The following is a 112,567-nucleotide window of genomic DNA, read 5'->3' as shown; positions in this document are numbered from 1 at the left end:
ACACCTCGCCACCGGGGAGGTTCTTTTTACCGTAGTCGTTGAGCGTCTCGTTGCCGGCGATAGACATCGTCACGTCGGTCGTCTCTCCGGAGACGATGCGGACCTCCTCCGCGGGGTCCAGAATCTCGACCATCTGCGACTGGTGCTCGCGGACGGCGTCCCAGTCTTTGAGGACGGCGTCCCAGACGAAGTTCTCGTACCCCTCCGTGGAGGTTTGGGCGAGCTGGGCGTTCGCGGGCGCGGGGTACTGTGTGAGACACCAGGTCTTCGAGAGTCGTTCGTTCAGGAGCGGCTGCTGGGACTGCTGATAGGCGGCCGTCGTTTCGGGGTCGACGTCGCTGGTCTCGGTGACGTTGTCGCTGCCCTTGATGGCGATGTACGCGTCCATCTCCTCGTACAGTGCCTCGATGTGGCTGGGCGTCTCGAACTCGTCCCGGTTGCGGAGGTAGGCGCGGCGGAACCGCTCGCCGAGGCGATCCTGCACGACAAGCGGGTTCGCGCCGCGGTCGGCGGCGAACTCATGTAGCGCGGTCACGAGATCCGCAGCCTGCGGGTGGGCGTCAATAACGAGGTTGTCGCCTTCGCTCAGGTCGATAGAATGATCAACAATGACTTCGGCATGTTCCCGAATACGTGGGTCCATACAGATAGGCACCACCGACGGCCCCTAATCGTTACCCTCCCGGCTACTTCTTCTTGCTCTGCTGGAGCCCTTCTTTGAATCCCTGGAAGGTCCGCCGGAGCATCAGATACATGAAAAAGAAAAACAGGAGCACAGCAGCGAGGAGCGCGTACGTGAGCAGGTCAGCCATACCGGCGGTTGTCGAGCCGCCATCAAAGTCCTTTCGGGAGTCGCGCCTTCGGGCGTCTACCGGACGATATTGGAGGGTAAAATACGGGTTTGACCGATAGCTACAACGACCACTGTGCTTTGGCAAAGACTCATAATCCCATAGAACATACAGATAGTCATGTCGTTGCTGCCCTCTCGGGACCCGGCGACCCCGGACGCCGAACCCCGAGTTATTGGTGTCGACAGTGATGACGCGGACGACGTGCTGTCGGCACTCTCGGCAGAGACAGCGCGTAACTTACTGTCAGAGCTAAACAAGGAGCCAGCACCGCCGTCAGAGCTAGCCGACCGGGTGGATACGTCGCTGCAAAACGCCCAGTACCACCTGAAGAAACTCAAGAACGCCGGTGCGGTCGAGGTCGTCGACACGGCGTACTCCGAGAAGGGCCGTGAGATGGACGTGTTCGCGCCGGCCAACCAGCCACTCGTGATCTGTGCCGGTGACGAACAGGAGACGTCGGGACTGCGGGCGGCGCTAGCGAACATAATCGGCGGTCTCGCGATCATCGGCTTCGCCAGCCTGCTGGTCCAGCAGATATTCGGGGGCGGGCTTGGGTCGCTGTTCGGCGGCCCGGCAGTGTCGACCGGGAGTGCGGACACTGGAGCCCGGGACCCGAGTTTCTACGCCGAGAACGCGACTGTGACCGACGGCGGCTTCGAGGCTACTGCGGGCGCACTCGATACCGCCGCACAGGGCGGTGCCGAAGCCGCTGCTGCTGTGATTCCGCCGGGGTTAGCGTTCTTCGCCGGCGGCGCATTTGTCATCGCAGGGATGGCGGCGCTGTGGTATATGCGGCAGTAGCCGCGGATTCGATTCACTGTGACGTGAGTTTTGACGGAAATTACTGTGTTACTGTCTTACCGCTCGACGATAGCCGTCGAGATCGGTGTCCCGTCCGGGGAGCGGAGACGGACGCGAACGTCACCAGCCATCACGTCCAGTTCCGCGTGGGCCGGCTGGTAGCGCCGCGGGTCGGCGTAGCTCCCCGGGTTGACCAGCGTCCAGCCGCCGAAGTCGGCCAGTACGGGTTTGTGTGAGTGACCGACAACGACGATATCGGCCTCTTCCTGTCGAGCCAGCATCCCAAGGGCGGTTTCGGTGTGCTCATGCCCGTGAACGATGACGATGGTGAGTCCTTCCCAGGAGACGGTCGCAACGTCCGGGAGTCGGTCACGAACTGCCGGTCTGTCGTTGTTCCCAATAACGCCCGTCAGTTCGTTGCATTCAGCTCCGATGGCATCGAGGACTCGCTCGGTCGTGAAATCACCCGCGTGAAGAACGTGGTCGGCTTCCCGCACGGCATCGAGCGTCCGACCTGTTAGCCGATGGTCGTCGGTCCCGTGCGTGTCCGAGATAGCAGTGAGCATACCGGCAGTAGTGGAGCCAGATATAAATCCAGAAGCATTTTGCGTCACGGTCGTGACGGAAAAATAATGGCAGGGAGCAAATCAGTCGTCATCGCCGCACTGATAGCCAACGGCGCGATTGCGATCCTGAAGTTCTTTGGCTTCCTCCTGACAGGGAGTGCTGCGATGCTGTCGGAGACGTACCACAGCATCTCAGACACCGGGAATCAGGTGTTTCTGCTTATCGGGATTCGGTTCAGCGAGCGGGAGCGGGACCGTCAACATCCCTTCGGGTACGGGAAGGCACAGTTCTTCTACAGTTTTCTTGTCTCCGTATTCCTGTTCGGGATTGCCGGGTGGGAGAGCGCGAAACACGGCTGGAACGAGCTCATGGCCGGTGGCCACGGCGGCGGTGGACACGCCGGTGAGGCGGTCGAGTTCCTGTTTTTCTCCTTCCAGCCCCCGGCCTGGCTTGACCCGGTGTGGGTCAACTACACCGTCCTTCTCGGCGCGTTCGCCTTCGAGACGTACGCGTTCGTCAAGGCCCGTGCGGAAATAAAAAAACAGATCGACCGAAACGACTGGTCGGGCTACCGCGAGGCGTTCCGCAAGACCAGCGACGTGACCACGCTAACTGCGCTGACAGAGGACACCATCGCACTCACAGGGATCGTCATCGCGCTGGTCGGCCTGTTCCTCGAGCAACAAACCGGCAACCCCTTCTTCGACCGGATCTCCGCCCTGCTCATCGGGATTATGCTGATGGGCTTCGCCCTGGCGCTTGCCTGGGAGAACAAGCGCCTCCTGCTGGGGGAGAGCCTCCCGGCGGACGAGGAACAGCGCCTCCGTGATGTCGTCATGCAGAACGAACACGTAGACGAGATCATCGGCTTCCGGACGGTCTACTTCGGCCCGAACGAGGTCGTCGTCTTCGCGGACCTGCAGTTCGACCCGGCGCTGGACACGGAGTCGATAGACGACGAGATAACGGCGCTGGAATCGGCGATGCATGACGCCAACGGCGACATCAGGAAAATCTACGTCGAGCCGGAACTGTAAGGGTCGCTCTCTTCGAGCCACCACGGAATCGGGACGCGGTCGATATCAGTTGTTACCGTCATCGTCGTGTCGAGATCCGGCCGCTCCGGGCGCTGTTCAGTGTGTTCGACGTGTCTAATTATCCCCTGTCGGTCGACGTACAGCTGCGACCGCCCGACTCCGAATTCGTTCCCGGGCGTCGACGTCTTGACCGTCTCTGTGGCGGCTAGAACAGCAACAGGCCGGCCGCGCCACCTGGCCGAGTCTACCTTTCGATACGCAGTATTCGACAGGAGTTGGCGAAGCAGGTCAACTCCGGCCGGCGAGGCGACCAGCGACGTGTTCTCCGTTGCCGGCGTGGTAGCGTACGGCGTATCGGGGTCGTCGCGGACGTTCGTGTACACCGTCCCGTCAGCGAGGACCACATCGTCCGATATCGGACCGAACCGTCGCCGGACACGCTGGACGCCCCGTTGACGGTCGATCCAGACATCGAGCGTGTTCTGTGGCCCGGCCTGTTCGACATGGCGGTGGAAGCTGCGGGTCGCCAACGCCTGCTCATGACGCTCAAGCAGTCGGTCCACGTCGACCCTGCCGTCGCTGGTCGGAACCGGTACCGTCTCGTCCGGCGAGTCAGTGGGGACGGGCGCTGGCGTCACCGGGTCGCTGCCGTCCGTCGTCGAGCCGGCCGGAAAGACGCCGGAACAGCCCGCGAGAAGCGCGATACCGACGGCGAGCGTGACGCGCCACATATAGTTCTGGAAGGGCGCTCGTGGCAAGTAGCTGTGGGGGCGAACCCTTTTGACGGTGAACGGCCAATCGGGGCACGTGGCAACGACGGACGACGGCTACATGCGGTTTTTCCCCTTCGAGGAGCCGTACGACCATCAGCAGGAGGCGATGGGAACGATATACGACGCCCTCGATGAGGGCCGCGACGTGCTGTTCGAAGGGGCTTGCGGGACCGGGAAGACGCTCGCGTCGCTGGTCCCCGCGCTGGAACACGCCCGAGAGACGGGCAAGACCGTCGTCATCACGACGAACGTCCACCAGCAGATGCGCCAGTTCGTCGAGGACGCCAGAGCGATTACCGATCAGGAACGCCTGCGAGCGGTCGTCTTCCGGGGGAAAGGGTCGATGTGTCACATCGACGTGGACTACGAGGAGTGTCAGGCGCTTCGGGACACGACCCGTGATCTGGTGGAGGTCGAGAGCGATATTGCCGAACTCGAACAGCGCGAGGGGGAACTCCTTTCTGACGGCCAGGCTGGCAGCAGCGAAGCGATGGAGGCGCGCAACGCCGTCGTCGAGGAACTCCGGGACCTGCAGGACGAGCGCGAGGAGATCGAAACCGAGCGGTCGATCTGTGACCACTACTACCGGAACCTCACCGTCGACACCAGCGAGTTCTATTCCTGGCTGTTCGACGACGTTCGGACACCAGACGACGTGTACGAGTACGCCCACCAGCAGGGACTGTGTGGCTACGAACTGCTGAAAGAGGGGATGGACGGCGTCGACCTCGTCGTCTGTAACTACCACCACCTGCTCGACCCGACCATCCGCGAGCAGTTCTTCCACTGGATCGGCCGCGACCCCGAGGACATCATCGCCGTCTTCGACGAGGCCCACAACGTCGAGTCGGCCGCCCGCGACCACGCCCGGCGGACGCTGACCGAGAACACGCTCGACCAGGCACTCGACGAACTTGACGGCGAGGACGACGCCCGGACCGACGCCGCGGCCAACGTCATCGAGACGTTCCGGGACGCCCTCGTCGAAGCATACGAGGGTTCCTTCGAGTTCGGGGCTCGGGCGGCCGTCGACGAGCACTGGGACGACGTCACCATCGCCAACGACGACCGGAAGGACGACCTGACGCTTGCCTTCCTGCAGGGGTACACCGGCCCCGGCTTCCACGAGGAACTGGACCACGCACTGGACCTCGGGCGGGACCTCGACGCCCGCTACCAAGAGGCGTTCAAAGAAGGGGACCTGGACACCAGAAAGGAGTGCCAGACGCTGCAGGCCGCCGGCTTCATCTCCGACTGGCTCGACGAGACGGACGAGACTGGCCAGTACCCCGTCGTCAGCGTCCGCCGGGACGAATCGACCGACGACGTGTACGGCCGCGCGGAGTTGTACACCTGTATCCCCGAACAGGTCACCCGCGACCTGTTCGAGGACCTGCACGCGGCGGTGCTGATGAGCGCCACGCTCCGCCCCTTCGACGTGACCGAGAACGTCGTCGGCGTCGAGGACCCCGTGACGATGGCCTACGGCGCGCAGTTCCCCGAGGACCGACGCCGGACCTACGCCGTCGACGGCCCGGCGCTGTTTTCCAGCGAACGGGACGACCCACAGACCCAGCAGCGCATCGCGCGCACACTCGAAGACATTGTCCGCTTCACGCCCGGGAACACGCTCGTGTTCTGTCCCTCCTACAGCGAGGCCGAGCGCTACCACGACATGACCGCTGTGAGCGCGACCCGGTATCTGGACAAGCCGGGCACCCAGGCGCGTGACCTCCGGGAAGCCTTTACCGACGGCGACGACGGCGTTCTCTACACCTCGCTGTGGGGGACACTGGGGGAGGGCGTGAGCTACGACGGCGACGATGCCCGGACCGTCGTGGTCGTGGGCGTCCCCTACCCGCACCTCGACGACCGCATGGACGCCGTGCAGGACGCCTACGACGTGGCCTTCGGCGATAGTGAGGGCGACGCGGGCTGGCGCTACGCCGTCGAAATTCCGACAGTACGGAAAACGAGACAGGCCCTCGGGCGTGTCGTCCGGTCGCCGGACGACTTCGGCGCACGCATCCTACTCGACAAGCGCTACACGGAGGCCGCCGAGATGGAGATGCACGACTACGCCGTCCGCGGGACCTTTCCCCCGGAGGAACGCCGCGAGATGGTCGACATCGGCCCCGAGAAGCTCAAGTTCGCGATGCTGAACTTCTATCAGGACATGGACGCTTACGACGGGCCGCCGCCCAAGCCCTGATCCTCAGACCGCCCAGAGGTAGCTTGTCCCGGAGGTACAGGACAATCTGCTATGGTATCAGCGTAACTGCAAAGTCATCTGCTTATCGGTAGTCGATATTGGAATAGAGCTTAATACAAATCCTATATTTGATAAAATATAGGAGAGTACAAATGGTATTTGGGCTTATCGGACTGCTGTTCAACATCGTCACGTTTCCAGGCATACTCGTGAACGGAATCATCCAGGACGTATTCAATCAGGAGTACAGTGTCCCAGCAGCACGGTTAGCGGTCGACGAGAACGTAAATCTAGACGAGATCGAAAAGACTGAGGAGGCAATGGCGCGAGTATCACGGGTCCTCGCTAACGGGGAGGAGCCCGGTGAAGGCGAACGATTAGAAGAGTTCATCAATTATCATGCGGTCACGGAATACCGGACACTGTTCGGTGTCATCCTTGGCCCGTTTGTTGCCACCTCGATTCTGGCGCTAGTCTTGTTCACCGGTGCAGTCGGGCTGGAGATGATGGGTGCTGTCAGTGATGAGAATGGATTGCTCTGGTTCGCATCAATATACCCCGGGTTCGTGGTAGCCGCTCACGCCTTCCCGAATCAGGACCCGACAAACGCACTATGGGATCGATCTCGCGAGACCGGCAGCCTGCTACGGCTCGTCGGCTACCCGCTGGCGTTGGTATCAATGCTGTTTAGCCTGCTTGAGTTCCTGTGGATCGACGCACTGTACGCGCTCTTGCTGTACTGGGTCGTCGGGGTGCCACTCGGTGTTGTTGGCTGATCAGCCGAAACCAGATAGTCTGAAATCCGGCACACTAAATTCGGGGGAATAGTAGTTGTCTTCACTTTTCCCGGCACCCGTTCCACTTCGGAGATGACAGTCCTGCTGGGGCCCTATGTACACGGCTGATAACATAGCTGACAGCACCGAGTGTGCGGTGAACAACGAAAGTACGCTGGGATGAAGGTGTACCTCTACGTCGCCTGTGGTACTTTCGGCCGGAGGAACGCCGCGAGATGGTCGACATCGGCCCTGAGGAGCTCAAGTTCGCGATGCTGAACTTCTATCAGGATGTGGATGCCTACGACGGCCCGCCACCGAACCCCTGTGTCCGGGTGGCACCGACTGTTGCAGTTCGGTCCTGTCGCCCGGGTACGACCGTCTAGAGGTCCGGTTCGAGTTCGGTACCACAGTCAGGACAGACCAGCAGGAAGCCGTCGTCGGCCGGTTCCAGCGCGAGGACATCGCTGTCACAGTCAGGGCAAGGCTGTGCAACGCGGCTCTCGGTCGAATTCCTAGGCGCACCGAGTGCCAGCGCGACCACCCGGTCGCCGCTTTCGTTCCGGCCCTGCTGATACTCTCCGGGCGCGAACCGGACGACTTCGTGTGGACCGACGGTGACTGTCTCGCTCTCGCCGGCAGGGTCGGTCCGGTGTTCGAAAGTGGCTGTGCCCTCGACGACGTAGAACACCTCTTCTTGATCGAGGTGTGCATGTAATCCGCCCGAGAAGGCCTCGCCGGGGTCCAGCACATACCGGTTGATTGCGACATCGGTCGTGCCCAGCGGGTCCGCAAGCCCGCGTCGGTCAACGTCGCCACCCATCGCCTGTGGTTCAATTTCGTCGACGGAGACGTGCTCCATAAAGAGACAGTAGTAGGGGACACACAAAAATAGAGAGCCGATCGTTCGACTGGAAACCGGATGTTTTGAAACCCTCCACGCGAAACTCGCGGGCAATGCTAGTTGCCTTCGACTTCGACGGGACGCTCTCCGATTCGGAGATGACGGTCCTGCTGGGAAGCCAGAACGGGACGGCCGAGGACATGGCCGACATCACCGAGCGGGCAATGAACGACGAGATCGAGTACGCCGAGAGTCTCCGGCAGCGGTGTGCGCTGCTGGAAGGCCTCCCTGACGAGAAGGCCCAGGCGGCCTTCGACGAGGTCGCCCTGCGTCCGGGTGCGGCTGAGGTCATCAAGGCGCTGCGGGATGCCGGCGTCTACGTCGCCATCCTCACCGGCGGCTTCGAGCGCGGCGTCGAGGCTGCACTCGAAACGGAGGGGGTCGAGGTCGACGCCATCGTCGCCAACCGACTGCCAGTAAAAGATGGAAAGCTGACCGGCGAAGTACGCGGGCCGCTCATCTCCGGGACGAAAGACGACGCGATGGAGGTCGTGACGGCGGTCACTGGCGAAGACCGGGACACGACTGTCGCCGTCGGCGACGGAGCCAACGATCTGCCGATGCTCGAAGTCGCGAATCTGGCTATCGGCTTCGACCCGAAACCGGCCGTTGCCCAATCGTGTGACACGTCGGTCGAGACGATGGACGAACTGCACGAACTGCTGGAAGCCGAGGAAATCCTGTAGCGACGTCTTCGTTTTTGTCGTTCACTGGTCCGGTCTGTACGCTGCACTGTAGACGGAGAACAAACGGGGAGTGGCACGCTCCCCACGGATGCGAGCAATCGTTGTCGGACCAATGACAGAGTATGGTTGAGCATGAACCGACGCGTGCTCGCAATCAGCGACGGTTCGTTTAACACATAAACTCCTACCGTAATAACCTTGGCGAACGGGTGAATTATTACACCTTTCCAGCGCGCGTGTCCACAGAAATCCGATAGAATACTACGTATCAGTCAGTGAGTGGCCTGCCCGATTGCCTGGTCAAGGTCGGCCTTGATGTCCTCGACGGACTCGGTGCCGACAGAGAGGCGAACCATGTCGTCGGTGACGCCGGCAGCGGCCTTTTCCTCGTCCGTGAGTTGCTGGTGAGTGGTCGAAGCCGGGTGGATGATGAGCGTCTTCGCGTCACCGACGTTTGCCAGCAGCGAAGCGATTTCCGTCGATTCGACGGTTGCCCGGGCGGCGTCGTAGCCCGCGTCGAGTCCGAACGTTATCATGCCGCCGTAGCCACCGTCGAGGTACTTGCTGGCGGCGTCGTGCGTTTCGTGATCTTCGAGGCCGGGATAGGTGACCCACGAGACTTCGGGGTGGTCGTCGAGGAACTCGGCAACGCCCATCGCGTTGTCGCAGTGACGGTCCATCCGCGCGGGGAGCGTCTCCAGCCCCTGCATTGTCTGCCAAGCGTCGAAGGGAGACTGCTGGCAGCCCAGATCACGGAGGCCGCGGGCGATGGCGGCGTAGGTGAAGGCCGCGTCCTCGAATCGCTCTCGGAAGTTGACGCCGTGGTACGCTGGGTTGTCGCCGGCGATTTCGGGGTACTTGTCGGCGTGTTCCTCCCACGGGAAGGAGCCCCCGTCGACGAGAACGCCGCCGACGGTGGTGCCGTGGCCGTGGATCCACTTCGTCGTGGAGTTCCAGACGAGGTCGGCCCCGTGTTCGATTGGGTTACAGAGGTACGGTGTTGCGAACGTGTTGTCGACGAAGAAGGGGACGCCATGGTCGTGGGCGATCTCGGCGAGGCGCTCGAAGTCGGGCGTGACGAGCGACGGATTCCCGATGGTCTCACAGTGGACATAGGCCGTGTTTTCGTCGATGGCCTCGGCGTAGGCGTCGTAGTCGAGCGTGTCGACGAACCGCGTCTCGACGCCGTTGCGCGGCGCAGTGTGGGTGTAGTAGGTGTAGGTCCCGCCGTACAGCGACGACGCCGTGACGACGTTGTCGCCGACGTCCGCGAGCAGGAACGTCGCGAGGTTCAGCGACGCCATCCCGGAGGCGGTGGCGACCGCGCCGACGCCACCCTCCAGCGCAGCCAGCCGCTCCTGGAGCATCCCGACGGTGGGGTTCATCAGCCGCGAGTAGATGTGGCCCGGCTTCTCCAGCGCAAACTGCTTGGCCGCGTCTTCGGCGTCCTCGAAGACGTATGAGGTGGTCTGGTACAGCGGCGGCGCACGCGAGCGAGCCTCAGCGTCCGGCTCTTCCTGCCCGACGTGCAGCGCGTCGGTTTCGAATCCGTGATTTTGGTCGTCACTCATACTCTCTCCTTTTACCGGATGGGTCTTAATTGCGCCTCAATCGGTGAGGCCCGCCACTGCTACGAGATACCGGTGATTCTTCGCGCCGTTTCCAAACAGGTTCGGGTATAGTAGACCGAATGGAGCCGCTCTCGCGCTTCTAGAAGAACAAGTAGACGAGTTATCCGGCCAGGAGCGAGTGGTGCGACGACCGTCGCGCCCGAGCGACCCGGGGGAGGGCAGGCCTGCGTCAGTCACAGAGAGACACGATTGGGAAGCATACCGCTCGCCCATGGCGAGCGGTTTCCCCGGACGCGAACGAAGTGAGTGTCCGGCCTTTTTCACCCACGTTTTTGCGCCGAGTGGTGCGCTCTGCGCACCCGAGGCGGAAAAAGGTGGTTAGCTGAACTTCCGGACCGTCATATCCAGCGTATCGAGGTCCAGAATCGGTGCAAAGCCGGCATCGGGGTCGATGTTGACGCTCTTCTGGAATGCGGTCTGGGCCTGCCAACAGCCGGAGTTCAGCGCAACGACGTTGTGGTACTCGCCCCAGCCGAGCTTGTGGACGTGACCGGTGTGGAACACGTCAGGGACTTCCTCCATCACCAGATAGTCGCGGTCCTCGGGGGCGAGTCGGGTGTGGCCCCCGTACTGCGGCGCGACGTGGCGCTTCTTCAGGAGCTGGTACATCGCCTTGTGTGGCTCCTCGTAGCTGGCTTCCTCGTCCGGGAGTTCAGCGATGACTTCGTCAAGCGAGACGCCGTGGTACATCAGCACCGTGACGCCCTCAACAGTGACCAGCGAGGGATTGGAGTGGACCTGGGCGTCGTGGGCACTCATGATGTCCCGGAGCTCCTCGTCGAAGCCGGGCTGGGGCTCGGCCAGCCGGACGGCGTCGTGGTTGCCCGGGATCATCCGGATCTCCATGTCTCCCGGAACTTCCTTGAGATACTCCGAGAACGCGCGGTACTGGTCGTAGATGTCGATGATGTCCAGCTCCTCGTCCTGCTCGGGATAGATGCCGACGCCCTCGACCATGTCACCGGCGATGAGCAGGTATTCGACGGTCTCGGCTTCGGCGGTGTGGAGCCAGTCGGTAAAGCGATGCCAGGCGTCCTCCATGAACTCCTGGCTCCCGACGTGGACATCCGAGATGAGTGCCGCTTGAACGTGACGGTCAGCGGTCGAAGGGCTGTGTGTTCGGGGCACGTCCGGGAAGTACAGCGAGTCCACGAACAGGATGCCGGCGTCGTCGGCCAGCGTCCCCTCGACAGCGATGACCTCGTCCATGAGCAACTGCTGGACGAGATCGGCGATGGGGCGGTCTTTCATTACCAGACAGGGGAAGGTCCCGTTCGTGTCTTCCAGTTCGACGAGCCAGTGGCCGCTAGCAGTCGAGCGGATGTCCGAGACCATCCCGATCAGCGCCGCGTCGCTGCCGCCGCCCATGTTCTCGATTGCGTCGGTCGGCCGGTGGTTCACTCTGCCGCGGAGTTTGGTCGCCAGTTTCTCGTAGCGGTCCCGGAACACCGAGACGAAGTCTGAGTACTCACCAGTCCCAGTTGACTGGCCGGTCATGTCGTTCGCGACCTCGATTGCCCGGAGGGATGTGTCCACGTCCCGTGACCCCCCCGTTTCAGGTGGAGCGGACGTACCCGGTTCGGTCGGCGTGGGTGCGTCTGTTCCAGTTGAAACGGAGGGGTGTGGCTGTGTCGGAGCGCCGGAGGTTTCGTTTTTCGGATCTGGGTCAGTATTCGACTCGCTCTCGGTACTTTCTGTCGCTTCAACGACAGACTCCACGTGGTCGGTCGTCAGCTTCAGCGCTTCGTCGGGGAGTGTTTCGAGTGCGCGTTCCAGCGTCACCGAAGGATCTCGGGTGTCGGCGATGCGGGTCACCGCCTCGCGCTCCGCGTTGTAGCCGCGGCTCGCGAGTTCGCTGACGATGCGTGCCGGCGTCTCCAGAGGCACGTTCCACACTCAGTGTCTGCGGGCAAAAGGATAGCGGACCGACGGTCGTCACAAGATTGATACGCCACTATGGGCAATCCGAGATAGAATGGGCCGGGACGAATCGTCGCGTAGCACGCCACCAGACGAGACAGAGGAGTCTGTGGACGCCAGCCCGACGTTTCGCCTCGGCCTGTACGTCCGTGACATCGGTACGAGCGTCGGGGCGGTCATGCTCGTCGGGGCGCTCCTGTTTGCCGTCAGCGGGGTGTGGCCTCCGCTCGTTGCTATCGAAAGCGGGAGCATGGAGCCACACATCGACACCGGGGATATGGTGTTTGTCATGGACGCAGAGCGCTTCTCCGGACAGGAGGCCCGTCACGGCGTTGTAACGGCAGCGGAGGGGTCAAAAACCGGGTATCGGACCTTTCAGCAGCCCGGGGATGTCATCATCTTCGAACCCAACGGTAACGAGCAGCGGACGCCGATCATCCACCGGTCGATGCTATGGGTCGATGCCGGCGAGAACTGGTACGACCGGGCGAACCAGACGTACATCGGGAACGCAGACAGTTGCGACGAACTTCGGAACTGTCCAGCCCCCCACGCCGGGTTTATTACGAAAGGTGACAATAAGGTGACCAACACCAGATACGATCAGGTCACCGGAGCGAGTACCGTTGTCCGGCCGGAGTGGGTCATCGGAACCGGGACCTTCCGAATCCCACGTCTCGGGTACGTTCGGGTCCAGCCGTCCCAGCTATGGCACACCTCAGTGTCGATGCCGATGGGAGAAGCTTCAGTACCGGCGGCGAGCTGAGCAAACCGGACGGTAGTGTTCGGTCCAACAACAGAAAGTTGATTGGCCGCCTCCGAGTATTCGTGGTACGAATGGCCGGGTCAGACCGTCGGTCGTCGGACGGAGACGAAACCGAGGGACCGGGAGGGATGATGTACGTGGCCGATATCGTCAGTAGCGCCGGCTCAGTCCTGCTTGTCGGGGTGTTGCTGTTCGCCGTCAGCGGTGTGTGGCCCCCGCTCGTCGCTATCGAAAGTCCGAGCATGGACCCCCATATCAAGGAAGGCGACCTCGTGTTCGTGATGGAAGAGGAGCGGTTCTCCGGCCCGGACGATCACGGGGGCGTCGTCACCGCAGCGAACGACGACAGCTATCGGACATTCCAGCAACCGGGCGACGTTATCGTGTACGAGCCTGACGGCAACAGCCGACAAACGCCGATCATCCACCGAGCGATGCTGTGGGTCGAGGAGGGCGAGAACTGGTACGACCGGGCGAACAAGGACTACATCGGCAGTGCGGACAGCTGTGACGAGCTCAGCTCCTGTCCGGCCGACCACGCCGGCTTCGTCACCAAGGGTGATAATAACGGCCGGTATGACCAGGTCGGCTCCAACCCCATCAGCGAACCGGTCAAACCCGGCTGGGTCGTCGGGACCGCAGAGATGCGGGTCCCGTTGCTGGGACAGGTCCGACTCCAGTGGAACAAGGCCGGAGCAACTGATGTGGTAACGGACGAGGCGGGGCCGACGGTGACGAACGGGACAGGACCCACAGCGGCGAGCGGAACCGCAGCCGGATAGCTCGTCTCTCTCGAAGGGGATCGTTTCACCTGGAACGACGGAGGCTGTCGAGTGCGAATACAGTTCGCAGGTCAGTTGTCGAACCGGGCCTGAACGAACGGCTGGACGTCGTCGATATCGCCGAGTCGTGAATCAGACAGAAGCACCGCCTCCGTCTCTTCGGTTGGAACGGACAGGGAGATCTCTTTCGTCCGCCCGTACCGGCCCTTCGAGACGACGACGGCGTTGACGATACCGAGCATATCTAGTTCCGAGATGAGATCAGTGACGCGGCGCTGGGTCAGGATATCGGCGTCGATCTCCTCACAGAGGTTCTTGTAGATGTTGAACACCTCGCCGGTGTTGATGTTGTGGACGCCGTTCTTTTCCAAGAGAATGATCGCAAAGAGGACAATTTTCGACTGCGTGGGCAGTGTCCGAACGACCTCTACGACCCGATCGAGTTCGATCTTCTCCTGAGCCTGCCGAACGTGGTCTTCGAGGACGTTGTCCGTCTGGTCACGCTCGGCGAGTTCGCCAGCAGTCCGGAGGAGGTCGAGCGCCCGACGTGCGTCCCCATGTTCCTGTGCTGCGAAGGCCGCACACAGCGGGATGACGTCCTCGGTGAGCGCGTCGCCTTTGAACGCCACGTCCGAGCGTGCCTGCAGGATGTCCCGGAGCTGGTTCGCGTCGTAGGGCGGGAAGACGATCTCCTCCTCGCCGAGACTTGATTTAACCCGGGGGTCGAGGAAATCGGTGAACTTCAGATCGTTCGAGATACCCATAATCGAGACCCGGGAGTTCTCCAGTTCGGAGTTCATCCGGGAGAGGTTGTACAGGGTATCGTCGCCGCTTTTTTCGACGAGCTTGTCGATCTCGTCGAGCATGATGACGACCACGCGCTCGTGGTAGTCGACGGCGTCGAAAAAAGAACTATAAACCCGATCTGTTGGCCACCCCGTCATCGGAACTTCCTCGAACTCCGCCTTGTCGGCTTCCAGCGAGCTGATTTCGGTTTCGATGTCGTCGAGGGAATCGAACGCCGTCTCTTCGAGTGCAGCCGCGTTGTCGCGCGCACGTGACCGGAGATCTTCAAGTTCGGCGATGCGGTCGTCGATGAGCTGGGCGTTCTTGTCGATGAACTTGTTCGCGAGCTGGGCCAGTACGCGGTACTGGGTGTCGGTCACCTCGCAGTTGATGTACTCGACCTCACAGGGGACCTCGTACTTCTGTGAAGTCGTTTCGAGTTCCTCGCTGACGAACTTCGCGGACGCGGTTTTCCCCGTTCCCGTCTTCCCATAAATGAGGATGTTCGACGGCGTATCACCGCGCAAGGCGGTGACGAGAATCGTCGCCATGTTGTTGATCTGCTCCTCGCGGTGGGGGAGTTTGTGCGGCGTGTACGAGGGGCGGAGGACCTCCTTGTTCTCGAAAATGGGTTCCCCTTCGAGAAGGTCGTCAAACAGGCCACGAGACGCCTCATCAGAGGGATCGTCGGACCCGGCATCGAGGTTGTCGAGGATAACGTCGTCGAGATCGGACGGTCCGGTCGATGTCCCGGAGTCCGTTTCGACGTCGAGTTGCCCGTCGGACCCGTCGGCGTCGTTCGACGTCTCTGCTGTCGACGGGTCGGATGCCGGGGCTGAGTTGTCGCTTTCGTCAGTCATAGTCGAGAGAGTCCCCTTCGTTTCGTGTGGAGAGAGTAGGAGACACCGGAACAGAGGGAGCGAGGAGTGCGTTAGTACCGTTGTTAGTGAGCATCAGCGCTCTCCGGTGCGTCCAGTTGAACCACATGAACCGTACCGTGATTCGATATTAAATATTTCGGTACACTACCCATGAAACATATATGTTTATAATTTTATAATTCTACCGCATGAGTACTGTTGTCTTAAAGAGGACTATAGCTTCAGTCTCACTGGGGCCGGACGGACATGGAACGGCAGGACAGTGAGGGGGGGCGGAAGGGAGCCATGGAGTGATTCCGAGTGCTGGTACGCTATGTGAACATGAGTGATACCACGGAAGAACGGACTCGCAAGACAAAGCGACCGTAACGGGCCAACCCCCCCACCCCTTCGTTTCCGGTGGAACGGGAAACAGGCCCGGGGGGAGGGGGTGAGGGGACCGAGAATGTCCTCTAGTGAAGAGGAAAGATTTAAGATGCTATCTCATAAACCAAAGCCGCACTAGATTAAACAAATATCTAACAGGGGTTAGTGTACAGTTTTCTAGTGTCTAGACCGTTCTAACTAGTAGTATCACGAGTCGCGCCGATCTGAATAGTTGGTCCGCTCCCGATTTGACCGGTAATTCTCCAACCCCTCCCCAGGGGTGTACGTCGTTCCACTTGAAACGAAGGGGTGGGGGGCAGGGATGGTAAACCCCGATCCGAATCGTTTGGTTTCAGATGACCGGACTCCACCCGAACAGCCCCCTCTTGATCACATCCGCGGAGGCGCCCACACGCTGATCTATGCTATGCTTCACCATGTCAGAAAAAAGACTAATGTCTGACGTAGGCTTAAGTGAATTCGCCTATCTTTTACGGGCAGAGCCGCCATACCGGACGACTCCGGGCGGCGGGAGGATAGGATGGGATTGTTAACAAACCTCAAAGATAGTATCTCACGCGCGGCATCGACGCTGTTCTCCGAAGAGGATCCAAAGCGAATCGGCATCTACGGCCCGCCGAACGCCGGCAAGACGACGCTGGCAAATCGCATCGCACGGGACTGGACTGGCGACGCTGTCGGTCCGGAGAGTCACGTTCCACACGAGACTCGTCGTGCGCGCCGAAAGGAGAACGTCGAAATCGAACGCGACGGGAAGAAAGTGACAATCGACATCGTCGACACCCCGGGCGTGACGACGAAGGTCGACTACACCGAATTCCTTGAACATGACATGGAGAAAGACGACGCCGTCCGTCGCTCCCGCGAAGCGACCGAGGGTGTCGCCGAAGCGATGCACTGGCTCCGCGAGGACGTCGACGGCGTTATTTACGTCCTTGACTCCGCGACTGATCCGTTCACGCAGGTCAACACCATGCTCATCGGCATCATCGAGAGTCAGGACCTTCCGGTGTTGATCCTCGCGAACAAGATCGATCTGGAGGAGTCTTCGGTTCAGCGCATCCGAAACGCCTACCCCCAGCACGAGACGATTCCGCTGTCGGCGCTCGAGGGCGACAACATGGACGAAGTCTACGACAAAATCGCGGAGTACTTCGGGTGATATAATGGCAGAAGTCAAAGACCCAGACGACGGCGTCCAGATCGACCTCATCAGCGGCGAACGCATGGCTGGACTGGCCTCGATGGAGAAGATACGGATGATTCTCGACGGGGTTCGTGACGGCAACATCGTCATCCTCGAAGAGGGACTCTCACCCGACGAGGAATCCCGCCTGATCGAAGTGACGATGACGGAGATCAGTCCCGACGAGTTCAACGGCATCGAAATCGAGACCTACCCCAAGTCCGAGGCTGCCGACGCTAGCATCCTCGACCGGCTGATGGGCAAACAGTCAACCCAGAAGCTGACAGTCATCGGACCGGCGAACCAGATAGAGACGCTCCACAAGGACGAAACGCTCATCAGCGCCCTCGTCTCCCGGAAATAATGCCCCACCAGTGTACGGAGTGTGGCCGTGGCTTCGACGACGGGTCGAAGGAGATGCTCTCGGGCTGTCCCAACTGCGGCGGGAACAAGTTCCAGTATCAGCCCGAGGGGGCCGACATCTCCGAGACGCCGGACGCGGAGCCACCGGAACCACCGGGACCTGACAGCACTGTCGCTCGTACCGTCGGCAAGACCGCCGCCTCGGTGCGCGACTTCGTCAGTGGCTCCGCTGCGGACGGCGACCGTCCCGCCGAGCAGTCCCACCTTGACGCCGACCGGGCCGCTGACTCACAGCCGAGTGACCCATCCCGAACTCCCGACTCGCCGTCGACCGAACCCGACCGCACGTCGCCGACTGAGGATTCGGCTCAGGCCAGTGCCCGCGGCGATATTGTCGAGCCGGACGAACTCCCATCCGACGTGCCGTCCGCGTCCGAATCTGAACACCAGTTCCGCCCTGTCGGTGCAGACCCCGACCCACCAGCGGAACCAGACCGGGAGGACCGTCCCGATCTGGAAGAACTGCGCGCTGAACTCAACGACCAGTTCGAGTCGATCAAGGTACTGGAACCCGGTCAGTACGAACTGAATCTGATGGAACTGTACGACCGCGAAGAGTACATCATCGCGCTGCAGGAAGACGGCCACTACTCGATTCAGGTCCCGGAAACCATCCGCTCTGAGTGAATCAGTGCGGACTCCTCGCCGCTGTTATTGATTCGCCAGTCCGGAATTACACCGTAGAACCGCTGCATACACCATTGCGTATCAACGTGGGCACAACCATTATATAATATGCCGTGGATGCTTCCGGTAACGCCATGAGCCACCGAGAACTCTCGACATCGGAGTCACACCTCGAAGAGTGGGCGTCACTCCTCGGTGCTGATATCGACGACGACGGGCGCGACAGCGATTTGCTTGACGACCAAGACGAACCCGCGTAACGTCGTGGTTCGTCGGGGAGTGCGACTCGCAGTTACAGCTACGTCTCTCACGCCGATAGTGGAGCGAAAAGACAGCTCGGGACGGATGCCGTCCCGAAACTTCGCAGTACCGATCGACCGGGTTACGAGATCTTGTCGTACTGGTCGGAGAGCTTCTCGGCGGCGTCGGCCATCAGGTCCTGTTCGTAGTCGTCGAGGTCCCATTCGACGATCTCCTCGACGCCGTTGCTCCCGAGACGAACGGGGACACCGAACGCAGTGTCTTCGTGCCCGAACTCACCCTCCAGCTTGACCGAAGCCGGCAGCACCTCGCCGGTGTCGTGTAGGATGGCCTCGACCATGTGTGCGACGCCGCGGGCCGGGCCCCACTCGGTCGCGCCCTTGCGCTCGATGACGTCCATCGCCGATTCCTGCAGGTCGCCGAGCAGTTGCTCTTTCTCGTCGTCGCTAAACTCGGGGTCGGTGCCGTCGACGCGGACCTTCGAGAACACGGGGACCTGTGCGTCGCCGTGTTCCCCGAGAATCGTTCCTTCGACGTTCTGGACCGGCGCGTCGAACTCCTCGCTCAGGACGTAGCGGAACCGCGCGGAGTCCAACCGGCCGCCGAAGCCGATGACCTGCTCGCGCGAGCGGTCGCCGGCCTCGTAGAGGTGGCGGTTGAGCAGGTCGACGGGGTTCGAGGTGGTCAGCGAAATGTAGTCGTCGTTGTGTTCGTCCAGCGAGGACTGGATGTCCTCCATGATAGGTGCGTTGTCGCCGGCGAGGTCGATGCGTGTCTGGCCCGGCTGGCGGGGAATCCCGGCCGTGATGACGACCACGTCCGAACCGGCGGTGTCCTCGTAGCCGCCCTGACGGACCCGCGTGTTCGAATCGTAGGCGATGCCGTGGTTCGTGTCGGCCGCCTGCCCGACAGTGTCGTCTTCCTTGTCCGGGATATCGACGAAGACGACCTCGTCAGCGATGTCACGGAGCGCGATGTTGTACCCTGCGGCTGCGCCGACCGTTCCGGCTGCGCCGACTACGCTTACCTTTGTCATACCATTCGAAAAGGCTCGGGCGCGAACGTTAAACGTGTCGAAACCCCGATTCCGCCGCGCATCGTTCAGATAGCACCGACGTCTCGCACCCGTAAACTGTTTTCAGCCCCGTGGCGTTGTGACACGTATGAGCGACTTCGACAAGGAAGCCGAACGCGAGAAACTCCGCGAGAAGTTCGAGAAAGAGGAGGACAACCGGGCGGCGACCGAGCAGATGAGCGAACTCCTGTTGAAGGGCGCGACGATGACGAACGCCCACTGCAGCGACTGTGGCGACCCCATCTTCCGCTACGACGGCCAGGAGTTCTGCCCGACCTGCCAGAAGCCGGTCGCTCGCGACACGCAGGAAAACGGCGCTGATCCGTCGGCTACCGACGAACAGGGGGGCCAGGCCGAAGACGGTGACCAGATCGAGGTTGCCGACCCCAGCGACGAAGCCCGCGTTCAGTTCGGCAACGCCGACGAGGAAACAGCCGAGAGTGCAGAAGACACGCTGGACGAACCCGCTCACCAGGAGGTCGCACACGCTCAGGACGACACCGCTTCACAGTCGGCCTCTGAAGCGGCGGCGTCGACACCCGACTCGGCCGTTCCACCCGAAGCGGGGGGTGACCAGTCTACTCAGCCGTCCGATCACTCGGAACCAGCGCCACAGACTGCTCGAACGGGTGCGTCGCCGGAGCCTAGCGGCCGAACTGCAAACGACCAGCCGCGTGGGACACCGACACAGAACCCCCCTGTTTCCGCTCGACAGACTCAGTCGACCGATAGTCACACGGACGATATCTCGGCGAACATGGATGCGGCATCGGCGTCACTGGCCGAAACCGCTCGCCGCTTCGCCGAGCGCGCCGCGGCGACCGAGAACCCACGCGAGGCTCGCGAACATCTGCAGGCAGCACGAGAAGCGGCGGAAGCGCTCGATGCGGCGCGGTTCTAAGGCTCGTAGTCGCTGGCGATGACTTCTCGAATCCGGTCGGCGGTCACGTCGCCGATGCCGGACACCTCCAACAGGTCGTCTTTGTCGGCGGTCATCACCGCCTCGACGCTGCCGAAGGCTTCCAGCAGCGTACGGGCGGTCACCGGTCCGACTTCGGCGATGGAGGCGACGACGTACTCCTGCTGCTCGGGGAGCGTCTTGGACTGTTTCTCGCCGTGGACGCTCACCTCGCGGTCGGCCACTTCCTGTTCCCGTCCGGCGATGACTTCCAGCAGGTCGGCGGTCTCGTCCTCGTCGCTGGTCCGGAGGACGCTCGCGCCGAAATCGACCGCCAGCGACGCGAGCGCCCCCTGAATCGCCTTGTGATGGACGTTTCGCGCGCCGAAGAGGTCCTCGCCCTCGATGATGACGACGGGCCGGCCGTAGTTTCGCGTGGCGTCTCCGACCTGCTCGAACATCGACCGGTCGCCGCCAGTCAGCGTGTCCATGAAGTCAGCGACGGTCTTGCGCTCGACGACCACGCGGTCCGAGAGGACGTAGTCGCCGACGGCCAGCGTCTCGAGTCGGGTCTCGATTCCGTCCCGTGTCGAGAGGTCCCGGGCGATGTTCGAGTCGAGTTCCCGCTGGTCGGCGACGATTTCGACGGGGTCGTCCTCAGCGTCGCGGCCGGCGGTGGCGACCGTTCCTTCGTCGTCGGTCCCCCCGTCATCCTCGTCGCCATCCCCTCCGTCTCCCTCGCCACCAGCCTCCCCGTCGTCTGGCGCAGACGACTCCGCCGCGAAGGCGTCCAGCCCGGCTTGGCCGTCCCCGTCGCCGTTCTCATCGGCAGACGTGTTAGCTGTGCTACCCCTCCCGTTTCCAGTGGAACCCGACTGCCGTGTGGCGGTTTCCGCTTCGTCGGTTCCACCCGAAGCGGTCCCCTCAGCGTCCTCGTACTCGTCGAGACCGGTCTGGTCGAGGCGGGCCTCCAGCTCGCCGGCGACGCTTTTGAGTTCGTTCAGCTCACGTTTCATCCGCTTCTGGTCGTTCCGAGCCTTCCAGAAATACGCCTCGTCGCGGGTGTCCTCGGCCAGCAGGACGACGACGCGGCCCTCGGCCTGTCGTCCGGTCCGCCCCTTCCGCTGGATGGCTCGAATCGCGGTCGGGACCGGCTCGTAGAACAGCACGAGGTCGACCTCGGGCACGTCTAGCCCTTCCTCGGCGACGGAGGTCGAGACGAGCACCTCGAACTCCCCGTTGCGGAATCGGTCCAGCGTCTCCTGTTGCTGGGTCTGTGTCATCCCCTCGCTGCCGTCGGTGTCGCTCTGGCCGACGAACTTCTGCGTCGTGAAATGATCCGAGAGGAAGTCGACGAGCGTCTCAGCCGTATCGCGCGACTCGGTGAAGACGATGACACGCTCACCGTTCTCGATACCGAGCGTCTCCGCGAGCAACATCCGTGTCTGGCGGAACTTCGGGTGCAGGTCGTCGTAGGACTCGGCTTTCCGCATCGCCTCGCGGACCTTCGGCTCGCTGACGAGGCGCTGGTCGGCCTTCGACGCTCCGGAGGAGCGAGCGGCCTCCTTCAGGCGCTCGAAGTACCGCCGCAGAGACTCGACGCTCTGGGTCTCGACGTACGTGACGGCGGTACGGAGCTTCCGGACCTCTGCGAGGAGGCTCATCCCCTGGTATCCCTCGCTCTGGTCGTTGTTCATCAGGTCTTGGAGCTGGCCCTGAACCTGCTGGATCTCGCGCTCGGAGATGTCCGCCGAGGACTTGTTCGTGACGCCGAGTTCCCGTAGCTGGTCCAGTCGGTCCTCTATGACTTCGTTGATGGCATCGCGGATCTCGACGACGATCTCGGGGAGCTCGATACGGTTCCAGTCGACGCTGGTGTCGTGGGTATACTCGGCCACGTCGGCGTCGTTCTCGGTCATCACCGCAACCTCCGCAAGGCCAAGGTTCTCACACACTTCGAGGATGGCTTCCTCGTCGTCACCGGGGGAGGCGCTCATCCCGGTCACCAGCGGGTTCTCGGCGTCGGCGTGGTAGCGGTCGGCGATGTAGTTGTAGGCGTAGTCGCCGGTCGCCCGGTGGCACTCGTCGAAGGTGCAGTGGGTCACGTCGGCAAGGGAGATACGGTTGCCCACGAGGTCGTTCTCGACGACCTGCGGCGTTGCGATGACGATGCGAGCGTCCTCCCAGAGTGCAGCCCGGTCGTCGGGCCGGACCTCGCCGGTGAACACGACGACGTCCTCGTCGTCCAGTTCGAGCGCTTCGCGGTAGAACTCGGCGTGTTGCTGGACCAGCGGCTTCGTCGGGGCCAGCATGAGCGATTTCCCCCCGACGGCGTTGAGCCGCTCAGCGGTCACCAGCAGCGAGACGGTCGTCTTGCCCAGTCCGGTCGGTAGACAGACGAGCGTGTGGCCGGCGCTCGCCGTCTCCGCCAGTTCGGTCTGGTAGCGGCGGTTCTCCAGAAACTCCGGCGTCACCAGCGGGCGTTCGACGTGTTCGCCACCGGCGTCGGTGGTCGCCATTACCCACGCGTTTGTCCCGGCGGTGGTTAAGGGTTCAGATACCGGGGTGAAAGTAAACAGCGGGAGTTACAGGCCGATTCCGGGCAGGTACTGGACGCCGACCCACATCGCCAGTGCGCCAAGCACCGGAATCGAGAAGTTGTCGTCGACGACGTAGCCGGCGATGCGGGGCTTGACCCCGTCGGCGAACGTCGCCGCGATACCGCCGAGGACGGCGGCGCCAGGGGGCACGAACGGCGCGGCGAGCAGCGTGCAGACGCCGAACATCACCAGCAGGACCCAGGCCTGTTTGACGTTGCTGGCGTCACTGGAGCCCAGCAGGCCGCTGATAGGGTCGCCGATGGCGAGCATCAACATTGCCGGGACGGCGACCGTCACGCTCATACTCGGGAGTTCGACGGCGAAGGCGACGATGGCTATTCCGACGATGTACAGCGCGTATCCGGCGGGGTTGTCCTGTTCGTACTCGCGGGTGAGCCGGTCGTACACGACCCAGTCCAGTCCGGTCGTCAGCCGCACCGCTTCGAGCACACACACGACGACCAGCGCCACGGCCAGGAATCCCTGGACGACGCGCCACGTAATCAGCTCCGGTCGGAGCAGATGCGCGAGCGGGACCGCCGCGCCGGTGACGTGGACGAGCCGCCGGGATACCTCGTCGGCCATCTACAGGTCGTCGAAGGTTAGTTCGCCGCTCGCGAGCCGTTCGAGCCGGTCGGCGAGCCCGTCGATGGGGAGCCGTTTCTGTTCGGTCGTGTCCCGTTCACGGACGGTGACCTCGCCATCCTCTAGGCTTTCGTAATCCACAGTCACACAGTAGGGCGTCCCGACCTCGTCTTGTCGGCGGTAACGGCGGCCGATAGCCCCGGAATCGTCGTAGGTGACCGAGAGGCCGGCGGCCCGGAGGTCGTCGGCGATGTCGGTCGCGAGGTCGTCCATTCCGTCCTTGTCCATCAGCGGGAAGACGCCGACCGTCGTCGGAGCCTGCTCCGGCGGGAGGTCGAGGTAACTGCGCTCCTCGCCGTCGACCTCGTCGGTCTCGTAGGAATGTGCGAGGACGGTGTAAATAATTCGGCCCACGCCGAACGACGGCTCGACGACGTGTGGGCGGATATGTTCGCCGTTCTCGGTGACCTCGTCGACGCTGAAGTTCGTCTCCTCGACGGGGACGGTGTGGGACTCGCCGTCGACCTCGACGGTGACTTCGTCGCCGTCGAAAGCGTCCGGGTTCCGCTCGGCCAGCGCTTCGAGTGCGTCGGCGACAGCGCCGGCCGAGCTGCCGAACTCCGGCCCGAGATAGCTCATGTCGGGGTCGACAGTCGCACGCTCGACGGTAATCGGCTCGTCGTACTGCTTGAAGACGGTGTAGTCCTCGCCGGAGTGCTTGGCGTGTTTCGAGAGGTCGTAGTCGCCCCGGTAGGCGAAGCCCGTAATCTCGATCCAGTCACCGTCGACCTCGCTCTCTGCGTCCCAACAGTCAGAGGCGTAGTGAGCGCGCTCGCCAGCGAGGTGCTGGCGGTACCGGAAGCGGTCCATGTCGACGCCGATGCGCTCGTACCACTCTTTGGAGACGCCGAGGTAGTAGGCGACCCACTCGCTCTCGACGACCCCTTCGTCGACGGCCTCGCGGACAGTCAGTTCGCGCTGGCCGCCGTCCTCGGCCTGTTGTTCGGCGGCGGAGTACAGCGGCAGCGTCACGTCGGCGACCTCGTCAAGCGGCGGTTCGTCTTCCTCGGGGTCGATGAAGTGCTCGAGTTCGGCCTGGGTGAACTCCCGGACGCGGACGAGGGACTTCCGCGGGGAGATCTCGTTCCGGTAGGCCTTCCCGATCTGGGCGACGCCGAAGGGAAGCTGATTCCGGGCGTACTCGGAGAGCTGCGGGAACTCCACGAAGATGCCCTGTGCGGTCTCCGGCCGGAGATACCCCGGCGACGACGACCCTGGGCCGATGTTGGTCTCGAACATCAGGTTGAAGTTGTCGACCGGCTGGTCGGCCAGGGATGTCTGACAGGACGGACACTCGATGCCGTGGTCGGCGATGAGGTCCATCACCTCCTCGTTGGGGAGTGATTCGGCCTCCTCGATATCTGTATTGTCCTCGACGAGGTGGTCGGCGCGATGGGTCGCGCCACACTCGCCGCACTCGACGATCATGTCGTCAAAGCCGTCGAGATGCCCAGATGCTTCGAAGACGGGTTCGGGCATCACGTCGGGCGCGGAGATCTCCTGGTGGCCCTCCTTGACGACGTAACGGTCCCGCCAGGCGTCTTCGATGTTCGATTTCAGCGCAGCGCCCTGTGGCCCGTAGGTCCAGAAGCCCGCAGCCCCGCCGTAGGCGCTCGAAGAGGGGAAGTAGAAGCCGCGACGCTTGGCCAGCTCGGTAAGCCGTTCGCCTTCGCTCATAGGCCTCGCAGCAGGTCGATGTCCCGTACGATGCCGGTGAGTTCGTCACCGGACAGCAGCGGGATCTGTTCGATGTCGTGCTCGATCATTAGCTGGGCCGCCTCCTCGGCGGTGCGGCGCTTGTTCACCGTCACGACGTCACCGGTCATGAACTCGCGGACGGGCTCGGCCGGAAGCTCGACGTTGCGGGTAGGCATGTACCGACCGCCGACGGCTTTGATGCCTTCCCAGGCCCAGTCGTCGTCCTGGTTGGCGATGGAGTCGCCGGTGTCGTCCTCGCCCTCGACGACGCGGGCGACCGCGATGATGTCGACCTCAGTGAGCATCCCCGACATGTCGCCGTCGTCGCCGAGGACGACGCCGTACGGGACGTTCGCGTGGGAGAGTTCCCGTTCGGCAACGGTCAGCGGCGTGCCTTCGTACACGCAGTTGATGTCGCGGTTGGCGAGTTCGTCGACGACCTTGTCACCATCGACGTCGCCGTTGGCGATGGACCGGATCACGTCGGTCACTGTGATGATCCCTTTGAGCTGGCCGTCGACGATGGGGAGGCGTCGCTCGCCGTCCTCGACCATCACCTGTGCGGCAGCCTCGATAGACGTGTCCCCGCTGATCGCCGGGACTTCCTCAACGAGCAGGGCTAGCTGGTCCTCGTCGGGGCTCTCGATAAGCGCATCGCGTGAAATAATCCCTCTGAACTCCTCGCCGTCGTCGGTTTCCTTGATAACCGGGACCGACGAGAAAGCCTGCTCCTGGAGGTATTCCAGTGCGTCATCACGGGTACCCGGAATAGTAACCGTGACGACCTCCGAGCGTGGCGTCATAGCGTCTGCGACGTTCATACTGCCAGAACTTCCTGCCCGCATCTACTAAGTCCTTAACATCCGTCCGTTTTCGACATTCAGGTCGCACGCCGGGCGACCAGCGGCTATCGCCGACGACCGTGCAGACACTATCTCGGAGACCCAGGGACCGTGCCGCCTCGGAAACAACTACGTCTTCTGCCATATCGAACTCTCGTATCTGAGTTTGAATAGAAACCCGGATACAGGTACTGATGGTTGAAATATAAGGCTCTATGCGTACTGTCCTACGGACCACTCTGTCCCAGTATTGACAGGAGCGGAACTATTGTCAGACGGCTGGCGCAGCGCAATACCCCTCCCCTCTATCGGTTTCGCTAAGTTTTTATATGGTTGTTACATATTATCATGCATGGAGTCGGAACCTGTCGCTCCGGTCGAGATGGCCGCGGATGGAGACATCATGGCGTCCGTCGAAGAGGGTCCAACGGACCAGTTTATCGTCGCTGACGTGACCCGAGACGACGCCTATCTCACAACCCCGCTCGCGGACGCTGCCTCGCTCCCGGCCTGGCGATAGGCCGCTCGCCGTCGGTTCGGTTTTCGCTGATGGTCCTTCCAACCAGGGTCCCTCATCAGCGGCGCGCTCACTCCGCCCAGAGTATCCGAACCCAGTCGCTCGGACAGAGAAAACAAGCGTTATGCCGCCCCAGTAAGTTCGATTCGGTATGAAGGTACTCGTTACGGACCCTATCGCTGACGCCGGTCTCACGCGACTCCGTGAGGCGGGCCACGACGTCGAAACTGCCTACGAGGTCGAGGGCGACGCGCTCCTCGACGCAGTAGCCGACGCGAACGCGCTCATCGTCCGCTCGGGCACCGAGGTCACCGAGGAAGTGTTCGCGGCCGCGCCCGACCTCATCATCGTCGGTCGGGCCGGTATCGGTGTCGACAACATCGACATCGACGCCGCCACGGATCACGGCGTCATCGTCGCCAACGCCCCCGAAGGCAACGTCCGCGCCGCCGCCGAACACTCCGTCGCGATGGCGTTTGCAACCGCTCGCTCCATCCCACAGGCCCACGACCGCCTCAAGAACGGCGAGTGGGCCAAAGGCGAGTTCCTCGGCACGGAAGTCAACAACAAGACGCTGGGCGTCGTCGGCTTCGGCCGCGTCGGCCAGCAGGTCGCCAAGCGCCTCGGCAGCCTCGGCATGGACATCGTCACGTTCGACCCCTACATCAGTCAGGAGCGCGCCGACCAGTTCGGCGCGGAGCTGGTCGACGACCTCGACGACTGCCTCGCCAAGTCCGACTTCATCACGATCCACACGCCGCTGACCCCCGAGACGGAGAACATGATCGGCGAGGACGAACTCGCCGAACTCGAAGGCGGCTACGTCGTCAACTGTGCCCGCGGCGGCATCATCGACGAGCCAGCCCTTGCCGAAGCGGTCGAAGACGGCGTCCTGAAGGGCGCGGCGCTCGACGTGTTCGGCGAGGAACCCCTGCCCGAGGACAGCCCGCTCCTTGATGTCGACGACATCATCGTCACGCCCCACCTGGGCGCGTCGACGGAGGCGGCACAGGAGAACGTCGCCACCTCCACGGCCGACCAGATCATCGCCGCGGCCAACGGCCAGCCCGTTGCCAACGCCCTGAACGCGCCGTCGCTGGACGAGGCGACGTTCAAACAGGTCGGGCCGTACCTTGACCTCGCCGACACCGCCGGCCGCATTGCGGTCCAGCTGTTCGGCGGCCACATGTCCGAAGTGCAGGTCACCTACGCGGGCGACATCGCCGAGGAGGACGTAGAGTACGTCACCGCCAGCGCACTGAAGGGTGTGTTCGCGCCCTCGGACCTGCAGGTCAACGCCGTCAACGCTCCGCAGATAGCCAAGGACCGTGGCATCGACGTAACTGAGTCCAAGACCCGAACCTCCGAAGACTACCAGAGCCTCATCACCGTCACCGTCTCGGACGGTGAGGAATCCGTCTCCGTCTGTGGGACCCAGTTCGGCGGCGAGGAGCCCCGCATCGTCCGCATCGACGACCACCGCATCGAGGCGGTGCCCCACGGGCACATGCTGGTCGTCCGCAACCGCGACGAGCCCGGCACTATCGGGTTCATCGGGACCGTGCTGGGCGAGGCCGACATCAACATCGCCGGGATGTTCAACGGCCGCGAGACCATCGGCGGGGAGGCCCTGTCCGTCTACAACCTCGACGAACAGCCGCCACAGGAGATCATCGAGCGGCTTAACGGTGACAGCCGAATCATCGAAACGACCTACGTCGAACTCGGCGACGAGTAACACAGCAGAATTTTCTGACAGCCGGGTACGGGTTATTCCCCGTGGAGAAGGCGCTCGTACCGGTCGACGACGGCCTGCCGATGTTCGCGCTCCTGTTCGAGCGCGGTTTCCAGCGTGGCTACCTGTGAGCGCAACAGCGCGATCTGTATCTGATAGATCGTACTTGGTGTCTGCCGGGGCGATGGTGACGGGGAACCCGACCGGTCCCCGGAGTCGAACGACGGCGCTGAATCGCGGGACGAGGCCATACCTGTGACAGGGCCGCCACAGTCAAAAACACCCGTCGGACGGCTGTCACGCGTTCGTCTGTCGCCCTGAGAGGTCCGGTCGATATCGGTTGACAGCAGGCTTGACTGTGAGTAGAATACGTAGCGTGAGTTGCCTGACTGTGGACCCGTAACGAGTGGCCGCAGGATCCGACGTCTGGTATCTATTTCATCCGCACAGGATTGAGCCAATGCTGTGCTTGAGCTGTGTTAGCTAATGACTAAACGGCACTGGATGCTCGTATCTCGGTAGTTCCGGACCATTACCACCAATACGGGCCAATGCTTCACAGAGGACGCCATTCTATAGCCATAGTACAATTACTTCCAAAACGCACTGATAGTCAGCATTATTGTGACCTTCGTGGTGGTAAGTCGATCAAATGAAAACAGTCAATCGCCTGGCAAAACTGAAACTTGGACGTTTTGTGGACTAGCCTGATTGCAATCGGCCCCAATAACACGGACAGATGTCTCGTTTTTTATCGAACAAGACAGCTGTCTCTCATATCCGTATACTATCGTGACATTGTATTTATTAAACGCCGATACAAGTTTGTCTTCTTGCCTGAGATGAGAGATAGTCTCTGGACGAAACGGTACGATATTTACATCTGTGAAATAGTTAATATCATAGCTCTGCGAAGGGCGACCGCCATATGCGATAATATCCTTGCCCGACACATTTGCATTGTTTATAACTTGACTTTCGGCGAGGATATCATTCGTTTTTCCGGCGGCACGGGGAACGGGTTTCGCATCAGCAACCGCCGCTTGAGCGGGGACGAGCAGTAATGCTATAATAAACACTGTAGCGACAGTGGTATGCGACGGAACAGAGTGGAGGCGGTCACGGATCACCTCAAACAGTTTATATACACCGATGCTCTGGAGGAGGAAAACCGGGAATACGACTTCTAAATAGTGGTCCCAGTTACTTGTGCCCAAAAAGACGTATATCGCCAATAGCATCACCGGCCACGTAATAAATAGGACCAGAAGACGGGGACGTTTTTTCCAAAGCGTCTTGAGCCCAACTAATAAAAAACCAACTGTGACCAAGCTTGGAGAATTGGTTCCGTTTACTGAAAAAAAGTTGAATACATAATCTTTCGCCAATTTTAGATATAGCCCCCTTTGGAGTTCAGGACTGACTTCAACCCCGTATTGTTGCAAAAATGTAATTTTTGTGGTTGGCTCGTTAGTTGTCCGCGCTACTTTGGAGAGATAACTGGTCCTGCGAAAGTGGTACGTGTACGGATCTGGAAATAGATGCCCGTATTTCTTAAAATTCTCAAAAGAGTTGAATTTAATCCCGGTGAAAACAGTTACATAGCTGTTGTCTACGGAGTGACCGAGATATACGATTGTAATCCATAAAATAGAAGTGGCAGCAATAGCTGACATGGTGACAACCGACATATATTTCAGCATTTTGGGCCGAATCACTCCACTCTCCGGCTTTTTAAAATAGGTGTAAACGAAAACAGCTGATAGACTGAACGCGAATGCATTCCGGGATAGGATTGTTAAACCAGTTAGGAACCCGACAATAATGGCATTCTGTACTGAATACCGAGTATCGCTATCTCCGCGTGCAAATAGGAAGTACAACACAAGCGAAAAGAAAAAAAACGCAAATTCGTAAAATCCACCCCACAGAGATTCATAAAGGATGATTGATGATGATAGATAAAAGGAAGTAAACAACAAGCCGATCCGATAGTTGAACATTTTATTCGCTATATGAAAATAAACAACGGCAGTCACAGAAGATAAAATAATTGAAATATGTAGCGGTAACGACGGAATAAATCCAACCACCTCAAAGAGAAAGCCATACAGAACCGGAATCAGACTGTTCGATATTGCCGATGGTTCTCCCAACGTTCGGGCAAGATCTGTTGAAAGCACTATATTAAGTCCGGATTCAACGCTATAGTATCCAACTTGATGGATATTCCGCGCACCGATTAGTTTCGAATACCCAGCTTTAATCGGAAGCGCTCGGTCGAGTGGTGTAAAAAAGAGGAGGATTGTATATTTCAAAATTATTGAAGATATGAATACTGTAACCGCGGTGAACCGCTCCTTAGAAGGTTCTATATCCAATACTTTTGTTTCAAACAATAGGTGTAGCAATTTATTCATTTGTTACTTTAATCATTATTTTCGGGAGTGATATCGATTAAAATCTGTATCAACCATCGCATATTTTTCAATATAGTTTTGAATAGAAATATCGTGGAAAAAGAGAACTACTTGGGAGCGTGGGATACGTTTCAACACCACGAGACGGCTCTAATGATCCCCCTAGCCGCACAGTCGCCCGTTTTGGAGGCATTAGCTAATCTGGCGTAAGCAGCTATAAAATCCTATCGATGAGATACACCCCGTTCAACTATTGTGAAGCGTCAGATACAACCTGGTATCGCTCCTTCGTACCTGCTCGATATTGTGAGCCTCGTTTCCTGATTAATGTACGTGCGGAATATCGGCAGGCGCGAGCTTCATCATCGGAAAGATTGCAGCCTGGAAGCTCAAAGATAGTCCCGTTATGGTCCTATTTCTGATAGTGTACTGTCATTTCTAGCTTTGACGGTTAAATTCGACGCTACCGAATGATACCAGAGCCATACCGCTGTATAAATCTGTAACTGCTGCTGGTTACATGAAATCGCCAAGACTTGTAGGCTTATTATGATCGTTCTCGAACACCGACTCGATTTTCCGTTCCAGTATCTTGAGCCGCTGTTTCGTGTAGTCCCGTGCGCCGAACTCGTCGGCGACGCGGATGGCCGTGTCGATGTACTTGTTGACCGACCCCTCATGGACGGTGAGGTTGACGCGGCCGCCACACTCCCGGCAGTCGCCGGTCAGGGGCGCACGGCGGAACGATTCCCCGCAGTCCAGACACCGCACTTCCTGTCTGGAGAACGCCCGAAGGTTCCCGATGAGGTCCGGCAGGAAGTGGTACTCGATGATGCGCTCGGCCACGTCGCTCTCGACGACGGCCCGGAGCTTCCGGGAGATCTCAAGCTGGGCGTCCATCTTGTCCTCCATCGAGCCGAGCGTCTTGTACGCCGAGAGATCCGGCCCGGCGGCGATGTTGGTCGTGTCGTGGGTGTGGCGGAACTCGGTGTACTCGCGGTCGGTCCCCAGCGTCTCCTCGGCGATCTTCATCACGTCCTCGACCTCGGTCGGGTCTTTCATCTCCCGCGTGGCTTCGTAGAACTCGCGCGGATAGGTCTCCATGATGTCCATGTTGTGGGCCTCGTCGTCGATTTCGCTGGGGTCGATTCGCGAAGACATCACCAGCGGGGCGTCCATCTGGCCGCCGCGCTGGTTCGGCAGGTAGGACTTCGAGAAGTTCAACAGGCCGTCCATCAGGAGCATCACGCAGTCCTCGTCGCCGTCGCACTGCCCGACGTAGGTGCCTTCGACGGCCACCCGGTGCGTGTCGGCAACCGTGAGACAGTAGACGTGGTCCACGTCGCTCTCGACGTACTCGACAGCCTCGACGGTGTCTGTCGGGGCTGCGCCGTCGGTGGCTGCCGTTGAGGCCTCGCCGCGTGCCGTCATCGTCGTCGTCTCGCCGCCGTCGTAGGCAGGGAGGTCGTCGCCGGCGGCTAAATCGCTGGCCGGAACCTCTTCGATTCCATCGGAGCCAGCCCGGAGCATCGTGTGGTCAGGCGTCACCCGGAGTGTTCGGTCGCCAACGGTTACTTCGACGAGGTGGTCCGGTGCGGGGTGTTTCGAGACGGCGTCGACGGGCTGGCGACAGGGGCCGCCATCACCCAGCGACGATACGGTGAGGTCGCCGTCTAGCTCCTGCACGAGCGTCCCGAAGTCGTCCTCCTCGGGGTCCTCAAGTCGGTTTTCGACCAGTCCCTCAATGGTACCGTATTCCCAGTTGCCGCCCTCATCCTCGTACCACAGCCGGGTGTCCGGGTGGAAGCAGTTCCGGCGCTTGGCGGCGTGGAAGTACGGGTGCGCGTAGCCGACGGCGGCGGAGGTGAAACCGACCACGCGGCCGACCGTCGCCGCGCTGGTGTGGGGAGCCATTCCGAACACGAGTTCGCCGACGAGGTCCTCGCGGTCGTCGAACTCGTAGAACCGCTCTAGCCCGTAGTACTGCTCTAAGAGGTCGTCGACGAAGCGGGCGGTCTGGAGCATGTGTTCGGCCGCGCCGTCTGAGAGGACGATGTCCTGAACCTTCAGTTCGACCAGCTGGTCCTCGTGGGTCAGCGGGTCGCCGTGGATGTCTTCTTTGTAGCCCAAGCCTCGGAGTCGCTCCGCGGAGACATCCAGCTCCGACGCTCGCACTGCTGTCACCGGCAGGTCCGTCATGTCGTACCGGACCGTGCCGTCCTTGAACGCCGACACGTCGTGTTTCGCCCGGAGGATGCCCTTCTCCATCGGTTCCGGGACTTTCTCCTCGGATGTGAGCCCCTTGACCGCTTTCAGTTGCTCGAAGGCCGTTTCGCGCTCACCGACATTCTGCAGGGCGTCCCGATACGCTTCCTGCAGGTCTAGCACCTTGTACTGGGTCGGCGAGGCGAGCGTCTCACACCGGGAACACTCCGCCCGGCCGGACTCGTCGCGCTCGACTTCGGCTTCGCAGTCGGGACAGACGTACACCGGCTCGGTAGTCCCGCCACAGTCGGGACAGCCCGCTTGGTGGGTCTCGGTCCCGCAGTCGGGACAGCGCCGCCGGGCGATTTCCACCTCGACTTCGCCCGGCGTATCGCTCATCCCGTCGGCGTGTTTCGTCGCCTTGGCAACGTCCCGCTGTGCCCCGCCAGCCTCGCCGATGGGGCTGAGCGTGTGGACGGCCGGCGAAAGGTCCCGCCGTTCGGATTTCTCGGGGCGACCCATCCGGTTGCCGATGCGGGTCGGGGCGCGCTCCCGGACCTGGAACGGCGCGATCTCGTTTATTGCTTTGATAGCGTTCTGGCCGTCTTCTCGCTCGGCATCCTCGGCAACGCCGATTGCGTCGAGCGACTCGCTGTCGCCGTAGGTCCGGGCGTGCTTGGAGAGGTCCGACGGTGTCCAGTCCCGCTCTAGCGACCGGGAGAACCCGAGTGTCCGCACCAGCGGCACCCAGTCGGTGACCGTAATCGTGTCCTCGTCTTGGGTGTGCTCGACGAGCAGGTGTTCCAGCGTCTGCTGGACGGTGTCGCTCCGTGGCAGTACGAGTGCGCCGTCGTCACTGTGTGCGTCACCCGCTGTGCCGTCCATCTCTGGGTCGGCGTACGCGCCATCGGCCTGTGCGACCTGTGCGTCCTCAACGGCGTCGGCGAGGGCACACAGCTGGTCGACGCTCACGTCGTGCCAGAGGTAGGTGTATTTCGGATGCAACGGGGCGTCGTAGTCGGTTGCCCACTCGATGGCTTCCTCGGCGCTCGGGTCGGCGAGGTCGATGTGGGGCGAGTCCTGCATCGCCTGCACGTCCGCGCCGGCGGCGTCGAGGTCCTGCTCCCACCACTCGACGGTGTAGGAGGCCGGTGCGAGCGGATGGTTGTTCTCGACGAACTCGCCGTAGTTGACCAGGTACTCGCCCAGGTCGAGTATTTTTTCGACGCCGTTGCGGACTGCCAGTGCCTCCTCGGCGTCGTCGATGCGGCGCACGTCCCCGTTGGCCAGGCGCACGGTCGGCCCCTCGATGGTGTCGACCGGCACGACGCCGGCGGCTTTCCCCGGCCGCTCGGTCTTGATCTGGGTCCCGGTCGCGAGGAAGTCGTCGACGAGATGCATTGTCGCCGGGTGGACGCCGGCGGTCGCGAAGCCGTGGTTACGCGACCGGCCGTAGCGAAGGCGGAACCCGCCCGATTTCGACGGGTGGGAGAACACCGGGCGACCGGCGATGAGGTCCCGGAGGTATTTGTCGGCGGGGTCGACCCGCGGCGGCCCCGCTTGCTCGTCAGCGTCGTCCGCACCGTCATCGTCCGCGCCGTCGCCACCGCCGTCGCCGTTCGCGTCTTCTGCGTCGTCTTCCTGCCCGTCTTCGTCCTTGCCGATGGTCCCGTCGATGAGGTCCTGCAGCCACGGCCAGTCGACCTCGTCCAGGTTCCGAGTGTAGCGCTGGATTTTCGGCGCTTTTAGCGCGATCCCCTCGGCCAGTACCAGACACATCCCGCCCCGCGGGGAGTTCGAGTCGACGCGTTCGAGGTCCCGGTAGCCCGACACCTCCTCGTCGCCGGTCGCCTCGCCGTCGAGCATGATGGGCATGTGCTCGGCGATGAACTTCGTCTCCTTCTCCTTTGGCGAGTACTGGAGGCCGGTGTCCTTGTCATAGAGGTCGATCTCCTCGGCGTAGCGGCCGATCTCGTCGTCGCGGGCCTTGTACTGGTCGATGCCCAGCAACGCACGAGCGTAGTCGGCGACCAGCACAGAGAGGGCCTGTGCTGTCCCGCCAGCCGAGCGGATCGGGCCGGCGTAGTAGACGTTGATGAACTCCGTGCCGTCGTCGTTTTCCAACAGTTCGACGCGGTCGATGCCCTCGATAGGGGCGGCGACGACACCCTCGGTCAGCAGGGCAACAGCAGTCCGGACCGCGCCCTCGACTTTCCCTTCGCGGCTGTCGTAGTCGCCGACGGTCCCCTCGACAAAGTCCTCGACCAGTTCCAGCGCGGCCTCCTCGCGGGACATCTGCCCCTCCAGTTCCCGCACCCGCTCGGCGACGCCATCGATGCCGAGGATGTTTTCGACCCGGTCGGCCATGTCACGGGCGGTCGGAATCTCGACTTCGGGCTTTGGGTCGCCACCGCGCTCTTTAGCCCGCTCGGCGACGTCGAAGGCGGCTTCGAGCTGGGTTTCGAGCGTTTCGAAGTACTGTTCGTCGGCCTCCCGCATCTTAGATATTCCAGAGGTCTAGGCCGGTCGGCTCGTCGTGCTCCCGCTGGAGTTCCGTATCGAACCCGCGGACGTACAGTTCACCCGCCCAGACGGTGCCGGCGTTCAGGTGGCCGGCGACCGCCTCGCCGTCGGGCCGTGAGAGAACGGCGTGGGTGTGGGCGAACCGCTCCCCGTCGAGATGCGAGATGTTACCCATGCAGGCGGCGACTTCCAGCGGTTCGTCGAAGGTCAGCGAGTCGTACTCGGTCCGGTCCTGGTCGTAGAACATGAGCTCCGCGTCCTGCACTGCCCCAAGTCCGTAAAAAAAGCCGGCGTCGATGCCCTGTTCGTCCGCGAAGGCCTCGATCTGCGCGCGCCAGTCCCCACCGTGCTCCAGTCGGCAGACGAACTCGGACGTACTGTCGACTTCGCGGTAATCCATATCTGTAGTGGATGGCAGGCCGCTCCAAAAGCGTTGCTTTCGGTCCAACGGTTTATATCCGAAGCCGAGACCACGGCCGCTGTGACGTAGCTACGGTCCGGCGCGTACAGCGGTTGTGCGGCACACCGCGCCGGGACCGACGCGTGCCGCCTGTTCGCCATTGCACCGGGACAGACGACCGAACAGCGCTACGCCGGCAGCGATACCCGGCTAACCGGCTGGTTTCGGTCGGCGTCGTAGAAGGTGAGCTCGTCGACGGTCCACCGGATCGGTTCGATGTCCCGTTCGACCAGCCGTGCAGCCGCGTCCCGGTCCCCGCCGCGGGCAACGGTTACGTGCGGGATGTACTCCCCTCCTTCCATCTCGTCGACCGGGTCGAACCGATCACAGAGTCGCTCGTGCAGGTCGACCAGCCCGGGGCTCTCGACGGCGAGATACACCACCGGCGAGGGACCAGTCACAGCCGTTTCGAACTGCTCGACGCCCCCTATTTTCGCCTCGAACGCCGGCTGGCCGCGAAGCGCCTCGCGCCCCTGCGCTTCCAGTCGCGCGTAGGCTGCGTGGTCGCCGTCGCCCAGCCGCTTGGCGACCAGCGTGTGTTCGCCCCGCCCCCGTCGCTGTGCGAGCGGCAGGTCCGTCGCGAGGTCGGCCGCTAGCGACGTGACTGCTGACGGAAGCGGGACGTTGATGCTGTACACAGTGAGCGGGTCGCCCGCTGCGGGCAAAAAGAGCGTGGTCCTACAGCCGGTCAACCAGCCACAGAACGATGAGGACGACTAGAATCACGCCGAGGAACGGCTGAAGTATGCCGAGCAGGCCAGTCAACAGTCCGAGTGCCGTGTCGAGTACCTCGAGCACCAACCAGACGACAATGAGAACGAGGACAATCTTCAGCAGGGTGTCCACGTCGAGTTTCGCTCTGTCCATGCCCAACCGGACTCCCTCACGGGGCAAACCCCTTGTGGCCACAGCGACCGGTGATTCAGGCCCCGGCAGAGATGCGGCATGTGATGTAAGGTCGCAGCGTATCAGTTCACACAATCGGCAATAAACGATATACCTGCTGAGAAGGTAGCCGCGGTAGGATGGGCCGGAGCGCTGGAACGCTGGTAGTCGTATTCGTCGCAATAGCACTGCTTGTCCCGACAGCGACCGGCGTCGGGTTCGGTAGCCTCGGCCAGCAGTCCGTTGATGCGGACGTGGTCGTCATGACCGCTGAGGTAGACACTGACGGGACCGCTGACTGGACGGTTGCCTACCGTATCCGACTGGACGACGACAACGCCACGCAGGCCTTCGAGGACCTACGTGCCGATATCCAGACAAACCCCGCAGCGTACACGGACCGATTTAAGAACCGGATGCAACGCACTGCTGGGGCCGCGGAGAACGCGACTGGCCGCGAGATGGCTATCGAGAACGTCACCGTGAATGCACGCGAGGAGACGTTTGGCCAGACGTACGGCGTCATCACCTACCGGTTCCAGTGGACGAACTTCGCTGGTGTCTCCGGTGACCGCCTCGAAATCGGCGACGCGCTTTCGGGTCTGTTTCTGGACAGCGAGACCTCCCTGACTGTCCGCTGGCCGGCGGACTATCAGGCGGACTCTGTCGCGCCACAGGCCGACGAACGGCAGAACGCCTCTGTCACTTGGCGCGGCCAACAGACGTTCGGAGAAAGTGAGCCGCGAGTGGTCGTTAGCCCAGAGGACAGCGCCGGTGGTGACAGCGGATCGAACGGCCTCCTCGTCGGCGGACTTCTCGCGCTGGTCGGCATCGTCGCCGGGGCATACGCCCTTCGACGATACGGCATCCTCGGTGGCGGTGAGCCGGCCGAGCCGCCGGCGTCGATGGTCGACTCGGACGATTCAGAAGCGGAAGCCGCCGCCGGCACCGACGCCGACGCTGGCACGCCGCCGGCTGAACTCCTGAGCAACGAGGAGCAGGTCCTGCAACTGCTCGAATCGAACGGCGGGCGGCTCAAACAACAGCAGGTGGCCGGCGAACTCGACTGGACCGACGCCAAGACGAGTCAGGTCATCGGCGGCCTCCGCGACGAGGACAAGGTCGAGACGTTCCGTATCGGCCGAGAAAACGTGGTGACGCTGCCGGACACTGACGTGACTGGTGGCGACGGCGGCGGGGGCGACGGAACCGACAGCGGTGACGAAACACGGTAATAAAGCCACCGACCGTTCACCGGAACCTGTCAGTTGGTTCGAGCGCAGTATTGCGGTTTTAATCCGGCTTAATCGGCGCTAACCCGGCATCACTGACGCCTATTTATAGGGTCTTGGGTGGACAAGTACTGGATAGAATGAGACGAGCTACTCCGGTATTGCTGGCGCTGCTGCTCGTGGCGAGCACGCTCGCCGCGGTGCCCGCCGCCACGATGGCACAGGAAACGGACGCGGTGACTGAACAGGCCGATGAGACTGCGACGCCCCCCGGGGCACAGCTTGCCGGCGTGGTCAGCGTGCAGGAGGCTGAACTGGACGGCGAGGTCCAGTCTCGGACCTTTGGGATCCGCATCGCGAAGGCGAACACTGACGCTGCGAAGGCATCCGTCGTCGCCGAGCAGGTGAACGACTCCGAGGCCCGACTTGACGAACTCCAACAGCGAAAGCAGGCGCTGGAGCAAGCCCGCGAGAACGGCTCGATGAGCGAGGGCGAGTACCGGGTGAAGGCCGCACAACTCCACGCCGAAACGAAGAACGTCCAGCGACTGGCCAAGGAGACGAACGAAACCGCCAGCCAGCTCCCTGCCGAAGCGCTAGAGAAGAAGGGTATCGACGCGACGGCGGTCAAGACCCTCTCACAGCGCGCGAGCGAACTGAGCGGGCCGGAAGTCACCGCTATCGCACAGGGTATCGCTGGCCCGAACATAGGGCAACAGGCTCGACCCGACGTTGCCGGTGACCGCGGCGGCGATGCGGCGAACCGAACCGAAGCGGGTGACCGTCCGGGGGCCGGGCCGGAGCGGACCCCGGCAGGTGAACGGACGGACGTTGCCGACGCTACGCCAGCCAACGAGACGGCCACCAATGGCGAGGAAACCGAGTCACCGGGTGGCGGGTCCGACACTGTCGATGCTGGCCAATAGCCAGAGCGAAGACGAATACACCGTTTAAACCTGATCACACGCCAGTTTGTTGCCGGTGCTGGTCGCTATGGGCGACGCGATGGCTGCTGATATCCGGTGTTTGTTGTCTATACACACGCCACTGTGAACACGGAAACTATTAGTACCCGAGTCACACAGCAGAAGGTACATGATGCGGACCCCTCTCTCCACGATGCTCGCTGCGGACAGCGAGGGGTCCCTCCGTTTCTCCCCACGACGACGACCGGGCCGTTTCTAGGCCCACTATTACTTACTCTTCACTCGACAGGTTCGTTTCGTCGCTAGACGCCGTCGTCGTCGGTTCGATGGGATACTCGATCTGTTGTTCGATCGAGAAACCGACAGGCACACCACGGAACCAATTCAGAACACATCCATGCCAGAAGGAAACGGAACCGTCGCGCTCGCTTTCTCGGGCGGGCTCGACACGACAGTCTGCGTATCGCTGCTGAAAGAAGAGTACGGCTACGACGAAGTCATCGGCGTCACCGTTGATGTCGGCCAGCCCGATTACGAGTTCGAGGAGGCCGAGGAGACCGCCGAGGCACTGGGCGTCGAACAGCACGTCGTCGACGCGACCGAGGAGTTCGCGGACCTCTGTATGGAGGCCGTCAAGGCAAACGCCGACTATCAGGGCTACCCGCTCGGGACCGCCCTCGCGCGCCCGGTCATCGCCAAGGCCATTCTCTCGGTGGCCGAAGAGGAGGGTTGTTCGGCCGTCGCCCACGGCTGTACCGGCAAGGGTAACGATCAGCTCCGCTTCGAGGCCGTCTGGCGCGACTCCGACCTCGATGTCATCGCGCCGGTGCGCGAACTCGGCCTGACTCGCGAGTGGGAAAACGAGTACGCCGCAGAGAAGGGCCTGCCCGTCGAGGGCGGCGACGGCGGTCGCTACTCAATCGACACAAACCTCTGGAGTCGCTCCATCGAGGGCTCCGAACTCGAAGACCCGAGCACCATCCCAGCCGACGACATCTACAAGTGGACTGAGAACCCCTCCGAAAAGGATGCCGAACTCGTCGAGGTCGAATTTGAGGAGGGCGTTCCCGTTGCCGTCGACGGCGAGGAACTCGGCGGGGTCGAACTCATCGAACAACTCAACGAGCAGGCGGGGGCCCACGGCATCGGCCGCACGGACATGATGGAGGACCGTATGCTCGGGCTGAAGGTCCGCGAGAACTACGAGCACCCCGCGGCCACTGTCTTGCTGACGGCCCACGAGGCACTCGAAGGGCTCGTCCTCACGCAGGAGGAGCGCCAGTTCAAGGCCCAGGTCGATCAGGAGTGGTCCCAGAAGGCCTATCAGGGGCTCGTCGACGCGCCGCTGACGGGGGCGCTCGAAGCGTTCATCGACGACACCAACGAGCGCGTCACCGGGACCGTGACGGTCAAACTCGAAGGCGGCCACTGCCGCCCAGTCTCGCGCGAGTCTGACTACGCCGTCTACAGCGAGTCGGCGGCCTCGTTCAACGAAGAGGACGTCTCCGGCGGTATCACCCAGCAGGACGCGACCGGCGTCGCGAAGTACCACGGCTTCCAGTCCCGTCTGGCGAACAAGATTCTGGACGACGCAAAGAAAGGGGCCGCCGTGACGGACGGCAGCGGTGACCACACCGCGAGCGAGGACACGGAGGAGTAAGCGAATGAGCGACGGCGAGGACCACGAGGCCGCGGATGCGACCGACGACAGTGAAACGGTCGTCCGCCGGGACCGCTTCGCGGGCGGGCCCGCCCGGTCGTTCCTCTCCTCGCTGTCCGACGACCAGCGAATCTTCGCGGCCGACCTCGCGGTCGACCGCGCCCACATCGTGATGCTGGCCGAACAGGAGATCATCGACCGCGAGACGGCCGGCGAGGTGCTGGCCGCGCTGGCGGACGTGGAAGACGCGGATCACGGTGCACTACCCGACGGCGAGGACGTGCACGAGGCCATCGAAAGCGCCGTCATCGACCGCGTTGGCCCGGACGGCGGGAAGATGCACACCGCCCGCTCGCGCAACGACGAGGTGGCGGCCTGTATCCGCTACCGCCTTCGCGAAGACATACTGGACCTTGTCGAGACTGTCACCGGTGCCCGCGAGCAACTCATCGAGGTGGCCCGCGCCGAGCGCGAGACGGTGATGCCGGGGTACACCCATCTCCAGCCCGCCCAGCCGACGACAGTCGCCCACTGGGTGCTGTCCTACGAGCAGGCGCTCCAGCGCGACACCGCGCGGCTGCTCGATGCCTACGAGCGTGTCAACCAGAACCCGCTGGGGTCGGCCGCGTTTGCCGGGACCCCCTTCGACGTGGACCGCGAGCGCACGGCCGAACTGCTCGGGTTCGAGGGCGTCGTCGAAAACTCGATGGACGCCTCGGCGACGCGTGATTTCCTCGTCGAAACGACCAGCACCGTCGCCACGCTGGCGACGAATCTGTCGGGGCTGGCCGAAGATGTCGTCGTGATGGCGAGCAAGGGCCATGTCGACCTCGACGACGACTACGCCTCGACGTCGTCGATCATGCCCCAGAAGAAGAACCCCGACACGCTGGAACTGGTCCGTGGACGCACCGGCGACGCCGTCGGTGGGCTAAACGGCCTGCTGACTAACTTGAAGGGCCAGCCCCGGGCCTACAATCGCGACCTGCAGCGCGCGGGGCGCCACGCTTGGGACGCAATCGACAGCGTCAACGAGAGCGTGGCAGTCGCCGCCGGTGCGGTCGCGACGGCCGACTGGCCTGCCGAGACGTTAGCGGAAGCGGCCACAGGTGGGTTTGCGACGGCGACTGGTGTGGCGGACTTGCTGGCGATGGCTGGCGTGCCGTTCCGGACGGCTCATGAGGTCGTCGCCGAGGCCGCCGCCGGTCTGGGACCCGAGGAAGATGCACCCGACTACGAGGCGCTATCGGCCGTCGCCGAGGACGTGCTGGGCGAGCCCCTGTCGACCTACGTCGACCGCGAGGCGCTGGCGGCCGCACTCGACCCGACGGAAAGTGTCGCCATGCGGGACTCCCGCGGTGGCCCGGCCCCCGACGCCGTCGCTGAGCAGGTGTCGGTAGCGGAAGACGCACTCGCCACCGACAGTGAGGCACTGACTGCCCGCCGCCAGGCGGTTTCACAGGCGGCTGACCGCCGCCAGACGGAGGTGGACCGATATGTCTGAGCGACCACCGTCCCCTCGTGGGACAATTATACCATACTTCTGATACACGACTCGGAAACGTGGCGGATTTAGAGCTTTGATACGATTAGAGCGCGGTATGTCTTGTTAAACTATTCTGATATGTTCGAAGGCTTTAAGTGGATCCCTGTCACAGGATGAACTACAATGGCAGAATGCATCGAGTGTGGGGCGGACGTGTCCCTGCACGACAACCTCGAAGTCGGAGAGATCGTTGACTGTACCACCTGCGGTGCCGAGCTGGAAGTCGTCGGCGCAGATCCTGTCGAGCTCGACAGCGCACCCGAGCTCGAAGAGGACTGGGGTGAGTGAGGTGTTCGCGGTGGCGCGGCGCTCGGCGCCGTACGTGACCGTGGCGCTCGACGCTGCGAGCCGCGAACCCACGGAGGACTCAGTATGAAAGTCGGACTCCTCTACTCGCGCATCCGCCGGGACGAGAAGCTCCTGTTGTCGGAACTGCGCGAGCGCGACCACGAGATCGAGAAGATAGACGTTCGCAAACAGCAGTTCAATATCCACGAGGCACCCGAGGCCTTCGAGGATCTGGACATCGTCGTCGACCGCTGTCTGGCGACCAGCCGCAGCGTGTACGCGACGAAGTTCGCGGAGGCCTACGGGGTCCCGGTCGTCAACGGCCCTGAGGTCGCCGACACCTGCGCGGACAAGGTCAACAACAGCCTCGCGCTAGAGGCCGCGGGCGTGCCGACGCCCAACACCGACGTGGCGTTCACGAAGGACGCCGCGCTGGAATCCATCGAGAAGTTCGGCTACCCCTGCGTCCTCAAACCCGTTGTCGGCTCCTGGGGTCGCCTGATGGCGAAGATCGACTCCCGCTCGGCCGCCGAGGCTATCCTGGAACACAAGGAGACGCTTGGCCACTACGAGCACAAGATCTTCTACGTCCAGGAGTTCGTGGACAAGCCCGGCCGTGACATGCGCGTGCTGGCTGTCGATGGCGAGCCTATCGCGGCGATGGTTCGCTCCTCGGACCACTGGCTCACCAACGCCGCCAAGGGCGCAGAGACTAACGAGTTCGAACTGGACGACCGCGCGCTAGAACTGGTCGAGAAGGCCTCCGACGCGGTCGGTGGCGGGCTGCTCGGTATCGACCTGATGGAAATCGGTGTCGACGAGGAGAGCGGCGAGTTCGAGGACTACACGGTCCACGAAGTCAATCACACCGTCGAGTTCAAGGCGCTGAACGAGGTCACCAACGTGGACGTGCCCGCGAAGGTCGTCGACTGGCTCGAACAGAAGGCGGCGACAGAAGCCGACGCCGAGGTGACAGCATGACGTACACCGCAAGCGTCGTCGGCGGCTCCGGCTTCACCGGCGGGGAACTGCTTCGTATCCTCGACGGCCACCCCGAGTTCGAACTGGCACAGGCGACCAGCCGCTCGAAGGAGAACAAGACTATCGGGCACTCGCACCCGAACCTTCGCCACTCGGACTTGCGGTTTTCCTCGCCGGAAGACCTGGAGTCGGTCGACGTGCTGTTCGCCGCGACGCCCCACGGCGTCTCGATGGAGCAGATCGACGCGTTCCAGGAGGCCGCCGGCACGGTCGTCGACCTCTCGGCGGACTTCCGGCTCGATAGCGAGGCCCAGTACGACGAGTGGTACGACGGCCACTCTCGGCCTGAACTCCTCGAAAAGAGCGAGTACGCCCTGCCGGAACTCAACCGAGACAACCTCGAAGGCGCGGACCTCATTGCCTCCGGCGGCTGTAACGCCACGGCGACGATCCTTGGCCTGCTCCCGTTGTTCGAGGCCGATATCCTCTCCGGCGACGAGCAGGTCGTCGTCGACGTGAAGGTCGGCTCCAGCGAGGGCGGGGCCGGCGGCGGCGAAGCGTCCAGCCACCCAGAACGTTCGGGCGTCGTCCGCCCGTACGCGCCGACGGGCCACCGCCACGAGGCCGAGATACAGCAGTTCCTCGGCATTGACGTGTCCTTTACTGTCCACGCGGTGGACATGATCCGCGGCGCGAGCGCGACCTGCCACGTTTTCCCCGAAGGGCCGGTTTCGAAGGGCGACCTCTGGGGGGCCTACCGCGGCGAGTACGAGGACGAACCCTTCGTCGAACTCGTCGCTGGCGGCGGTGGCGTCTACCGCTACCCCGAACCGAAGTCGGTCGCGGGGACGAACCGCGCCGAAGTCGGCTTCGAACTCGACCCCGGCAACAAGCGGCTAGTCGTGTTCTCGGCCATCGACAACATGATGAAGGGATCGGCGGGGCAGGCCGTCCACGCGGCTAACGTCGCCCTCGGTATCGAAGAGACGGCGGGCTTGGAGTTCCAGGGGCTCCACCCCGTCGGCGCACCGTAACCTCTGGAGTGATTTTCTATGACAGTCGTTATCAAAGTCGGTGGCGCTCGCGCGGTCGACCCCGCGGGGGCGCTTGCAGACGTGGCATCGTTAGTGGCCGAGGGCGAGCAAGTCGTCGTGGTACACGGCGGCTCCACCAAAGTCGACGAGACGCTCGAACGGCTCGGCGTCGAACCCGAATACGTTGAAACCCCGTCGGGCGTCGTCGGCCGGTTCACCGACGAGACCACGATGGAGGTGTTCGAGATGGCCTTCGGGCATCTCAACACCCAGCTCGTCGCCGGCCTCCAGAGCGAGGGCGTCGACGCGGTCGGTCTCACCGGCGTCGACGGCAAACTGCTCTACGGACCGCGGAAATCCGCAGTGCGGGTCGTCGAGGACGGGAAGAAGAAGATCCGCCGCGGCGACCATTCGGGCACGATCAAGCAGGTCAACGGCGACCTGCTGGAGACGCTGCTTGACGATGGCTACACGCCAGTTGCGGCACCACCGATGGCTGGGGACGACGACGGCGAGGTAATTCCAGTGAATACCGACGCCGACCGCTCAGCGGCGGCCATTGCCGACGAACTCGATGCGCAGTTGGTGCTCCTTACTGATGTCGAGGGCGTCTACGCGGACCCCGACGATCCGTCGACGCTCATCGAATCGGTCGAGACAGCAAGCGACTGGGACGCCCTCGAAAACGCCGCGGAAGGCTTCATGGGCCGGAAAATCATGGCCGCCGAGGAGGCGCTCGACGGCGGCGCATCCGAGGTCGTGGTGGCTGACGCCAACGCCGAGGAGCCGATCCTCTCGGCGCTTGACGGCGGCGGGACCCACGTTCACGCGAGCGCACTCGAACAGGACACAGACCAGACAGCGACGGAGGAACAATGAGCGGATTCGTCTTCAACGAGAAACCCATCCAGATCGAACGTGGCGACGGTGCCTACGTCTACGACGACGGCGGCACAGAGTACCTAGACATGGGCGCATCCTACGCCTGTGTCCCGCTGGGTCACAAGCACCCGGCGGTCCAGAGCGCCGTCAGCGAGCAGCTAGAGAAGATAACGTACGTTCAGGCGTCGTACCCGAACGCCGAACGGACGGCGCTGTACAACCTGCTCGCCGAAACTGCTCCGGACCCAATCGACAAGACCTGGCTCTGTAACTCCGGGACCGAGGCCAACGAGGCCGCGCTGAAGTTCGCCCGGTCGGCGACGGGCAACTCCAAGATCGTCGCGACGATGCAGGGCTTTCACGGCCGGACGATGGGCGCGCTGGCGACCACGTGGAAGAACAAGTACAAGAAACCCTACGAGCCGCTCATCGGCGATGTGGAGTTCGTCCCCTACGACGACAGCGAGGCGCTTGACGAGGCCGTCGACGAGGACACCGCCGCGTTCATCGTCGAACCGGTGCAGGGCGAGGGCGGCATCAATCCCACCTCGGACGGCTACCTCGAAGACGCTCGTGAGATTACCGAGGAAGCCGGTGCAGCACTCATTTTCGATGAGGTCCAGACCGGGATGGGACGGACCGGTGCGCTGTGGAACTCCCAGCGCGCCGCCGTCGCACCGGACATGATAACCGCGGCGAAGGGGCTTGGCAACGGCCTCCCCATCGGCGCGACGCTGTGCCGGGACTGGATCGCCGAGGACTACGGCTCCCACGCCTCGACGTTCTCCGGCGGGCCGGTCATCTCAGCGGCCGCCGGTGCAACAGTCTCGACCATCATCGAGGACTCGGTGCCCGGCAACGCCGCTGTTATCGGCGATTACCTCCTGACTGAACTGGAAGCAGCTATCGGCGATGACGTGCGGGACATCCGCGGCGAGGGGCTGATGATCGGCGTCGAGGTCGGCCGCGGTGCGAACGCGGCGCTGAAAAAGCTCGCGTTGAACCATCAGGTGCTCGCGCTGCCGGCCGGCCGCACGGTTATCCGCCTCCTCCCGCCACTGACCATTGACAAGGACCACGCCGACGCCGTCGTTGACGCGATGGCGGAGGTGGTGGGATGAGCGAAGCCGCGACGCCCGAGGCTGACACCGAGGCACGTGACCTGCTTGAAGCTGTCGTCCGCATCCCGTCTGTCTCGCGGAATGAGACGGAGGCCGCCGAACGGTTAGTCGAGTTCTTCGAAGCCCACGGCCGCGAGGCGTGGCTCGACGACGTCGGTAACGTCCGCGCCCCGGCGGATGACGGTGTCCTGCTCACCTCCCACATCGACACCGTCCCGGGCGACATCCCGGTCCGTGTCGAGGAGACCGATGAGGGCGACGTGCTCTGGGGCCGCGGCAGTGTCGACGCGAAGGGGCCGCTGTGTGCGATGGCCACTGCGGCCGTCCGCACCGGAGCCTCGTTCGTCGGCGTTGTCGGCGAGGAGGTCGACTCGAAAGGCGCTCGATTCCTCGTTGAGGACCGCGAGACGGCTCCCGGTGCCGTCATCAACGGCGAACCCTCCGGCTGGGAGGGCATCACGCTGGGCTACCGCGGCCTGCTGGCCGGGACCTACGTCGCAACGAGCGAGTCCGGCCATTCCTCGCGTCCGGAGAACAACGCCATTCAGGACGCTATCGACTGGTGGTCGTCGGTCGACGACGAGTTCGCCACCGACGAGTGGCACCCTGTCTTCGAGCGTGTCACCTGCAAGCCCGTCGAGTTCAACGGCGGGACGTCGACCGATGGGCTCTCCGTCGAAGCGACGATGGACGTGCAACTGCGGGTCCCGCCGGAGTACAGCACCGATGAGATCCGAGAAATCGCCGACGGGTTCCTGGAGAACGGCACGGTCAACTGGGACGACAAGGTCGAGCCAGTGATGCAGAGCCCCCGAACCAGCGCCGCCCGGGCGTTCCGGGCCGCGATTCGACAACAGGACGGCGAGCCCACGCTGCTTCGCAAGACTGGCACCAGCGACATGAACGTCTACGCGAAGGCGTGGGATTGCCCGATGGTGACTTACGGTCCCGGCGACTCAGACCTCGACCACGCACCGAACGAGCACCTCCCGCTCGACGAGTACGACCGCTCCGTTGCGGTGCTCGAAACCGCGACCGAACGCCTGCTGGAGGACTGACATGGACATACTCGACGTCGACGACCTCACGACCGACGAACTGACGACCGTCCTCGACCGCGCCGCGGCCATCAAGGCCGACCACGGCGAGGGGAGCGCGAGTGACCTGCTCGATCAGCAGACGCTCGGCATGATATTCGAGAAACCGTCGACGCGAACCCGAGTCTCCTTCGAAACGGGGATGACGCAACTGGGCGGCCACGCCGTGTTCCTCGGCCCCGACGACATCCATCTGGGCCATGGCGAACCGGTCAAGGACACCGCCCGCGCGCTCGGCCGGTACGTCGATTTCATCATGGCCCGCGTGTTCGACCACGCCGACGCGGAAGAGCTGGCCGAATACGCCGAAGTCCCGGTCATCAACGGACTGACCGACGACGCTCACCCCTGCCAGACGCTCGCCGACCTGCTGACCATCCGCGAGCGGTTCGGTGACTTCGAGGATGTCTCCGTGGCGTGGGTCGGCGACGGCAACAACGTCTGCCAGTCCTTCGTCATCGGTGCGGCGATGGTCGGCCTCGACCTCACTGTCGCCACGCCGGAAGGCTACGGCATCGCCGACGACGTGGCCGACCGCGCCGCCGCCTTCGGCAACGCGCCTGAGACGACCCACGACCCCGAAGCAGCCGTGGCTGACGCCGACGTGGTGTACTCTGACGTGTGGGTCAGCATGGGGCAGGAGGACAAGCGCGACCAGAAACTCCAAGACTTCGAGGGGTTCCAGATCACGCCGGACCTGCTCGGGGACCGGCCGTTCATGCACTGTCTCCCTGCCCACCGCGGCGAGGAGGTCACCGACGACGCCATCGAATCGGACAACGCCGTCGTCTGGGACCAGGCGGAGAACCGTCTGCACGCCCAGAAAGGGCTGCTGGTGTGGCTGTCCGAGCAGGCGTAGCAACTGGTCGGTAAATTTCGTGTGGCTGGTTGAGCGAGAGCGGTCTGGGGCGAGGCCACTGTACCGCGCGCCGACGGCGCGCGGTTTCCCCGGACGCGAACGAAGTGAGCGTCCGGCCTTTTTCGCCCACGTTTTTCAAGGAGGGGTTCGAGCGCGCTCGGAGAGCGCGACTCGAACCCGACGCCGAAAAAGGTGGTTTAGAAGTGGCTAAATTTGTCCCGGCGGAACACGTCGATGCTGTTGATGATGGTCGGTGGCTCCTGTCGCATGGCGAAGGCGATAGCGTCGGCTACCTCTTCGGGCTCGGTCACCTCGCCCGGCTCGAACCGCTCGTTGAACGCCGTTCCGTCCTCGGAGTTGAACTCCGACCGGACCTCTGAAGGATTGACGACGGTGACACCGATGTCGTCGTCGCCGACCTGACCAGCGAGGCTGTGGGCGAAGCCACGGAGCCACCACTTCGTCGCGGCGTAGACGGGGTTGAACGGCCGTGGATACTGTCCAGCGAAGCTACCGACGAACACGAGCGAGCCGGCCCCCTCTCGGAGATGCGGCAGTGACTCGCGGGCGGTGTAGAACGCGCCGTCGACGTTGACATCCATCATCGTCCGGTACTGCTCGTCGGACAGCGTCTCAACGTCCGAGCCGCGGCCGACGCCGGCGTTGACGACGACGCCGTCGAGCGAGCCGAGTGTGTCGACGGTGGACTCGACGGCGGCCGTGACCTGTGCCGGGTCGCTGACATCGGCCGGCACGACGTGGGTGTCAACGGCGTACTCGGCGGCGATTTCGTCGGCCAGTTCGGTGAGGCGATCTTCCCGGCGGGCGACCAGTGCCACATCGGCCCCGTCACGTGCCAGCTTTCTGACGGTCGCCGCGCCGATACCCGAACTCGCTCCGGTGACAAGCACGGCTGTCTCTGAGAGTGGTCCCGAATCCATGGTCGGACCTACGGGCATCTCGTGGTTAGCGTTTGGGCCGAGCGTGTAACGCCGTGGTGGTGGGCGACCACCGCGAGTCAGAGGAAGACCGACGAGGCCCGCTTGACGAAGTCGACGGGGTCTGACCTGAGCTGATCGACGTACCTGAGTGGGTCGGATTTGACGGCCTCGATGGACATCCGACCGTTTCTGGCGACGCGGTTCAGATACCCTTGCTGGAGCATCCGGTTTTGCTCCTTGCTGTAGACAGGTTTGCTCGTCTGCATGGCGATCGTCCGCGCTTGGGAGTGGGAGCTTTCGATGAACAGCTTGGCGTCCGAGGACTGGTACACCTCGGCCTTGTACTGTCCGTGGTTACCCGCAGCGACCCGCGTGGCCTTGTCTGGGTACTGCATCATCACCAGTTCGTCGTACTCGATCCCGTGTTCGTCAAGCCAGGCGGCAGTCTCGCTACGGTACTTCTCCAGCCGACAGGTAACGATCTTCCCGATCTCCACCGAGGGAACACAGATCGGATCGACAGTCGAAATAAACTCCCGGTATTTCGGCCCGTCGTCGTTCTCTTCCGGCGTCGGGTCGCGACAGAGGATACCGTCTAGGTCAACACAGGAATCCACGAGGAAGTCGTGGTGCATCATGTTCCACTCGAACACTCTCGGGAACGCCAGGGTCTGGGCGTACGTATCGACGAACCGCTCGGAACCCTCGTCAACGTACACAGCGCCGTAGTACACGTCCGCGGACAGATCCAGGCCGTCGATCGTCGACTGCGCGGTGGTCATTTCGCTGCCGGTGTAGACGGTGTCGTCGACGACGAGTATCGTCGAGAACTCCGAGAGGTCGAACTCACCGTCGTACCGTTCACCTGTCTGTAGGAGTCTGCCCTCCCGCAATCCGTCGATATCCGTCATCGGGAGATTGAGATGCAGCGAAAGTAAGTTTGACACTAGCATTCCGCTTCTGGGTATTCCGACGATCAGATCCAAGTCGTCTGGTAGATCGACGATCCACTCCTGCGTATCAGCACTGAGGTGGTCGAAACTCCTGTAGTTCATTGGTTTCTGGGATCGGGAAGTATTAGCATCCTCATCGTAGCTCGGACACCACGAGGAGAAACACGCTTACTTCTTTTCAAGTGACACTAGTCAGCGAGTATTAATACTTTTGATCTGTAACTCGTTGAGATATTATTTTAGAAGAGAACGTCTGTTCGGCGAGTTTCATTCCGTTCCGGGGCTATTTCCACCCGAAACAGTGCCCTTTTCGATGGGGTTGGCAATATCTCTCACAATACTCGCCATCGTCGGGGATTGAGAGCTGGCGCTTCCGGCTGAAAAAGTGGACTTTTTGATACATCCAGGAGCGGTTTTCATAATCAGCCTTTCGGGCTACCGTCGGCGGTTCGGAATCGGATGAACGCGGACAGTGACGACTCCGTCGCGGTGAGGTTGAGGTAACGACCCAGTTTATCCGGGTCGGAATAATACAGAGGGGTATGTCTGTCAACCCGTCTCCGGACCAGTTTCACGACCTGATGGTGGACGACGAACCGACCCTCTCGGACGTGATGGCCTGTGTTTTCGGCGTTCAAGAACACGAGGTACGGACGTATCAGACATTGCTTGAGACTCCTGCAAGCACTGTCGAGGAACTCGCTGACGAACTCGGTCGGGACCGCTCGAACATCAACCGATCGCTGTCGACGCTCCGCGAGAAAGGGCTCGCGACGCGCAAACGGCGACTCCTCGACGGTGGCGGCCACGTCTACCAGTACACTGCGACACCGCTGTCGGAGGCCCGGGAACTGATGCACGAAACCCTCGACGAGTGGACTGCGGTGGTCCATCACCGTATTGACGAGTTCGACGCCAGCCACGGTGAGTGATAGCCGCCGCACTGTGTGCGCCGCCGGTATAGACGGCAACCGTCCGACTTTTGCCCACTGGGGGCATGGTCCCGACAATGGCTGACCTGCAACTCACCGATGACGTGCCGCCGGTTGCCGACGACGGCGTCTGGCTGGCCTGCATCGAGTGTGGTGAGACGTTCGCTCCCTTCGACGAGATTCGCTACACCTGCGACCACTGCGACGGCCTGCTTGAGGTCCGCTACGACGACCTGCCGACCTTCGACGAGTTCGAGGGGTCGGGTGTCTGGCGATACAACGCTGCCCTGCCCTTCGAGAAGGGCGTCACGCTCCCCGAGGGTGACACGCCGCTACACGAGATGCCGCGCCTGAAGGAGGACATCGGCGTCGACGCGCTCCGCGTGAAACACGAGGGGATGAACCCCACCGGCTCGTTCAAGGACCGCGGCATGACCGTCGGTGTCCGGGTCGCCCAAGAGGTCGGCGTCGACCGACTGGCCTGTGCCTCGACGGGCAACACGTCTGCGGCACTGGCGGCTTACGGCGCCCGCGGCGGGATGGAGACGCTCGTTCTCCTGCCCGCTGGGAAGGTCGCCGCAGGGAAAATCGCACAGGCGAGCCTCCACCGCGCGCGCATCCTCGAAGTCGACGGCAACTTCGACGAGTGTCTCGATATCGTGCAGGACCTCGCCGCCCGCGGCGAAGCCTACCTCCTCAATTCGCTGAACCCCTTCCGTCTAGAGGGCCAGAAGACCATCGGGCTGGAGATCATGGAGGAGTTCTACGCCGACAACGGTGAGTACCCGGACCGAATCGTCCTGCCGGTCGGCAACGCCGGCAACACCGCGGCGCTGTACAAGTGCTTCCGCGAACTCGTCAAGGCCGGCGCAATCACCGAGGAGCAGGTGCCCAAACTCACCGGTGTGCAGGCCGAGGGAGCCGCTCCGATGGTCGAAGCCATCGAGAACGGCTACGAGGACACCCGCCGCTGGGAGGACGTCGAGACCCGCGCGACCGCCATCCGAATCGGCAATCCGGTCAACGCGCCGAAGGCGCTGCCGGGCATCCGGGAGACCGGCGGCACCGCTGTCGCCGTCTCCGACGAGGAAATCACCGAAGCACAGCGTGATATCGCTGGCGAGGGCGTCGGCGTCGAACCGGCCTCTGCCGCCTCTGTCGCCGGCCTCCGGAAACTCCGGCGCGAAGGCGAAATCGATAGCGACGAGTCGGTCGTCTGCCTGACCACGGGCCACCTGCTCAAAGATCCCGAAGCAGCCGCCGAGGCCGGGAACGAACCGGAGCCGGTCGCAAACAGCACCGAGGCCGTGCTGGACCTCATCGAAGAACCATCCTCAGTCACTGAGACGATTCGGCGACAGGCGTCGAAGGCCGCCGACGCGCCACTGGTCCCGGCGCTGGTCGCCGGCGGTCTCGGTGTCGCGTACCTCTACCGGAAGTTCCTCTCAAAGAAGTAACGTCGGCGAACGGGCCGCCAACGGCGAGGCCCTGCCAGACTTTCTGGTCGAAAACTGACTGCGCTGGCTCTTTACTCAGTATTTTCCGTCTTCCACCCAGTAGAAATATCCATCTTCCCCGGGAACAGGCAACCAATGGACGCACAGACGCGAAGTGCGGTACGACTGAGCGCTCCCGTCGAGCTGTCGATTGCATTACGCATGCCACCGATCCGGGTGTTACTGTGACGGGCGTCTACGAGCGGGCGCTGGGCGAGGCCGCGGCCGACCTCCATCCGAAGGTCCGCGACCGGTACAGCCTCGCTCCCGACGATGGAACGGTCTGCGTCGGTCGCGGCGAGATGGATATCACCCGTGGAACGCTGGTCCTGCCGGCGCTGTACGCGATGACGACCCAGAACATGCTGTTCCCCGAAGCCGGCGAGGACGTGCCGTTCTCGGTGACGACGGTGGCCTACACGACGGACGGGGGTCACGAGGCGATGACGACTCGCCGCGCCTTCGACTTCGGCGACACCACTCGCCTGTTCGACTCGCTGACCGTCTGGGACGCCGAGGCCGAGCGACTGCTGGACTTTCTCGGAACACACGGCCGGGTCGCCAGCGAACTCCACCCGCGGGTTGAGGACGGCACGCTCGTGGTCGCTGGCGGCCGGCAGTGGGCTCGTCTGGGCGACCGCTACGTTCCCCTGCCGGGGCCGCTGGCCGCCGATGTCGAGGTACGTGACCGCTACGACGAAACCGACGACCGATACCACGTCACTGCGACCGTCGAGAACGACCTTGTGGGCCACATGCTCGGCTATCGCGGAACGTTCACGCAGAACCAGACTGCCAGCGACGGGACGCCCGACGACCTCCGAATCGTCCGCGGACTCGACCGGCACCCGCCGCGATGAGCGACCGCGCCGCTGGGTCTCGGCAGCCAGCACTCGCCAGCGTCGCCCAGCCGTCTATCCGGGGCATCGCCGTGGCGGACCTGAGCGCGGTGTTTGGAGCGGTGGTCTGGCTGGTGATGACGGCCACAGGCGAACTGGACGCTATCGAGCGGGCGCTCGCACTCGCGCCGCTCGTGCTGGTCCCGCTCGCCCTCCGAACGGCGGTGACCGGAGCGTTCGAGGCGCTTGCCAGTCGGTTCACGACCGCTGCCATCTGGCTCCAGCCGGTCGGCGCGCTCCTGCTCGCGGTCTCGCTGGTCGTCCCGTCACCAGCACCGCTGGCCGCCGTGCTCGCAACGCCGTGGCTGGCTGTCACCGGCCTCCTCGGACTCGCGGCGCTTGCACGGACTCGGATTCGGGGCGGTCTGGTGCTCCCGGAGACCGCTATCGACGCTGGCTTCGCCTACGTCTCAGTGGGCGCGGTCGCGCTCCTGCTGGCCCATCTTGACCTGACGCTCTGGTTCGACCGCGTCATCATCCGACTAACAGCAGTCCACTTCCACTACGCCGGGTTCGTCCTCCCAGTCGCAGCAGGACTGACCGGCCGACACCTCGCTGACCACTCGCGGGGATTCCGAACCGTTGTCGGTGTCATCCTCGTCGGGCCGGCACTCATCGCGGCCGGAATCGCCTTCTCGCCGCTGGTGGAGGTCGTCGCAGTGACCCTCTTCACCGTCGCCGTTGCGGCCTTCGGCGTTGTGGTCCTCCGTCGCGTCGTCCCGGTCTGTCCTCGACTACAGGGGCTCGTGCTCGGCATCGCGGCGGTCGCACTGCCGGTTTCAATGGCGCTTGCGCTCGGCTACGGCGTCTCGACGTTCACCGGCCAATCGCTGGGGCTGACGATTTCGACGATGGTTGCGCTCCACGGCTCGCTCAACGCCTTTGGGTTCGGGCTGTGTGCGACGCTCGGCTGGCGGCTTTCGATCTCCTGACAGTGGTCAGTGCTCCGCTCGCTCCGGCTCCAGTCGGTAGCGTGTCGTCGCCTGCCCGTCGAACCGGGGACCGTTTCCGGTGGACATGAACCCGACCGCCTCAACAGCGTCGCGGACCTCTGATTCGTCCTCCGGGAGCAGTAGTTCGACGGTCATGTGTTCCCGGCGTGCGAACTCGATCGGGTCAGTCAGGAGTTCTTTGCAGGCGTCGCTCGACCCGGCCAGTTGCGTCACGTGGACGGTCCCACGCTCGGCGTCGAAACTCACGAACCCCACAATGGTGTCGTCTTCCTCGGCCACGCGGACGGTACGGTCGTGGACGAGGTTTCGCATCACGTCCGGCGGCCCGTCGGCGAGGGCGGCCAGTCGCTCAGCGTCGTCCTCGATAGCGTCGCGGATATCCATACATGTGCGTGGGAACCCCACGCAAATAAACGGTGTGTCGGTCGCTCCGGACTGCGCCCGCCTCCGCGGCAACAGGGCTTCGCACGACGGAATCTGCCGGTCACTGTTGACAGTGAGACGCGGTCACAGATGAACACAGTTATCCCGAGCGACGGATAACGCGAGGGCAATGGTTCACGTACACACGGGCACGGTGGTAGCATGCGCGTAGTCGCCAAATTCGGCGGGACGAGCCTCGGTAGCGGCGACCGCATCAACCGGGCCGCGGACTCGATTGCCGCTGCTGTCCAGCAGGGCCACGAGGTCGCGGTCGTCGCCTCGGCGATGGGCAACACGACCGACGAACTGCTCGACGAGATCAACTACGACGCCGACTCCGCGGACCGCGCCGAAATCGTCTCGATGGGCGAACGGACCTCCGTTCGGATGCTCAAGGGTGCACTCGCCGCCCGCGGTATCGAGGCGGTCTTCCTTGAACCCGGCAGCGAGGACTGGCCGATCATCACCGACGAGTACGGCGAGGTCGACGTTGAGGAGACACAGAAGCGCGCCCACGCGCTGGCCGGCCAGCTCAAGGACGTCGTCCCGGTCATCACAGGCTTCCTCGCGGAGGACTACCAGGGCAACGTGACGACGCTCGGTCGTGGTGGCTCCGACACGAGCGCCGTGATGATGGGCGACTACATGGACGCCGACGAAGTCGTCATCGTCACCGACGTCGAGGGCGTCATGACCGGCGACCCCCGCGTCGTCGAAGGTGCTCGGAACGTCGGAAAAATCTCCGTCGACGAACTCCGTTCGCTGTCGTTCCGCGGGGCCGAGGTGGTCGCGCCGTCAGCGCTGTCATACAAGAGCGACGACCTCGGCGTTCGGGTCGTCCACTACCAGCACGGCGACTTGCTCTCCGGTGGCACCTCTATCGAGGGTGAGTTCCAGAACCTCATCGATCTGCAGGAACAGCCGATCGCCTGTGTGACCGTCGCCGGCCGGGCCATCCGGAACAGCCCGGGCATCCTCGCGGATCTGTCGGGCGCTATCGCGGACGAGGACATCAACATCGAGGCCAACTCCTCGGGGATGGACTCGCTGACGTTCTACGTCGACGAAGACGACGCCGAGGAAGCCGAGGCGCTGCTGCACGCCCGCATCGTCGACGACGAGACGCTCTCGTCGGTCACCGTCGAGGACGAAATCGCCGTCATCCGCGTCACCGGCGGCGACCCCAGCCAGTCGGCGCTGGCGCACCAAGTCGTCGCACCGCTTGCCGACGCGCACATCCATCTCTATGATGTGATTACGTCCGCCACGTCGGTCTCCGTGTTCGTCCCGTGGGAGGACCGCGAACAGGCCCTCTCACTCGTGCAGGACGTGTTCTGAACGCTGGGTTCTTTTTAATCGGTCGAGGAGGCCTGCTCGAACCGGCTCGCGGGCAGCAGGAGTTCGCTGACTTCGGGAAGGTGTTTCAGGTTGTAGACGATCTTCGCGTCGTCAGACACCGGTGCGGCGATACACGACAGGCGGATGCCTTTCTCTGTGAGTTCAGGCGGCAGGATGTGGCTCGCCGGCGACGGCATCTCGCCGTCGACGACCGCCACCGCGCAGTTCGTACACGCGCCGCCGCGGCAGGCAAACGGCCACGCAAAGCCGTTCTTTTCGGCCGCTTCCAGCAGCGTGTCGTTCGGGTCGACGTAGAACCGTCCGAAATCAGTCGATTGCAGGTTCGCGTCCGCGGCTTTCGCGAACAGCTCCTCGTCTTCGAGCGCCCAGCCGTGGTCCTCCAGCACCTCGAAGTTGAGAAACTCCACCAGCGGATCGTCCGGTTCTGGCGGGGCTTCCTCGGTCTCGGACCCGGATTCGGCCGTCGGTGACTCGTCCGGCAGCGGGTCCCCGGGCTCGTAGCCGTTCTGTAGTCGCTCGTAGGCGTCTTTGACTGTCTGGAACTCGGCCGTCGAGCCGCCCTGATCCGGGTGGGCTTCCTTCACCCGCTTGCGGTACGCGTCGACGATCTCCCCGTCGTCCGCGTCCGGCGGAATTCCGAGGACCTCGAATGGGGACTCCACGCGACACAGTAGCGGTCACGGACATAAATTCTCTCGTCCCGCTGCAGTATCTGCAGGCTGCCGGCGACGAGCGACGCGCAGTTCCTATGGCTACCGGCCCTGCGTCAACCGGAAGCCGATCTGCCGCGGCAAGTCGGCGTCCTCTACCGCGTCGATGACCGCGCTCGTGTCGTAGGCCACGCGGTGCTCCTCGACAGTCAAATCATCGAGGTCGAGCACCGCGTACGCAGCCCGGTGGTCCCTGTCGCGGGGCTGGCCCACGCTGCCGGGGTTCATGACGACGCCGTCCCCGTATACCTCGTGGTGTTGATGGTGCGTGTGGCCCATCACGAGCACGTCCTCGTCGTCCAGCAGATCCGGCCCGAACTCCTCGGGGTAGGTGTAGTGGTCCGGATCGTCCGGGTGGCCGTGGACGAGTTTCACCCGACCGTCACAGACGCGGCGCTCGTCGGGCAGCGCCGCCAACCACTCGATCTGCTCGTCGGACAACTGTTCCGTGGCGTGTTCGACGCCGGCCTGCGCCATCCCGTTGAACGCGAACGGTGTCTCGGCGGCGACCGCCCGGTCGTGGTTGCCCATCACTGTCGGGACTTCGTCGGTCGGCCAGGGACCGTCCGCGGGGAGCGCGTCGGTGTGCCCGCGCATCGCGTCGACACAATCGGCGTGCCAGGGGTTGTAGCCGACCACGTCGCCGGCACAGACCAGTCCGTCAACCGACGGCATATCCGCAAGCACTGCCGCGAGCGCCACCCGATTGCCATGAATATCAGAGAGTACACCGAGTTTCATTGCTAGTGTCTATCCCCTGTGGGGTCTTGAGTGTCGGTCCTGGCTCAGTATCTGTGTCCGTGGTGCGTTTGCTGCCATCCGCTCACTCCCCGTTGTGCACTGCCACGTCGAACTCGCCCGCCGACCCCGCGACGCCGGCCGAACAGACAGCGTGCTCGTACTCGTGGTCGTACACCTCGCGGGCTACCTCGCTGGCGTCAGTCGCGGCCAGGTCGAACGCCGTCGGGCTGTTCTCCTCGTAGGTCGCCACAAGCGTCGGCTCGGTGACCTCCTCGACGAGCAGCGCGTCCCGGCGGACGGTCCCGATGACCGCACCCGGCCCGTCGGCGTTGGTCGTCGGGTCCGCCGCGTCGACGCCGACGATACCGGCGACCCGCGGCGTGTCGTAGTCGTCCTTCTCGAAGTCGAGCGAGAGGAGCGGCTCCGCGATGGCGTCCCGCGCCGGATAACCCAGTTCGAGCTTTTCGGCGATTGGGTCGACGTGGGAGCCGTTACCGACGACCGCGCCGCGCTCGGTGACGCGGACGCCGTTGTAGGAGATGTATGGGTTGTCCGTCTCCGGCGCGTCCGGTGTCGGTTCGACGGTCACTGTCCCGTCGCGCTGGACTGCCTGGCGGTTGGGGAACGAGCGCGAGGAGACGCGGTACGCACCGACCTCGGGACTGACGACGACGAATCGTCCAACGTACATACGCGAGTGTGCACAGCACCCCGAAAAAGCGCTGTCGATGTCTGGCCGTCTGGCGTAGCCATGACGCTATTGTTCTCCTGGCGGTGTTGTGTGGGCTGCTGACACGCTTCATGTCCGACTGAATCGCGCAACGCTTACAAAGGGGCACCCGATACTGTAGAGTGCGCACAGTCCATTGGGGTAGTGGCCAATCCTGAAGCCTTCTGGGGGCTTCGACCCTGGTTCGAATCCAGGATGGACTATTTCTGTGGCGAGCAAACTCGCGAGCCACGAAATCGTAGTTACTGATTCGGGCCCTGCCAGTCGCGCACAGCGAAGCGAGCACGTCTGGTTCTGGTTCGAATCCAGGATGGACTATTTCTGTGGCGAGCAAACTCGCGAGCCACGAGATCGTAATTACTGGATTCGAGCTTTGGAAGACGAGCGAAGGAGTCTTCCTCTGGTTCGAATCCATGCGGAACAGGTGTGACACGGGTCTGGCAAGCACTCGCTTGCCACTGGCTACTTGTAGCTACCTCCCAGAGAAAACATATGACACCGACACACGTCCTCGTCCCGCTGGACGGGTCACCGCTGGCTGACGAGGCGCTGACGTACGCGCTGGAGACGTTCGACTGCCGGATTACAGTCCTGAACGTCGTTGCGCCACTCGATACGGGAATGAGCGAAGGCGGGATGCTCGAACCGGGTGCGGATCGCCGGGCGGCGGCTGACGAGCGGGCCACGAAGCTCGTTGACCGGGCGTCACAGCAGGCCGACGAGGTCGGCCAGCAGGTCGAAACGGCCGTCGAGACCGGTGACCCGGCAGAGACGATTCTGGACTACGTCGAGGCGGTCGACGTTGACCAGGTGGTGATGGGTGGCCACGGCGGGACGCGAAACGAGATCGCCCGGCGGTTGCTCGGAACGGTGGCGACGGCGGTCGTCAGTGAAGCGCCGGTGACGGTGACGGTCGTCCGGTAGTCACGGACGCCGACGACCCGGACGCAGCACGCGGGCACCCTTCAGGCTTGGCTGCCGAGGACCGCTTCCAGCACCTGATACAGGCCGAAGCCGATCACGACGCTGGTGACGAGCGTAATGAGCCAGAATCCGACAGTCACACCTATTTTCCGGCGAGAGACGCCGGCAGAACCGCCGGCCAGGCCGCCGCCGATGACGCCGGAGATGATGATGTTGTTGAACGAGATTGGGATCCCCAGCGCGATAGCGGCCTGCGCGATGATGAAGCCGGGGACCAGCGCCGCGATGGAGCGGCGGACGCCGAGTTGCGCGTATTCGCGGGAGGTCGCCTGTAGCAGGCGGGGCGCGCCCATCCACGCGCCGCCGAGGATACCAACTGCGCCGAGCGCCAGCAACACGATCCCGGGGAGGCCAAGTTCGGTCCCATAGAGGTTTTCCAGTGGTCCGGTCGCGAGGCCGACCTGACTGCCGCCACTAGAGAAGGCGACGACACTGCCGAGCACGACGAGAAAGGTCTTGATGCCCTTGTCGACGGAGGCCTGCGTCTGCCGGCGGATGTAGTAGAAGCTCCCGGCGGCGACCAGCAGTGTCGCGACGACGGCGGCAATATCCGTCCCGGCGACCATCGCGGCAAAGCCGGACAGCGAGCCCTGGTCGGTGCCGGCCGGTGACGGGATGATGCTCAACTGGACGTTGGCGACGATGCCCCCGACGACGCCGGCGAGCAGCGGGACGCCGACCGTCTCGGGGATGTCGTCCCGACGCAACACCGTCGCGGTGAGATAGGCCAGGCTCCCCGAGACAGGCGGGACGAGCAGCCAGAACGTGATGATCCGCCGGTAGGTGTCGAACACTGGGTCGCCCCCGAGCGAGAGGCCGACGCCGACCATCGCGCCCGTCGTCGCGAACGCCGCTGGAACGGGATAGCCCGAGTAGATACCGAAGGCCATGAATCCCGTCGCAGTCAACAGCCCGGCGACGGCTGCGAGCGAGGTGATCGCGACGCCATCGATGAGGCCAGCGCCGACCGTTTCCGAGATACTGCCCCCCTGAGTCAGTGCGCCCATTGCGGCGAGAATGCCGATCAGGAAGGCGGCGCGCATCGTCGAGATAGCGTTCGCACCGATAGCCGGGGCGAACGGCGGTGAGTTGCTGTTCGCACCGAGTGTCCAGGCTGTCACCAGCCCAGTAACCGTCGCGAGGGCGACCAGCGCCCAGAAGACGACGGTGGTCACCGCGTGTTGGGTCCCGTCAGGGCCTGCCAGTTGCTGCTGTGTGAACGTGACCAGACTGTCATTGCCAGCCGTTCACACCCAGTACATAAAATGCCCGCGGCGTCGGTTTCGAAAGCCGATCGGCCCGCCTTGCCGTGATTTGTCGCCGATGTGGCGAATGTGCGACACCGAAGTCTTTAACGCCTACCGACACCGCTGGTGGGACATGTCACAGCGCAGACGCACGTTCATCAGTAGTGTTGGTACCGCAACTGCAATCGGGTTAGCCGGATGCCTCGGTGGCGATGGCGGCGACGGCAGCGGCGGTGACGGCGGGGACACCGACAGCGATGGTGGCGACGGCGACAGCGGTCCGGCCGCCCGTGTCGGAATGGTGTACGCGACGGGCGGACTCGGTGACGGGTCGTTCAACGACCAGGCCCAGACCGGCGCTATCCGATCAGCGGACGAGCTAAACATCGAATACGACGAGTCTCAGCCGGAAGCAGTACAGGACTTCGGCAGCCTCCAACAGCAGTACGCGCAGTCCTCGAACCCGGACTACGACCTCGTCTGCTGTATCGGCTTCCTGCAGGCGGACGCCCTCACGGAGACCGCCAGCCAATACCCCGAGCAGAACTTCATGATCGTTGACTCCGTCGTCGAGGCGGACAACGTCGGCTCCTACGTGTTCGGTGAGCATCAGGGCTCGTTCCTCATTGGATTGATGGCCGCGAAGCTGACCAGTCAGGACTTCTCGGCTGGCACCGGCTCCACGCAAAGCGACTCCACGAGCGTCGGCTTCGTCGGCGGCGTCGAGGGCGACCTCATCGGCCGCTTCGAAGCCGGCTACAAAGCTGGCGTCAAGCACGCGGAGGAAGACGTCGACGTCCAGACAGCCTACGTTGGCGACTTCAACGACCCCTCCGGGGGGCAGGAGGCGGCCCTCTCGATGTACGAATCGGGTGCGGATATCGTCTACCACGCGGCCGGTAACACCGGGACTGGCGTGTTCCGTGCGGCTCAGGAGGCGGAGCGCTTCGCAGTCGGCGTCGACCGCGACCAGTCGGTCACGAAATCGGACTTCAGCGATGTCATCCTCGCGAGTATGGTCAAACGCGTCGACAACGCGGTGTACACGTCGGTCGAATCGGTCGTCAACGACAACTTCGAGGGCGGTGCTGTGAACACGCTCGGCCTCGAACAGAACGGTGTCGAAGCAGTGTACGGCCAGCAGCTCGGCTCGGAGATCCCACAGGGCGTCAAAGACGAGGTGTCCGCGGTCCGCCAGAGCATCATCGACGGCGACATCAGCGTGCCGACTGACCCCGACAACGCCTGAGACCGGTTGTTAGAGCGATTTGCCGTCTGTTCCGCCCCCGCGGTCGGAACTATCCGAAAATAATATCAACAATCCGTCTGAGTCACCGCGACCACACACGCAGTTGCCGCATATTTTTGCCAGACATGTGGAACCGTGAAGTTAAAACACCGGGACGGTAACGGCTCAGAGTATGGAACAGGCCGTCCACCTCGATGGTATTACAAAGCGGTTTCCGGGGGTAGTCGCGAATGACGACGTCGATCTGGCGGTCGAGAAGGGGACGGTTCACGCACTGCTCGGCGAGAACGGTGCGGGCAAAACCACCCTGATGAACGTCCTCTACGGGCTCTACCAGCCCACCGAGGGGACGGTCAACGTGCACGGCGAGACACAGCAGTTCGACTCGCCGCGCGACGCCATCGACGAGGGTGTCGGTATGATCCACCAGCACTTCATGCTGGTCGATCCGATGACCGTCACCGAAAACATCACGCTTGGGAACGAGCCCCGCAAGTGGCTTGGACTCACAGTCGACAGCGAACAGTCCCGCAAACAGGTCCGTGAACTGTCCGAGCGGTACGGGTTCGACGTGGACCCCGACGCCCGCATCGAAGACGTCGGTGTCGGCGTCCAGCAGCGCGTCGAAATCCTCAAAGCGCTCTACCGCGGCGCGGATGTCCTGATTCTGGACGAACCGACAGCAGTGCTCACGCCACAGGAAGTCGAGGACCTCTTTCGCGTCCTCGAAGAGCTGACCGACCAGGGCAAGACGATTATCTTCATCACGCACAAGCTCGGCGAGGCGATGGAGGCTGCTGACGAAATCACGGTCTTGCGCGAGGGGAAAAACGTCGGGACGGTGCCGGCCGACGACATCACTCGGGAAGAACTGGCCGAGATGATGGTCGGCCGGGAGGTGCTGCTGGACCTCGACCGGGACCCAGCCGAGCCGGGCCGATCTATCCTCGACGTCGAGGACCTCGTCGTGGAGGACGACCGGGGCGTCCGCGCGGTCGACGGGATTTCGCTCGAGGTCCGGGCCGGTGAGGTACTCGGAATCGCTGGCGTCGATGGGAACGGCCAGTCGGAACTGGTCGAGGCAATTACCGGGCTCCAGATGCCTGACGAGGGAACGATCACGTACGACGATGTCGACCGGACCACCGACAGCCGCCGGGAACGCATCGAGGCCGGGCTGGCCTACATCCCGGAAGACCGACAGGAGCGGGGACTGGTGATGGACTTCGACCTCGTCGAGAACGGCCTGCTGGGGAGCCAGCACGCGGCCGACTACACCTCGAAGGGGCGTATCGACTGGAACCACACGCGCGACCACGCGGAAGAGATAATCGAAGAGTACGACGTTCGGCCGCCGGATGCCGACGCCCACGCCAAGTCCCTCTCCGGGGGGAACCAGCAGAAGTTCGTCGTCGGCCGGGAGTTCGCCCGGGACCCGCGTCTCGTCGTCGCCTCCCACCCCACCCGCGGCGTGGACGTCGGGTCGATGGAGTTCATCCACGACCAGATCAACGCGCTCCGCGAAGCGGGCCGGGCCGTGTTGCTCATCTCCTCGAACCTCGACGAGGTCCAGTCGCTCTCGGACCGTCTCGCTGTCGTCTACGAGGGCGAGATCGTCGACATCGTCGACCCCGAGCGCGTGACCGAGGAACAGCTCGGACTGCTGATGGCCGGGCAGCAACCTGACGCCGTCCCGACCATTGCGGCGAACGGGGAGGGTCACCGATGACCGACGACGCCCCATCGCGGAACGGCGACGATCCGCCGGCACCGGACTCGGACGACCGGTGGTCACAGTATCGACAGCGACTCATCAGACTGGGTCAGACCTCGGTCGGCGAGCGGATTCTCATCGCCGTCTCGGCGCTGTTGCTCTCTATCGTCGTCGGAACGGTCATCGTCACCGCCGCGGGACTGATGGCGACGTGTCGGTCCCCGGTACTCACTTTCGGTTCCACAACGCTGTGTTACGACCCGTTCTACGTGTTTAACCGGCTGTTTCTCGGCGCGCTGGGCGATCCCTTCGCCGGCGGCTGGTCGCCGCTGAACGCGCAGTTCGCGGCGACGCTACGCGAGACGACGATACTGGTGTTTACCGGGCTTTCGGTAGCCTTAGCGTTCCGTGCTGGCATCTTCAACATCGGGACACAGGGCCAGCTTATCATCGGTGCGCTGGCGGCCGCACTGACGGTGCTATGGGCCGGCTCGCTCGTCTCTGGGACGATCGCACTCGTCTTGTTTATTCCGCTCGGGCTGCTCGCTGGCGCGATCGGCGGCGGCCTCTACGGTGCGATACCCGGTGCGTTGAAAGCCTACGCCGACGCGAACGAGGTAATTACCACTATCATGCTCAACTTCGTCGCTGTCCGGGTCTCGCTGTATCTCGTCCGGAACCACTTCGCCGACCCGACGAGTCAGGCGACACAGACCCGAACACTGCCCGTTGAGGGGCAGTTCCCCTCGATCCTGTTCGACCCGCGGACGGACTTCTCCTTGCTCGCGCTCCTGATTGCGCTCGTGTTCGTCGGCGGTGTCTACTACCTGCTCGAACACACGGCCTTCGGCTACGACCTGCGGACCGCTGGCATCCAGCCCGCGGCCGCGGAGTACGGCGGCGTCGACTCCGCCCGGACCATCCTGAAGTCGCTGACGCTGTCGGGCGCGCTCGGCGGTATCGGCGGGGCTGTGTTCGTGATGATGACGCTCGGGAAGTTCCAGACCGGTATCCCGAGCTACGGCTTCGACGGGATCACCGTCTCTATCCTTGCCGGCAACAACCCCATTGGGGCCGTCTTCGCCGCGCTCCTCTTTGGCGTCCTCAAGTCCGGCTCGAACGTGGTGGCGTTCGCGACCAACGTGCCGCCACAGCTGGTCGGCGTCCTCCGGGGACTTATCATTCTGTTCGTCGCGATGCCGGAGTTCTTCCGTATCATCGGCCGGCGGCTCGCAACACGCGAGCCCGACAGTCCGGCCACCGCGACCGCGGGAGGTGGTGCTGATGACTGACGACAGCGCCATGGATCGACTCTTATCGGCGTCAGGCCGGCTGTTCATCGCCGCCGCGGCGTTCCTCACACTGGCCGTGCTTGCCGGGTTCGGCCTCTTCGCGCCGGCATCGACCCCCGGACAGATATTCTGGGTGCTGGCCTCGAAATCGACGCTGTCCTCGACGCTGCGGCTCTCGGTCCCGATTGTGCTGGCCGCGCTTGGCGGCATCTTCGCCGAGAAGAGCGGGATCATCAATATCGGGCTCGAAGGGCTGCTCATCATCTCGGCCTTCGCAGCCATCTTCGGAGCCGACGCCACCGGTTCGCTGTGGCTCGGGTTCCTCATCGGCATCGTTGCCTCGACGCTGCTCGCTGCCGTGTTCGCCGTCGTCTGTATCGAGTTCCGCGCCGACCAGATCATCGCCGGTCTGGCCGTCTGGCTCATCGCGCTCGGCCTCGCGCCGTTCGCCTCACAGGTGTTCTACGGCGGGCCAAACACCAGTAACGTCGGCACCTTCGATACGATAACGGTCCCGGCGCTGGCCGATATTCCGTTCTTCGGCGCGCTGTTCGACGCCTCGCCCGCGGTGTACATCATGTTCCTCGCCGTGGCGGCGTCGTGGTACGTGCTGAACCGCACGACCTTCGGCCGCTGGGTCCGGGCCGCCGGCGAGAACCCGAAGGCGCTGGACACCGCCGGCGTCGACGTGTCCCGCGTCCGCTACGCAGCCGTGCTCCTCTCCGGTGTTCTCTCGGGGATGGGTGGGGCCGCGCTGGCGATCAACATCGGCCAGTTCACCGGCAACGGGCCGACGATGGTCAACGGCAAGGGGTTCATCGCCATCGTCGCCTATCTGTTCGGCAACTACAACCCGGTCGGTGCCCTGCTGTCGACCACGCTGTTTGCCGGGCTCGACGCCGTCCAGTTGCGCCTCCAGACGGCCGATGTGATCGCCGTCCCCGATTCGCTGGTCCAGACGATTCCGTTCGTCGCCGTCATTGTCGTCCTCGCGCTGGTGGGGAAGACCCGCCTGCCCGAAGCCGCTGGCGAGCACTACGAGTCCGGCGAGGAATGAACTAGGAACAACTTTCTCTGGACTTGTTTCTGCCCGCAGGAGCGGATCAAATTCGAACAGAAGCAGTCCAATCGGGACCAGCCGCCTTCCCTAGCCGAACACTCATGTGCGCGGCAGGCACAGGACGAGGTAGCAAATGTCGCGCCGATATGACCACGCCCGGGTTCAAGAGTACTGGCAGCAGGCCTGGGAGCGAGACGGAGTCTTCGAATGCTCCACTGACGCCGACGACCCGACGTACGTGCTGGGGATGTTCCCCTATACCTCCGGCTCGTTGCACATGGGACACATCCGGAACTACGCCATCACCGATGCGTACGCCCGATATCGGCGGATGGGCGGAGACGATGTGCTTCACCCGATGGGGTGGGACGCGTTCGGCCTGCCGGCGGAGAACGCGGCCTACGAGCGGGACACGGACCCCGAGTCCTGGACCCGGACGTGTATCGCCCAGATGAAAGACGACCTCCGGGAGATGGGGTTTGGGTACGACTGGTCCCGGGAGATAACCACCTGTGACCCCGAATACTATCAGTGGAACCAGTGGCTGTTCACCCAGTTCTACGACGCGGGGCTGGTGGACTACGGCGCGGCGACGGTGAACTGGTGTCCGGACTGCGAGACGGTGCTTGCCGACGCGCAGGTCGAAACGCCCCCGGAAGCAGACGAGGGCGGGACGACCGCCAACACCGGCCACAGCCACACCCACGGCGGCGGCGTCTGCTGGCGTTGCGGGACCGGCGTCGAGCAGCGCGACCTCGACCAGTGGTTCTTCGCCATCACCGACTACGCCGAGGAGCTGTATCACGGGCTGGACGACCTTGAGGGGTGGCCCGACGGCGTTCGGGACAGCCAGCGCAACTGGATCGGCCGCCAGGAGGGCGCTCGCGTCTCGTTTACCGTCGGCCACGGCGACCACGAAATCGTCGAGGCGTTCACGACGCGGCTCGATACGGTGTACGGCGCGACGTATCTGGCGCTGTCGCCGGGCCACGACCTCGCGCGAACACTGGCCGACGAGGACGACGATATCGCCGAGTACGTGGAATCCGTAGCAAATACGGACGACGCCGGGATGAGCGGTATCGAGACGGACCTCACCGCGACTCACCCGTACACCGGCGAGGAACTCCCGGTGTACGTCGCCGCGTACGTACTGGACGATGTTGGCACAGGCGCGGTCATGGGCGTCCCGGCCCACAACGAGCAGGACCACGCCTTCGCCGACGAACACGGCCTGCCCGTCGAGCAGGCTGTCGAACCGGTCGACGGCAGTGGGACGGACCTCCCCCACGCTCCGTACACCGGTGACGGGATGCTCACGAGCAGCGGCGAGTACGACGGTCTCGCCAGCTCCGCTGCCCGCGAGCGCCTGCAAGAACACGAGGCCGCCGAGTCCGCGGTGACCTACCGCCTGCGGGACTGGCTCATCTCGCGGCAGCGCTACTGGGGGACGCCGATTCCTATTGTCCACTGCGACGACTGCGGCCACGTCCCAGTTCCGGAAGACGACCTCCCGGTGGAACTGCCCGACTACGTCCAGATGACGGGTAATCCCCTCGATGCGGCCGAGGAGTGGAAGCAAACGAGCTGTCCCGACTGCGGGGCCGACGCGGTGCGGGAGACGGACACGATGGACACCTTCGTCGACTCCTCGTGGTACTTCCTGCGCTACCTGTCGCCGCACTTCGAATCAGCGCCCTTCGACCAGGCGACTGCCGACGAGTGGCTCCCGGTAGACGTGTACGTCGGCGGCGAAGAACACGCCGTCCTCCACCTGCTGTACATCCGCTTTTTTGCCCGGGCGCTCTCGGACATCGGTCTGCTTGACCGCGAAGAACCGGTCGAGCGGCTAATCAATCAGGGCACGGTGCTCCACGGTGGCGAGAAGATGTCCAAATCGAAGGGCAACGACATCGCGCCCCACGAGTACGGGGCCGAAACGACGCGGCTGTTCGTCCTCTCGGCGGCCCACCCCTCGCAGGACTTCGAGTGGACGGTGAAGGATGTCTCGACGGCCTACGACTTCCAGCAGACACTGTATCGCCTTGTCACGGAATACACTGACCGAACGGAGACACGGACCGGGAGCACCGACCACGACGCGTACCTGGAGCGGGAAATCGACCGGACAATCGCGGCTGTCACCGAGGAGTACGACCGCTTCCGTTTCCACCGCGTCATCGGCGAGATACAGCGCTTCGCCCGGCTACTGGGGCGCTACGCGGGTTACGACCGCCCGTATCAGTTCGCCTACGGCCGGGGTCTGCGGGTGCTCGCCGGCTTAGTCGCACCTATCGCACCGTTCCTCGCCGAGGAGATGTGGCAACTGCTCGACGAGGATGGCCTCGTCGCCGAGAGCCGGTGGCCGGAGCCGCTCCGGGACGTGGACGACTACCGCATCGAGCGGCAGGTAGTCCGGCGGACGCTCGACGACGTGCGTGAGATCACGGAGGTCGTCGACATCGACGAACCGAACGAGATCGAACTCGTCGTCGCCGCCGACTGGAAGTACCGGGCCTACGAGATCGCCCGCGAGTCGGACCCCGACGACGCCATCGTCGGTGAAATCATGGCCGACGAAGAGATCAAACAGCACGGCGACACAGCCGCCGAGTTCGCCGACCGACTGGCCGACCGTGGGGCAGGGCTCGAACCGATTATCGACGGCGGGCGCGAACTCGACACGCTCCAGCAGGCCGCGTGGCTGTTCGAAGATGAGTTCGGCTGTGACGTCGTCGTCCGGCGGGCCACGCCCGACGACGACCTCGCGGCCAAAGCGCGACCGAACAAGCCCGCGATTCACATCTCCTGACTACTCGGTCGTGGTTGCTGTCTCTTCTTGAGCGGCCTCGTGGGCAGCAGTCACCGCATCGACCAGCGTCTCCCGCTGCTTGTGGTGTATCAGGTGGGAACGACAGTCACAATCAGAACAGCCGAAGGCGTCGATACCCTCGAACCCCGCCGCTGTCGGACCGTCGAGTCGCTTGGCGACGGCGCATTCGATGTCGGCCTCGGTCGTCACGACTTGTTCGACGGTCGTCGCCGCGTCACCGAGCAGGTAGTCGATGTGCCAGTGCCGGGTGTCGTTGTCGCCGGCGGCGACCGCGCGGTGGCGGTCGATGCGGCCGAAGCCGCCGCTGCCCAGCGCGCTCCCGGTGTAGGCGTACCAGCCTGCCGGGAACGTGATTTCACCAAGCGCGCCGACTGCAATCGACCCGCTGGTGCCCCGTTCGAGTACCAGCGTGTAGGTGCCGCCAGGCATGCACCCGATCAGGTCCCGATGTCCGGGTCGGCGGCGAGTTCGCCGAACCCGTCGATACGGAACGCTCGGGAGTCGGTGCAGTCCTCGTTCTCGGCGGCGAGTTCGCCGACGATCCAGTTGAACCGGCGCTGAAATCCATCGTAGGGCGCGGCCGCGAGCAGGTCAGTGACGCGGTCGCTCGTCAGGTCCTCGTCGTACTCCTCGGCAAAGTCGGCGATGTTCTCGGCGGCTGCCTGTGCGATTTCGTCGTCGGTCTCGTCTGCGAACGCCGCAGTGAGGGTGTCGGTCAGTTCGGACATATGCGACGTAACGCCACGCTGCCACGTATGCGTTCTGCAACGGTTCGGGGTGTCCGAGCGTTTCTTGTGTCGAGAGCGACAATATCGGCACAATGAAGCCGCTGCGACAAAGCCCGACCGTGGTCACGCTGGCGGTCATCGGTGCTGTGTTCCTCGCACAGCAGGCCGTCGGCGTGGTGACCGCCCCGCGGAGTCTGTTCGCCCTCTCCCCGCCGCTGTTCAGTCGCCCCTGGACGCTCGTCACCAGTGTGTACGCACACGCCGGCCTGTCGCATCTTCTTGCAAATGCTGTCGGATTGGCGCTCGCCGGTGTCGTCCTCGAACGCCAGACCTCGCCGCTCCGGTTCCACGCCTTCTTCGTTTCGACCGGCGCACTCGCCGGGGTTTCGCAGGTCTCGATAGCCAGTCTCGTCGGCCCGTTCGTTCCCGGAATGGTCAGCCACGTCTCCGTCCTCGGGGCCAGCGGCGCGGTGTTTGGCCTCTTTGGCTATCTGCTCGCCGCCAATCGCCTGACTGACACCGTCATCGGGGGTTTCGAACTCGCGCCGCGCGTCCAGTTAGCGCTGGCCGGCGTCGTCGCCACCGCGATCACGCTTGCGACCGCAAATCCCGGTGTCGCGCTTATCGCACACTTCACCGGCCTCTTGCTCGGGTTCCTTGCGGGCCGCGTCCACCTGCTGCGGCCGACGGACTCGCCGCAGACGCCCGAGGCCGCGAACTACTGAACAGCGTACGGTCATTCGGAGATAGCGACAACACGCCCTGTCCCGTGGTACGTAGTTGGTAGGTGATACCAAATAACTCGGCCACGTAGATAGACGGAATGGTACAGAGTCGCGGGGTTGCCGCCCTGATCGTCGCAGTACTGCTGGTGCTTGCTGGCTGTGGCGGGTTCGTGGCCAACGGGGTGGACGGTGGCACGAACTCGCCGACCGCGACCGAGACGGCGACGCCGGATGCCTCCTCGCCGGCCGCGGCGAACGGGACGCTAGAGGTCCACTTCATCAACGTCGGCCAGTCAGTGGCGACCGTGCTGGTCAGTCCCGACAACGAGACGATGCTCATCGACTCTGGGGACTTCACCGACGACGGCGAGTACGTCCTGCAGTATCTCGACCGACAGGGCATCGACCGCATCGACCACTTCGTCGTCTCGCACAACGATGCCGACCACATCGGCGGTAACGCGGCCGTCATCAGGCACTACGAGACCGAGAAAAACGGCGTCGGTGCGGTGTACGACCCCGGTATCGCCGCGAGCACGCAGACCTACGAGCGGTACCTCGACGCCGTCGAAGCCCACAACGTGACGCTGTACGAGACGCGCGAGGGCGACCGGATCAGGTTCTCCGGCGTCGAGACGACCGTACTCGGCCCGCCGGACCCCTATCTCGAAAACGGAGCCCGAAACGAGAACAGCATCGTCCTCCGGATCGAGCACGGCGAGACGAGCTTCCTCTTTACCGGCGATGCGGAGGACGACCAGGAGGCGTATCTCGTCGATACCTACGGAGCGACACTCGGGTCCACTGTGTTAAAAGCCGGTCACCACGGCAGCGCATCAAGCACGAGCGGGTCGCTGCTGGACGCCGCCAGCCCCCGGACGGTCGTGGTATCGAGCGCCTACGACTCGCAGTACGGCCACCCGGACAACGAGACCCTCCAGCGGCTTTCGGCGCGCTCGGTTCCGACGTACTGGACCGCCACCCACGGGGATACCGTCCTGACCAGCAACGGGACTGCCGTGACCGTCAGCACGCAGCGGGCAGCGCCGACGGACCCGCTGTCACTGCGATTCGGGGACCCGATTTCGCCGGGTACGACCGAACCGGTTACCCAGCGAGCGACCTACCTGCCCCGCTCGTCCCCACGGACTGATACGCCGGCCGCGACCGACACGCCAGCCGTGACCGACGGTGGAACGCCCACCGAGAACACGAGCGGCGACCTGATCATCGACCGGGTCCACGCTGATGCGGCGGGCGACGATTGGGACAACCTCAACGACGAGTACGTCGTGTTCCGGAACGCGGGTGCGGAGCCGCTGGACATGGGCGGCTGGACGGTCAGTGACGAAGCCGACCACACCTACACCGTCCCCGACGGATTCACGCTCGGCCCGGACGAGACCGTGACCCTCCACACCGGCAGCGGTACCGACACGGACACCGATCTTTACTGGGGGTCGGAGCGTCCGATATGGAACAACGGCGGCGACACTGTGACCGTGATCGATGCCAACAACGAGACCGTACTGGAACGGAGTTACTGATGCTACCTGACGGAACCTACACCGCCATTGTCGACCGAATCGAGAACGGCATCGCCACGCTGGAAGTAGACACCGAGGACGGACTGTCCGCCCTCGACATTGAGGCGACCGAACTGCCGGCCGATGCGCGGACGGCCGACGTGGTTTTGGAGATCACCGTTGCGGACTCGGCGCTCGCGGATGTAAGCCCTGAACCGGAGGAAACCGCCGACCGGGCGAGCGAGGCCCAGCGTCGGTTTGACCGGTTATCGAAGCGGCCGCCGCAGGACGACGACACCTAAGACTGCCGTACACTCCGTAGGTGGCTGGTAACAATATGTCCTGAGTGCGTAGCTCTGTGTATGTGGAGCAGTGACATAGAAACAGCCGACCCACCGCTGGGGAGGTGTCCGGCCTGTGACGTGACGATTCCCGCGGCGAATCTCGTCATCGCGTACGACACGGACGGCGACTGGCCGCGGATGCTCGCCACGTGTCCGGATTGTGGGGGCGCCGTGAATCCAGTGTAATTCCTTTCCGAACAGACATGACAGTGAACGGAGGGGTAAATACACATAGACACGCTGGCGCAGTCGCCTATCTGTGTAGTGACCACGGATTAGGTGCGGTATACTGTTGATTCAACCAATGATACCGAGGCCAGACAGGGGGAGTGACGGTGGGGTCATCGAGCGGCGATAGCCCTCCGCTTCCGCACCAGAGCGACGCTGACAGACTGCGACCGACGGACCGCAGTCCATATCTCGAGACGCTCGCGTTTGCGGTTCGCGGGGCTTGGACTGTGACGCTCACCAGTGTCCGACCGTTTGCGTTCTGGGCAGCGGTCATGTTGCCGCTGCTGTATCTCCCCTTGCTCTACGGCGTTGGAACAGGGCAGGATACGGCGCTGTTCCTCGAACTCGTTGCTTGGCACATGGCTTCTATCGTCTTCGGACACGGGCATACGCCATTCTGGAGTCGATAGCTCGACACGCTCGGCCTCATTAGGGCGCTACGGAACACTGTCACACTTTCCCACTCCACTCGAAACAAAGGGGGTGTGTTGACGGTTCTCGTCCCTGAAATCACCCGACAAAAATCCGCTCATCAAGCCGCTCGGTAGCGGTCTCGGCCAGCGTCTTGAGGTTGACCGTGTCCTCTCGGTTGTACGACACCAGCGTTTCGAGTGCACCGTCTCGGCCCTGTTCGTGTTCCCGCCAGAGCCGTACCGCGTCCCGACCGGAAATATCCGGTCGGTCCCGCTCGATACCGATATCTTGCTCGACCTGCTTGAGCCCGCCGGAGAGTCCGATCTTCTTGCAGGTGTACATCAGGTCCAGATGCGGGCGGTCGAGGTCGACGTCGAAGTTCGCTTCGAGGAAGGGCACGTCGAAGCGCTTGCCGTTGAACGTCACCAGCAGATCCGCGCCGTCGAAGGCGGCCCGGAGGTTCTCGGCGGTCAGGTCGTCGCCGGCGATGAGCGTCTGTGTTTCTCCGCCCTGATGGAGACTCACTGTTGTCACCTGATTGCGGTCCTGGTCGAGTCCGGTCGTCTCGATGTCGAAGAAACAGGCCCGGTCGCGGAAGGTCTCGTATAACCGCCAGCGCTCGCTGCTGGGAAACGCATGGTCGAAGTAGGTAACGTCGGTCTCGGCGATCCGGTCCCGACCCTCGTCGATGAACTGCTGGATCCGGTCGCCGCGCTGGCCGCCGACGACGGACGGTTCGAATTCGTCCCAGTGAGTGACGCCCTGCTCCCAGATGGACTGCTCGGTCTTCTCCCCGACGCCGTCGGTACCGATGAAACTGTTCTCGACGCGCACGCTCTCGGGTACAGGTTGGGCTGTATGTAAGCCCGTCGGTGCGCGTGACAGACGACCGGAACGTCATGTCCTACCCCTCCTACTGTCCACACATCGGAAGGATGCTGTCGTACACTGATTGACTTTCCACGGAGACGACGACTGTGCTATCGCAGCTATCACACACTGATTGGGGCCGGTCGAACGTCCGTTCACAGAACGGACAGACGAACCGTACCGGGTCCGGGGTTTCGGATAGGGTCATGGCTTCGCAAGGAGTCCCGTGTATGAGTAGCCACTCACTATGTGTATGCTACGCCCGCGATTCTGTTGCTACCTGTATAGTTGTCCTTGGTGCGTTGCTGACGAACGAAAGCCCGAAGCCGAGCGACGCCACAGAGTCGTCCATGACGACGTTTCTGCTCGCCACAAGCTCGGTTCACGTCACCGCGGCCGCCGCTGACTACCTCCAGCACCGGCTCGACCCGGCAGGTGACGACGACATCGTCGTGGTCGCGGTCCGCGACCCCGATGCTCCATCACGTGACGCGGGTGACGCCGTCAACGTCGCCCGCTCGCGGCTCGCGTCGTTTATGCCCGCAACGGAGACACGGGAAGGCGAGCCCGTGACGGAGATACTGGCGGCTGTCGACGAGCACGACCCGGACGAACTCCTCATCGGCCCACATCGTGGTTCCGACGACAGCGACGGAATCGGGTCGACGGCCCGAAACCTCCTCGCCCGTGTCGACCGCCCCGTCATCGTCCTCCCGCTTCCCTAACGGGAGAACAGGCTGTCGTCCTCGAATGTCAGACCGAGGTCGACATCGAGCAGGTCCTCAGTCATCGCGGCGACGGTCGGGGCGACATCGGTATCTGGGACCGTTACAAGCGGCCTATGCGCATCTGGTTCGATGTGTGGGACCGTATGTGCTGCATCCTCGACGGATTCGTCGGTATCGCGGTGGACGCGGGTCGCGATGGCGGCTGATGCCGGCGCGCCGATGTCACGGAGGCGGCCCTGTTGTCGCGGGAGCAGGTCGCTACCGCGCTGGCTGGCCGGCACCACGAGTGCCCGCCGTTGTGCGGTCGTGGCAGCGGCGACGGCCTGATTCGATGCGATTGGTGGCACATCGAGCAGGACGTGGTCGAACCGGCCGGCTAGCTCCTCGAGAGCCTGTTCGAGCCTCTGTGCGCTCTCGGCTGACTTCGCGCGAGCGAGGCGCTCGAACGGCGCGTGGGCTGGACAGAACGCGACCCGCCCGTCGGCGTCGATATCCCACTCGAACAGCGCGTCGTCGACCGACGCGTCGCCGACGGCCACCGCGGTCACGTCGGCGTCGAGTCGCCCCTCGACGTACGTTGCCAACCCCTGCGTGCCGAAGGCCGCGTCGACGACGGCGACGGACCGCCCGCCCCGGGCCAGCGTCGCCGCCGTCTCGACTGTCAGCCTGGTCGTTCCAGCCCCACCGGTACACCCGACGAACGCGAGCGTCGAAACCCCCATGCGTCGCTGTTGGCGTATCTTTCGATAAAAGGATACGGAATGTTACGCCTGCTCGGCCACGATGTCCGACTCGATGGCGTCCAGTTCGTCGTCAGAGAGGTCGGGGCGGTCGGTGACCAGCGCGTGGATCGGTCGGCCGCCGTCGTCCTCGAAGCGTGGGACGATGTGGCCATGGACGTGAGGGACCTCCTGTCCGGCCACCTCGCCGTTGTTGAACGCGACCGTGCTGGCGGGGGCGTCGACAGCAGCCTCGACGGCGGGGACGAGTTCGTGTAGGGTCGACATGACCTCCCCCGCTACATCGGCGGGCGTGTCGTTCAGCCGCTCGTGGTGGGCCTTCGGGATGACCAGCGTATGGCCCGGCGAGAGGGGGTTGGCGTCCAGAAACGCCAGCACGGTGTCGTCCTCGTAGACGGTGCGGCCGGGGATGTCGCCGGCAACGATCTGACAGAAGATGCAGTCCTCGCTCATGGTCATCCCTGCGTCCGGCGGTCACAAGAAGGTTCTAGGTGTCGCTGATACCGGCGACCGCGTCTGTGATAGCGTCGACGTACCCCTCGTGGTCGTAGTCCAGCCGTGAGAGCCAGACCTCCTGATACGACGGGTGGAGGAGCGGAACCACGGGAACGCCGAGCGCGTCGCTCCGACGGGGGTCGAGCACGCTATTGAGGAAACCGTCGAGGGTTGCATCGTCCAGCGCCAGTACGGTCTTCGTCGCGTGTTTCCCGGTCGTCACGACCGCTGTCGGCTCGACCGCCTCGACTTCTCTGACGAGGTATGGCCGGCAGTTCGCTAGTTCCGCATCGGTCGGGTCGCGGTTCCCCGGCGGGTGGCACTTCACGGCGTTGGTGTAGTAGCAGTCGTCGTGACCGAACCCGGCGTCGGCGAGCACTCCCCGGATTTTCCGGCCGGAGTGCCGCGAGGTGTAGGCCATGCCGGTCAGGTTGCCTCCCCGCCACTTCTCGGCCTCGGGGTCGCCCTCGGCTGGGGCCTCGCCGACCACCACGAGGTCGGCGTCCAGCGGACCGTTGCCCCACGAGATACAGGCCCGACTGTCGGCGAGTTCGGGGCAGCGGCGACAGTCCTCTGTGAGGGTGTTTCGCTCCGCTTCGTCCGGAAACGTTGGCACATGCGACGTGAGGGCTGTGGATGGCAAATCGGTGGCGGTACCGACGTACTGCATGCTTGCCACCACAAGACGTTTATCGCCGGTGGCCGCTCCAGAATCTGTATGCCCTCCTACGAGTACCGCACTATCGAGGTCGACAGTGATGTCATGATCGCTGGACTCGGCGGCGAGGTCACGCCGCCGGTCGAGCAATTGAACGAACTCGGAGCGGAGGGGTGGCATGTCGCCGCTCCGCTCACGGACAAGACCGGCGAGACGGTCAGCTTGCTCCTCCAGCGTGAGCGCGAGCGCTGAACTGCACACATACAACCGATTGTCCTTTATTGGAGGCGGCGAATGTGCCGGTATGGAACGTTTCGCCGCTGTCGACGACCAGTACGACCCCGACGCCGTCGAGGAGGGCGTCTTCGAGTACTGGGACGATGTCGACGCCTACGAGCAGACGAAGGCCCACCGGGCCGACGGCGAGGATTACTTCTTTGTCGATGGACCGCCCTACACCTCCGGCGCGGCCCACATGGGAACGACGTGGAACAAGACCCTGAAGGACTGTTACATCCGCTACCTGCGGATGCAGGGCTACGACGTCACCGACCGGCCGGGCTATGACATGCACGGCCTCCCCATCGAGACGAAAGTCGAGGAGCGTCTGGACTTCGAGAACAAGAAAGACATCGAGCAGTTCGGCGAGGAGAACTTCATCGAGGAGTGCAAAGACTTCGCCGAGGAGCAGTTAGAGGGTCTCCAGTCGGACTTTCAGGACTTCGGCGTCTGGATGGACTGGGACGACCCGTACAAAACGGTCAATCCCGAGTACATGGAGGCCGCCTGGTGGGGCTTCCAGCAGGCTCACGAGCGCGACCTCGTCGAGCAGGGCCAGCGATCCATCAACCAGTGTCCACGGTGTGAGACCGGTATCGCCAACAACGAGGTCGAGTACCACGACGTGGGCAAGCCCTCGATTTACGTGAAATTCCCTCTGGCGGAGCAAAAGGGTAGTCTGGTTATCTGGACGACGACCCCGTGGACTATCGTCGCCAACACCTTCGTCGCTGCTGACGGCGACCTCGAATACGTGGGCGTCGACGCCGAGAAAGACGGCGACACCGAACGGCTCTATCTCGCCGAGGCCTGCGTCGAGGACGTGCTGAAGGCCGGCCGGTACGACGACTACGAGGTCGTCGAGCAACTGTCCGGCGAGGAGATGGTCGGCTGGGCGTACGATCACCCGCTGGCCGAGGAAGTGCCGGACCACGCACAGGGCGAGGGCTCCGGGCAGGTGTACACCGCCGACTACGTCGAGGCCGACCGCACCGGTCTCGTCCACTCCGCGCCCGGCCACGGTGAGGAGGACTTCGAGCGCGGACAGGAACTCGATCTCGAAATCTTCTGTCCGGTCGGGTCCGACGGCGTCTACACCGATGAAGCAGGCAAGTACGCCGGCACCTTCGTCAGGGACGCAAACGACGAGGTCATCGACGACCTTGACGACAAGGACTTCCTGCTGTCCAGCGAGGAAGGCCACACCGTCCGCGAGGGGCAGTGCTGGCGCTGTGACACCGACATCGTTCGCATCGTCACTGACCAGTGGTTCATCACGGTCACGGATATCAAGGACGAACTGCTGGCGAACATCGAGGACAGCGAGTGGTATCCGCAGTGGGCCCGCGACAACCGCTTCCGTGACTTCGTCGAGGACGCGCCGGACTGGAACGTCTCGCGGCAGCGCTACTGGGGCATTCCGATCCCCATCTGGCTCCCTGAAGACTGGTCCGGTGACATGGACGACGCCATCGTCGTCGGCGACCGCGAGGAACTCGCCGAGCGGGTCGACCAGGACATCGACCCCGAGAGCGTTGATCTGCACAAGGGCACGGTCGACGACCTCACCATCACCGAGGACGGCACGACCTACACCCGCGTCGGCGACGTGTTCGACGTGTGGCTCGACTCCTCCGTGGCGACGTGGGGGACCGTCAACTACCCCGAGCAGACCGAGGACTTCGAGGAGCTGTGGCCTGCTGACCTAATCATGGAGGCCCACGACCAGACCCGCGGCTGGTTCTGGTCCCAGCTGGGCATGAGCACCGCCGCGACCGGCGAGATCCCGTACAATCAGGTGCTGATGCACGGCTACGCCAACATGCCCGACGGCCGCGGGATGTCCAAGTCCAAGGGCGTCCTCATCGATCCCCACGAGGTCATCGAGAAACACGGTCGCGACCCGATGCGGCTGTTCCTGCTGTCGGTAACCGCACAGGGCGAGGACATGAACTTCTCGTGGGAGGAAACCGCCGAGATGCAGCGCCGACTGAACATCCTCTGGAACGTCGCCCGGTTCCCGCTGCCGTACATGCGGGCCGACGACTTCGACCCGGAGGAAACGACGGTCGAGGACGTCCGCGACGACCTCGAACTCGTCGACGAGTGGGTGCTCTCCCGGCTCCAGAGCGTGACCGAGGCGATGACCGACTCGATGGACGACTTCGAGAACGACAAGGCGGTCGACGAACTGCTCGAGTTTGTCGTCGAGGACGTCTCCCGGTTCTACATTCAGGTCGTCCGCGAGCGGATGTGGGAGGAGGAAGACAGCGCTTCGAAGCAGGCCGCCTACGCCACGCTCTACCGCGTACTCGAATCCGTGGCCGCACTGTTTGCCCCGTTCACGCCGTTCGTCGCAGAGCAGGTCTACGGCGCGCTCACCGGCGACGCCGGCCACCCCACAGTCCACATGTGCGACTGGCCCGAGGTCGACGCCGACCTGCACGACCCGGCGCTCGAACGGGAAATCGAAGTCGTCCGCGAGGTCGAGGAAGCGGGCTCGAACGCCCGCCAGCAGGCCGAGCGTAAGCTCCGCTGGCCCGTCACCCGCGTCGTCGTCGACGTGGACAGCGACGACGTGGCCGACGCCGTTCGCGCTCAGGAAGCAATCATCGCCGACCGACTCAACGCCCGCGCCGTCGAGGTCGTCGGCGCTGACGACGAGTGGGGCGAACTCCAGTACTCTGCCGAGGCCGACATGAGCGAACTCGGTCCGGCCTTCGGCGACGATGCCGGCCGCGTGATGAACGCGCTCAACGATGCCCGCGTCGCAGAGCAGTCACTCGGTACCCTCGAAGGCACAGTGAGCGACGCACTCGGTGAGGAGATCAACCTCACCGAGGAGATGGTCGAGTTCCGCCGCGAGACGCCCGAGGGCGTCACCGGAACGGAGTTCGCCGCGCTCGACGGCGGCGGCGTCGTCTACGTCGACACGGCGCTGACCGAAGACATCGAGAGCGAGGGGTACGCCCGCGAAGTCATCCGCCGGGTCCAGGAGATGCGCAAGGACCTCGAACTGGACATCGAGGAGCGGATTGTCGTGGATCTGGCTATCGACGACGAGCGCGTCGATTCGCTCGTCAGAGAGCACGAGGGCCTCATCAAAGAGGAGGTCCGCGCCGACGAACTCGGCGGCGTCGAGGACGGCCACCGCAAGACGTGGGAGGTCGAAGGAACTGAGATGGAGATTGCGATTGCTCCGGTCGCGGCCGCCGAAGCGTCGGATTAGCCCGGCACGCGACCAGCGGCAGCCTCAGAACAGGCGAGCGGCGACAAAAAAGGGCCGCGAACTTAGCGACCGTCCAAGCGTTGGAGTGATCTTCTCGATAGAGGCGAAACAAGGAGTGACTACAACTGGTCAGCGACGACCGGCGCGGCGCTGACCTCGCTGACCGCCCGCTCTAGGGTGTCCGTCCCGTAGACGGCTTCGACGCCGGCACTGTTGAGCTTCGTCAGGGCATTGCTAGCGAGCATCGGGTGGACGCAACTGACGAATACACGCTGGGCGTCGCGGTCGTCGAGGACGCCGACGGACTCGCTCATCGTCGATCCGGTGGCGATGATGTCGTCGACAAGCACCACGTCCCGGCCCTCGACCGGCGCGTCGCTGGGGCTGATCTCGATGTCGCCGGTGTCGTAGTCCCGGTCCTTCTCGAAGAAGTCCGTCTCACCCTCGCCGTATGCGTCCCGGACCGTCTCAGCGAGGTTGATTGCGCCTTCGTCGGGCGAGAGAAAGAGCGGGTCGTCGAGCGTGTCCGGCAGCGGGTCCGCGAGGACCCTCGCGGCGTCGACGTTGGTAGCTGGCACCTCGAAGAAGTCGCAGACGGCCGGCTCGTGGGGATTCACGGTCAGCACCCGGTCGGTTCCCGTCGAGATGGCGCGGGCCATCGCCCGCGAGGAGACCGGCTCGCCGGGCTTGAACGCCTCGTCCTGGCGGGCGTAACCCATGTACGGAATGACGGTGATGACCTCGCTCGCGCCGCTTTCGCGGGCCGCGTCCTGCAACTGGAGCAACTGGAGGTGCGCGTCGCTGTCGACGGTCGACGCGACGACGATCGCCCGTTCGCCGGCGACCGCGTCGGGGACCCGGACGACGTGTTCACCGTCGGGGAACCGTTCGTACTCGACCCGTCCCAGCCGCTCGCCGGTCGCCTCGGCGAGGGTCGCCGCGAACGCCTGCGTGTCCGCCCCGGGGATAATCATGTGCGGTGGGTGGCTGTCCGGGCTAAACCTCTTTTCGATTCCCCGACATCGTGGCTGACTCTCCCCCTTAGACAAATATATTATGATTGACATACATCGCTACAACACTCATGTAGCTTGTGTGCTCATGCCAATTCTGGGACACAAGGATATATTACCATAATATTATTTACAACTAGATGAGGTATTTATCTCTGTCCGATTCCAAAGTACGAACAGAGCAGTCCCTCCAAAATAATGAAGGTATTACATCTGGATGACGAACCCGATTTTGCGGATTTGACTGCCCAGTTTCTCGAACAGGAAAACGAACGGTTCGAAGTTCAAACGGCAACCAGCGGAACTGACGGCCTTGCGATTCTTCGGGCGGAGGACATCGATTGTATCGTCTCGGACTATGATATGCCAGTAATGGACGGACTGGAGTTCTTGGCTGCAGTCCGCGAAGAGTATCCTGACCTGCCGTTCATCCTTTTTACTGGCAAAGGGAGCGAAGAGATCGCGAGCGAAGCTATTACTGCCGGCGTGACGGAGTACATCCAGAAAGAGCACGGGACTGAACAGTACGCAATCCTGGCCAATCGAATTACGAACCTTGTCGAACGCTACCGTGCCGTCCGTACAATCGACCGTAGCTACAGGGCAATGAAGACTGCCAGCGAAGGGATCAGCCTCATCGACCCGGACGGGACGTTTTCGTATGTGAACCCTGCCTTTGCGGACCTATTTGGCTACGAGCAGGATGAACTGGCCGGCGAGCTCTGGACAATTCTGTACCACGACGATGAAGCGGACCGGCTAGAGAACGACATCATCCCAGCGGTCAAAGAGAACGAGTACTGGTCGGGCGAAACAGTTCGACTGATGAAAGACGGAAACAGGCTCGTTACGAACCATCGCCTGGCTCACGCTGACGACGGGGTAATCGTGTGTACGGCGCGGGACATCACCCCCGAACGGACGCAGTTGACGGGACAGAGCACTCAGTTTGACGTTCTCACCGACGCTATGACCGACCGCGCCTTCTTCACCCTTGACCACGAAGGCTACATTACGCGCTGGAACGACGGTGCCCGACGATTCACGGGCTACGATGTGGAAGAAATCCTTGGAGCGCATGTTTCGACGCTCTTCGAGGGGTCAGACTCGGCGAATGACCTCACAGAGCAACTCCTCGATACAGCGAAAACATCGGGGTCTGCCTCCCACGACGGACTACAGATCCGACAGAACGGCACCCACTGCTGGGCAGACATGACGCTCTCTGCGAGTTTTGATGAGTCCGGGGCGCTCCGAGGGTATGGGATTATTCTGAAAGAAACCGACGAACAGCATGTACCGCAGTAAGAAAGCATGGTCACCGGTCAACGTAGGGGGTCTACTGTGAAGCCATATCAGGCCACGGCGACACCGACGACGTCGGGGACGCCCAGCGAGCGCTGTCGCCAGCCCCCCTGTCCGTCGGCGGTCGCCTCGGCGGCGGTCGCGACGAGGAAGGTCCCGTTCTCGGTGATAGCGTAGGTGTCGTCGCCGTACGTCACGCCGACGACGCGTTCGGTGGCCGGCAACGAACAGGGCTCCCACGCACCGTTTGCCAGTTCGTACAAGCCGTCCGCCGCGGCAGCGTGGACGCGTTCGCCGCCGCTTGCAACCGCCAGATGGTGGCCCGATCGGACCTCGGTCCACTCGCCGCTCTCGCCTTCGTAGCGGTACAGCCCGCTCTCGGTCGCGGCGTAGTCGCCCGCCACGTCGGCCACGTCCACAAGGCCGAGTCGGTCGAGTGACGGGAGGGCGTACACGCCCTCGGCCGCAGCGAGGCGGTCGCCGTCGATGGCACGGACGTCTGCGACCGCGCCGATGTCCCGCCACTCACCGTCGTACCGAGCGAAGTGGCCGTCGCCGGCTGCGAGCAGTCCGTCGCCGTCGTAGCCGACCGCGGTGGCCGGCCCGAACCCGGTCGGGACGAAACCGTCGTCGGTCAACACGAGTACGTCCTCGTCGGTGGCGACCGCGACTTCGCCGCTCGCGCCGGCCACGTCGCGGGCGTTGCACCGCTCGCTCAGGCTGAACCGGCCGATCTGGCCGCCGGCCGTCTCGACGCGGGTGACGCCCAGTCCCGACGCGACGTACGCGTGGGTCTCCGGTCGTTTCGCCCCGTACATCCGCTTCTCGGACAGTGCGATGTCGTCGTCGCTCACCTCATATCGCCTCTTTGTATGCTTCGAGCGCATTCTCTATGTCCTCACCTGTGTGGGCATCACAGATGAACTGTGACTCGAACTGGTTCGCCGTGAGGAACACGCCCTGGTCTTTCATCGCGGGCCAGAACAGCCGCTCCCACCGCTCGGTTTCGGCCTGTGTCACGTCGTGGCCGGTCTTCGGACAGTAGTCGAACCGCGGACAGGACTCCTGTTGCTGGCAGCCAGCCTCGCAGTGGCCGTCGAAGGAATCAGGGCCGTCGCGGGTGAAGATGACCTTGAACATCGAATCCCGACCGACGACGGTGTACTCGGGAGCCTGGTCTTCGAGGATGTCCTGCAGGCCCGCTCGGAGCCGCTCGCCGAGGTCGTTGACATGGTCGTATACGTCGTGTTCAGCTGCATACCGTAGCGTCTCCAGGCCGGCCGCCATCGTCACGGGGTGGCCCGAGAACGTCCCGGACTGGAACACGTCGCCGGCGGGTGTAAACTGCTCGATGATCTCGCTTTTGCCGCCGATGGCCCCGACCGGGAAGCCGCCGCCGACGATCTTCCCGAAGGTGGTGATGTCGGGGTCGATGTCGAATGCGCCCTGCGCACACTGCAGACCGCCGATTCGGAAGCCGGTGATGACCTCGTCGAAGATGAGCAGGGAGCCGTGGTCGTCACACAGTTCGCGCAGGGTCTCGTGGTACCTCTCAATCGGGTGGACGATGCCGTAGTTCCCGAGGATGGGTTCGGTGAGCACTGCGGCGATGTCGTCACCGTGTTCCTCGAACACCTCATGGGCGGCTTCTTCGTCGTTGAACGGGACAGTCAGCGTATGTTCGGCGAAGCTCTCGGGGATGCCGGGGCTGGACGGGGCGGTGTGGTCCCCCTCGCCCTCGACCAGCGTGGACTCCTGTGCGCCGTGGTAGCCGCTCTGCATCACGACGATCTTGTCCCGTCCCGTGTAGCCACGAGCAAGTCGGACCGCCGAGACCGTTGCCTCGGTCCCGCTGTTGACGAACCGGAGCATCTCGACGCTGGGGACGTGCCGGGTGACGAACTCGGCCAGTTCGACCTCGACTTCAGTGGGTGCGCCGTACATCGGCCCTTCGGCGGCGTGTTGCTGGATGGCCGACTGGACCTGTTCGGGCAGGCTGTGGCCCAGCAGCAGCGGACCATAGCCCATGACGAAGTCGATGTATCGGTTCCCGTCGGCGTCGATGACGTGCCCGCCGTCCCCCTTCTCGACGAAGAACGGATAGGGCCGCGTCGCTCGCACGGAGGAGTTGACGCCGCCCGACAGCACCGACAGGGCGCGGTCGTACAGCGCTCGTGACTGCTCGTGGTTCATACGCTGCCGTTTGACCGCTGCCAGAAAGAAACTGTTGTTACCTGGCGGTGCAATCGACTTGGTGGACGTACGTCACGGACTTACCGTTGAAATAAGTATTTCGTAAAGAGTCACTGTTATAAAGTGTGTGTTCATCTACGTAAGTACGAGAATGCTATCCGAACGTACTGAAATATCATATCACAGTGGACAGACGGGCGTCGGAACGGCGCGTGAGGGGCTGTGAGCGACTGGGTGCCGACGACGTGTATGCGGTGTGCCGTTGGCTGTGGCCACATGCATCAGGGCGCTGACGAGGGGTACGGTATCGACGCTGTTCGCGGCGACGCCGCGCATCCAGTCAGCCAGGGTCTCGCCTGTGCACGCGGCCTCCGGGAGAGCAAGGCTCCCGACGGGGAGTGGCTCACCCGGCCGATGGTCCGAAGCGGCGGCGAACTCCGCCAGACCCAGTGGGACGTGGCCCTGGCCCGCGCCGTGGAGGGCCTTCAGGCCGTCCATCAGCAGAACCCCGATTCCGTCGCCGTCCTCGGAAGCGGCCAGCAGACCAACGAGGCCGCCTACGCGCTGGGGAAGGTCGCCCGCGGCGGCTTCGGCACGCGAAACTACGACGCCAACACGACGCTGTGCATGGCGAGTGCCGTCACCGCCTACTACCAGGCCTTCGGCAGCGACGCGCCGCCGTGTACGTACGCCGACATCAGCGATGCCGACCGTCACGTCGTCTGGGGGGCGAACCCGGCAGTCGCCCATCCTGTCATGTTCCGCTGGATTCAGCAGTCCGCCGACGAAGACGGCGTTGAAATCATCGTCGTCGACCCCGTCCGCTCCGAGACGGCGGAGAACTCCGAGCACCACGTCGCGCCTGCCCCGGGCAAGGATCTCGCGCTGGCTCGGGCTGTCCTCGCCCGAATCGTTGAAACAGGGCGTGTCGATCGCGAGTTCGTCGACGAAGCGACCGACGGGTTCGAGGATTTGCTCGCGACCCTGCCCGACGCTGCCGACGCCGCCGACGAGGCCGGCGTCGAGATGGCCGACGTGGACCTGCTGGCCGACGCACTCGACCAGCAGGCGCTCATCTACTGGGGCATGGGCATCAATCAGCACGTCCAGGGGACTGAGACCGCCCGGGCGCTTATCGACCTGACGCTGGCGACGGGGAACCTCCGGCCCGGTAGCGGCCCGTTCTCGCTGACCGGCCAGGCCAATTCGATGGGGACCCGTATCTGCTCATCGAAAGGGACCTGGCCCGGTCAGCGGGCTTTCGAGAACCCGGACCACCGCCGTACCGTCGCCGACCACTGGGATGTGCCAGTGGACCGCCTCCCCGACGACACCGGTCCCGGTCCGGTCGGGATGCTCGAAGGCGAACCCGAAGCTGTCTGGGCTGTCGCCACCAATCCCGTCGCCGGCATGCCCGAGGCCAAGAGCGTCCGCGAGACACTGGAAGACGCCTTCGTCGTCGTGCAGGACGCTTTCCACACCGAAACGACCGAGATTGCCGACGTGGTTCTGCCCGCCGCGACGTGGGGCGAAAGCGACGGGACGACGACGAACATGGAGCGGACCATCTCCCGGGTCCGGTCGGCGACCGACGTACCAAGCGGCGTCAGGCCGGATCTGGACATCATCGCCACCATCAGCTCACGGCTGTTCCCCGGGCTGTTCGGGAGCACATCGCCAGACCCGTCGGCCGTGTTCGACGAGTTCACCGCCCTCACCGAAGGGACGGTCGCCGATTGCTCGGGCATCACCTACGAGCGACTGGACGAGGTTCACGCTGTCCGGTGGCCCTCGCCCGACGAGGAAAGCGCCGGTGGCTACCGCTACCACGACGACGAGTCGTGGTCGTTCCCGACTCCGTCCGGCCGCGCACAGTTCTCGACCGGCCGGCAAGGGTCGCTCCCGGAACCGACCGACGAGGACTACCCGCTGACCCTGACGACCGCCCGCGAGGCCGACGGGTACAACACCGGCGTTCGGTCCCGTGGGGGCGAGGCTGGGCCGCTGGTGGCCCGAATCCACCCCGAAACGGTCGAAGAGCACAACGGGCTCGTCACCGACGGGACGCTGACCATCGAAACGCGCCGCGGCTCCGCGACGGTCGACATCGACCGCGATGAGGGCGTCCCCCGCGGGATGGTGTGGCTCCCGATTCACCATCCGGCGACGAACCGGCTGACGCTTTCGGACCGGGACCCCCAGTCCGACGAGCCGAACTTCAAGCAGTGTGCTGCTCGCCTCGTCGCCCCAGAGGCCGAACTGCCGCCGGCCACGGCCGACTGAGCGTCTGTCGGGCGCAGCCTTGACGGGCAACCAACACACGGCTCTCGGAACTCGCTCGAATCACTCCAAACATGTCCAGTTATTCCCGCATCCGCTGGGCGTTCAATGTCCTTAAACAGGGGATATCCGATGATATATTTGCGGTCTATCCACTCAAGCAGACTGGAATAGCCGTTCTGTAAAGGGTTACTGTTATTAAATGGTGGGACTTTCGGACTTGATGTACTGATGTGGGCACACATCCAAAATAAAATCGAATTGGTGGACAAAGACTCGTTAATAATCGTGGATGATGGTCAGTCCGTAACCGAGGTGTCGGCATGGGACTGATCAAGATGACGAAGTACCGGACGCTGCTGCTGGCGACTATCGGGTTCAATTTCTCGTTTCTCATCTGGTTCTCCTTTGCGCCGTTTACCGGTCCGATGGCTGAGGAGTTCGGGCTCACGACTGCAGAGATCGGAATTCTGGCGAGTTCGGCTATCTGGATGGCCCCGTTCGGACGGATGCTCACCGGCTGGCTCTCCGATAAATTCGGTGCGCCGGCCATCTTCGCCATCGTGCTGGCGTACGTCGGCGTGTTCTCGATCGGGAGTGCCTTCGCACAGGACTACTCCGTGTTCTTCGTGTTGCGCCTCATCGTGGCGACGGCCGGCATCACGTTCGTCATCGGCATCCAGCACGTCGCCGAGTGGTTCGAGGAGGAGAACCTCGGCCTCGCGGAGGGCATCTACGCCGGCGTCGGGAACGCCGGTGCCGCCGGTGGCGCACTGATTCTCCCCCGCGTGTTCGGCTCCGGCTGGAGCGGCCCGTTGTTCTCGACTAACTGGCGAGCCGCGTTCTTCTACACCGGCATCGTCTCTATCCTCCTCGCAATCGCCTACTACACGCTCGGCGAGGCCGCGAAGACCGAGGCGAAACGTCAGGCGACCAAGGAGGATACCAACTTCAAAGGCTGGCTGCACACGGCCACGCGATACGGCACTGTCGTCCTCGCCGCCGCGTACATCATGTCCTTTGGCCTCGAACTGTCGATGAACGGGTGGCTCGCCACCTACTACCGCGAGGCGTTCAATCAGGATAACCTCGTCATCGCGAGTACCTTCGCCGCGACGTTCTCGATTGCAGCGGGACTGCTCCGGCCGTTCGGTGGCTACGGCAGCGACCTGTTGGCCCGCAAGGAGAAGAACATCCTGCCCTTTTTCGAGGGCCAGTACCGCGAACAGTGGACGTTCCTCGGGCTCTGTTTCATCGTGCTGATGATGTTCGCCATGACGCTGGCCGGCCTTTCCGGGGTGTTGCTGAACGCCGTCGTGATCGGCTTCTTGGTGGGCACGGGCTGTGCGTGGGCCGAAGGCGCAATATTCGCGCAGGTACCTGCGATGTTCCCCGACGACTCGGGCTCGGTCGCGGGCGTCGTCGGCGGCGTCGGCACTGTCGGCGGGATCGTCTACCCGCTGTTTTACTCCGCGCCGTGGCTGGCGAACCTTCACATCGGGTACTCCGTAGCTGCCGTTACCATGATTCCGATTGTGTTGCTGTCCGCCTGGGTGTTCCAGCCGGAAATCGCGAAAGTCGCTAACACGGCCGGCTTCGTCGGAAGCACGCAAGAAGGCACCACCGTCGCCTCCGGCGACGACTGACTCCCCTGTCTGTAACTTCGGACGGTCGTGGCCGTCAGATGGCAGCCACGACCGTCGGTTTCTCACGCGGACTCTGTATCGGGGGCTGTGATACGACTCCTGTGGGAATCGGCTTGTCCCACGAACCGCTCGACTGACCCTCGACAGCCGATGTCTCGGGGCGCACAAACGCTGCTCTGGTGCGCGCTGCTGACACCGCAAAACCGCAGCCGCCGTCCCAGCAGCCGAATCACGGTCCCACACCACAACTAGGTCACAGCCCTGTCGTCTGCCGACGTATCACTTCGCCTGCTTGCGATTTTCGCGTCTCGCCGCCCTGCTGTATTACCTCCTTAAACACCTCTCAGACGGTATAATTCTGGACAGCTGTTGTCGAAAGTGATACACCCCTTTATTTCTTTAACGAATAGGGTTATAAGGAATCAACATCAGTATTCAGACGTGAATTAGCGGACGTTCGGATAACTATGAGCGAGAAAACAGCACATCCATTAAGAACTGAGGATGACTGACGATGGCACATAAGAAAGAGGAGTACAAGGCGGAGCTGTACGGTGATGAAGTACGGGAGAAACTAGAGGAGTTTGCCGAGAAGGGGTGGGATTCCATCCCTGAAGACGAGCGCGAGAAGTGGTTCTCGCGGTTCAAATTCTGGGGGGTGTTCCACCACCGCGGCGGGCAGGAGTCGTATTTCATGATGCGGCTGACCAACTGCGGCGGCGTCTTGGAGCCCGACCAGCTCCGGGCCATTGGCGAGGTCGCTCGCGACTACGCGAAGGGACCGGCCGAGAACCCCGAGTTCGGGAACGGCTGGATCGACCTCACGACGCGCCAGTCCATCCAACTCCACTGGCTCAAGCTCGAGGACATCCCGGAGATCTGGGAGAAACTCGAAGCCGTCGGCGTCTCCTCGCGCTCGGCCGGCGGGGATACGATGCGCAACATCTCCGGCTGTCCGGTCGCCGGCAAGGCCGAGGAGTACGTCGCGTCCCGCCCGATTCTCGACGAGATTCAGGAGACCATCCGCGACGACAACGACCTCTCCAATATGCCCCGGAAATTCAACATCTCGGTGACGGGGTGCAAGCAGGGGTGTGCCCAGGACAGCATCAACGACATCGGGCTGGAGCCGGCCCACAAGATCATTGATGGCGAGGAAGTCGAGGGGTTCAACGTCCGTGTCGGTGGCGGCCTCGGCGGCCGCGAACCCCGCGAGGCCCGTCCGCTCGACCTGTTCATCCGGCCCGAACACGCCGTCGAGACGGTCCGGGCGTTCGTCGAGTACTACCACGAGGAAGGCAACCGCCAGAACCGCTCGAAGAACCGCGCGCGCTTTTTCGTCGACGAACACGGCACCGACGCTATCCGGGAGGAACTCGACGGACGGCTGGACTTCGAACTCGAAACCGCCGGCACCGACTTCCGCGGGGCGTACACGTACAACGCCGGCAAGTCGGCCGAACACGGCGCCCACGACCATATCGGCGTGTACGACCAGAAAGACGACAAGAACTACGTCGGGCTTTCGGTGCCGGTCGGCCGCATCGCCGCCGAGGACGCCATCGAACTCGCGGACCTCGCTGACGCCTACGGCTCCGGCGAGGTGCGACTGACCCGCCGGCAGAACCCGATCATCATGGACGTGCCGGACGGGAACCTCTCGAACCTCCTCAACGAGCCGCTGCTGGAGAAGCACTCACCCGAGCCGAACCCGTTCGTTCAGGGCGCGATGGCCTGTACGGGGACGGAGTTCTGCTCGCTGGCACTCACGGAGACGAAAGCGCGCATGGCCCGCCTGCTCCGCTGGCTCGGAGACAACATTGACGTGCCCGACGACGTGGACCGCATCAAGATGCATTTCTCGGGCTGTACGGCCGACTGCGGGCAGGCGATGACGGCCGACATCGGCTTGCAGGGGATGCGCGCCCGGAAGGACGGCCAGATGGTCGAAGCCGTCGACGTGGGCGTCGGCGGCGGCATCGGCGAGGAGCCGACGTTCATTGAGTGGGTCCGCCAGCGCGTCCCCGCCGACGAGGTACCGGGCATGATCGCCAATATCGTCGAGGCCTACGCCGCGCTCCGCTCCGAGGGCCAGACGTTCCGGGAGTGGGTCGATGCCACCGGCCACGAGACAATCGTCGAACTGGCCGAACCCCACGAAGTCGAGGGGTACACCGACCCGTGCCTGGCCGACGGCAAGCAGTCGTGGTATCCCTTCGATGACGGCGACAGCCCGGCCCCGACCGACGCCGAGGGTCAGCCGATTTCGGCGGATGACTGACTATGGCTGAGACAGACTATTCGATTGACAACGACGGCGACGATCCGTCGGAATCCGCGGCTCAGGGGGTGGCATACGACGCGGCACCGGAGCTACTGGAGTAACGCGGCCCCGGCTCCGAACGGCCGGTTTCGGCGACGTGATGCGCCTCTCTCAGGGCGTGTCCGTCTGCCTCTGACAGACGGGGACTGCTCGTGTCCATGTCCCCGCTCGGTTCTCTGTTTGCTGTATTTTTCGGGTGTATAGTTGTCGCCGAGCTCCGGCTCTAGTCCCCGTAGTCTCCGAGATCGCACTCGGCGGCCGGGCCGCCGTCACAGTCGTATCCGACCGCTTTCGTGACGCTGAGAAGGTCGTAGAACCGACCGAGGGACTGCTCGGACTCGGGAAGCCCTTCGACCACTGGCACGCCACGCTGGGCCTGATGGTCACAGCGCCGCATCGTCTGGCTGCCCAGCCCAACCGAGTATTCGTGGTCTTCCAGCGCTCGGATAACCGCCGGCGGGTAGAACGTGCCGGCTCGCTCGACAGCCGCGGCGTACTGGAGCGTCTGTGCGTAGGCCAGATGGGCCACGCCGGAGGGCCGCTGTGCGTTCCCGTACTCGGCGGTGAAGGCGTTCTTGAACTCGTTCGAGAGGTCGGACGAGGCGCTGGTGTCCCACGCAACCGTCCCGACGACACCGTCGAGCGCCGTTGAGGCATTCTGTGCCACGATGCGGTTGTACAGCGGCACCACAATCCCCACCTCGTCAGGGAGAATTTCCTGCGCCTTTGTCAGTGAGTTCGCGGCGTCGAGTCCGTAGTGGTCGAGGAAGACGACCTCCGCACCGGCGTCCCTGGCCTGCTTGAGCGGCTCCTCGTAGTCCGTCGTGCCGAGACGTGTCGGGATGCTCGTGAGTTCGATCCAGCCACTCGACGTGAAGAAGTCCCGGATCGACGATTCCATGGTCTTGCCCCAGTTGTAGTCCGCGTAGATCTGGACATACTGAGCCTCCCGGCCGAACCGTTCTTTGAGCACCGGAAGCAGCGCCTGTGCGGTCATGTACGCGTTGAACATCTCCCGGAAGCTGTACCGTACACAGTCCGCTCCCGTCGTATCGTTCGAGTGGGTCAGACAGCACATGTACGGGACCTTCTGGGCCTGTGCGACCTCCTGCTGAGCGATGGCGACGGAACTGGACGAGCCGCCGGAGAACATGACGACGTCGTCCTGCTCGATCATCTCTTCGGCGTTGTCCGTCGCGACATCCGGCTTCGTCTCCGTGTCTGCAGTGACGTACTCGACAGTCTTTCCGAGCATGCCGTCGCCGCTGAGTACGTCAAAGGAGCCCTGGCCGACCCAGCCACCGCCCTCGTTGAGATGTTTGATGGCGAGCTCATATCCCCGAAGTTCGTCGCGCCCTTCGGCAGCGTAGGTCCCGGATTGTGGCACGTTGAAGCCGAGCGTAACCGCGTCTCCGCCGACCGGATAGTTCCCGAGCGGTGGGTGCTCCGGTGTGTTTTCGGCCTTCGAACCCCCGCCCTGGCACCCCGCCAGCCCGGCGATCCCCGCGGTACCGACCCCACCGGCAAGCTGTAGTAGCGACCGCCTGTCCACTGCCACGCCCCCTCTTTCCAATCCCATACCGCTTCTTTTGATGGTAAATATATATAATACTTTTTCAAGTATAATAGAAGCTAATTGGAACAGACTATGACAGTAGCTGGTAATAACGAGCCTCTGATCGGTTTCTCGGCGATTACAGCACCGCTGGCCGTACGATAGAACGAGATAGCAGAGACAGCGTATGGCTGTCAGTCAAGAATGTCGCTGGCTTCGGTGTCTACCGCTACGTCGGTGTCGAGGTCGATATCCTGAATAAGCGCAACGAGGTCCTCCAGTTCGGGGAACGTGTACACGGTCATCCCGAGGTCGCCGTCGTCGACAGTGATACGCGAGTCGACGACGAACACCAGATCCGAGTCCGGCCAGCCGCCCATCTCGTCGATGATGCCGTCAGCCGGCCCGAACACGAAGTTCGGGGTCCCCATATCGATGGTCGTCTCCAGCACGTTGGCCCACCCGTCGATAAACGCGGAGGTCATGATGTTACCGATCTCCTGCATCGCCGACCGTTCCATGTCGGAGAACCCTTCACCCTCGCTCGGTTCGCCCATCCCGCCCATCATCGCGCTGGCCATCTGCTTGCTGTCCTCTGGTTCGAGCAGGAACAGGACGTAGCCGTAGGGCGGTTCGTTCAGTTCGACGTAGATGCCGACGCCCTTGTCGTCGCCGATGTGTGTCTTGACGTCCTCGATGTCGAGAAAATTGATCTGTGAGGTCCGAACTGTCGCGTCGAGCCCGGTCAACTGACCGAGGTTCTCCGCGACTGTCCCGGACCCCTCCTTCGCCATCTGGTTGAAAAGGTCCAGCTTCCGCACGTCGACTTTCAAGCCCATATCTTCTGGAGCGGCGCAAGCGGCTTAACGCCACCGCCGTTCAACTGTCGGCCGTCTCGGGTTCGTACGGTCCCAGGTCGGTACACTCGCTTGCCGGATACTCCTCGCAGCCGTACGCGATGTCAGTCGAAATCTGGATGACGTCGAGTACCTCGGGGCCCTGACTGGATCCTTCGACGACGGGAACGGGTCCCATAGACTGGTGATCGCATGCCCGTAACGTCGCCTCGCCGCGTCCAGCCCGGTACGTGGTGCCTTCGAGTTCACGGATGACGGCCGGCGGTTCGAACGTCCCGGCCCGCTCGACAGCCGCGGCGTACTGGAGCGTCTGCGCGTAGGCCAGTCGGGCCTGGTCCGACGGGACCCGGACCTCGTCGGCGGCATACGCCGCATCGAACGCTTCGGTAAACGCCGTTGAAAGCGGCGTATCGATGCTGTAATCCCACGAAATGGTACCGACGATTCCGGCCATGTCAGCGCCGACATCGCGGGCCAGTTGCCGACTCACGATCGGCATGACGATGTCCATCTCTTCCGGGACTATGTCCGTCGCTTGGTTCAGCGCGGTGACTGCGTCACGCCCGCGGTAGGACAACACGATGGCGTCGACGTCAGCGTCCACGGCCTCCCGCAACTGCGGCCTGAAGTTCTCCGTTCCGACCCGCGTCTTCGTCGCGCCCATCTCGCTCCAGTTCTCCGACTGGAACCGGCGCTTGAACTGCTCGGACTGCGTGAAGCCGAAATCGGAACTGGCGTGCAACTGGTAGAACTCCGTTCGTCCTTCGAACCGCTCGGTCAACACCGGGACCAGCGCGTTGGCAGCCATCCGACCGTTGTGCATCTCCTGAAATCCGTATCGAGAGCAGTCGATCCCCGTGACGTTCGTCCCCGGAGCGAACCCGAGCATATGGACCACGCCGCGGGTCGGACAGTACTTGAGCAACTCCCGGGCTGTGTTTGTCGACCCGCCACCGGCGATCATCACGGCCCCGTCCTGTTCGACCAGCGTCTCCGCCACGTCCCGGGCCGTTTCCGAACTGGACTCCGTGTCAGCTATGACGCTCTCGACCGTCCGGCCGAGAATGCCGTCCCCGGACAGCGCCTGCCACGCGTCGGTGTCGACCCAGCCACCGCCCTCGTTAAGATGGTCGATGGCCAGTTCGAATCCACGCTGTTGGCCGGTACCAAGTGGCGAGAACGATCCCGATTGCGGGATCGTGAGGCCAAGCGTCACTTGGTCGTCGTCGACCGGTTGATTCGCGTACCCTGTCGCATTGCTTGTCGGTGTCGCGGCACGGTTGCTCCCGCCACAGCCGGCGAGTCCGGCGAGCGAACTCGCTCCGACGGCTGCGAGTAGCTCCCGTCGCGTCACTGTCGACCCCCGAGCATCCCAATCCATGATGAAAAATATATTATTACTGCTGTAATTAAGCCTTGCTTCATCGCTCGATAGGTCTCCAAACCGAGACGAGACGCTACTCACTGCTGTGATTGCCAGTCGGAAAAACAGACGCCGTCCTCAGGTGTCAGCTCCGTCGACCGGGAACTGCTCGTGTTCGCACACCGTATTCAGTACGACTGACGTCGAGGCGGATCGGATATCCCCGTCGGTCAGCAGCGTCTTTATCCGCTCGTTCATCGACTTCGTGTCGGTGAACTTCCCGACGGCCACGATGTCGTGGTCGCCGGTCACTTCGTAGACCGCGATCATCTCGCGTCGATCACGTAACTGGTCCACCACCCGTCCAAGCCCGTCGCCCTCGACAGAGAGCTGGAATACGGCGGTCACGTCGTAGCCCAGCGCCCCGTAATCGATGTCGACGGTGTATTCGTCGATCACACCGGTCGCCTCCAGGTCGTCTATCCGGCGCGACACCGTGGTCGCCGCGATGCCGGTCGCGGCGGCGACGTCACGGGCGCTGGCCCGGCCGTCCTGGAGCAGTGCGTTCACTACCTGTCTGTCGGTATCATCGACCATTTCGTCGGCTCAGACTGCCTCTGGGCCTTCTTTGCCGGTTCGGACCTGATAGGCGTTGTCCACGGGGAGGACGAATATCTTGCCGTCACCTTTCTCGCCGGTGTGGGCACCGTCGGCGATGGCATCGACGACATCCTTTGCGGGGATGTCGGCGACCACTGTCTCGACTTTGACCTTCTGGTGCAGGTCGACGACGTACTCCTCGCCGCGCCACTGTCCCTTCTTTGCGGGCTGTGAGCCGCGGCCGGAGACGTTCGTCACCGTCAGCGAGGGTGCGCCAACCTCAGCCAGCGCCTTCTTTACGTCGCCGAGTTTGTCCGGTCGAACCATTGCCACTACCATCTTGATCTCTGAGTCGTCGGTTTCAGTCATCTTGGGAACCTCCGTCAGTACGCATGCTCGGGCTCACTTTACCACCATCGGCGACAACGCTTTCGCCGCCACCGAACTCGGGGTAGGTCTCGACGCCGTGTTCGCTGACATCCAGCCCTTCCTGCTCGTGCTCGGGCGTGACCCGGGCCTGACCGGCCAGTTTGAGCGCGTACCAGACGACCCCGGTTGCGACAATCGTCCAGCCCGCGATGGCGACGACGCCGATCAGCTGTGCGATGAAGGCGTTAGCGACCGACCCGACCGTGCCGGGCGTGGCGACAAACGGGAACAGCAGCGTGCCGAGCACACCGGCGCTACCGTGGACCGGGAAGACGGCACAGACGTCGTCGATTTTCATCCGGTTCTCGATGAAGCTGAACACGACCGGCAGCTGTCCGCCTGCGAGAGCACCGACGATGATTGCGCCCCACCACGTCGTGGTGTCGGGGATCGCCGTGATACCGACCAGCCCGGCCAGCAGCCCGTTTGCCACGTACAGGGTGTCGACCTTGCCGGTCTTCAGCCAGGCGACCAGTCCGGCACCCATCGCACCACAGGCCATCGCGATAGTCGTCGTCATCGCGACACGGCCGACCGTCGCGAACGCGCCGAGGGCAAGCGATCCGTCCTCGACGACGAAGACAGTCGCCGCCGTGCCGACGTTGAAGCCGTACCAGCCGAACGCGAGGATGAGCGTTCCCAGAACGGCAAAGGTCAGGGAGTGGCCGGGAATGACGTTCGCGGAGCCGTCCTCGTTGTACCGACCCATGCGTGGGCCGAGGACGTACGCCGCCGTGAGGCCCGCGATGCCGCCCATCCCGTGGACGATCATCCCGCCGGCGAAGTCGTGGAACGCCTCGCCGCCGAAGCTGATGTACGCGCCGGCCCACGTGATGCCAGTGACGACGGGGTAGATGACCGCCGCCAGCAGGAACGTGTACGTGATGTACGCGCGGAGCTTGGCTCGTCCGGCGACCGCACCGGAGACGATGGTCGCTGCCGTCATCGCGAAGACGGCACCGAACAGCCAGCCGACGTAGTCGTTTGCGGCCCCGGCACCGAAGGCGGGCGAGAAGCCGCTGCCGCCGACCAGCGCACTGATTCCTGAGCCGATCAGGAAGAACACCGTCACACCGACCGACCAGGTCAGGAGGTTCTTGGTCAGCTGGTTCGCGACGTTCTTCGAGCGCACCTGGCCCGCCTCAAGCATGGCGAAGCCCGCGTGCATGAAGAAGATCAGGAACGATACCACCAGGACCCACAGCAGGTTAACCCCCTCTGCGAGTACGGTCGGATCTACTTGTAGTGCAGTGTAGCTCATTTTCTAGTTCACCTGTTTCGTTTTGTTATCGACTGCCGTCTGCATGTCCAACTTTCCCCCATTCTGGCTCAACTTCTTCAACTCTTTCACGAGAAAGCCTCTGGTAACAGCACTACATAAGGTTTGCCTTTATGAATACGGAAATTAGAGGGGATGTGGTAGACGACCGTCCAGATTAGGGTATGATATTATGGATATAAGGTTGTTCTCCGTAAAGAAAGTCCGTATATGCACACTGGAATTTTGGACGTTTGTCGACCCCAGTTCCGGCCACAGGGGGCCAAATAGGCCGTTTTTGCTTGCGCGCGCTCTCGGCTGGCGGGTGTTGCCAGCGACAACAGGGTTATACCTCGCGACCACAGATTCGGATTTAGTATAAATGTCCGGAAAACAGTGGGGAGACGTGGCACAATGTGCCGATAAACTGTACAAGTCGATTATACTTCGGAGGGTTCATAGCTGATTATGGCTTCGGATCATTATCCCTCCGTTCCGGACCAGTCGACGGCCGTGACAGAGGAACGGGCGGTCGCGAACGCACAGGGCGCACTCGATGTCGTTCAGGCGGCGTCGGTGACCGTCGGCGAGCAGCTTGCGGCGATTGACGACCGTGCAACGGCACAGGCAACCGACGCACAGTGGATCGCCGACGAGGTGTCGTCGCTTTCAGCCACAATCGAGGAGATCGCTGCGACCGCAACCGAGGTCAGCGAGCAGAGCCAGCGGGCGACGGACGCGGCAAACGACGGGCGGGAAGCGGCGGCTGACGCCATCGAGTCGATGGACGAGGTCCGCGAACTGGGCCAGGCAGTCGCTACGGAGGTGGCCGCCCTGCAGGACCAGGTCGACCGTATCGCCGATGCGCTGGCCGGCATCGACCACATCGCTGACCAGACGAATATGCTCGCCCTGAACGCCTCGATAGAGGCGGCGCGGGCGGGCGACACCGCTGATACGGACGGGTTTGCCGTCGTTGCAGACGAAATCAAGGGGCTCGCCGAGGAGTCCCAGCAGCAAGCTGAGGAGATCGAAACGACGCTGGCTGCGGTTCGGGACGCCACCAACGACACCGTTGCCCAACTCGACGAAGCTATTGACGGTATCGACACCGGAGCCGAGCAGGTCACCACGGCGATGGCTCGGCTCGACGACGTGGCGGACACTGTCGCGGAAACGGCCGACGGCATCGCGTCCGTCTCGGCGGCGACTGACGAGCAGGCGAAGACAAGCGAAGCGGTCGCCCAGCGGTGTGAGACGGTGTCGGACCGCGCCGCTGCTATCGAAGACGACCTCTCTGAGATACGTGCCGCTCGCTCCGAACAGACTGCGATGCTGGACGAGATCGACGACGTGCTCGCCGCTGCCGAGGCCGACCGGCAGGACCGACTGGCGGACGCGCCGACGGTCCCGACCGGCATCGACGGCCTCGACAACCTCTGTGGCGGTGGCCTCGTCATGGGCGGTCAGGCTGTCTTCCGGTACGCTGACGGGGCGCAGGTCGACGGGGTCGTTGCGCAACTGTGCGCGACGGCTGTCGCCGCCGGCCGGGCGGTGTCGCTGACGCCGCCGCCGTCACTGGACCGGTCGACGCTGGCCGCCGCGTTCGCGGCGACCGACCACTCGCTCGAAGACGCGCTCGACGACGACGCCCTGTTCATCCTCGACATGTTCGGGCACTGGGACGCCAGATACAACGTGTTCGACCTCGAACGGACCTCGCTCGCCACCGCCAACGAGACGACGGCGAACAGACGGGACGCCCCGCTGGTCATCGTGGGCAACATTCAGGGAGAGATACGGATGATGGGCGAACAGGCCGCCAGAGAAGCCCGGTACGAGAACGACGACGGCGTCTTCGAACCCCACGACACCGTGGTCAACGTCATCGACGACGACGCGGTCCCGGCCACGCTTGCGGCGTTCTACTCGGGTGCTGCCGATCAGGAACTCACGCTGACACAGACTGACGACCGCGAGTACCTGACGCTCACGGCCTCGCCGCGTGGCACTGTGGGGACGAAACAGTCGGTCTCACGGCTGTCGAGCCCACCGTTCCTCCGGCTCAGAGACAACTGATGTTCGGTATCGACGACACCGGTCGGATTACGTTTGCGACGGAGGAGTTCGCTGCACTGCTCGACCGAACACCTGCCGAACTTGTCGGCACACCCGTCGACACGCTGGTGGCAGCCGAGGATCGCGAGACACTGGCCGAAGCCAGACAGGCCGTCAGCAGTGCTTCAGACCGGCTGACACGGACCTGCCAGGTCACACTGCGCCAGAGCGACCGCTCTCGCCCGGTTACGATTGAACTCACGACCGCAGACGACGGGTCCGTGGTCGGCTCGCGCTGCCGAACGGCCGAAACGGCCGACCCGTTTCAGCACCTGTTCGACCTCATACAGGACGCGGTCGTCGGCTTCGAAATCGTCAATTTCGTCCCGATTGTGCGAACGGTCAACCCTGCGTTCGTCGAGACGTTCGGATACGACCGGGACGAGATCGTCGGTGAACCGCTCAACGAGTACATCGTTCCCGGCGACCGCGTTGAAGAGGCGGTCAACTACGACGAGCGAACGGCCGCCGGGGAAGTCAACTACGCCGTCGTCTCCCGGAAAACAGCCGACGGCTGCCGCGAGTTCATCTATCGCGGCGTCCCGTACGATACGGCCGACGGCCGCCGCTGTGGGTTCGCAATGTACACGGATGTGACGGACAGCCGGCGACAAAAGCGACGGCTCCGCGTTCTCCACCGGGTCCTGCGGCACAACCTTCGGAACGAGCTTTCTGTCGTGTTCGGAACGTCCGAATACGTCCGTGCCCACGCAGCCGACTCGTCCGTCTCGCTGGCCGCGTCCCGCGCCCTCGACGCGGCTGACCGCCTCGCCGCCGTCAGCGAGAAGGCACGGAGCGTCGAAACCGCGCTCGACGGGGACGCTGACCAGTCGGTCGACGCGGCGGCACTGGCCCGATCTGTGGCCGACAGTTACCGTCCCGACACGCCGGTCGAAGCGGCACTTCCGAGTACACTCCCTGTCACCGGCGGGACGGCCGTCTACGACGCCATCGACAATCTCGTCGAGAACGCAGTCGAACACACACTTCCGGGTACGGCCGTCCGAATCACAGCCGAACAGGCCAACGGCGACGCGTTCGTCCGTGTTCTCGACGACGGCCCCGGTATTCCCGCCGCTGAGCGAGCCGTCGTGTTCGAGGACGCGGACATCACGAACCTCCAGCACGGGAGCGGCCTCGGTATCTGGCTCGCCCGGTGGGTCGCCGAGACCGCTGGCGGCGGCATCGAGTACGACCGAACCGACGGGTGGACGACCGTCTCGCTCCGGTTCCCACTGTCCGACGCCGATACCGAGGACGTGCTTACGGTGCTCGATGCCCCGGAATCAGCGGCCGAGCCGACGCGGTAGTCGCTGCGGTGGTCCCGGAAGTAGCCTGTCCCAGTAGCCACAGCCGGCCGAGGCCGACACAGCTCGGGACGTTATCGCCTGAGCGCCGCGGTGAGTGCGATCGCGCCCAGCACGACGCTTGCCAGCGCCAGCGGCGACAGCGGTGGCACGTCAATCTGGAAGAGCAGCGTCGTCACCACGACGCTCCCCCCGACTAGCCCCGTCGTCCCCGCGACGTGGGTGAGTTCGACGGGCGTCCCGGGTGCTGTTCCGAGGTCCGCATAGAGGTCGATAGCTGCATGGGCAAACGTCCAGGCCAGCACCGTTGCGCCGCCGGCGACCAGTACCGTCGTCGTGGTTGCCCCCTGAAGGGCGGCCACCAGCAGCGCCAGAAACAGCGACGCGCTGGCGAGGTCGACCAGCCGGCCGGACTGAATCAGTTGCCCGCCAGCGAGCAGGACGACGCCGACGAGGGCGGCGGCAGTCGAGACGGCGCTGATACCGGCGACGAACAGCGTCACGACACCCGCCGCTAGCGCCGCACTCCCACAGACGACCCCTGTCCGGGTACTCATCGGCCACCCCGCTGGACCCGTTCGGTGACTCGTTCCAGCGGCTCCGCCGCGGGCCAGTCGTGGACGGCGATGCCGGCGGCTCGCAGCCGACGGAGCCGTTCGCGGCGTTCGAGCCGCGCCAGCCGGTGGCCCGCCGTATCCGTCGCAGTCGGGTCGGGGCTCAGGACCGTCACCGGATGGCCGGTGGCGGCGAGTCGGCGGACCAGCGCCTCGCTGTCGTCGTCACACAGCGGGCCGAGGAAGACGACGTTCGCCGCCGTCGGCAACTGCGCGATGAGCTTCGTCGTATCCGGTGTTCGGGTGACTGATGTCGCGGCGAACGCGCGGTCGGTCCTGAGCAGATCGCGGGCCTGTTGCTGGTGGGCAGCGCTCGTGCCCGGTGCGAGCCACGCGCCGTGTGGCGAATACGCCGCGACGCCGACCTCGTGGCCGTCCTCCGGGAGCCCCTCGACGAGCGCGACGGCGGCCATTGTCGACCGCTCGATGGCCGTTTCGGCGTCCGGACGCGGCGCGAGTGCGGCGGCCGATCTGGCGTCGACGACGACCACGACCGTCGCCGACTGTTCGCGGCGGAACTCGACGGTTCGCAGGTCGCCGGTGCGGGCGTACTGGTTCCAGTCGACGCGCGAGAGCGGGTCGTTCGAGCGGTGCTCCCTGACCGCGTAGAAGGAAACTCCCTCGCCACTCTCGTCGACGGGCACCGTCCCGGGCCGGCGAGCCACCGCTGGGACCAGCGGCAACAGCGCCGAACTGGCCGGTTGCTCCCAGGTGACGGTGTCGGGCTCGGCCGTGACGGACGTGCGTCGGGCGACGACGCCGACCACGTCCCTGACGACGACCGTCGCCGGGTCGAACACGCAGCGGTCCGTTCCGCCGGTAATCTCGTAGGTGATCGTCGTCGACGCGCCGGGGCGCAACGCCGTCCCCAGTGACGCCGACCCCTCCACGACGCGGACGGAATCCGGCACGCCGTCGGCGAGCCGGAGGTCCGGAATCGTCCGCGACCCGTCGTTGCGGACCGTGAGCGCGACAGTCACTCGCTCACCGAGCGCTGGCTCGGTCGGTGTGATCGACCGCTGTATCGACACGTCCGCCGCCGGTGGGACGGCGACCCGATCGTACGCGCTCAGCGTGACTCCGAGCCCGCCCAGCAACACGAGCGCGGGGACCTGCCCCACGAGCCCGACGCCGACGGCGACCAGCGCGGCCCCGGCCAGTCCGAACCAGCGGCCGGTGCGATGGACCTCGCTCATCGCTCCTCGTCGCGCTGCCGGAGTTCGGCCGTCGCGTGGGCGACACGCTGCTGGAACGGGCGGACGCCCGAGAGCCACCCGGACAGCCGCGCCCGGAGGGAGATCGGTGTGCCGTCGAACAGCTCTCGGGCCGGCTCCCTGTCTGTCCACGCGCCGGACCGGAGCGCCGACTTCGCCTCTTCGGGAGAGAGCCCGTCACGCTGGAGGACGGTGACTGCGACTCCCTCGACGCGCTGCCGGATGGCTTCTTGTCCGGCCCCAGCATCAAGCGCTTCGTCAATATCGTCGCCGGGGACCGTGACGTACTGGCTGTCAGTGTCCGGGAGCGCCATCCCGCGGTCGCTGTCGAGGGAGCGGACGAGGAGCGCCAGCAGCGCGACACCGCCAGCGAAAACGGCGGCGGCGAGGATTGGGAGGTCCGAGACAGCGCCGGCGGGCAACAGCGGCGCACCGAGAGCGGCGAGGCCGACGCCGACGGCTGTCGCGACGAGACCGAGCGCCAGCGGAACCCGCCGCAGTGTCACGTCTCAGCCTCCGTTCCGGACTCGTCTCCGAGGTCGTCGGGATTCGCTTCGATGTCGTCCGCGTCGTCGGTTGCCCGTTCCAGCGCCTCGCGGGCCTGTGATTCCAGATCTGCGTCCGGCTGGTCACGGCCGTAGCGGACCCGCTCGAACACCGACCGTAGCGAGGCGACGGCGTCGGGGTCGGCCCCGACTCCCGTTGCTGCTGTCTCGATGTCCTGTGGCGTGGAGGAACTGCGGTCCGGGGCTACTGCGTGTTCGAGGGCGGCCCACGCGCGGTACACGTCGTTTGTGAGCGGGATATCGATCTCGGCAGCGCTATGCGACGGGCTGCTGGCGGACTCTGCCGTTGCGACGGCCGGCGTCTCGCCGCCTGTTTCGTCGATCGTCCGGCTCTGGCCGGCCAGTCGCCACAGAACCGCGAGCCCGACCGCGAGGCCGACGGCGAGCGCACCGACTGCCGGGGCGGGGACACTCGGCAGCAACGCGCGGGCACCGTTCTCGCTCTCGGGCGGATCGATGCTACCTGGCGGGTCGCTGAGGCCCTGTCCGTCGGGGTTGTCGATCTCGCTGTCGTCCCGGGTCATTTCCGCCTGATCGGACCCGGTGGCAGCGTCGAGGCTCGCGGCGCCGACGCTGAACGACAGCAGCGCAATCGCGGCGACAACCGCCACGAGGAGGGACTGTCGCTGCATACAGCCACTCCGCCCCTGGCACATGAATAGGTTAGGGACCTGCCGTCGCTGGAACGTCTCACGGGCGCGGTTCGAACGGAAACACACGGGGGACGGCCCCGCTCAGAGTTCGTCTGCGAGGTCCTCGGCGAAGTAGGTGAGAATCAGGTCCGCACCGGCGCGCTTGATGGACAGCAGCGACTCGTAAGCGACTGCTTCGAGGTCGAGCCATCCTTTCTCGGCGGCGGCATGTAACATTGCGTACTCGCCGGAGACGTTGTAGGCGGCGACGGGGTGGTCGTAGGATTCCCGGACCTCCTTGACGATATCCAGATACGGCAGCGCGGGCTTGACCATCAGTACGTCCGCGCCCTGCTCGACGTCGAGGTCGACCTCGCGGCGGGCCTCGCGTGCGTTCGCGGGGTCCATCTGGTAGTGCCGCCGGTCACCGAAGGCCGGTGCGCCGTCGGCGGCGTCCCGGAACGGGCCGTAGAAGGCCGACTCGTACTTGGCGGCGTAGCTCATGATTGGCACGTCGGTGTCGCCCTGGGCGTCCAGTGCTTCCCGGATCGCGCCGACCATGCCGTCGATCATCCCCGACGGCGCGACCATGTCGGCTCCGGCCGCGGCGTGGCTCGCGGCGATTTTCCCCAGCAGGTCGAGCGTCTCGTCGTTGCGCACCGTCAGCCGCGGGTCCTCGGCCGCATCGTCTTCGAGAACGCCACAGTGGCCGTGGTCGGTGTACTCACAGAGGCACACATCTGTAATGACGTAGGCGTCTGTTTCGCCGGTAATTCGGCGCGTGGCCTCCTGCACGACGCCGTCCTCAGCCCAGGCACGGCTCCCGCGTTCGTCTTTCGACTCGGGGACGCCGAACAGCATCACCGCTTCGACGCCGGTTTCGAGAACTTCTTCGACGCGATCAACGGCGTCCGAAACGGGGACCCGTTCGTGGCCCGGCATCGTCTCGATGGGGACGCGCTCGTCGGTCGTCGCGTCGACGAATACCGGCGCGATGAGGTCCGACGCTGTGACCTCCGTTTCACGCACCAGCGGTCGAACACCGTCGGTTCGCAGGCGGCGCGGGCGCTGTGTCAGGTTCATACTGCCTTTTCAGTCCGTGGCCGGCATGAACCCACCGCTTACCGACTTACTCTGTCTCGATTCGCTCGCGGAGCCAGGCCGCCGCGTCGGCGACGGTCGCCGGGTCGTCGCCGGTAATCTTCACCCGTCCCGGTGCGTCGTCCTTGCGCGGATAGCTCCCGACAGCAACTGCGAACTGTTCGCGGGCCGCCGTGATGTGGGTGACGAGCGCGCCCTCGGGTGCAGGCGTGTGAATCGTCTCTGTCGTCCGGTCACCGTCGAACTCGTCGGCGATGGTCTCGTACATCGCCTTCAGTTCCTCGGGGATACCCGGCAGGACGTAGACGCGGTCGATGACACAGCCGGCGGCGAAGCTCTCGTCGGTCAGCAGTGCCTGCCCACCCTCGGGGACCGACGCCCACGCATCGAGGTCAAGATCCATGTCGTACCGGTCCACCATCTCGGGGTTGTCTTCGGCGAACTGCTCGGCTTTCGCTTCGAGGTGCGCCCGCACGTCGTCGGGAACGACGAGGTCGCGGTCGAACGCTCGTGCTACGGCGGCCTTCGTGATGTCGTCGGGCGTTCCGCCGATGCCGCCGGTGACGATGACCGCGTCGAAGGCGTCGTGATACCGGGCCACGGCGTCGGCGATGACCGCCTCCTCGTCGGGAACAGTCAGGACGCGGGTGACGGTGGCTCCCGCGGCCGTGAGCTGGCGGCCCAGCCACGACGCGTTCGTGTTCTCCGTGTCGCCAGCGAGCAGTTCGTCACCGACAGTGAGCAGTGCGACCTCCATTATTTCGCTGTGGGTGTCTGGCGGCGTTAAGGGTTTGGCTGGCAAGCAGCGACGAATCGGGTAGTCGACGCGATCGCCAGACCCGTGTCTGGATACATATTAATGGTATATTATGCCATTAATTTTGGTCTAGCCATATTCCGGCAACATACATATGCTAGCTCTCCTGACCACGAAGTATGGTACTTGTCACCAATTGCACTGACTGTGTCAAACGGGTCTACCCGGACCGGAACCGCGTGCCGAACACGGACCGCGGCGACACCGCGTCCATCGAGGAGTCACACACATCCCCCGCCGAGACACTGACAGACTGAGTTCGGCGGCGAACCCCGTCAGCGCCGGGTTTGGCGGCGCTGTGTCGTGATCTTCGATAGACAGCTACAGCAATGGAACGCAGCGACAGCAGTACAGGCACGGACCGGTCGTTGCTCCGGCAACTCTCGAAACCGGTTCTCGCGTTCGTCGCGCTCGTTGTCGCCGGCGTGGTCGGTTTCGTCACGTTCGGCGGGGTTGGCGTCGTCAACGCGCTGTTCTGGCTGCTCGATCCCACGAGCATCGAACTCCACTTTCAGAGCCACGATGGGCCCGCGAGGCTGGTCAAGGGCTACGCAATCGTAGTGCTGACCGGTCTCGTCGTCGCCGGTCTGTGGACTGGTGAGACAGCGCTGTCGGCGGCCTTCGGTGGCCAGATTCAGACGGAACTCACACGCATGCAAATCGCTCAACGAATCGAGGACCTGAACGATCACGTCGTCGTCTGTGGCTACGGGACGTTCGGACAGACCGTCGCGGAGCAGATCGGCGATACGGATACCCGGGTGGTCGTCATCGAACAGCAGTCGGAACAGTACGAGCGAGCGCTCGACGACGGCCACCTCGCGCTGGAGGCCGACGCGAGCCGCGAGGACGCGCTGACAGATGCGGGTGTCAAGCGAGCTGACACGGTCATCGGCGCAATCGACGACACGAACGCGAACATCCAGATTGCGGTGCTGGCGAGCCAGCTCGCGCCCACTGTCCGGCTCATCGTTCGAGCCGGCGACCAGCAGGACGAGACCGTGGCCCGCCGCGTTGGGGCGGACGAGGTGATAATCCCGGAGGTGGTGAGCGGGAAACAGGTCTGCGAACGGCTGTGAGCCGGGCTCTGTTGGCCGCTTGTGTCAGCAGTTCGGTCACGCCGATGGCATCAGTTCGACGTTCATATCTGCGACAGGAAGTCAACAAACGGAAGATACCGGGTCAGTCGTTACTCATCGGATAGCTCGGATTCGAGTGTTTCGACCTGGCGTTCGAGTTCGGAAATGCGCTTCTCGTAGCCGCGTTTGCCGTCGAGAAAATTGTAGATGAGTATCATGCCGGCGGCTGGCAGTCCGACGTACATCGCTAGTACCATCACCATGACGATGAGTTCCGTTGCGCCGGGTAATCCGATGAGGAGGAGGGCCATAGCCGTCCTTTTCGTTTCAGCTACTTGGAAATTTATATCCGACCGATCAGACTCTCTCTTCGCCGACCGCTTCAGCGAGCAACTCCGTCACACCGACGATTTCGATGTCGTCCTCGTAGCCGCCGGTCTTGCGCCCGTCTTCGTACATCGTCATGCACATCGGGCAGGCGACGACGAACTTCTCAACGGCCGCACCCGCCTCGGTGTCTTCGAGGGCCTCGCGCAGACGCTCCTCGCTGGGTTTCGACTCCTCTTCGAGGTCCATCCAGAGGCCGCCACCGCCCCCGCCACAGCAGAATGAGTCGTCCCTGTTGCGCGGCATCTCGTGGAGGTCAGCACCGGTCGCGCGGATGAGGTCCCGCGGTGCCTCGAACTCGCCGTTGTACCGCCCGAGGTGGCACGGGTCATGGTACGTGACCGTGTAGTCGAGTTCGGCCCCGGAGAGGCCGAGCGCACCGGCACTGGCGAGGTCGGCGACGACCTGCGTGTAGTGGAACACGTCATCTTCGCCCCACTCGCAGGCCTCGAACTCGGGGTACTCGTTCATGAACGTGTTGTAGGCGTGGGGATCCGTCGTGACGATCGACTCGAACTCACAGTCCAGAATCGCTTCGGCGTTGTCCTCGACGAGCATCTCGTAGAGACCCTCCTCGCCGACGCGGCGCACGTCGTTACCGTCGGTCTGTTCGGCCTCGTAAAGGATGCCGTAATCGACGTCGGCGGCCTCGAAGACGCGCGCCAGCGCGCGTGCTATCTTCTGGTTGCGCTCGTCGTAGCTGGGGTAGTCGCCGACGTACCAGAGGTATTCCACCGATTCGTCACGAGCGTCCGGAACTTCGAAATCGAGGTCGTCGGTCCAGTCCGGCCGGGCGCGCTCGGGGTCGCCGAAGGTGTTGCCGTGCTGGAACACGTTCATCATCGCGTCCTGAACGTGTTCGTCCATCTCGCCGGCCTCGGTGAGCCGGCGGTTCATCTCGGTGAACTGCGTGACGTGTTCGATGTCGACCGGACAGGCGTCCATACAGGCCATACAGGACATGCAGGACTCCATCGTGTGGGCATCGATGACCGAGGTGCCGCCGTCGGCGATGATCGGCACGTCTTCGCCGCCGGCGTCGCGCTCTTCGCGGTAGCGTTTCAGGTCCAGAATGACGTTCCGCGGGTCCAGCGGTCGCCCGGATGCCTTCGCCGGACAGACGGACGAACACCGGCCACACTTAGTGCAGGCGTCGTGGTCGAGCAACTGTTTCCACGAGAAGTCGTCGATCTCGCTGGGGCCGATCTCGTCGGGACTCGCGTCGCTTGGCACGCCGGGTAGTCGCACCCCGGCCTTCTCGTCACGGGCGATAAGGTTGGCAAACGACGAGAGCATGTGGAACGGCTTCGCGTAGGGGATCCAGGCGACGAACCACAGCGCGACGAGCGAGTGGCTCCACCAGACGAAGGGGTACGCGCCCGCCGCCATCTCCGGTGTCATCCCGGCCGTGACGAGTACTTCCTTGACCGACCAGCCGACGAAGCTCACCGTCTCGAAGGAGACATCCCGGACCGTCGAGGTGCCGAGAATCCGAATGCCTTCGGTGAGGTAGCCGCCGACGCCCAGCACGAACAGCGCGCCCAGAAACAGGTCGTCCTCGCGGGAGGTGTGGCGGTCGTGGAGGCGGTCGAGTTTGCGGCCGTAGCGTCGCCACAGCGCGACACCGACGCCGACGACGAACAGCAGCCCCATCGCGTCCATGACAAACGAATAGGAGAGGTAGAACTGGCCGACGAAGAAGGATTCACCGGTCAACGGTCGATAGAGGTCGATGTCGATACCTAGAATCGTCGTTCCGATGAGCAGCGTCAGAAAGCCCCAGACGACAAACGCGTGCATCACGCCAGCGACGGTGTCGCGGTCCAACTGCTTCCGATTTGACAGCGCTAACCGTGCCGCTGCAACCGTCCGCTGGGGCAGTTCGTCCAGGCGCTCGAAAGGGTCCTCGCTGCCCTGGGCATAGCGGGTGACACGGTTGTACACACCGTACAGAAAGACGATGACGGCGAGCGCTGCCAGATAGTAGAACAGCACTTTCCCCACGTCGCCGATACGCCAGAACGTCGGGCGCGTGGTCGTCTGGAGTATAGATGACATACGCTAACACGTGCTGCGTGTCCGCTTAAATCTTGCCACGCCCCGTCGCGGTCTTGCGAGAATTTGGCAACTGTTGAAAGTTTCCTCACGTTACGTTACCCATCCGACAGATATATGCCTCCCGAGAAGTAGTTTTATGTTCGATGGACGAGAAGACCGAAGAACTCCGTGACATCTTCATGGACGTTTCCGACGAGGAGGCTGTGACGGAGTCTCAGGAGGCGTCGAGAGGGTCCCTGGCCGATACTGACGAGACCGGTGTCGCGGACCGACTCGGTGATGTCATCGCGCGGATGCGCGAGCGATACGAGTTCCGGACTGACCTCGACGACGAATCCCTGGTAACAGTGGTCCGACTGTTCTACGAAGGCGGCGACGACGGAACTATCGCAGCCGAAATCGGCGTAGACGGGTCCGACGTGGTTGAGGCGCGACTGGACTTGCATCTCCTCCGCGAGGCGGACACAGAGGCACCGTTTGACCTGCCCGAGTTCCGCCGTCGCGTCGCTGCCGACGACCCGTCGGTCGCCGAACTCGCGGCCGAGTTCGATATCGACGAGTACTGGGCCGCCCACTACCGGCGCGTCGTCGCCGCACAGGACGCCGCCCGCCGTGTCTCCCACCGGTTCCAGAGCGAGTTCGAGGACGTACTGACCGACGCCGGGCTGTCGACACAGCACGCCGCCAGCCTCCGCGACGACGGCCTCGACGAGGCCACCGAGGACATCGATTCGCTTGACTCCGGCGCTGACGTGTCGATGTGACCCTCGGATACCTTTTGTAGTCGTCTCCAGTCGTGGCAGGGGTAGCCAACTGCGCAGTTGTTTCAACGGCTATCGGCGCGCCGAACCTTCTTGTAGTGGAACACGACCACGCAGAGCCATGCCGACCCACACGTTCAGGGAACTGGAAACGGCTGCCTACTGCCCGCGGAAGCTCTACTACCGCCGCCGTGACGGGGCGAGCGAGATTCCCGACGAAATCGAGTCGGTTCGCCGGCTCGCCCGTGAGTACGAGCGCCTGCTGACCGATGATGCCGCCCTGCTGGCAGCCCCCATCGAAGTGGAACCGGACGAGTATCGCGACCGCCTCAGAGGGCTTCGAGAGCGGCTGGCTGACTGGGACGCGCTGGTCGCCCCGACGGCGACCGACGCGTATCTCGAAGGGAAGGACGCCCGCGGGATCGCACACAAGATCGTCGCCGGACAGGACGGTCCCACGCCGTCGCTCGTGTTCGCCGGTCGGCCGCCAGAGGGGGGCGTCTGGGAGCCCCAAACTGTGCGGCTGGTCGCCGCCGCGAAGGCGCTCTCTTGGGAGCGCGAGCGTGACATCGACATCGCCTACGCCGAGTATCCGGCGTACGGCGTCATCCGGCGCATCGACGTGAACACCCGGCGAGCCGGCGTCTACCGCCGGGCAATCAGAACCGCCGACAGCATCGACGGGCCGCCGGGGCGGGTGCGAAACGACGCCAAGTGCAAGCCCTGTGAGTTCAGCGACGACTGCGGGGTGAAAACGCGGTCGCTACGGTCAATGCTACGCTAAGGCGGACAGCCACCCGGACAGTGCCGGGTATCAGTCCCGGTCGTCGAGCCACGACTCGACGGCGTCAGCGCGTGCGCCGCGGCGATGAACCGTCCCGCTGTCGACGTTCACGACCGTCGACCCGGTCCCGCCGTCGGTCTCGCCGGCGTCGAGCACGACAGCAGCACGTTCACGTATCGCGTCGAGGTCGTCGACGGAGCGCGCGCTCGGATTCCCGGAGATGTTAGCGCTCGTTGCGGTGAGCGGCCCGGTTTCGGCGAGCAGTTCGAGCGCGAGGTCGTGGTCGGGGATGCGGACTCCGACGCGGTCCCGGCCAGCGACCAGCACGTCCGGAACCGCGTCGCGGCGCTCCACGACAACGGTGACCGGTCCGGGGAGGAACGCCCGCATGAACGCCAGTTCACGGTCGCTCAGGCGCGTGTATTCGCGGGCGGACTCGACGTCGGGAACGGCCATCGACACCGGTTTATCGCGCTCGCGGCCCTTCGCCTCGAACACCCGTTCGACGGCAGCAGCGTCGAGCGCGTCCGCGCCGAGGCCGTACACCGTCTCCGTGGGATAGACGACAAGCTCTCCGTCGCGGACTGCTGTCGCGGCGTCGTCGACTGTCGTCATCGTCAGAGCTGGGCTTCGACTTCGTCGTAGTCCGGGAAGTCGGGCCACTCCTGGGCCACCCACGCGTACTCGATGGTCCGGTCGCTATCGAGGACGAACACCGACGGCCGCGGCTCCTCGATTCCGGTCATCCCGTCGAGGTCCATGTCGATGTCGTACTGCTGTGCGACGCCGTTAGCGGGGTCCGAGAACAGCCGGTAGTCCCCCTCGATTTCCCGCTCTTCGAGCAACTGCTTGTGTTCGTACGGCGTCGAGATTGAAACGCCCACGACAGTGGCCTGCTCGTGCCACGCGCGGTTGCGGATCTCGTTCCAGATGTACGTCGCCGGGAACGCGCCGTCCATCGCGTGGAACACGAGGACGACACGGTCGCTGTCGGCACACAGCGACGCGAGCGATTCGTCCTCCCAGAACTCGTCGTTGACGAGCGGGCGGGTGAAATCCGGCGCAGTGTCGCCTTCTTCGGGGTGCTCGACCGGGTCGAGATCGACGATATCGAAGTCGAGGTCCATCAGGCCACACCCCCCGCGGTCTCCTCGCCCTCGCCGTAGGTCCGTTCCAGATACGCGACGATGTTCGCGCTCTCGGACATCGTGACGCCGGTGTTCTCGTCGACGATGGCCGGGACGGTCCGCTTGCCGGACAGTCGCTTGACTACATCGCGGTCGGCGTGCATGGGCTCGACGAACCGCGACTGGTAGTCGAGACCGTATTCGTGCAGCTTCCGGACGACGCGCTCACAGAACGGACACGCCTGCAGCCGATACAGCGTGATGTCGGACTCGCTCATACTCTATGCGGCGATACGCGTGAAAGCCGGGTAAGGGCTTCGCTGGCAACCCCTCCATGACAAGCCTTAATCCTCGCCCATTACAATTTCGACCGTTGATGGCCCTGGATCCACCTGCGCCGCTTGAGCGGTCTACAGCGATGCTGCAGGGCGTCGAAATCGTCGGCGTCCCAATACCAAAAGACGCGGTGCTCGTCGCTGGTATTGTCACGCTCGTCGCACTGGTTGTCCTCTCAGCGTTCTTCTCGTCCTCCGAAATTGCGATGTTCTCGCTGCCTGCACACCGGACGGAGGCGCTCGTCGAGGACGCCGTCCCGGGCGCGAAGACGCTCAAACAACTCAAATCAGACCCCCACCGCCTGCTTGTGACGATTCTCGTCGGCAACAACCTCGTCAACATCGCGATGTCGTCCATCGCTACTGGACTCCTTGCGATGTACGTTGAGAGCCAGGGGCTGGCTGTCGCTATCGCGACGTTCGGGGTCACTGCCATCGTGCTGCTGTTCGGCGAGAGCGCGCCAAAGAGCTACGCGGTGGAGAACACCGAGTCGTGGGCGCTGCGCATCTCCAAGCCGCTCAAGGCTGCCGAGAGGGTGTTGCTCCCGCTTATTCTGCTGTTTGATTACCTCACTCGCGTCGTCAACAAGATCACCGGCGGCCGTTCCGCCATCGAGACCTCATATGTCACCCGCGAGGAGATACAGGACATTATCGAGACAGGTGAGCGCGAGGGTGTCCTCGACGAGGACGAACGCGAGATGCTCCAGCGCACGCTCCGGTTCAACGACACCATCGCCAAGGAAGTGATGACGCCGCGGCTGGACATGACCGCCGTCGCCAAGGAATCATCCGTCGAGGAAGCCCTTGAGACGTGTATCCAGAGCGGTCACGCCCGTATTCCGGTCTACGAGGGAAGTCTGGACAACGTCATCGGCGTCATCCACATCCGCGACCTCGTTCGGGACCTCAACTACGGCGAGGCGCTGGCCCGCGATATGGAGCTTGAGGACCTCATTGAGCCGACCCTGCA

The 112,567-nt window shown here is 63.6% G+C and carries 108 protein-coding genes and 1 tRNA gene (2 of these 109 running past the window's edge); 57 read left to right on the top strand and 52 right to left on the bottom strand.

Features of this window, described 5'->3' with window-relative positions; all coding sequences use genetic code 11:
* Positions 1 to 643, bottom strand: partial view of an aminopeptidase gene (locus ACYJ11_RS06645; RefSeq protein ID WP_461647172.1) — the 5' portion only. It extends 449 nt beyond the left edge of the window; 643 of the gene's 1,092 nt are visible here — the first part of the coding sequence; its start codon is at positions 641 to 643; its stop codon lies off the left edge, out of view.
* 43 nt (positions 644 to 686) lie between these two features.
* A complete protein-coding gene (locus ACYJ11_RS06640) occupies positions 687 to 812 on the bottom strand; it encodes a DUF7859 family protein (protein WP_004590316.1) in 126 nt (41 codons plus the stop codon).
* Positions 813 to 971: 159 nt separating this feature from the next.
* On the opposite strand from ACYJ11_RS06640, the gene ACYJ11_RS06635 reads away from it, so the two are divergent.
* The gene (locus ACYJ11_RS06635) at positions 972 to 1,655 is read left to right on the top strand and encodes an ArsR/SmtB family transcription factor (protein ID WP_461647171.1); all 684 of its coding nucleotides are present in this window, start codon (positions 972 to 974) and stop codon (positions 1,653 to 1,655) included.
* A 56-nt stretch (positions 1,656 to 1,711) separates the two neighbouring features.
* Here the strand turns inward: ACYJ11_RS06635 and ACYJ11_RS06630 are convergent, their stop codons facing one another.
* Positions 1,712 to 2,221: a metallophosphoesterase gene (locus ACYJ11_RS06630; protein WP_461647170.1), complete on the bottom strand. Its 510-nt coding sequence runs from the start codon at positions 2,219 to 2,221 to the stop codon at positions 1,712 to 1,714.
* A 66-nt stretch (positions 2,222 to 2,287) separates the two neighbouring features.
* On the opposite strand from ACYJ11_RS06630, the gene ACYJ11_RS06625 reads away from it, so the two are divergent.
* Positions 2,288 to 3,259 carry a cation diffusion facilitator family transporter gene (locus tag ACYJ11_RS06625; RefSeq protein WP_461647169.1) on the top strand — a complete coding sequence of 324 codons (972 nt, stop codon included), beginning with the start codon at positions 2,288 to 2,290 and terminating at the stop codon, positions 3,257 to 3,259.
* On the opposite strand, the gene ACYJ11_RS06620 is transcribed toward ACYJ11_RS06625, so the two are convergent.
* Positions 3,238 to 3,990 (bottom strand): hypothetical protein, encoded by a 753-nt coding sequence (locus ACYJ11_RS06620; protein WP_461647168.1) that lies wholly within the window; start codon positions 3,988 to 3,990, stop codon positions 3,238 to 3,240. The genes ACYJ11_RS06625 and ACYJ11_RS06620 overlap by 22 nt on opposite strands.
* Before the next feature lie 76 nt (positions 3,991 to 4,066).
* Between ACYJ11_RS06620 and ACYJ11_RS06615 the strand changes: the two genes are divergently transcribed.
* From ACYJ11_RS06615 to ACYJ11_RS06605, 3 genes are all read left to right on the top strand, one after another.
* The gene (locus ACYJ11_RS06615; protein WP_461647167.1) at positions 4,067 to 6,244 is read left to right on the top strand and encodes an ATP-dependent DNA helicase; all 2,178 of its coding nucleotides are present in this window, start codon (positions 4,067 to 4,069) and stop codon (positions 6,242 to 6,244) included.
* A gap of 152 nt (positions 6,245 to 6,396) precedes the next feature.
* Positions 6,397 to 7,020, top strand: a complete 624-nt coding sequence (locus ACYJ11_RS06610; RefSeq protein ID WP_461647166.1) for a hypothetical protein — start codon at positions 6,397 to 6,399, stop codon at positions 7,018 to 7,020.
* Positions 7,021 to 7,256: 236 nt separating this feature from the next.
* Positions 7,257 to 7,406, top strand: a complete 150-nt coding sequence (locus tag ACYJ11_RS06605; protein ID WP_461647385.1) for a hypothetical protein — start codon at positions 7,257 to 7,259, stop codon at positions 7,404 to 7,406.
* On the opposite strand, the gene ACYJ11_RS06600 is transcribed toward ACYJ11_RS06605, so the two are convergent.
* Positions 7,403 to 7,882 (bottom strand): cupin domain-containing protein, encoded by a 480-nt coding sequence (locus ACYJ11_RS06600; RefSeq protein ID WP_188975751.1) that lies wholly within the window; start codon positions 7,880 to 7,882, stop codon positions 7,403 to 7,405. The genes ACYJ11_RS06605 and ACYJ11_RS06600 overlap by 4 nt on opposite strands.
* Positions 7,883 to 7,947: 65 nt before the next feature.
* On the opposite strand from ACYJ11_RS06600, the gene serB reads away from it, so the two are divergent.
* Positions 7,948 to 8,610: a phosphoserine phosphatase SerB gene (serB, locus tag ACYJ11_RS06595; RefSeq protein WP_461647165.1), complete on the top strand. Its 663-nt coding sequence runs from the start codon at positions 7,948 to 7,950 to the stop codon at positions 8,608 to 8,610.
* A 272-nt stretch (positions 8,611 to 8,882) separates the two neighbouring features.
* Here serB and ACYJ11_RS06590 read toward each other — a convergent pair whose 3' ends face one another.
* Both ACYJ11_RS06590 and ACYJ11_RS06585 read right to left on the bottom strand, forming a co-directional pair.
* Positions 8,883 to 10,181: an O-acetylhomoserine aminocarboxypropyltransferase/cysteine synthase family protein gene (locus tag ACYJ11_RS06590; RefSeq protein ID WP_461647164.1), complete on the bottom strand. Its 1,299-nt coding sequence runs from the start codon at positions 10,179 to 10,181 to the stop codon at positions 8,883 to 8,885.
* Positions 10,182 to 10,559: 378 nt separating this feature from the next.
* Positions 10,560 to 12,128: a DNA-directed DNA polymerase II small subunit gene (locus ACYJ11_RS06585; RefSeq protein WP_461647163.1), complete on the bottom strand. Its 1,569-nt coding sequence runs from the start codon at positions 12,126 to 12,128 to the stop codon at positions 10,560 to 10,562.
* An 88-nt stretch (positions 12,129 to 12,216) separates the two neighbouring features.
* On the opposite strand from ACYJ11_RS06585, the gene ACYJ11_RS06580 reads away from it, so the two are divergent.
* Both ACYJ11_RS06580 and ACYJ11_RS06575 read left to right on the top strand, forming a co-directional pair.
* Positions 12,217 to 12,927: a S24/S26 family peptidase gene (locus ACYJ11_RS06580; protein ID WP_461647162.1), complete on the top strand. Its 711-nt coding sequence runs from the start codon at positions 12,217 to 12,219 to the stop codon at positions 12,925 to 12,927.
* A 128-nt stretch (positions 12,928 to 13,055) separates the two neighbouring features.
* Entirely contained in the window at positions 13,056 to 13,709 is a 654-nt protein-coding gene (locus tag ACYJ11_RS06575; protein ID WP_461647378.1) for a S24/S26 family peptidase, read from the top strand.
* Between the two features lie 71 nt (positions 13,710 to 13,780).
* Here the strand turns inward: ACYJ11_RS06575 and ACYJ11_RS06570 are convergent, their stop codons facing one another.
* Positions 13,781 to 15,355: a Cdc6/Cdc18 family protein gene (locus ACYJ11_RS06570; protein WP_188975741.1), complete on the bottom strand. Its 1,575-nt coding sequence runs from the start codon at positions 15,353 to 15,355 to the stop codon at positions 13,781 to 13,783.
* 928 nt (positions 15,356 to 16,283) lie between these two features.
* Here ACYJ11_RS06570 and ACYJ11_RS06565 point away from each other — a divergent pair.
* The 4 genes from ACYJ11_RS06565 (at position 16,284) to ACYJ11_RS06550 (ending at position 18,259) form a co-directional block, all read left to right on the top strand.
* Positions 16,284 to 16,925 (top strand): Era-like GTP-binding protein, encoded by a 642-nt coding sequence (locus tag ACYJ11_RS06565; RefSeq protein WP_004590329.1) that lies wholly within the window; start codon positions 16,284 to 16,286, stop codon positions 16,923 to 16,925.
* 4 nt (positions 16,926 to 16,929) lie between these two features.
* Positions 16,930 to 17,313, top strand: coding sequence for a DUF2073 domain-containing protein (locus ACYJ11_RS06560; RefSeq protein WP_004517591.1), 384 nt, complete (start codon positions 16,930 to 16,932; stop codon positions 17,311 to 17,313).
* Positions 17,313 to 17,999 carry an OapC/ArvC family zinc-ribbon domain-containing protein gene (locus tag ACYJ11_RS06555; protein ID WP_461647161.1) on the top strand — a complete coding sequence of 229 codons (687 nt, stop codon included), beginning with the start codon at positions 17,313 to 17,315 and terminating at the stop codon, positions 17,997 to 17,999. The genes ACYJ11_RS06560 and ACYJ11_RS06555 overlap by 1 nt, the downstream gene beginning before the upstream one ends.
* Positions 18,000 to 18,133: 134 nt before the next feature.
* A complete protein-coding gene (locus tag ACYJ11_RS06550; protein ID WP_255356111.1) occupies positions 18,134 to 18,259 on the top strand; it encodes a hypothetical protein in 126 nt (41 codons plus the stop codon).
* Between the two features lie 122 nt (positions 18,260 to 18,381).
* Here the strand turns inward: ACYJ11_RS06550 and mdh are convergent, their stop codons facing one another.
* Positions 18,382 to 19,296: a malate dehydrogenase gene (gene mdh, locus ACYJ11_RS06545; RefSeq protein ID WP_005536799.1), complete on the bottom strand. Its 915-nt coding sequence runs from the start codon at positions 19,294 to 19,296 to the stop codon at positions 18,382 to 18,384.
* Between the two features lie 127 nt (positions 19,297 to 19,423).
* Here mdh and ACYJ11_RS06540 point away from each other — a divergent pair, with 127 nt between their 5' ends.
* A complete protein-coding gene (locus ACYJ11_RS06540) occupies positions 19,424 to 20,236 on the top strand; it encodes an Sjogren's syndrome/scleroderma autoantigen 1 family protein (RefSeq protein WP_461647160.1) in 813 nt (270 codons plus the stop codon).
* Here ACYJ11_RS06540 and ACYJ11_RS06535 read toward each other — a convergent pair.
* The 4 genes from ACYJ11_RS06535 to ACYJ11_RS06520 all read right to left on the bottom strand — a co-directional run bounded on the left by ACYJ11_RS06535 (position 20,233) and on the right by ACYJ11_RS06520 (position 25,997).
* Positions 20,233 to 22,752 (bottom strand): DEAD/DEAH box helicase, encoded by a 2,520-nt coding sequence (locus tag ACYJ11_RS06535; protein WP_461647159.1) that lies wholly within the window; start codon positions 22,750 to 22,752, stop codon positions 20,233 to 20,235. The genes ACYJ11_RS06540 and ACYJ11_RS06535 overlap by 4 nt on opposite strands.
* Positions 22,753 to 22,818: 66 nt before the next feature.
* Positions 22,819 to 23,418: a diacylglycerol/polyprenol kinase family protein gene (locus ACYJ11_RS06530; protein WP_188975732.1), complete on the bottom strand. Its 600-nt coding sequence runs from the start codon at positions 23,416 to 23,418 to the stop codon at positions 22,819 to 22,821.
* On the bottom strand, positions 23,419 to 25,155 hold the full coding sequence (gene glyS, locus ACYJ11_RS06525) for a glycine--tRNA ligase (RefSeq protein WP_461647158.1): 1,737 nt from the start codon (positions 25,153 to 25,155) through the stop codon (positions 23,419 to 23,421).
* The gene (locus ACYJ11_RS06520) at positions 25,152 to 25,997 is read right to left on the bottom strand and encodes a CBS domain-containing protein (RefSeq protein WP_170096595.1); all 846 of its coding nucleotides are present in this window, start codon (positions 25,995 to 25,997) and stop codon (positions 25,152 to 25,154) included. The genes glyS and ACYJ11_RS06520 overlap by 4 nt, the downstream gene beginning before the upstream one ends.
* A 373-nt stretch (positions 25,998 to 26,370) precedes the next feature.
* Here ACYJ11_RS06520 and ACYJ11_RS06515 point away from each other — a divergent pair, with 373 nt between their 5' ends.
* Together ACYJ11_RS06515 and serA are read left to right on the top strand one after the other, a co-directional pair.
* Positions 26,371 to 26,538, top strand: coding sequence for a DUF7556 family protein (locus ACYJ11_RS06515; RefSeq protein WP_170096596.1), 168 nt, complete (start codon positions 26,371 to 26,373; stop codon positions 26,536 to 26,538).
* Between the two features lie 148 nt (positions 26,539 to 26,686).
* Positions 26,687 to 28,273: a phosphoglycerate dehydrogenase gene (gene serA, locus ACYJ11_RS06510; RefSeq protein ID WP_170096597.1), complete on the top strand. Its 1,587-nt coding sequence runs from the start codon at positions 26,687 to 26,689 to the stop codon at positions 28,271 to 28,273.
* Between the two features lie 32 nt (positions 28,274 to 28,305).
* Here the strand turns inward: serA and ACYJ11_RS06505 are convergent, their stop codons facing one another.
* The 6 genes from ACYJ11_RS06505 to ACYJ11_RS06480 form a co-directional block, all read right to left on the bottom strand.
* Positions 28,306 to 28,521, bottom strand: a complete 216-nt coding sequence (locus ACYJ11_RS06505) for a hypothetical protein (protein ID WP_005536811.1) — start codon at positions 28,519 to 28,521, stop codon at positions 28,306 to 28,308.
* A gap of 411 nt (positions 28,522 to 28,932) precedes the next feature.
* On the bottom strand, positions 28,933 to 30,690 hold the full coding sequence (locus ACYJ11_RS06500; protein WP_461647157.1) for a hypothetical protein: 1,758 nt from the start codon (positions 30,688 to 30,690) through the stop codon (positions 28,933 to 28,935).
* 516 nt (positions 30,691 to 31,206) lie between these two features.
* The gene (locus tag ACYJ11_RS06495; protein WP_461647156.1) at positions 31,207 to 35,394 is read right to left on the bottom strand and encodes a DNA-directed DNA polymerase II large subunit; all 4,188 of its coding nucleotides are present in this window, start codon (positions 35,392 to 35,394) and stop codon (positions 31,207 to 31,209) included.
* 1 nt (position 35,395) lies between these two features.
* Positions 35,396 to 35,818 (bottom strand): PPC domain-containing DNA-binding protein, encoded by a 423-nt coding sequence (locus ACYJ11_RS06490; RefSeq protein WP_421640714.1) that lies wholly within the window; start codon positions 35,816 to 35,818, stop codon positions 35,396 to 35,398.
* Between the two features lie 188 nt (positions 35,819 to 36,006).
* Positions 36,007 to 36,516 (bottom strand): 2'-5' RNA ligase family protein, encoded by a 510-nt coding sequence (locus tag ACYJ11_RS06485; RefSeq protein WP_461647155.1) that lies wholly within the window; start codon positions 36,514 to 36,516, stop codon positions 36,007 to 36,009.
* Between the two features lie 40 nt (positions 36,517 to 36,556).
* Positions 36,557 to 36,745, bottom strand: a complete 189-nt coding sequence (locus ACYJ11_RS06480) for a DUF7554 family protein (protein ID WP_005536815.1) — start codon at positions 36,743 to 36,745, stop codon at positions 36,557 to 36,559.
* A gap of 158 nt (positions 36,746 to 36,903) precedes the next feature.
* Here ACYJ11_RS06480 and ACYJ11_RS06475 point away from each other — a divergent pair, with 158 nt between their 5' ends.
* The 11 genes from ACYJ11_RS06475 to argF all read left to right on the top strand — a co-directional run bounded on the left by ACYJ11_RS06475 (position 36,904) and on the right by argF (position 48,389).
* A complete protein-coding gene (locus ACYJ11_RS06475; RefSeq protein WP_461647154.1) occupies positions 36,904 to 37,998 on the top strand; it encodes a helix-turn-helix transcriptional regulator in 1,095 nt (364 codons plus the stop codon).
* Between the two features lie 137 nt (positions 37,999 to 38,135).
* Positions 38,136 to 38,921, top strand: coding sequence for a hypothetical protein (locus ACYJ11_RS06470; protein ID WP_461647153.1), 786 nt, complete (start codon positions 38,136 to 38,138; stop codon positions 38,919 to 38,921).
* Positions 38,922 to 39,318: 397 nt separating this feature from the next.
* Positions 39,319 to 40,581 (top strand): argininosuccinate synthase, encoded by a 1,263-nt coding sequence (locus ACYJ11_RS06465; RefSeq protein ID WP_461647152.1) that lies wholly within the window; start codon positions 39,319 to 39,321, stop codon positions 40,579 to 40,581.
* Positions 40,582 to 40,585: 4 nt separating this feature from the next.
* Positions 40,586 to 42,085 (top strand): argininosuccinate lyase, encoded by a 1,500-nt coding sequence (argH, locus tag ACYJ11_RS06460; protein WP_461647151.1) that lies wholly within the window; start codon positions 40,586 to 40,588, stop codon positions 42,083 to 42,085.
* Between the two features lie 165 nt (positions 42,086 to 42,250).
* Positions 42,251 to 42,415, top strand: a complete 165-nt coding sequence (lysW, locus tag ACYJ11_RS06455; protein ID WP_004590364.1) for a lysine biosynthesis protein LysW — start codon at positions 42,251 to 42,253, stop codon at positions 42,413 to 42,415.
* 84 nt (positions 42,416 to 42,499) lie between these two features.
* Positions 42,500 to 43,396, top strand: a complete 897-nt coding sequence (gene lysX, locus ACYJ11_RS06450) for a lysine biosynthesis protein LysX (RefSeq protein ID WP_461647150.1) — start codon at positions 42,500 to 42,502, stop codon at positions 43,394 to 43,396.
* Positions 43,393 to 44,430 carry an N-acetyl-gamma-glutamyl-phosphate reductase gene (argC, locus tag ACYJ11_RS06445; RefSeq protein ID WP_461647149.1) on the top strand — a complete coding sequence of 346 codons (1,038 nt, stop codon included), beginning with the start codon at positions 43,393 to 43,395 and terminating at the stop codon, positions 44,428 to 44,430. Before lysX ends, argC begins: the two co-directional genes overlap by 4 nt.
* Before the next feature lie 18 nt (positions 44,431 to 44,448).
* Positions 44,449 to 45,309 (top strand): acetylglutamate/acetylaminoadipate kinase, encoded by an 861-nt coding sequence (locus ACYJ11_RS06440; protein ID WP_461647148.1) that lies wholly within the window; start codon positions 44,449 to 44,451, stop codon positions 45,307 to 45,309.
* Positions 45,306 to 46,433, top strand: a complete 1,128-nt coding sequence (locus tag ACYJ11_RS06435) for an aspartate aminotransferase family protein (RefSeq protein WP_461647147.1) — start codon at positions 45,306 to 45,308, stop codon at positions 46,431 to 46,433. Before ACYJ11_RS06440 ends, ACYJ11_RS06435 begins: the two co-directional genes overlap by 4 nt.
* On the top strand, positions 46,430 to 47,491 hold the full coding sequence (locus ACYJ11_RS06430; RefSeq protein ID WP_461647146.1) for a [LysW]-lysine hydrolase: 1,062 nt from the start codon (positions 46,430 to 46,432) through the stop codon (positions 47,489 to 47,491). Before ACYJ11_RS06435 ends, ACYJ11_RS06430 begins: the two co-directional genes overlap by 4 nt.
* A 1-nt stretch (position 47,492) precedes the next feature.
* The gene (gene argF / locus ACYJ11_RS06425; protein WP_461647145.1) at positions 47,493 to 48,389 is read left to right on the top strand and encodes an ornithine carbamoyltransferase; all 897 of its coding nucleotides are present in this window, start codon (positions 47,493 to 47,495) and stop codon (positions 48,387 to 48,389) included.
* Between the two features lie 197 nt (positions 48,390 to 48,586).
* On the opposite strand, the gene ACYJ11_RS06420 is transcribed toward argF, so the two are convergent.
* On the bottom strand, positions 48,587 to 49,330 hold the full coding sequence (locus ACYJ11_RS06420; protein WP_461647144.1) for an SDR family oxidoreductase: 744 nt from the start codon (positions 49,328 to 49,330) through the stop codon (positions 48,587 to 48,589).
* 77 nt (positions 49,331 to 49,407) lie between these two features.
* Positions 49,408 to 50,385: a phosphoribosyltransferase gene (locus tag ACYJ11_RS06415; protein WP_461647143.1), complete on the bottom strand. Its 978-nt coding sequence runs from the start codon at positions 50,383 to 50,385 to the stop codon at positions 49,408 to 49,410.
* 440 nt (positions 50,386 to 50,825) lie between these two features.
* Here ACYJ11_RS06415 and ACYJ11_RS06410 point away from each other — a divergent pair, with 440 nt between their 5' ends.
* From ACYJ11_RS06410 to ACYJ11_RS06395, 4 genes are all read left to right on the top strand, one after another.
* Positions 50,826 to 51,215: a helix-turn-helix domain-containing protein gene (locus tag ACYJ11_RS06410; RefSeq protein ID WP_188975696.1), complete on the top strand. Its 390-nt coding sequence runs from the start codon at positions 50,826 to 50,828 to the stop codon at positions 51,213 to 51,215.
* 65 nt (positions 51,216 to 51,280) lie between these two features.
* A complete protein-coding gene (gene thrC, locus ACYJ11_RS06405; RefSeq protein ID WP_461647142.1) occupies positions 51,281 to 52,672 on the top strand; it encodes a threonine synthase in 1,392 nt (463 codons plus the stop codon).
* Positions 52,673 to 52,896: 224 nt separating this feature from the next.
* Positions 52,897 to 53,571 (top strand): DUF4166 domain-containing protein, encoded by a 675-nt coding sequence (locus tag ACYJ11_RS06400; protein ID WP_461647141.1) that lies wholly within the window; start codon positions 52,897 to 52,899, stop codon positions 53,569 to 53,571.
* Entirely contained in the window at positions 53,568 to 54,542 is a 975-nt protein-coding gene (locus tag ACYJ11_RS06395; protein ID WP_461647140.1) for a YndJ family protein, read from the top strand. Before ACYJ11_RS06400 ends, ACYJ11_RS06395 begins: the two co-directional genes overlap by 4 nt.
* 6 nt (positions 54,543 to 54,548) lie before the next feature.
* Here ACYJ11_RS06395 and ACYJ11_RS06390 read toward each other — a convergent pair whose 3' ends face one another.
* Positions 54,549 to 54,947: a hypothetical protein gene (locus ACYJ11_RS06390; RefSeq protein ID WP_461647139.1), complete on the bottom strand. Its 399-nt coding sequence runs from the start codon at positions 54,945 to 54,947 to the stop codon at positions 54,549 to 54,551.
* Positions 54,948 to 55,148: 201 nt separating this feature from the next.
* Between ACYJ11_RS06390 and ACYJ11_RS06385 the strand changes: the two genes are divergently transcribed.
* Entirely contained in the window at positions 55,149 to 56,324 is a 1,176-nt protein-coding gene (locus tag ACYJ11_RS06385) for an aspartate kinase (RefSeq protein WP_461647138.1), read from the top strand.
* A gap of 14 nt (positions 56,325 to 56,338) precedes the next feature.
* Here ACYJ11_RS06385 and fer read toward each other — a convergent pair whose 3' ends face one another.
* From fer to ACYJ11_RS06370, 3 genes are all read right to left on the bottom strand, one after another.
* The gene (fer, locus tag ACYJ11_RS06380; protein WP_461647137.1) at positions 56,339 to 57,007 is read right to left on the bottom strand and encodes a ferredoxin Fer; all 669 of its coding nucleotides are present in this window, start codon (positions 57,005 to 57,007) and stop codon (positions 56,339 to 56,341) included.
* 90 nt (positions 57,008 to 57,097) lie between these two features.
* Positions 57,098 to 57,796 (bottom strand): metallophosphoesterase family protein, encoded by a 699-nt coding sequence (locus ACYJ11_RS06375; protein ID WP_461647136.1) that lies wholly within the window; start codon positions 57,794 to 57,796, stop codon positions 57,098 to 57,100.
* An 82-nt stretch (positions 57,797 to 57,878) separates the two neighbouring features.
* The gene (locus tag ACYJ11_RS06370) at positions 57,879 to 58,487 is read right to left on the bottom strand and encodes an IMP cyclohydrolase (protein WP_461647135.1); all 609 of its coding nucleotides are present in this window, start codon (positions 58,485 to 58,487) and stop codon (positions 57,879 to 57,881) included.
* A gap of 169 nt (positions 58,488 to 58,656) precedes the next feature.
* On the opposite strand from ACYJ11_RS06370, the gene ACYJ11_RS06365 reads away from it, so the two are divergent.
* Positions 58,657 to 58,729, top strand: a tRNA-Gln gene (locus ACYJ11_RS06365).
* Positions 58,730 to 59,018: 289 nt separating this feature from the next.
* A complete protein-coding gene (locus ACYJ11_RS06360; RefSeq protein ID WP_461647134.1) occupies positions 59,019 to 59,450 on the top strand; it encodes a universal stress protein in 432 nt (143 codons plus the stop codon).
* 41 nt (positions 59,451 to 59,491) lie between these two features.
* On the opposite strand, the gene ACYJ11_RS06355 is transcribed toward ACYJ11_RS06360, so the two are convergent.
* The gene (locus ACYJ11_RS06355) at positions 59,492 to 60,685 is read right to left on the bottom strand and encodes an inorganic phosphate transporter (protein ID WP_461647133.1); all 1,194 of its coding nucleotides are present in this window, start codon (positions 60,683 to 60,685) and stop codon (positions 59,492 to 59,494) included.
* A gap of 157 nt (positions 60,686 to 60,842) precedes the next feature.
* Between ACYJ11_RS06355 and ACYJ11_RS06350 the strand changes: the two genes are divergently transcribed.
* The 5 genes from ACYJ11_RS06350 to leuS all read left to right on the top strand — a co-directional run bounded on the left by ACYJ11_RS06350 (position 60,843) and on the right by leuS (position 68,884).
* A complete protein-coding gene (locus ACYJ11_RS06350) occupies positions 60,843 to 62,006 on the top strand; it encodes a BMP family lipoprotein (protein ID WP_461647132.1) in 1,164 nt (387 codons plus the stop codon).
* A 172-nt stretch (positions 62,007 to 62,178) separates the two neighbouring features.
* Positions 62,179 to 63,735, top strand: a complete 1,557-nt coding sequence (locus ACYJ11_RS06345) for an ABC transporter ATP-binding protein (protein ID WP_461647131.1) — start codon at positions 62,179 to 62,181, stop codon at positions 63,733 to 63,735.
* The gene (locus ACYJ11_RS06340; RefSeq protein WP_461647130.1) at positions 63,732 to 65,012 is read left to right on the top strand and encodes an ABC transporter permease; all 1,281 of its coding nucleotides are present in this window, start codon (positions 63,732 to 63,734) and stop codon (positions 65,010 to 65,012) included. Before ACYJ11_RS06345 ends, ACYJ11_RS06340 begins: the two co-directional genes overlap by 4 nt.
* A 10-nt stretch (positions 65,013 to 65,022) precedes the next feature.
* Positions 65,023 to 66,069 (top strand): ABC transporter permease, encoded by a 1,047-nt coding sequence (locus ACYJ11_RS06335; RefSeq protein WP_461647377.1) that lies wholly within the window; start codon positions 65,023 to 65,025, stop codon positions 66,067 to 66,069.
* Between the two features lie 136 nt (positions 66,070 to 66,205).
* A complete protein-coding gene (leuS, locus tag ACYJ11_RS06330) occupies positions 66,206 to 68,884 on the top strand; it encodes a leucine--tRNA ligase (RefSeq protein ID WP_461647129.1) in 2,679 nt (892 codons plus the stop codon).
* Here leuS and ACYJ11_RS06325 read toward each other — a convergent pair whose 3' ends face one another.
* Both ACYJ11_RS06325 and ACYJ11_RS06320 read right to left on the bottom strand, forming a co-directional pair.
* Positions 68,885 to 69,334 (bottom strand): GIY-YIG nuclease family protein, encoded by a 450-nt coding sequence (locus tag ACYJ11_RS06325; RefSeq protein ID WP_461647128.1) that lies wholly within the window; start codon positions 69,332 to 69,334, stop codon positions 68,885 to 68,887.
* A gap of 8 nt (positions 69,335 to 69,342) precedes the next feature.
* Entirely contained in the window at positions 69,343 to 69,633 is a 291-nt protein-coding gene (locus ACYJ11_RS06320; RefSeq protein ID WP_461647127.1) for a hypothetical protein, read from the bottom strand.
* 92 nt (positions 69,634 to 69,725) lie between these two features.
* Between ACYJ11_RS06320 and ACYJ11_RS06315 the strand changes: the two genes are divergently transcribed.
* The 5 genes from ACYJ11_RS06315 (at position 69,726) to ACYJ11_RS06295 (ending at position 72,869) form a co-directional block, all read left to right on the top strand.
* A complete protein-coding gene (locus ACYJ11_RS06315; protein WP_461647126.1) occupies positions 69,726 to 70,358 on the top strand; it encodes a rhomboid family intramembrane serine protease in 633 nt (210 codons plus the stop codon).
* A gap of 98 nt (positions 70,359 to 70,456) precedes the next feature.
* Positions 70,457 to 71,905 (top strand): lamin tail domain-containing protein, encoded by a 1,449-nt coding sequence (locus tag ACYJ11_RS06310; protein WP_461647125.1) that lies wholly within the window; start codon positions 70,457 to 70,459, stop codon positions 71,903 to 71,905.
* Positions 71,905 to 72,186 (top strand): DUF3006 domain-containing protein, encoded by a 282-nt coding sequence (locus tag ACYJ11_RS06305; protein ID WP_421640749.1) that lies wholly within the window; start codon positions 71,905 to 71,907, stop codon positions 72,184 to 72,186. The genes ACYJ11_RS06310 and ACYJ11_RS06305 overlap by 1 nt, the downstream gene beginning before the upstream one ends.
* Before the next feature lie 60 nt (positions 72,187 to 72,246).
* Positions 72,247 to 72,414, top strand: a complete 168-nt coding sequence (locus tag ACYJ11_RS06300; protein WP_461647124.1) for a DUF7837 family putative zinc-binding protein — start codon at positions 72,247 to 72,249, stop codon at positions 72,412 to 72,414.
* Positions 72,415 to 72,563: 149 nt separating this feature from the next.
* Positions 72,564 to 72,869: a hypothetical protein gene (locus tag ACYJ11_RS06295; RefSeq protein ID WP_461647123.1), complete on the top strand. Its 306-nt coding sequence runs from the start codon at positions 72,564 to 72,566 to the stop codon at positions 72,867 to 72,869.
* A 100-nt stretch (positions 72,870 to 72,969) separates the two neighbouring features.
* On the opposite strand, the gene ACYJ11_RS06290 is transcribed toward ACYJ11_RS06295, so the two are convergent.
* Complete coding sequence (locus tag ACYJ11_RS06290) at positions 72,970 to 73,707, bottom strand: ribonuclease H-like domain-containing protein (protein ID WP_461647122.1); 738 nt, start codon at positions 73,705 to 73,707, stop codon at positions 72,970 to 72,972.
* Between the two features lie 386 nt (positions 73,708 to 74,093).
* Here ACYJ11_RS06290 and ACYJ11_RS06285 point away from each other — a divergent pair, with 386 nt between their 5' ends.
* Positions 74,094 to 74,468, top strand: a complete 375-nt coding sequence (locus tag ACYJ11_RS06285; RefSeq protein ID WP_188975650.1) for a universal stress protein — start codon at positions 74,094 to 74,096, stop codon at positions 74,466 to 74,468.
* On the opposite strand, the gene ACYJ11_RS06280 is transcribed toward ACYJ11_RS06285, so the two are convergent.
* The 3 genes from ACYJ11_RS06280 to ACYJ11_RS06270 are packed head-to-tail and all read right to left on the bottom strand — an operon-like array spanning position 74,465 to position 76,322.
* A complete protein-coding gene (locus ACYJ11_RS06280) occupies positions 74,465 to 75,193 on the bottom strand; it encodes a ParA family protein (protein WP_461647121.1) in 729 nt (242 codons plus the stop codon). The two genes, ACYJ11_RS06285 and ACYJ11_RS06280, sit on opposite strands and share 4 nt — an antisense overlap.
* Positions 75,194 to 75,235: 42 nt before the next feature.
* Positions 75,236 to 75,664, bottom strand: coding sequence for an HIT family protein (locus tag ACYJ11_RS06275; RefSeq protein WP_461647120.1), 429 nt, complete (start codon positions 75,662 to 75,664; stop codon positions 75,236 to 75,238).
* Positions 75,665 to 75,698: 34 nt separating this feature from the next.
* A complete protein-coding gene (locus tag ACYJ11_RS06270) occupies positions 75,699 to 76,322 on the bottom strand; it encodes a uracil-DNA glycosylase (protein ID WP_461647119.1) in 624 nt (207 codons plus the stop codon).
* Positions 76,323 to 76,424: 102 nt separating this feature from the next.
* Between ACYJ11_RS06270 and ACYJ11_RS06265 the strand changes: the two genes are divergently transcribed.
* Both ACYJ11_RS06265 and ileS read left to right on the top strand, forming a co-directional pair.
* Positions 76,425 to 76,616 carry a DUF4177 domain-containing protein gene (locus ACYJ11_RS06265; RefSeq protein ID WP_049944667.1) on the top strand — a complete coding sequence of 64 codons (192 nt, stop codon included), beginning with the start codon at positions 76,425 to 76,427 and terminating at the stop codon, positions 76,614 to 76,616.
* Positions 76,617 to 76,668: 52 nt separating this feature from the next.
* Positions 76,669 to 79,872: an isoleucine--tRNA ligase gene (ileS, locus tag ACYJ11_RS06260; RefSeq protein ID WP_461647118.1), complete on the top strand. Its 3,204-nt coding sequence runs from the start codon at positions 76,669 to 76,671 to the stop codon at positions 79,870 to 79,872.
* Positions 79,873 to 79,991: 119 nt separating this feature from the next.
* Here ileS and ACYJ11_RS06255 read toward each other — a convergent pair whose 3' ends face one another.
* Positions 79,992 to 80,846, bottom strand: coding sequence for a ribose-phosphate diphosphokinase (locus tag ACYJ11_RS06255; protein WP_461647117.1), 855 nt, complete (start codon positions 80,844 to 80,846; stop codon positions 79,992 to 79,994).
* Positions 80,847 to 81,083: 237 nt separating this feature from the next.
* Here ACYJ11_RS06255 and ACYJ11_RS06250 point away from each other — a divergent pair, with 237 nt between their 5' ends.
* Positions 81,084 to 82,193, top strand: a complete 1,110-nt coding sequence (locus tag ACYJ11_RS06250; RefSeq protein WP_461647116.1) for a PAS domain-containing protein — start codon at positions 81,084 to 81,086, stop codon at positions 82,191 to 82,193.
* 47 nt (positions 82,194 to 82,240) lie between these two features.
* On the opposite strand, the gene ACYJ11_RS06245 is transcribed toward ACYJ11_RS06250, so the two are convergent.
* Together ACYJ11_RS06245 and hemL are read right to left on the bottom strand one after the other, a co-directional pair.
* A complete protein-coding gene (locus ACYJ11_RS06245) occupies positions 82,241 to 83,044 on the bottom strand; it encodes an HVO_0234 family beta-propeller protein (RefSeq protein ID WP_461647115.1) in 804 nt (267 codons plus the stop codon).
* Between the two features lies 1 nt (position 83,045).
* The gene (gene hemL / locus ACYJ11_RS06240) at positions 83,046 to 84,383 is read right to left on the bottom strand and encodes a glutamate-1-semialdehyde 2,1-aminomutase (RefSeq protein WP_461647114.1); all 1,338 of its coding nucleotides are present in this window, start codon (positions 84,381 to 84,383) and stop codon (positions 83,046 to 83,048) included.
* Between the two features lie 222 nt (positions 84,384 to 84,605).
* On the opposite strand from hemL, the gene nasA reads away from it, so the two are divergent.
* The 3 genes from nasA to ACYJ11_RS06225 all read left to right on the top strand — a co-directional run bounded on the left by nasA (position 84,606) and on the right by ACYJ11_RS06225 (position 90,590).
* Positions 84,606 to 86,666, top strand: coding sequence for an assimilatory nitrate reductase NasA (gene nasA, locus ACYJ11_RS06235; protein WP_461647113.1), 2,061 nt, complete (start codon positions 84,606 to 84,608; stop codon positions 86,664 to 86,666).
* Positions 86,667 to 86,986: 320 nt separating this feature from the next.
* Positions 86,987 to 88,309: an MFS transporter gene (locus ACYJ11_RS06230; RefSeq protein ID WP_461647112.1), complete on the top strand. Its 1,323-nt coding sequence runs from the start codon at positions 86,987 to 86,989 to the stop codon at positions 88,307 to 88,309.
* A gap of 514 nt (positions 88,310 to 88,823) precedes the next feature.
* Positions 88,824 to 90,590, top strand: coding sequence for a nitrite/sulfite reductase (locus ACYJ11_RS06225; protein WP_461647111.1), 1,767 nt, complete (start codon positions 88,824 to 88,826; stop codon positions 90,588 to 90,590).
* 265 nt (positions 90,591 to 90,855) lie between these two features.
* Here the strand turns inward: ACYJ11_RS06225 and ACYJ11_RS06220 are convergent, their stop codons facing one another.
* From ACYJ11_RS06220 to ACYJ11_RS06195, 6 genes are all read right to left on the bottom strand, one after another.
* On the bottom strand, positions 90,856 to 92,211 hold the full coding sequence (locus tag ACYJ11_RS06220) for a substrate-binding protein (RefSeq protein ID WP_461647110.1): 1,356 nt from the start codon (positions 92,209 to 92,211) through the stop codon (positions 90,856 to 90,858).
* Positions 92,212 to 92,381: 170 nt separating this feature from the next.
* Positions 92,382 to 93,026: a chemotaxis protein CheC gene (locus tag ACYJ11_RS06215; protein ID WP_005536887.1), complete on the bottom strand. Its 645-nt coding sequence runs from the start codon at positions 93,024 to 93,026 to the stop codon at positions 92,382 to 92,384.
* A gap of 40 nt (positions 93,027 to 93,066) precedes the next feature.
* Entirely contained in the window at positions 93,067 to 94,425 is a 1,359-nt protein-coding gene (locus tag ACYJ11_RS06210) for a substrate-binding protein (RefSeq protein WP_461647109.1), read from the bottom strand.
* 120 nt (positions 94,426 to 94,545) lie between these two features.
* Positions 94,546 to 95,004 carry an HTH-type transcriptional regulator Lrp gene (gene lrp, locus ACYJ11_RS06205; protein ID WP_461647108.1) on the bottom strand — a complete coding sequence of 153 codons (459 nt, stop codon included), beginning with the start codon at positions 95,002 to 95,004 and terminating at the stop codon, positions 94,546 to 94,548.
* A 9-nt stretch (positions 95,005 to 95,013) separates the two neighbouring features.
* Positions 95,014 to 95,376, bottom strand: a complete 363-nt coding sequence (locus ACYJ11_RS06200) for a P-II family nitrogen regulator (protein WP_005536890.1) — start codon at positions 95,374 to 95,376, stop codon at positions 95,014 to 95,016.
* Positions 95,369 to 96,697 (bottom strand): ammonium transporter, encoded by a 1,329-nt coding sequence (locus tag ACYJ11_RS06195; RefSeq protein WP_461647107.1) that lies wholly within the window; start codon positions 96,695 to 96,697, stop codon positions 95,369 to 95,371. Before ACYJ11_RS06195 ends, ACYJ11_RS06200 begins: the two co-directional genes overlap by 8 nt.
* A gap of 465 nt (positions 96,698 to 97,162) precedes the next feature.
* Between ACYJ11_RS06195 and ACYJ11_RS06190 the strand changes: the two genes are divergently transcribed.
* Both ACYJ11_RS06190 and ACYJ11_RS06185 read left to right on the top strand, forming a co-directional pair.
* Entirely contained in the window at positions 97,163 to 98,773 is a 1,611-nt protein-coding gene (locus ACYJ11_RS06190) for a methyl-accepting chemotaxis protein (RefSeq protein WP_461647106.1), read from the top strand.
* Positions 98,773 to 100,122 (top strand): ATP-binding protein, encoded by a 1,350-nt coding sequence (locus ACYJ11_RS06185; protein ID WP_461647105.1) that lies wholly within the window; start codon positions 98,773 to 98,775, stop codon positions 100,120 to 100,122. The genes ACYJ11_RS06190 and ACYJ11_RS06185 overlap by 1 nt, the downstream gene beginning before the upstream one ends.
* A 71-nt stretch (positions 100,123 to 100,193) precedes the next feature.
* Here the strand turns inward: ACYJ11_RS06185 and ACYJ11_RS06180 are convergent, their stop codons facing one another.
* From ACYJ11_RS06180 to ACYJ11_RS06155, 6 genes are all read right to left on the bottom strand, one after another.
* Positions 100,194 to 100,676, bottom strand: a complete 483-nt coding sequence (locus tag ACYJ11_RS06180; protein WP_461647104.1) for a DUF7519 family protein — start codon at positions 100,674 to 100,676, stop codon at positions 100,194 to 100,196.
* Entirely contained in the window at positions 100,673 to 101,929 is a 1,257-nt protein-coding gene (locus ACYJ11_RS06175) for a DUF58 domain-containing protein (protein WP_461647103.1), read from the bottom strand. The genes ACYJ11_RS06180 and ACYJ11_RS06175 overlap by 4 nt, the downstream gene beginning before the upstream one ends.
* Positions 101,926 to 102,453 carry a DUF7269 family protein gene (locus ACYJ11_RS06170; RefSeq protein ID WP_461647102.1) on the bottom strand — a complete coding sequence of 176 codons (528 nt, stop codon included), beginning with the start codon at positions 102,451 to 102,453 and terminating at the stop codon, positions 101,926 to 101,928. The genes ACYJ11_RS06175 and ACYJ11_RS06170 overlap by 4 nt, the downstream gene beginning before the upstream one ends.
* Positions 102,450 to 103,145 (bottom strand): DUF4129 domain-containing protein, encoded by a 696-nt coding sequence (locus ACYJ11_RS06165; protein WP_461647101.1) that lies wholly within the window; start codon positions 103,143 to 103,145, stop codon positions 102,450 to 102,452. Before ACYJ11_RS06165 ends, ACYJ11_RS06170 begins: the two co-directional genes overlap by 4 nt.
* A gap of 102 nt (positions 103,146 to 103,247) precedes the next feature.
* Entirely contained in the window at positions 103,248 to 104,228 is a 981-nt protein-coding gene (gene hemB, locus ACYJ11_RS06160; protein WP_461647100.1) for a porphobilinogen synthase, read from the bottom strand.
* Between the two features lie 46 nt (positions 104,229 to 104,274).
* Entirely contained in the window at positions 104,275 to 105,003 is a 729-nt protein-coding gene (locus ACYJ11_RS06155; RefSeq protein ID WP_170096658.1) for a competence/damage-inducible protein A, read from the bottom strand.
* A gap of 179 nt (positions 105,004 to 105,182) precedes the next feature.
* Here ACYJ11_RS06155 and ACYJ11_RS06150 point away from each other — a divergent pair, with 179 nt between their 5' ends.
* Together ACYJ11_RS06150 and ACYJ11_RS06145 are read left to right on the top strand one after the other, a co-directional pair.
* Complete coding sequence (locus ACYJ11_RS06150; RefSeq protein ID WP_461647099.1) at positions 105,183 to 105,320, top strand: hypothetical protein; 138 nt, start codon at positions 105,183 to 105,185, stop codon at positions 105,318 to 105,320.
* A 72-nt stretch (positions 105,321 to 105,392) separates the two neighbouring features.
* Positions 105,393 to 106,142 carry a potassium channel family protein gene (locus tag ACYJ11_RS06145; protein ID WP_170096660.1) on the top strand — a complete coding sequence of 250 codons (750 nt, stop codon included), beginning with the start codon at positions 105,393 to 105,395 and terminating at the stop codon, positions 106,140 to 106,142.
* A 110-nt stretch (positions 106,143 to 106,252) separates the two neighbouring features.
* On the opposite strand, the gene ACYJ11_RS06140 is transcribed toward ACYJ11_RS06145, so the two are convergent.
* Positions 106,253 to 106,453, bottom strand: coding sequence for a hypothetical protein (locus tag ACYJ11_RS06140; protein WP_461647098.1), 201 nt, complete (start codon positions 106,451 to 106,453; stop codon positions 106,253 to 106,255).
* Positions 106,454 to 106,499: 46 nt separating this feature from the next.
* A complete protein-coding gene (locus tag ACYJ11_RS06135) occupies positions 106,500 to 108,587 on the bottom strand; it encodes a (Fe-S)-binding protein (RefSeq protein ID WP_461647097.1) in 2,088 nt (695 codons plus the stop codon).
* Between the two features lie 143 nt (positions 108,588 to 108,730).
* Between ACYJ11_RS06135 and ACYJ11_RS06130 the strand changes: the two genes are divergently transcribed.
* Positions 108,731 to 109,351, top strand: a complete 621-nt coding sequence (locus ACYJ11_RS06130; protein WP_461647096.1) for a conditioned medium-induced protein 4 — start codon at positions 108,731 to 108,733, stop codon at positions 109,349 to 109,351.
* 118 nt (positions 109,352 to 109,469) lie between these two features.
* Positions 109,470 to 110,132 (top strand): CRISPR-associated protein Cas4, encoded by a 663-nt coding sequence (locus ACYJ11_RS06125; RefSeq protein ID WP_461647095.1) that lies wholly within the window; start codon positions 109,470 to 109,472, stop codon positions 110,130 to 110,132.
* Positions 110,133 to 110,162: 30 nt separating this feature from the next.
* Here the strand turns inward: ACYJ11_RS06125 and ACYJ11_RS06120 are convergent, their stop codons facing one another.
* From ACYJ11_RS06120 to ACYJ11_RS06110, 3 genes are read right to left on the bottom strand one after another with little or no spacing between them, the layout of a single operon-like run.
* Positions 110,163 to 110,747, bottom strand: a complete 585-nt coding sequence (locus ACYJ11_RS06120) for an L-threonylcarbamoyladenylate synthase (protein ID WP_461647094.1) — start codon at positions 110,745 to 110,747, stop codon at positions 110,163 to 110,165.
* A 2-nt stretch (positions 110,748 to 110,749) separates the two neighbouring features.
* Positions 110,750 to 111,259, bottom strand: coding sequence for a redoxin domain-containing protein (locus ACYJ11_RS06115; RefSeq protein ID WP_461647093.1), 510 nt, complete (start codon positions 111,257 to 111,259; stop codon positions 110,750 to 110,752).
* On the bottom strand, positions 111,259 to 111,537 hold the full coding sequence (locus ACYJ11_RS06110) for a glutathione S-transferase N-terminal domain-containing protein (RefSeq protein WP_129755778.1): 279 nt from the start codon (positions 111,535 to 111,537) through the stop codon (positions 111,259 to 111,261). Before ACYJ11_RS06110 ends, ACYJ11_RS06115 begins: the two co-directional genes overlap by 1 nt.
* A 98-nt stretch (positions 111,538 to 111,635) precedes the next feature.
* Here ACYJ11_RS06110 and ACYJ11_RS06105 point away from each other — a divergent pair, with 98 nt between their 5' ends.
* Positions 111,636 to 112,567, top strand: partial view of a hemolysin family protein gene (locus tag ACYJ11_RS06105; RefSeq protein WP_461647092.1) — the 5' portion only. Its footprint extends 457 nt past the window's final position; the window shows 932 of its 1,389 coding nt (coding positions 1-932); the start codon lies at positions 111,636 to 111,638; its stop codon lies beyond the right edge, outside the window.

It is taken from the genome of Haloarcula sp. H-GB5 (assembly GCF_054850705.1).
This window is presented reverse-complemented; position numbering and strand designations above follow the sequence as displayed.

Excerpts from the sequence above, each read along its gene's own strand:
- ACYJ11_RS06640 (WP_004590316.1), bottom strand. The coding sequence starts at position 812 with ATGGCTGACCTGCTCACGTACGCGCTCCTCGCTGCTGTGCTCCTGTTT.
- ACYJ11_RS06635 (WP_461647171.1), top strand. The coding sequence starts at position 972 with ATGTCGTTGCTGCCCTCTCGGGACCCGGCGACCCCGGACGCCGAACCC.
- ACYJ11_RS06630 (WP_461647170.1), bottom strand. The coding sequence starts at position 2,221 with ATGCTCACTGCTATCTCGGACACGCACGGGACCGACGACCATCGGCTA.
- ACYJ11_RS06625 (WP_461647169.1), top strand. The coding sequence starts at position 2,288 with ATGGCAGGGAGCAAATCAGTCGTCATCGCCGCACTGATAGCCAACGGC.
- ACYJ11_RS06620 (WP_461647168.1), bottom strand. The coding sequence starts at position 3,990 with ATGTGGCGCGTCACGCTCGCCGTCGGTATCGCGCTTCTCGCGGGCTGT.
- ACYJ11_RS06610 (WP_461647166.1), top strand. The coding sequence starts at position 6,397 with ATGGTATTTGGGCTTATCGGACTGCTGTTCAACATCGTCACGTTTCCA.
- ACYJ11_RS06605 (WP_461647385.1), top strand. The coding sequence starts at position 7,257 with ATGGTCGACATCGGCCCTGAGGAGCTCAAGTTCGCGATGCTGAACTTC.
- ACYJ11_RS06600 (WP_188975751.1), bottom strand. The coding sequence starts at position 7,882 with ATGGAGCACGTCTCCGTCGACGAAATTGAACCACAGGCGATGGGTGGC.
- ACYJ11_RS06590 (WP_461647164.1), bottom strand. The coding sequence starts at position 10,181 with ATGAGTGACGACCAAAATCACGGATTCGAAACCGACGCGCTGCACGTC.
- ACYJ11_RS06580 (WP_461647162.1), top strand. The coding sequence starts at position 12,217 with ATGGGCCGGGACGAATCGTCGCGTAGCACGCCACCAGACGAGACAGAG.
- ACYJ11_RS06575 (WP_461647378.1), top strand. The coding sequence starts at position 13,056 with ATGATGTACGTGGCCGATATCGTCAGTAGCGCCGGCTCAGTCCTGCTT.
- ACYJ11_RS06570 (WP_188975741.1), bottom strand. The coding sequence starts at position 15,355 with ATGACTGACGAAAGCGACAACTCAGCCCCGGCATCCGACCCGTCGACA.
- ACYJ11_RS06565 (WP_004590329.1), top strand. The coding sequence starts at position 16,284 with ATGGGATTGTTAACAAACCTCAAAGATAGTATCTCACGCGCGGCATCG.
- ACYJ11_RS06560 (WP_004517591.1), top strand. The coding sequence starts at position 16,930 with ATGGCAGAAGTCAAAGACCCAGACGACGGCGTCCAGATCGACCTCATC.
- ACYJ11_RS06555 (WP_461647161.1), top strand. The coding sequence starts at position 17,313 with ATGCCCCACCAGTGTACGGAGTGTGGCCGTGGCTTCGACGACGGGTCG.
- ACYJ11_RS06550 (WP_255356111.1), top strand. The coding sequence starts at position 18,134 with ATGAGCCACCGAGAACTCTCGACATCGGAGTCACACCTCGAAGAGTGG.
- mdh (WP_005536799.1), bottom strand. The coding sequence starts at position 19,296 with ATGACAAAGGTAAGCGTAGTCGGCGCAGCCGGAACGGTCGGCGCAGCC.
- ACYJ11_RS06540 (WP_461647160.1), top strand. The coding sequence starts at position 19,424 with ATGAGCGACTTCGACAAGGAAGCCGAACGCGAGAAACTCCGCGAGAAG.
- ACYJ11_RS06535 (WP_461647159.1), bottom strand. The coding sequence starts at position 22,752 with ATGGCGACCACCGACGCCGGTGGCGAACACGTCGAACGCCCGCTGGTG.
- ACYJ11_RS06530 (WP_188975732.1), bottom strand. The coding sequence starts at position 23,418 with ATGGCCGACGAGGTATCCCGGCGGCTCGTCCACGTCACCGGCGCGGCG.
- glyS (WP_461647158.1), bottom strand. The coding sequence starts at position 25,155 with ATGAGCGAAGGCGAACGGCTTACCGAGCTGGCCAAGCGTCGCGGCTTC.
- ACYJ11_RS06520 (WP_170096595.1), bottom strand. The coding sequence starts at position 25,997 with ATGAACGTCGCAGACGCTATGACGCCACGCTCGGAGGTCGTCACGGTT.
- ACYJ11_RS06515 (WP_170096596.1), top strand. The coding sequence starts at position 26,371 with ATGGAGTCGGAACCTGTCGCTCCGGTCGAGATGGCCGCGGATGGAGAC.
- serA (WP_170096597.1), top strand. The coding sequence starts at position 26,687 with ATGAAGGTACTCGTTACGGACCCTATCGCTGACGCCGGTCTCACGCGA.
- ACYJ11_RS06505 (WP_005536811.1), bottom strand. The coding sequence starts at position 28,521 with ATGGCCTCGTCCCGCGATTCAGCGCCGTCGTTCGACTCCGGGGACCGG.
- ACYJ11_RS06500 (WP_461647157.1), bottom strand. The coding sequence starts at position 30,690 with ATGAATAAATTGCTACACCTATTGTTTGAAACAAAAGTATTGGATATA.
- ACYJ11_RS06495 (WP_461647156.1), bottom strand. The coding sequence starts at position 35,394 with ATGCGGGAGGCCGACGAACAGTACTTCGAAACGCTCGAAACCCAGCTC.
- ACYJ11_RS06490 (WP_421640714.1), bottom strand. The coding sequence starts at position 35,818 with ATGGATTACCGCGAAGTCGACAGTACGTCCGAGTTCGTCTGCCGACTG.
- ACYJ11_RS06480 (WP_005536815.1), bottom strand. The coding sequence starts at position 36,745 with ATGGACAGAGCGAAACTCGACGTGGACACCCTGCTGAAGATTGTCCTC.
- ACYJ11_RS06475 (WP_461647154.1), top strand. The coding sequence starts at position 36,904 with ATGGGCCGGAGCGCTGGAACGCTGGTAGTCGTATTCGTCGCAATAGCA.
- ACYJ11_RS06470 (WP_461647153.1), top strand. The coding sequence starts at position 38,136 with ATGAGACGAGCTACTCCGGTATTGCTGGCGCTGCTGCTCGTGGCGAGC.
- ACYJ11_RS06465 (WP_461647152.1), top strand. The coding sequence starts at position 39,319 with ATGCCAGAAGGAAACGGAACCGTCGCGCTCGCTTTCTCGGGCGGGCTC.
- argH (WP_461647151.1), top strand. The coding sequence starts at position 40,586 with ATGAGCGACGGCGAGGACCACGAGGCCGCGGATGCGACCGACGACAGT.
- lysW (WP_004590364.1), top strand. The coding sequence starts at position 42,251 with ATGGCAGAATGCATCGAGTGTGGGGCGGACGTGTCCCTGCACGACAAC.
- lysX (WP_461647150.1), top strand. The coding sequence starts at position 42,500 with ATGAAAGTCGGACTCCTCTACTCGCGCATCCGCCGGGACGAGAAGCTC.
- argC (WP_461647149.1), top strand. The coding sequence starts at position 43,393 with ATGACGTACACCGCAAGCGTCGTCGGCGGCTCCGGCTTCACCGGCGGG.
- ACYJ11_RS06440 (WP_461647148.1), top strand. The coding sequence starts at position 44,449 with ATGACAGTCGTTATCAAAGTCGGTGGCGCTCGCGCGGTCGACCCCGCG.
- ACYJ11_RS06435 (WP_461647147.1), top strand. The coding sequence starts at position 45,306 with ATGAGCGGATTCGTCTTCAACGAGAAACCCATCCAGATCGAACGTGGC.
- ACYJ11_RS06430 (WP_461647146.1), top strand. The coding sequence starts at position 46,430 with ATGAGCGAAGCCGCGACGCCCGAGGCTGACACCGAGGCACGTGACCTG.
- argF (WP_461647145.1), top strand. The coding sequence starts at position 47,493 with ATGGACATACTCGACGTCGACGACCTCACGACCGACGAACTGACGACC.
- ACYJ11_RS06420 (WP_461647144.1), bottom strand. The coding sequence starts at position 49,330 with ATGGATTCGGGACCACTCTCAGAGACAGCCGTGCTTGTCACCGGAGCG.
- ACYJ11_RS06415 (WP_461647143.1), bottom strand. The coding sequence starts at position 50,385 with ATGAACTACAGGAGTTTCGACCACCTCAGTGCTGATACGCAGGAGTGG.
- ACYJ11_RS06410 (WP_188975696.1), top strand. The coding sequence starts at position 50,826 with ATGTCTGTCAACCCGTCTCCGGACCAGTTTCACGACCTGATGGTGGAC.
- thrC (WP_461647142.1), top strand. The coding sequence starts at position 51,281 with ATGGTCCCGACAATGGCTGACCTGCAACTCACCGATGACGTGCCGCCG.
- ACYJ11_RS06395 (WP_461647140.1), top strand. The coding sequence starts at position 53,568 with ATGAGCGACCGCGCCGCTGGGTCTCGGCAGCCAGCACTCGCCAGCGTC.
- ACYJ11_RS06390 (WP_461647139.1), bottom strand. The coding sequence starts at position 54,947 with ATGGATATCCGCGACGCTATCGAGGACGACGCTGAGCGACTGGCCGCC.
- ACYJ11_RS06385 (WP_461647138.1), top strand. The coding sequence starts at position 55,149 with ATGCGCGTAGTCGCCAAATTCGGCGGGACGAGCCTCGGTAGCGGCGAC.
- ACYJ11_RS06375 (WP_461647136.1), bottom strand. The coding sequence starts at position 57,796 with ATGAAACTCGGTGTACTCTCTGATATTCATGGCAATCGGGTGGCGCTC.
- ACYJ11_RS06370 (WP_461647135.1), bottom strand. The coding sequence starts at position 58,487 with ATGTACGTTGGACGATTCGTCGTCGTCAGTCCCGAGGTCGGTGCGTAC.
- ACYJ11_RS06360 (WP_461647134.1), top strand. The coding sequence starts at position 59,019 with ATGACACCGACACACGTCCTCGTCCCGCTGGACGGGTCACCGCTGGCT.
- ACYJ11_RS06350 (WP_461647132.1), top strand. The coding sequence starts at position 60,843 with ATGTGCGACACCGAAGTCTTTAACGCCTACCGACACCGCTGGTGGGAC.
- ACYJ11_RS06345 (WP_461647131.1), top strand. The coding sequence starts at position 62,179 with ATGGAACAGGCCGTCCACCTCGATGGTATTACAAAGCGGTTTCCGGGG.
- ACYJ11_RS06340 (WP_461647130.1), top strand. The coding sequence starts at position 63,732 with ATGACCGACGACGCCCCATCGCGGAACGGCGACGATCCGCCGGCACCG.
- ACYJ11_RS06335 (WP_461647377.1), top strand. The coding sequence starts at position 65,023 with ATGGATCGACTCTTATCGGCGTCAGGCCGGCTGTTCATCGCCGCCGCG.
- leuS (WP_461647129.1), top strand. The coding sequence starts at position 66,206 with ATGTCGCGCCGATATGACCACGCCCGGGTTCAAGAGTACTGGCAGCAG.
- ACYJ11_RS06325 (WP_461647128.1), bottom strand. The coding sequence starts at position 69,334 with ATGCCTGGCGGCACCTACACGCTGGTACTCGAACGGGGCACCAGCGGG.
- ACYJ11_RS06320 (WP_461647127.1), bottom strand. The coding sequence starts at position 69,633 with ATGTCCGAACTGACCGACACCCTCACTGCGGCGTTCGCAGACGAGACC.
- ACYJ11_RS06315 (WP_461647126.1), top strand. The coding sequence starts at position 69,726 with ATGAAGCCGCTGCGACAAAGCCCGACCGTGGTCACGCTGGCGGTCATC.
- ACYJ11_RS06310 (WP_461647125.1), top strand. The coding sequence starts at position 70,457 with ATGGTACAGAGTCGCGGGGTTGCCGCCCTGATCGTCGCAGTACTGCTG.
- ACYJ11_RS06305 (WP_421640749.1), top strand. The coding sequence starts at position 71,905 with ATGCTACCTGACGGAACCTACACCGCCATTGTCGACCGAATCGAGAAC.
- ACYJ11_RS06300 (WP_461647124.1), top strand. The coding sequence starts at position 72,247 with ATGTGGAGCAGTGACATAGAAACAGCCGACCCACCGCTGGGGAGGTGT.
- ACYJ11_RS06285 (WP_188975650.1), top strand. The coding sequence starts at position 74,094 with ATGACGACGTTTCTGCTCGCCACAAGCTCGGTTCACGTCACCGCGGCC.
- ACYJ11_RS06280 (WP_461647121.1), bottom strand. The coding sequence starts at position 75,193 with ATGGGGGTTTCGACGCTCGCGTTCGTCGGGTGTACCGGTGGGGCTGGA.
- ACYJ11_RS06275 (WP_461647120.1), bottom strand. The coding sequence starts at position 75,664 with ATGAGCGAGGACTGCATCTTCTGTCAGATCGTTGCCGGCGACATCCCC.
- ACYJ11_RS06265 (WP_049944667.1), top strand. The coding sequence starts at position 76,425 with ATGCCCTCCTACGAGTACCGCACTATCGAGGTCGACAGTGATGTCATG.
- ileS (WP_461647118.1), top strand. The coding sequence starts at position 76,669 with ATGGAACGTTTCGCCGCTGTCGACGACCAGTACGACCCCGACGCCGTC.
- ACYJ11_RS06255 (WP_461647117.1), bottom strand. The coding sequence starts at position 80,846 with ATGATTATCCCCGGGGCGGACACGCAGGCGTTCGCGGCGACCCTCGCC.
- ACYJ11_RS06250 (WP_461647116.1), top strand. The coding sequence starts at position 81,084 with ATGAAGGTATTACATCTGGATGACGAACCCGATTTTGCGGATTTGACT.
- hemL (WP_461647114.1), bottom strand. The coding sequence starts at position 84,383 with ATGAACCACGAGCAGTCACGAGCGCTGTACGACCGCGCCCTGTCGGTG.
- ACYJ11_RS06230 (WP_461647112.1), top strand. The coding sequence starts at position 86,987 with ATGGGACTGATCAAGATGACGAAGTACCGGACGCTGCTGCTGGCGACT.
- ACYJ11_RS06225 (WP_461647111.1), top strand. The coding sequence starts at position 88,824 with ATGGCACATAAGAAAGAGGAGTACAAGGCGGAGCTGTACGGTGATGAA.
- ACYJ11_RS06220 (WP_461647110.1), bottom strand. The coding sequence starts at position 92,211 with ATGGGATTGGAAAGAGGGGGCGTGGCAGTGGACAGGCGGTCGCTACTA.
- ACYJ11_RS06215 (WP_005536887.1), bottom strand. The coding sequence starts at position 93,026 with ATGGGCTTGAAAGTCGACGTGCGGAAGCTGGACCTTTTCAACCAGATG.
- ACYJ11_RS06210 (WP_461647109.1), bottom strand. The coding sequence starts at position 94,425 with ATGGATTGGGATGCTCGGGGGTCGACAGTGACGCGACGGGAGCTACTC.
- lrp (WP_461647108.1), bottom strand. The coding sequence starts at position 95,004 with ATGGTCGATGATACCGACAGACAGGTAGTGAACGCACTGCTCCAGGAC.
- ACYJ11_RS06200 (WP_005536890.1), bottom strand. The coding sequence starts at position 95,376 with ATGACTGAAACCGACGACTCAGAGATCAAGATGGTAGTGGCAATGGTT.
- ACYJ11_RS06195 (WP_461647107.1), bottom strand. The coding sequence starts at position 96,697 with ATGAGCTACACTGCACTACAAGTAGATCCGACCGTACTCGCAGAGGGG.
- ACYJ11_RS06190 (WP_461647106.1), top strand. The coding sequence starts at position 97,163 with ATGGCTTCGGATCATTATCCCTCCGTTCCGGACCAGTCGACGGCCGTG.
- ACYJ11_RS06185 (WP_461647105.1), top strand. The coding sequence starts at position 98,773 with ATGTTCGGTATCGACGACACCGGTCGGATTACGTTTGCGACGGAGGAG.
- ACYJ11_RS06180 (WP_461647104.1), bottom strand. The coding sequence starts at position 100,676 with ATGAGTACCCGGACAGGGGTCGTCTGTGGGAGTGCGGCGCTAGCGGCG.
- ACYJ11_RS06175 (WP_461647103.1), bottom strand. The coding sequence starts at position 101,929 with ATGAGCGAGGTCCATCGCACCGGCCGCTGGTTCGGACTGGCCGGGGCC.
- ACYJ11_RS06165 (WP_461647101.1), bottom strand. The coding sequence starts at position 103,145 with ATGCAGCGACAGTCCCTCCTCGTGGCGGTTGTCGCCGCGATTGCGCTG.
- hemB (WP_461647100.1), bottom strand. The coding sequence starts at position 104,228 with ATGAACCTGACACAGCGCCCGCGCCGCCTGCGAACCGACGGTGTTCGA.
- ACYJ11_RS06155 (WP_170096658.1), bottom strand. The coding sequence starts at position 105,003 with ATGGAGGTCGCACTGCTCACTGTCGGTGACGAACTGCTCGCTGGCGAC.
- ACYJ11_RS06150 (WP_461647099.1), top strand. The coding sequence starts at position 105,183 with ATGGTACTTGTCACCAATTGCACTGACTGTGTCAAACGGGTCTACCCG.
- ACYJ11_RS06145 (WP_170096660.1), top strand. The coding sequence starts at position 105,393 with ATGGAACGCAGCGACAGCAGTACAGGCACGGACCGGTCGTTGCTCCGG.
- ACYJ11_RS06140 (WP_461647098.1), bottom strand. The coding sequence starts at position 106,453 with ATGGCCCTCCTCCTCATCGGATTACCCGGCGCAACGGAACTCATCGTC.
- ACYJ11_RS06135 (WP_461647097.1), bottom strand. The coding sequence starts at position 108,587 with ATGTCATCTATACTCCAGACGACCACGCGCCCGACGTTCTGGCGTATC.
- ACYJ11_RS06130 (WP_461647096.1), top strand. The coding sequence starts at position 108,731 with ATGGACGAGAAGACCGAAGAACTCCGTGACATCTTCATGGACGTTTCC.
- ACYJ11_RS06125 (WP_461647095.1), top strand. The coding sequence starts at position 109,470 with ATGCCGACCCACACGTTCAGGGAACTGGAAACGGCTGCCTACTGCCCG.
- ACYJ11_RS06120 (WP_461647094.1), bottom strand. The coding sequence starts at position 110,747 with ATGACGACAGTCGACGACGCCGCGACAGCAGTCCGCGACGGAGAGCTT.
- ACYJ11_RS06115 (WP_461647093.1), bottom strand. The coding sequence starts at position 111,259 with ATGGACCTCGACTTCGATATCGTCGATCTCGACCCGGTCGAGCACCCC.
- ACYJ11_RS06110 (WP_129755778.1), bottom strand. The coding sequence starts at position 111,537 with ATGAGCGAGTCCGACATCACGCTGTATCGGCTGCAGGCGTGTCCGTTC.